The 115,343-nt window shown below is 72.2% G+C and carries 90 protein-coding genes and 3 pseudogenes (1 of these 93 running past the window's edge); 56 read left to right on the top strand and 37 right to left on the bottom strand.

Annotated elements, in window-relative coordinates:
* Positions 1-1,072, bottom strand: the 5' portion of a protein-coding gene (locus AC060L_RS08400; RefSeq protein ID WP_483797939.1) for a UDP-N-acetylglucosamine--N-acetylmuramyl-(pentapeptide) pyrophosphoryl-undecaprenol N-acetylglucosamine transferase. 98 nt of this gene lie to the left of the window's left edge; the window shows 1,072 of its 1,170 coding nt (coding positions 1-1,072); its start codon is at positions 1,070-1,072; its stop codon lies beyond the left edge, outside the window.
* Positions 1,073-1,135: 63 nt separating this feature from the next.
* On the opposite strand from AC060L_RS08400, the gene AC060L_RS08395 reads away from it, so the two are divergent.
* Together AC060L_RS08395 and AC060L_RS08390 are read left to right on the top strand one after the other, a co-directional pair.
* A complete protein-coding gene (locus tag AC060L_RS08395) occupies positions 1,136-1,840 on the top strand; it encodes a response regulator transcription factor (protein ID WP_483797938.1) in 705 nt (234 codons plus the stop codon).
* Positions 1,841-1,862: 22 nt separating this feature from the next.
* On the top strand, positions 1,863-3,269 hold the full coding sequence (locus AC060L_RS08390; protein ID WP_483797937.1) for a sensor histidine kinase: 1,407 nt from the start codon (positions 1,863-1,865) through the stop codon (positions 3,267-3,269).
* A 73-nt stretch (positions 3,270-3,342) separates the two neighbouring features.
* Here the strand turns inward: AC060L_RS08390 and AC060L_RS08385 are convergent, their stop codons facing one another.
* Together AC060L_RS08385 and AC060L_RS08380 are read right to left on the bottom strand one after the other, a co-directional pair.
* A complete protein-coding gene (locus tag AC060L_RS08385; protein ID WP_483798020.1) occupies positions 3,343-4,218 on the bottom strand; it encodes a geranyl diphosphate 2-C-methyltransferase in 876 nt (291 codons plus the stop codon).
* A 26-nt stretch (positions 4,219-4,244) separates the two neighbouring features.
* Positions 4,245-5,357, bottom strand: a pseudogene (locus tag AC060L_RS08380) (family 2 encapsulin nanocompartment cargo protein terpene cyclase); the annotation flags it as partial.
* A 512-nt stretch (positions 5,358-5,869) separates the two neighbouring features.
* On the opposite strand from AC060L_RS08380, the gene AC060L_RS08375 reads away from it, so the two are divergent.
* The 3 genes from AC060L_RS08375 (at position 5,870) to AC060L_RS08365 (ending at position 10,557) form a co-directional block, all read left to right on the top strand.
* The gene (locus AC060L_RS08375; RefSeq protein ID WP_483797936.1) at positions 5,870-7,834 is read left to right on the top strand and encodes a phosphocholine-specific phospholipase C; all 1,965 of its coding nucleotides are present in this window, start codon (positions 5,870-5,872) and stop codon (positions 7,832-7,834) included.
* A 292-nt stretch (positions 7,835-8,126) separates the two neighbouring features.
* Positions 8,127-9,884, top strand: a complete 1,758-nt coding sequence (locus AC060L_RS08370) for a DUF1003 domain-containing protein (RefSeq protein ID WP_483797935.1) — start codon at positions 8,127-8,129, stop codon at positions 9,882-9,884.
* A 73-nt stretch (positions 9,885-9,957) separates the two neighbouring features.
* Positions 9,958-10,557: a cadmium resistance transporter gene (locus AC060L_RS08365; RefSeq protein WP_483797934.1), complete on the top strand. Its 600-nt coding sequence runs from the start codon at positions 9,958-9,960 to the stop codon at positions 10,555-10,557.
* A gap of 57 nt (positions 10,558-10,614) precedes the next feature.
* Here AC060L_RS08365 and AC060L_RS08360 read toward each other — a convergent pair whose 3' ends face one another.
* The 10 genes from AC060L_RS08360 to AC060L_RS08315 form a co-directional block, all read right to left on the bottom strand.
* Positions 10,615-12,414 (bottom strand): AfsR/SARP family transcriptional regulator, encoded by a 1,800-nt coding sequence (locus tag AC060L_RS08360; RefSeq protein ID WP_483797933.1) that lies wholly within the window; start codon positions 12,412-12,414, stop codon positions 10,615-10,617.
* A gap of 140 nt (positions 12,415-12,554) precedes the next feature.
* Positions 12,555-13,208, bottom strand: a complete 654-nt coding sequence (locus AC060L_RS08355; protein ID WP_483797932.1) for a GAF domain-containing protein — start codon at positions 13,206-13,208, stop codon at positions 12,555-12,557.
* Between the two features lie 3 nt (positions 13,209-13,211).
* The gene (locus AC060L_RS08350) at positions 13,212-14,090 is read right to left on the bottom strand and encodes a S8 family peptidase (protein WP_483797931.1); all 879 of its coding nucleotides are present in this window, start codon (positions 14,088-14,090) and stop codon (positions 13,212-13,214) included.
* Positions 14,087-17,578 carry an adenylate/guanylate cyclase domain-containing protein gene (locus AC060L_RS08345; RefSeq protein ID WP_483797930.1) on the bottom strand — a complete coding sequence of 1,164 codons (3,492 nt, stop codon included), beginning with the start codon at positions 17,576-17,578 and terminating at the stop codon, positions 14,087-14,089. The genes AC060L_RS08350 and AC060L_RS08345 overlap by 4 nt, the downstream gene beginning before the upstream one ends.
* A gap of 33 nt (positions 17,579-17,611) precedes the next feature.
* Positions 17,612-17,806 carry an aroma-sacti cluster domain-containing protein gene (locus AC060L_RS08340; RefSeq protein ID WP_483797929.1) on the bottom strand — a complete coding sequence of 65 codons (195 nt, stop codon included), beginning with the start codon at positions 17,804-17,806 and terminating at the stop codon, positions 17,612-17,614.
* Between the two features lie 93 nt (positions 17,807-17,899).
* Complete coding sequence (locus AC060L_RS08335; RefSeq protein ID WP_483797928.1) at positions 17,900-18,097, bottom strand: aroma-sacti cluster domain-containing protein; 198 nt, start codon at positions 18,095-18,097, stop codon at positions 17,900-17,902.
* A gap of 104 nt (positions 18,098-18,201) precedes the next feature.
* Positions 18,202-19,842: an MFS transporter gene (locus AC060L_RS08330; RefSeq protein ID WP_483797927.1), complete on the bottom strand. Its 1,641-nt coding sequence runs from the start codon at positions 19,840-19,842 to the stop codon at positions 18,202-18,204.
* Between the two features lie 3 nt (positions 19,843-19,845).
* Entirely contained in the window at positions 19,846-20,598 is a 753-nt protein-coding gene (locus tag AC060L_RS08325; protein ID WP_483797926.1) for an iron-containing redox enzyme family protein, read from the bottom strand.
* On the bottom strand, positions 20,595-21,605 hold the full coding sequence (locus AC060L_RS08320; protein ID WP_483797925.1) for a radical SAM protein: 1,011 nt from the start codon (positions 21,603-21,605) through the stop codon (positions 20,595-20,597). The genes AC060L_RS08325 and AC060L_RS08320 overlap by 4 nt, the downstream gene beginning before the upstream one ends.
* Complete coding sequence (locus AC060L_RS08315) at positions 21,593-22,687, bottom strand: radical SAM protein (protein WP_483797924.1); 1,095 nt, start codon at positions 22,685-22,687, stop codon at positions 21,593-21,595. The genes AC060L_RS08320 and AC060L_RS08315 overlap by 13 nt, the downstream gene beginning before the upstream one ends.
* Before the next feature lie 253 nt (positions 22,688-22,940).
* On the opposite strand from AC060L_RS08315, the gene AC060L_RS08310 reads away from it, so the two are divergent.
* The 10 genes from AC060L_RS08310 (at position 22,941) to AC060L_RS08265 (ending at position 34,434) form a co-directional block, all read left to right on the top strand.
* Entirely contained in the window at positions 22,941-23,717 is a 777-nt protein-coding gene (locus AC060L_RS08310; protein WP_483797923.1) for a helix-turn-helix transcriptional regulator, read from the top strand.
* Positions 23,718-23,779: 62 nt separating this feature from the next.
* Positions 23,780-24,355, top strand: coding sequence for a plasmid pRiA4b ORF-3 family protein (locus tag AC060L_RS08305; protein WP_483797922.1), 576 nt, complete (start codon positions 23,780-23,782; stop codon positions 24,353-24,355).
* A 1,082-nt stretch (positions 24,356-25,437) separates the two neighbouring features.
* Positions 25,438-27,195 carry an ATP-dependent nuclease gene (locus AC060L_RS08300; RefSeq protein ID WP_483797921.1) on the top strand — a complete coding sequence of 586 codons (1,758 nt, stop codon included), beginning with the start codon at positions 25,438-25,440 and terminating at the stop codon, positions 27,193-27,195.
* A gap of 201 nt (positions 27,196-27,396) precedes the next feature.
* Positions 27,397-28,707, top strand: a complete 1,311-nt coding sequence (locus tag AC060L_RS08295) for a helix-turn-helix domain-containing protein (RefSeq protein WP_483797920.1) — start codon at positions 27,397-27,399, stop codon at positions 28,705-28,707.
* A 104-nt stretch (positions 28,708-28,811) separates the two neighbouring features.
* A complete protein-coding gene (locus tag AC060L_RS08290; RefSeq protein ID WP_483797919.1) occupies positions 28,812-29,018 on the top strand; it encodes a hypothetical protein in 207 nt (68 codons plus the stop codon).
* A gap of 42 nt (positions 29,019-29,060) precedes the next feature.
* Entirely contained in the window at positions 29,061-29,801 is a 741-nt protein-coding gene (locus AC060L_RS08285) for an LbetaH domain-containing protein (protein WP_483797918.1), read from the top strand.
* Between the two features lie 2 nt (positions 29,802-29,803).
* Positions 29,804-31,120, top strand: a complete 1,317-nt coding sequence (locus AC060L_RS08280) for a UDP-N-acetylglucosamine 1-carboxyvinyltransferase (protein ID WP_483797917.1) — start codon at positions 29,804-29,806, stop codon at positions 31,118-31,120.
* Positions 31,117-32,148, top strand: coding sequence for a serine hydrolase domain-containing protein (locus AC060L_RS08275; protein WP_483797916.1), 1,032 nt, complete (start codon positions 31,117-31,119; stop codon positions 32,146-32,148). Before AC060L_RS08280 ends, AC060L_RS08275 begins: the two co-directional genes overlap by 4 nt.
* Positions 32,149-32,161: 13 nt before the next feature.
* A complete protein-coding gene (locus AC060L_RS08270) occupies positions 32,162-33,232 on the top strand; it encodes a UDP-N-acetylmuramate dehydrogenase (protein WP_483797915.1) in 1,071 nt (356 codons plus the stop codon).
* Between the two features lie 335 nt (positions 33,233-33,567).
* Positions 33,568-34,434 carry a hypothetical protein gene (locus AC060L_RS08265; protein ID WP_483797914.1) on the top strand — a complete coding sequence of 289 codons (867 nt, stop codon included), beginning with the start codon at positions 33,568-33,570 and terminating at the stop codon, positions 34,432-34,434.
* Between the two features lie 84 nt (positions 34,435-34,518).
* Here AC060L_RS08265 and AC060L_RS08260 read toward each other — a convergent pair whose 3' ends face one another.
* The 7 genes from AC060L_RS08260 to AC060L_RS08230 all read right to left on the bottom strand — a co-directional run bounded on the left by AC060L_RS08260 (position 34,519) and on the right by AC060L_RS08230 (position 44,738).
* A complete protein-coding gene (locus tag AC060L_RS08260; protein ID WP_483797913.1) occupies positions 34,519-34,926 on the bottom strand; it encodes a hypothetical protein in 408 nt (135 codons plus the stop codon).
* A gap of 104 nt (positions 34,927-35,030) precedes the next feature.
* Positions 35,031-35,978 carry a thiopeptide-type bacteriocin biosynthesis protein gene (locus tag AC060L_RS08255; protein ID WP_483797912.1) on the bottom strand — a complete coding sequence of 316 codons (948 nt, stop codon included), beginning with the start codon at positions 35,976-35,978 and terminating at the stop codon, positions 35,031-35,033.
* Complete coding sequence (locus tag AC060L_RS08250; protein ID WP_483797911.1) at positions 35,975-37,546, bottom strand: hypothetical protein; 1,572 nt, start codon at positions 37,544-37,546, stop codon at positions 35,975-35,977. Before AC060L_RS08250 ends, AC060L_RS08255 begins: the two co-directional genes overlap by 4 nt.
* Before the next feature lie 71 nt (positions 37,547-37,617).
* Entirely contained in the window at positions 37,618-39,783 is a 2,166-nt protein-coding gene (locus AC060L_RS08245) for a YcaO-like family protein (protein ID WP_483797910.1), read from the bottom strand.
* Between the two features lie 170 nt (positions 39,784-39,953).
* Positions 39,954-41,747, bottom strand: coding sequence for a hypothetical protein (locus AC060L_RS08240; RefSeq protein ID WP_483797909.1), 1,794 nt, complete (start codon positions 41,745-41,747; stop codon positions 39,954-39,956).
* A 2-nt stretch (positions 41,748-41,749) separates the two neighbouring features.
* The gene (locus AC060L_RS08235; RefSeq protein ID WP_483797908.1) at positions 41,750-44,347 is read right to left on the bottom strand and encodes a lantibiotic dehydratase; all 2,598 of its coding nucleotides are present in this window, start codon (positions 44,345-44,347) and stop codon (positions 41,750-41,752) included.
* Positions 44,348-44,537: 190 nt separating this feature from the next.
* A complete protein-coding gene (locus tag AC060L_RS08230; protein WP_483797907.1) occupies positions 44,538-44,738 on the bottom strand; it encodes a hypothetical protein in 201 nt (66 codons plus the stop codon).
* Between the two features lie 513 nt (positions 44,739-45,251).
* On the opposite strand from AC060L_RS08230, the gene AC060L_RS08225 reads away from it, so the two are divergent.
* The 5 genes from AC060L_RS08225 to AC060L_RS08205 all read left to right on the top strand — a co-directional run bounded on the left by AC060L_RS08225 (position 45,252) and on the right by AC060L_RS08205 (position 50,558).
* Complete coding sequence (locus AC060L_RS08225) at positions 45,252-46,205, top strand: carbohydrate ABC transporter permease (protein ID WP_483797906.1); 954 nt, start codon at positions 45,252-45,254, stop codon at positions 46,203-46,205.
* Positions 46,206-46,314: 109 nt separating this feature from the next.
* Positions 46,315-47,637, top strand: coding sequence for an extracellular solute-binding protein (locus AC060L_RS08220; protein WP_483797905.1), 1,323 nt, complete (start codon positions 46,315-46,317; stop codon positions 47,635-47,637).
* 70 nt (positions 47,638-47,707) lie between these two features.
* Positions 47,708-48,529 carry a carbohydrate ABC transporter permease gene (locus tag AC060L_RS08215; RefSeq protein ID WP_483797904.1) on the top strand — a complete coding sequence of 274 codons (822 nt, stop codon included), beginning with the start codon at positions 47,708-47,710 and terminating at the stop codon, positions 48,527-48,529.
* Positions 48,522-49,271: an HAD family hydrolase gene (locus tag AC060L_RS08210; protein ID WP_483797903.1), complete on the top strand. Its 750-nt coding sequence runs from the start codon at positions 48,522-48,524 to the stop codon at positions 49,269-49,271. Before AC060L_RS08215 ends, AC060L_RS08210 begins: the two co-directional genes overlap by 8 nt.
* Before the next feature lie 12 nt (positions 49,272-49,283).
* Positions 49,284-50,558 (top strand): MBL fold metallo-hydrolase, encoded by a 1,275-nt coding sequence (locus AC060L_RS08205; RefSeq protein ID WP_483797902.1) that lies wholly within the window; start codon positions 49,284-49,286, stop codon positions 50,556-50,558.
* A gap of 124 nt (positions 50,559-50,682) precedes the next feature.
* Here the strand turns inward: AC060L_RS08205 and AC060L_RS08200 are convergent, their stop codons facing one another.
* The 3 genes from AC060L_RS08200 to AC060L_RS08190 form a co-directional block, all read right to left on the bottom strand.
* Positions 50,683-51,285 (bottom strand): superoxide dismutase, encoded by a 603-nt coding sequence (locus AC060L_RS08200; protein ID WP_483797901.1) that lies wholly within the window; start codon positions 51,283-51,285, stop codon positions 50,683-50,685.
* 284 nt (positions 51,286-51,569) lie between these two features.
* Positions 51,570-52,118: an RNA polymerase sigma factor gene (locus tag AC060L_RS08195; protein WP_483797900.1), complete on the bottom strand. Its 549-nt coding sequence runs from the start codon at positions 52,116-52,118 to the stop codon at positions 51,570-51,572.
* Between the two features lie 144 nt (positions 52,119-52,262).
* A complete protein-coding gene (locus tag AC060L_RS08190; protein WP_483797899.1) occupies positions 52,263-53,576 on the bottom strand; it encodes a phthiocerol/phthiodiolone dimycocerosyl transferase family protein in 1,314 nt (437 codons plus the stop codon).
* 812 nt (positions 53,577-54,388) lie between these two features.
* On the opposite strand from AC060L_RS08190, the gene AC060L_RS08185 reads away from it, so the two are divergent.
* Genes AC060L_RS08185 through ccrA form a run of 3 tightly spaced genes read left to right on the top strand, consistent with a single transcriptional unit; the run spans position 54,389 to position 68,657 of the window.
* Positions 54,389-63,451: an amino acid adenylation domain-containing protein gene (locus AC060L_RS08185; protein WP_483797898.1), complete on the top strand. Its 9,063-nt coding sequence runs from the start codon at positions 54,389-54,391 to the stop codon at positions 63,449-63,451.
* 16 nt (positions 63,452-63,467) lie between these two features.
* Positions 63,468-67,385 (top strand): type I polyketide synthase, encoded by a 3,918-nt coding sequence (locus AC060L_RS08180; RefSeq protein WP_483797897.1) that lies wholly within the window; start codon positions 63,468-63,470, stop codon positions 67,383-67,385.
* A gap of 45 nt (positions 67,386-67,430) precedes the next feature.
* The gene (ccrA, locus tag AC060L_RS08175; protein WP_483797896.1) at positions 67,431-68,657 is read left to right on the top strand and encodes a crotonyl-CoA carboxylase/reductase; all 1,227 of its coding nucleotides are present in this window, start codon (positions 67,431-67,433) and stop codon (positions 68,655-68,657) included.
* A gap of 54 nt (positions 68,658-68,711) precedes the next feature.
* On the opposite strand, the gene AC060L_RS08170 is transcribed toward ccrA, so the two are convergent.
* On the bottom strand, positions 68,712-69,443 hold the full coding sequence (locus tag AC060L_RS08170) for a 4'-phosphopantetheinyl transferase superfamily protein (protein WP_483797895.1): 732 nt from the start codon (positions 69,441-69,443) through the stop codon (positions 68,712-68,714).
* Positions 69,444-69,705: 262 nt separating this feature from the next.
* Between AC060L_RS08170 and paaA the strand changes: the two genes are divergently transcribed.
* The 3 genes from paaA (at position 69,706) to nicT (ending at position 72,968) form a co-directional block, all read left to right on the top strand.
* Entirely contained in the window at positions 69,706-70,638 is a 933-nt protein-coding gene (gene paaA, locus AC060L_RS08165; RefSeq protein WP_483798019.1) for a 1,2-phenylacetyl-CoA epoxidase subunit PaaA, read from the top strand.
* A 73-nt stretch (positions 70,639-70,711) separates the two neighbouring features.
* Positions 70,712-71,488, top strand: coding sequence for an SDR family oxidoreductase (locus AC060L_RS08160; RefSeq protein WP_483797894.1), 777 nt, complete (start codon positions 70,712-70,714; stop codon positions 71,486-71,488).
* A gap of 340 nt (positions 71,489-71,828) precedes the next feature.
* On the top strand, positions 71,829-72,968 hold the full coding sequence (gene nicT / locus AC060L_RS08155) for a Nickel transporter NicT (protein ID WP_483797893.1): 1,140 nt from the start codon (positions 71,829-71,831) through the stop codon (positions 72,966-72,968).
* Positions 72,969-72,978: 10 nt separating this feature from the next.
* On the opposite strand, the gene AC060L_RS08150 is transcribed toward nicT, so the two are convergent.
* Complete coding sequence (locus AC060L_RS08150) at positions 72,979-73,704, bottom strand: GbsR/MarR family transcriptional regulator (RefSeq protein ID WP_483797892.1); 726 nt, start codon at positions 73,702-73,704, stop codon at positions 72,979-72,981.
* Positions 73,705-73,901: 197 nt separating this feature from the next.
* Between AC060L_RS08150 and AC060L_RS08145 the strand changes: the two genes are divergently transcribed.
* The 6 genes from AC060L_RS08145 to AC060L_RS08120 all read left to right on the top strand — a co-directional run bounded on the left by AC060L_RS08145 (position 73,902) and on the right by AC060L_RS08120 (position 79,459).
* Positions 73,902-74,873, top strand: coding sequence for an ABC transporter ATP-binding protein (locus AC060L_RS08145; RefSeq protein ID WP_483797891.1), 972 nt, complete (start codon positions 73,902-73,904; stop codon positions 74,871-74,873).
* Positions 74,870-75,667, top strand: coding sequence for an ABC transporter permease (locus AC060L_RS08140; RefSeq protein ID WP_483797890.1), 798 nt, complete (start codon positions 74,870-74,872; stop codon positions 75,665-75,667). Before AC060L_RS08145 ends, AC060L_RS08140 begins: the two co-directional genes overlap by 4 nt.
* An 8-nt stretch (positions 75,668-75,675) precedes the next feature.
* Complete coding sequence (locus AC060L_RS08135; protein WP_483797889.1) at positions 75,676-76,479, top strand: ABC transporter permease; 804 nt, start codon at positions 75,676-75,678, stop codon at positions 76,477-76,479.
* 37 nt (positions 76,480-76,516) lie between these two features.
* Positions 76,517-77,803: a sensor histidine kinase gene (locus tag AC060L_RS08130; protein WP_483797888.1), complete on the top strand. Its 1,287-nt coding sequence runs from the start codon at positions 76,517-76,519 to the stop codon at positions 77,801-77,803.
* Positions 77,800-78,528: a response regulator gene (locus AC060L_RS08125; protein WP_483797887.1), complete on the top strand. Its 729-nt coding sequence runs from the start codon at positions 77,800-77,802 to the stop codon at positions 78,526-78,528. Before AC060L_RS08130 ends, AC060L_RS08125 begins: the two co-directional genes overlap by 4 nt.
* A 136-nt stretch (positions 78,529-78,664) precedes the next feature.
* Positions 78,665-79,459, top strand: coding sequence for a hypothetical protein (locus AC060L_RS08120; protein ID WP_483797886.1), 795 nt, complete (start codon positions 78,665-78,667; stop codon positions 79,457-79,459).
* Positions 79,460-79,477: 18 nt separating this feature from the next.
* Here the strand turns inward: AC060L_RS08120 and pip are convergent, their stop codons facing one another.
* Positions 79,478-80,437 carry a prolyl aminopeptidase gene (gene pip / locus AC060L_RS08115; RefSeq protein WP_483797885.1) on the bottom strand — a complete coding sequence of 320 codons (960 nt, stop codon included), beginning with the start codon at positions 80,435-80,437 and terminating at the stop codon, positions 79,478-79,480.
* Between the two features lie 136 nt (positions 80,438-80,573).
* Here pip and AC060L_RS08110 point away from each other — a divergent pair, with 136 nt between their 5' ends.
* From AC060L_RS08110 to ureA, 7 genes and pseudogenes are all read left to right on the top strand, one after another.
* Entirely contained in the window at positions 80,574-82,757 is a 2,184-nt protein-coding gene (locus tag AC060L_RS08110) for a trehalose-6-phosphate synthase (RefSeq protein WP_483797884.1), read from the top strand.
* Between the two features lie 418 nt (positions 82,758-83,175).
* Positions 83,176-84,963 (top strand): N-acetylglutaminylglutamine amidotransferase, encoded by a 1,788-nt coding sequence (locus tag AC060L_RS08105; protein WP_483797883.1) that lies wholly within the window; start codon positions 83,176-83,178, stop codon positions 84,961-84,963.
* A gap of 57 nt (positions 84,964-85,020) precedes the next feature.
* Positions 85,021-87,174 (top strand): prolyl oligopeptidase family serine peptidase, encoded by a 2,154-nt coding sequence (locus AC060L_RS08100; RefSeq protein ID WP_483797882.1) that lies wholly within the window; start codon positions 85,021-85,023, stop codon positions 87,172-87,174.
* 132 nt (positions 87,175-87,306) lie between these two features.
* Positions 87,307-87,861: a TetR/AcrR family transcriptional regulator gene (locus AC060L_RS08095; RefSeq protein ID WP_483797881.1), complete on the top strand. Its 555-nt coding sequence runs from the start codon at positions 87,307-87,309 to the stop codon at positions 87,859-87,861.
* A gap of 243 nt (positions 87,862-88,104) precedes the next feature.
* Entirely contained in the window at positions 88,105-89,226 is a 1,122-nt protein-coding gene (locus AC060L_RS08090; protein WP_483797880.1) for an agmatine deiminase family protein, read from the top strand.
* A 122-nt stretch (positions 89,227-89,348) separates the two neighbouring features.
* Positions 89,349-90,536, top strand: coding sequence for an agmatine deiminase family protein (locus tag AC060L_RS08085; RefSeq protein ID WP_483798018.1), 1,188 nt, complete (start codon positions 89,349-89,351; stop codon positions 90,534-90,536).
* 13 nt (positions 90,537-90,549) lie between these two features.
* Positions 90,550-91,227, top strand: a pseudogene (gene ureA, locus AC060L_RS08080) (urease subunit gamma); the annotation flags it as partial.
* Positions 91,228-91,247: 20 nt separating this feature from the next.
* Here the strand turns inward: ureA and AC060L_RS08075 are convergent.
* The gene (locus AC060L_RS08075) at positions 91,248-92,684 is read right to left on the bottom strand and encodes an NF041680 family putative transposase (RefSeq protein ID WP_483797879.1); all 1,437 of its coding nucleotides are present in this window, start codon (positions 92,682-92,684) and stop codon (positions 91,248-91,250) included.
* Positions 92,685-92,823: 139 nt separating this feature from the next.
* Between AC060L_RS08075 and AC060L_RS08070 the strand changes: the two genes are divergently transcribed.
* From AC060L_RS08070 to AC060L_RS08055, 4 genes are all read left to right on the top strand, one after another.
* Positions 92,824-94,587, top strand: a complete 1,764-nt coding sequence (locus tag AC060L_RS08070; protein WP_483797878.1) for an urease subunit alpha — start codon at positions 92,824-92,826, stop codon at positions 94,585-94,587.
* A 373-nt stretch (positions 94,588-94,960) separates the two neighbouring features.
* Positions 94,961-96,556, top strand: a complete 1,596-nt coding sequence (gene dacB / locus AC060L_RS08065; protein WP_483797877.1) for a D-alanyl-D-alanine carboxypeptidase/D-alanyl-D-alanine endopeptidase — start codon at positions 94,961-94,963, stop codon at positions 96,554-96,556.
* Between the two features lie 215 nt (positions 96,557-96,771).
* Positions 96,772-97,395 (top strand): hypothetical protein, encoded by a 624-nt coding sequence (locus AC060L_RS08060; RefSeq protein ID WP_483797876.1) that lies wholly within the window; start codon positions 96,772-96,774, stop codon positions 97,393-97,395.
* A 290-nt stretch (positions 97,396-97,685) separates the two neighbouring features.
* On the top strand, positions 97,686-98,234 hold the full coding sequence (locus tag AC060L_RS08055; RefSeq protein WP_483797875.1) for a chloramphenicol phosphotransferase CPT family protein: 549 nt from the start codon (positions 97,686-97,688) through the stop codon (positions 98,232-98,234).
* Here the strand turns inward: AC060L_RS08055 and AC060L_RS08050 are convergent.
* The 3 genes from AC060L_RS08050 to AC060L_RS08040 all read right to left on the bottom strand — a co-directional run bounded on the left by AC060L_RS08050 (position 98,209) and on the right by AC060L_RS08040 (position 99,763).
* Positions 98,209-98,826: a hypothetical protein gene (locus AC060L_RS08050; protein ID WP_483797874.1), complete on the bottom strand. Its 618-nt coding sequence runs from the start codon at positions 98,824-98,826 to the stop codon at positions 98,209-98,211. The two genes, AC060L_RS08055 and AC060L_RS08050, sit on opposite strands and share 26 nt — an antisense overlap.
* A gap of 209 nt (positions 98,827-99,035) precedes the next feature.
* Positions 99,036-99,323, bottom strand: a complete 288-nt coding sequence (locus AC060L_RS08045) for a hypothetical protein (RefSeq protein ID WP_483797873.1) — start codon at positions 99,321-99,323, stop codon at positions 99,036-99,038.
* Positions 99,320-99,763: an ATP-binding protein gene (locus AC060L_RS08040; RefSeq protein ID WP_483797872.1), complete on the bottom strand. Its 444-nt coding sequence runs from the start codon at positions 99,761-99,763 to the stop codon at positions 99,320-99,322. The genes AC060L_RS08045 and AC060L_RS08040 overlap by 4 nt, the downstream gene beginning before the upstream one ends.
* 296 nt (positions 99,764-100,059) lie before the next feature.
* On the opposite strand from AC060L_RS08040, the gene AC060L_RS08035 reads away from it, so the two are divergent.
* The 4 genes from AC060L_RS08035 (at position 100,060) to AC060L_RS08020 (ending at position 102,250) form a co-directional block, all read left to right on the top strand.
* Entirely contained in the window at positions 100,060-100,947 is an 888-nt protein-coding gene (locus AC060L_RS08035; RefSeq protein WP_483797871.1) for a helix-turn-helix domain-containing protein, read from the top strand.
* A complete protein-coding gene (locus AC060L_RS08030) occupies positions 100,934-101,146 on the top strand; it encodes a DUF397 domain-containing protein (RefSeq protein WP_483797870.1) in 213 nt (70 codons plus the stop codon). Before AC060L_RS08035 ends, AC060L_RS08030 begins: the two co-directional genes overlap by 14 nt.
* A gap of 99 nt (positions 101,147-101,245) precedes the next feature.
* A complete protein-coding gene (locus AC060L_RS08025) occupies positions 101,246-101,968 on the top strand; it encodes a GntR family transcriptional regulator (protein ID WP_483797869.1) in 723 nt (240 codons plus the stop codon).
* Positions 101,969-102,037: 69 nt separating this feature from the next.
* Positions 102,038-102,250: a DUF397 domain-containing protein gene (locus AC060L_RS08020; RefSeq protein WP_483797868.1), complete on the top strand. Its 213-nt coding sequence runs from the start codon at positions 102,038-102,040 to the stop codon at positions 102,248-102,250.
* A gap of 244 nt (positions 102,251-102,494) precedes the next feature.
* Here AC060L_RS08020 and AC060L_RS08015 read toward each other — a convergent pair whose 3' ends face one another.
* Positions 102,495-103,349, bottom strand: a complete 855-nt coding sequence (locus AC060L_RS08015; protein ID WP_483797867.1) for an IS5 family transposase — start codon at positions 103,347-103,349, stop codon at positions 102,495-102,497.
* Between the two features lie 204 nt (positions 103,350-103,553).
* On the opposite strand from AC060L_RS08015, the gene AC060L_RS08010 reads away from it, so the two are divergent.
* The gene (locus AC060L_RS08010; RefSeq protein ID WP_344440908.1) at positions 103,554-103,715 is read left to right on the top strand and encodes a DUF4158 domain-containing protein; all 162 of its coding nucleotides are present in this window, start codon (positions 103,554-103,556) and stop codon (positions 103,713-103,715) included.
* A gap of 151 nt (positions 103,716-103,866) precedes the next feature.
* Here the strand turns inward: AC060L_RS08010 and AC060L_RS08005 are convergent, their stop codons facing one another.
* Genes AC060L_RS08005 through AC060L_RS07995 form a run of 3 tightly spaced genes read right to left on the bottom strand, consistent with a single transcriptional unit; the run spans position 103,867 to position 106,556 of the window.
* A complete protein-coding gene (locus tag AC060L_RS08005; RefSeq protein ID WP_483797866.1) occupies positions 103,867-105,132 on the bottom strand; it encodes a multidrug effflux MFS transporter in 1,266 nt (421 codons plus the stop codon).
* 3 nt (positions 105,133-105,135) lie between these two features.
* Positions 105,136-105,780 carry an NAD(P)-dependent oxidoreductase gene (locus tag AC060L_RS08000; protein WP_380305776.1) on the bottom strand — a complete coding sequence of 215 codons (645 nt, stop codon included), beginning with the start codon at positions 105,778-105,780 and terminating at the stop codon, positions 105,136-105,138.
* A 23-nt stretch (positions 105,781-105,803) separates the two neighbouring features.
* Entirely contained in the window at positions 105,804-106,556 is a 753-nt protein-coding gene (locus AC060L_RS07995) for an MBL fold metallo-hydrolase (protein ID WP_483797865.1), read from the bottom strand.
* An 81-nt stretch (positions 106,557-106,637) separates the two neighbouring features.
* Between AC060L_RS07995 and AC060L_RS07990 the strand changes: the two genes are divergently transcribed.
* From AC060L_RS07990 to AC060L_RS07965, 6 genes and pseudogenes are all read left to right on the top strand, one after another.
* Complete coding sequence (locus tag AC060L_RS07990) at positions 106,638-107,267, top strand: winged helix-turn-helix transcriptional regulator (protein ID WP_432037662.1); 630 nt, start codon at positions 106,638-106,640, stop codon at positions 107,265-107,267.
* A gap of 160 nt (positions 107,268-107,427) precedes the next feature.
* Entirely contained in the window at positions 107,428-108,282 is an 855-nt protein-coding gene (locus AC060L_RS07985) for an IS5 family transposase (RefSeq protein ID WP_483797864.1), read from the top strand.
* Positions 108,279-108,677, top strand: coding sequence for a hypothetical protein (locus tag AC060L_RS07980; protein WP_483797863.1), 399 nt, complete (start codon positions 108,279-108,281; stop codon positions 108,675-108,677). Before AC060L_RS07985 ends, AC060L_RS07980 begins: the two co-directional genes overlap by 4 nt.
* A gap of 108 nt (positions 108,678-108,785) precedes the next feature.
* Positions 108,786-108,845 (top strand): annotated as a pseudogene (locus tag AC060L_RS07975) (hypothetical protein); the annotation flags it as partial.
* 120 nt (positions 108,846-108,965) lie between these two features.
* Positions 108,966-109,424: a UTRA domain-containing protein gene (locus tag AC060L_RS07970; protein WP_483797862.1), complete on the top strand. Its 459-nt coding sequence runs from the start codon at positions 108,966-108,968 to the stop codon at positions 109,422-109,424.
* A 147-nt stretch (positions 109,425-109,571) separates the two neighbouring features.
* The gene (locus AC060L_RS07965; RefSeq protein WP_483797861.1) at positions 109,572-109,799 is read left to right on the top strand and encodes a DUF397 domain-containing protein; all 228 of its coding nucleotides are present in this window, start codon (positions 109,572-109,574) and stop codon (positions 109,797-109,799) included.
* 146 nt (positions 109,800-109,945) lie between these two features.
* On the opposite strand, the gene AC060L_RS07960 is transcribed toward AC060L_RS07965, so the two are convergent.
* Positions 109,946-111,169 (bottom strand): helix-turn-helix domain-containing protein, encoded by a 1,224-nt coding sequence (locus AC060L_RS07960; RefSeq protein WP_483797860.1) that lies wholly within the window; start codon positions 111,167-111,169, stop codon positions 109,946-109,948.
* 111 nt (positions 111,170-111,280) lie between these two features.
* Between AC060L_RS07960 and AC060L_RS07955 the strand changes: the two genes are divergently transcribed.
* A complete protein-coding gene (locus AC060L_RS07955) occupies positions 111,281-111,526 on the top strand; it encodes a hypothetical protein (protein ID WP_483797859.1) in 246 nt (81 codons plus the stop codon).
* A 467-nt stretch (positions 111,527-111,993) separates the two neighbouring features.
* On the top strand, positions 111,994-113,184 hold the full coding sequence (locus tag AC060L_RS07950) for a methyltransferase domain-containing protein (RefSeq protein WP_483797858.1): 1,191 nt from the start codon (positions 111,994-111,996) through the stop codon (positions 113,182-113,184).
* Positions 113,185-113,226: 42 nt separating this feature from the next.
* On the opposite strand, the gene AC060L_RS07945 is transcribed toward AC060L_RS07950, so the two are convergent.
* Positions 113,227-113,874: a response regulator transcription factor gene (locus tag AC060L_RS07945; protein ID WP_483797857.1), complete on the bottom strand. Its 648-nt coding sequence runs from the start codon at positions 113,872-113,874 to the stop codon at positions 113,227-113,229.
* Positions 113,859-115,133 (bottom strand): sensor histidine kinase, encoded by a 1,275-nt coding sequence (locus AC060L_RS07940; RefSeq protein WP_483797856.1) that lies wholly within the window; start codon positions 115,131-115,133, stop codon positions 113,859-113,861. Before AC060L_RS07940 ends, AC060L_RS07945 begins: the two co-directional genes overlap by 16 nt.
* Positions 115,134-115,343: the final 210 nt, after the last annotated feature.

The raw sequence follows: 115,343 nt of genomic DNA, 5'->3' as shown, positions 1-115,343 counted from the left end.
CCCGGGCATGGTTGCCGGGGTCGGCGGCGCGGCCCATCGCGGCCAGCCGGGCCGGGTCGGCCAGCAGGGGTTCGGCGATGGCGGCGAGCCGCTCGGCGGTGCACTCGCCGTCGGCCAGCAGGACGCCCGCGCCCGCGTCGGAGAGCACTCGGGCGTTGTGCGTCTGGTGGTCGTGCGGCGCATGCGGGTACGGGACCAGGACGGCCGGCAGGCCGACGCTCGCCAGCTCCGCGACGGTCGCCGAGCCCGCCCGGCAGACCACCAGGTCGCTGGCGGCGTAGGCGAGGTCCATCCGGTCCAGGTAGGGCACGGCCTGGGCGATCGGCGAGGCCCCCAGCCGGGCCCGGACCTCGTCCAGCGCGGCGGGCCCGGTCTTGATCAGCAGCCGGACGTCCGGGCGGCCGTGCCAGCGCGCGGCCAGGCCGAGCGCCGCCTCGGTGAGCCGGGCCGCCCCCAGACTGCCGCCGTTGAACAGCACCAGCCGCACCCCCGGCGGCACCCCGAACCAGGCCCGCGCCTCGTCCCGCAGCGCGGCCCGGTCGAGCCCGGCGACCGCGCCGACCAACGGCATGCCGACCGTCTCGGCCACCGTGCCGGCCGGCAGGTGCGCCCTGGTCCGGTCGAAGGCGAGCGCGACGTGCGGCGTGAGCCGGGCCGCGAACCGGTTCGCCCGGCCCGGCACGGCGTTCGACTCGTGCACCACGCTGGGCAGCCCCGCCAGCCGGGCGCCGACGATCACCGGCGCGCTCGGGTAGCCGCCCATCCCCACCGCGATCTGCGCCCGCTGCTCTCGCAGGATCTCCCGGCACTGCGCGCCGGACTTCAGCAGCGCCGCGGGCAGCAGGTAGCGCTTGAGGCCGAGCGAGGCGTCGAACGGGATCATGTCCACCGTGTGCAGCCGGTAGCCGGCGGCTGGGATCAGCCGGCCCTCCAGGCCGCGCTCGGTCCCCACGAAGGAGATCTCCGCCGCCGGATCGACCCGGCGCAGCGCCTCGGCGAGCGCGAGCCCTGGGTAGATGTGACCGCCGGTACCGCCGGCGCCGATGACCACGGACAACTGTGATGTCTGCATGCCCCGACGATCACGAGCCGGGATAAGAGAGTTCTAATAGCCGCGTTTGAGAAGCTTGTCCGCATGAACAGCGTGCCCGAGAGCGGTAGGACGCCCAAGGTCCTGGTGGTGGACGACGACCCCGAGGTGCGGGCGGCCGTCGAGGACGGCCTCGCGGTCGCGGGGTACGCCGTCCGGGGTGTGGGTGACGGCCTGGCCGCGCTGAGCGAGCTGGCGGCCTGGCAGGCGGACGCGCTGGTGCTCGACCTGATGATGCCGGTGCTCGACGGTCTGGCGGTCTGCCGCCGGCTGCGGGCGCTCGGCGACCGCACGCCGATCCTGGTGCTCACCGCCCGGGACTCGGTCAGCGACCGGGTGGACGGGCTGGACGCCGGCGCTGACGACTACCTGGTGAAACCGTTCGCGCTGGACGAGCTGACCGCCCGGCTGCGCGCCCTGCTGCGCCGGTCCGCGGCCGCGGCGCCCGACCAGGGCTACCTGCTGGGTGACCTCACGGTCGATCCGGTCAGCCGCACCGGCAGCCGGGCGGGCCGGGCCCTGGAGTTCTCCCGGACCGAGTTCGCCCTGCTCGAAGTGCTGCTGCAGAACCCGGGGCAGGTCCTGCCGCGCGAACTGATCATGGAGCGGGTCTGGGGCACCGACTTCGGGCCGGACTCCAACTCGCTGGCCGTCTACATCGGCTACCTGCGCCGCAAGCTGGAGGCGGCCGGCGAGCCCCGGCTGGTGCACACCGTGCACGGCATCGGCTACCGGCTCGGCGCCGCGTGAGCGCCGCATGGGTGGCGGCCGCATGAGCGCCGAGCCGCGCTCCCGGCACGCCCGCTGGCGCCGCCGCAGGCCGCTGCGCACCCGGCTGGCGCTGGCCACCTCGAGCGCGGTCGCGCTGGTCGGCCTCGGCGTCGCCGGGGCCGGATTCACCATCATGCGCTACGAGTTGGAGCACCAGCTCGACCTCCAGCTGACCCAGCACGCGACGCTGGTCCAGCAGCAGAACCGGACCGCCGGCCCCCAGGTGCTGTTCGGCGAGTGCGGCTACCTGGCCGCGCCCGCCTGCACCCAGATCGTGCCCGCCGACCCCGCGAAGGATCCGGCCAGGCCGTACCTGCTCCCGGTCACCGCCGGCACCCGGGAGGTCGCGGCCGGGCGCCACGACGGCTACTACAGCGCCGTCACCGTGGACGGGCACCCGGCCGAGATGCTCACCACCCCGTTCGGCAACGGCTCCGGGCAGGCCCTCCAGGTCGCGCTGCGCTCGGACGCCGTCCAGCAAGGGGTGCGGCAGGCAGGCGAGTTGATGGCCCTGGTGGCCGGCGCGGGGGTGCTGCTGGCCGGTGTGCTCGGCTCCGCGGTCGCGCGGACCGGCCTGGCGCCGGTCGCCCGGCTGACGGCCACCGCCGAGCGGATCGCGGCCACCCGGGACGCCACCGTGCGGATCGACCTGCCGGCCGGCACCGACGGCGCGGACGGCGAGGGCGGCCCCGAAGCGGACGAAGTGACCCGGCTGGCAGGGGCGTTCAACGCGATGCTGGCCGAGCTGGAACAGTCGGTGACCGCCCGGCGGCGGCTGGTCGCGGACGCCTCGCACGAACTGCGCACCCCGCTCACCGCGCTGCGCACCAATGCCGAACTGCTCGCCAAGGCAGACCGGTTGACGCCCGAGCAGCGGGCCCGCGCGACCGCCGGTCTGCAGCGGCAGCTGCGCGAGGTGACCGGGCTGGTGAACGACCTGATCGAACTCGCCCGGGACGAGGAGCCGCAGGCGCTCGTCGAACTGGTGCGGCTGGAGCCGCTGGTGGCGCACTGCGTGGAGAGCGCGCGGGCGCACTGGCCCGCCGTCGCCGTCGAGTACTCGCACCAGGGCGACCCGACGCTGCCCGGCGTGCCCGCGCGGCTGGCCCGGCTGGTCGGCAACCTGCTGGACAACGCCGCCAAGTTCAGCCCGCCGGGCGGGCCGGTCGAGGTGGTGCTGACCGACCGGCAGCTCACCGTGCGCGACCACGGCCCGGGGATCACCCCGGAGGACCTGCCGTACGTCTTCGACCGCTTCTACCGAGCGTCCGCCGCGCGGGCCCTGCCAGGCTCCGGCCTCGGCCTCGCCATGGCCCGCCAGATCGCCCAGGCCCACGGCGCCGCCCTCGCCGCCGAGGCCGCCCCCGGCGGCGGCGCGCTCTTCCGCCTGACGCTGCCGCCGGGCTGACGGCCGTGGGCCGCCGCCGGGAGAGGCAGCGGCCCACGGGCGGGAGAAGCCGGGCGGACGCGGTCGGCAGCGGTCAGACGCGGTCGGCGGCGATCAGCAGGTACTGGAACGACCCGTCCTTGTACGAGGAGAGGAACGCCTCCTCGATGCCGGTGACCAGCGAGGAGGTCGCCCGCAGCTCCCAGTACGGCAGCGTGGCCGGGGTGAGGTCGATGACGGCCTGCGGGACGAGGCGGTTGTCAGCCATCGCGCGCAGGTACTCCCGGCGGGAGTGGATGTTGCACTCGAAATGGGCGTTGATCTGCGAGACCCACTTCGAGGGCTGCCCGTAGACCGGGTTCCAGCAGCCGGTGATGGTCACGTAGCGGCCGCCGACCCGCAGCACCCGGGAGTGCTCGGCGAACAGGTCCTGCAGGTCCACGTACATGCTGGACTCGTTGTTCCACGAGCCGGCCGCCGTGCCGGTCTCGAACGGCATGTCGAGCATGTTGCCGACCTGGGAGCGGACGTACCCGTCGATGCCGAGCTCGCGGACCCGCTGGTTGGCGAAGTCGGCCTGCTTGGCCGAGAGGGTGAGGCCCTCGACCCGGCAGCCGAAGCGCTGGTGCGCCATGACCATCGAGCCGCCCCGGCCGCAGCCGGCGTCCACCAGCGTGCCGTCGCTCGGGATCCGGCCCAGGTGGTCGAGCAGCACGTCGGCCTGCGCGGACTCCAGCCGGTGCAGCTCGGCGATCACCTTCTTCTCGCGCTCGATGTCGTCGGGCGCGCCGAGCGCGGCGACGTCCACGTCCCCGATGCCGTAGTGGTGGTGGTAGAGACCGTCGACGTCGCCGAGCCGCAGGTTGACGGGGCGCGCCTCCTGGTCCCAATAGCGGGCGATGTCGTCCTGGTAGGGCGTGGCCGGGCCGGGGATTGCGGCCGTGGTGCCGGTGCCGGGTGCGAGGTCCATCGTGGTCACTTCGGTCAGCTCCTTGGTTACCAGAAATCAGGCAGGCTGTAGCGATAGGTGTTGGTGCAGTGCCAGTGGTGGTTTCCGTCGACCCAGGCGGCCACGCCGCGTAGGAAGCGGAGCACCGCCGGGTCGGGGCAGGTGGCGGCCAGCGTCGCTGCGGCGGCCTCGAAGGCGTGCATCAGCTCGTTGTGCACCTCCACCGCCTTGAGGTAGCCCTCGCGGTCGGTGCGGCCTTCGTTGTCCGCGATCACCACCGGCAGGTTCAGGTGCTTGCCGCGGGCGGCGAGTTCCTTGGTGTACGAGTACAGGTCGTTGACGATCGTGGTGGCGTTCGACGCGAGCGAGATGACGCGCTGCATGGCGGGCAGGGCGTGCAGCTCCGCGGGGAGTTCGTAGCCGCCGACGGTGTCGGTGATGGTCGGGCAGGGGCGGAAGTTGTTGAACTGGCGCATCGCCAGGTACTCCCACGTCTGCGGGCTGTAGTCGGTCTCGGCCCAGGCCGCCTCGGCGAGGTACCCCAGGTGCAGGCGCGCCATGTCGTGGCGGAACCGGTCGGACTGGGACGGCGTGGCGGCCTGGACGAAGTAGTCCATGGCGGACCGGTAGGCGCGCCGCGGGGCGTCCGACTGCAGCGACTCCTCCCAGGCCGGCCGGTACTCCTCGGTGGTGTGCAGCGGGTCGAGCGCGGTGTGCGCGAGCAGCAGCCGCCCGCCGAGGCCGACCGGCGAGCCGCCGTGGTCCTCGCAGTAGACGTCGTCAACCACGTTCTCGGCCACCATCAGCCGGGTGGCGAGCATCAGGTGGTCGACGGTGGGGGCGTCCGGGTGGCAGCCGACCATGTAACGACCAACCGAGAACCCATCGAACTGGTCCTCCCACTCCGGCGGATACAGCTCGACCTCGTCCAGCGCCCAGGCCTTGATCCGCCGGCTCAGCTCGGCCACCCGCTCGGGGTCGGGCTCGGCGATCGGGTGGTAGTAGAGGCCCGGGACCGGCTGCCCCGCGATGGGCGCACCGTCCAGCACGGGCGGTGCCGCGCCCTCGGCCACGGCCGCGCCGTCCGGCAACTCGGACCACCGGAGCGGGTCCAGGCTCGCCGTGCCGATACCGCTGGGGCCGCGCAGAATCCGCTCCAGGGCGCTGGAATTCACGACCGCACCACCGCGGGCTCGCCGCGTGACCGTCGTTTACCGAAGAATCCCGTACCGGGCATTGACGACTCCTTAGGTCCAGAGCTGCCGACTCTTCCAGATAACTGGTCCGCGGACGGGGACAACAATCGTTATCCACCCAGCGCATAGGCGCGCGCCGGTGGCGCGCGCCGGTCCGACAATCCCCCCAGTTCCTCGGTTTTTCCTCACAATTCGCACGCCGTGACGGCGCAGTCAAACGCCCTTTCGCAGCCGATGTCGCTTGTCGCACAAATACCTCTGACGGCGCATTGTTTTCGAACGGGCGGGGCTCCGCAGGGCTGGCGCCAGGTCGGGCCGAAGCGGTGCGGCGCCGGGTTTCGTTGCCTCCGATTCATGTGCCGTACAGCCAAGTTGTCCAGACAAGTTCCCTGCCCCTGGCCCACCTTTCTCGGTAGTCCTGGCCCACGAGTGCCGCGCGCCGCCAGCGCCCGCGCGGCCCGAAGAAAGGTCCTCGCATGTCCCCGATCTCCCGCCGGGCACTGCTCGGCTCGGCCGTCGCCCTCGGTACCGGCAGTGCGCTCGGCGTGCTCCCGGGTTCGGTCCGCCGAGCGATGGCCGCGAGCACCGGGGGCGGTTCGCTCTCCTCGGTCAAGCACGTTGTGATCCTCATGCAGGAGAACCGCTCCTTCGACCACTACTACGGCACCCTGTCGGGCGTCCGCGGCTACGGCGACACCTCGCTGCTGCGCTTCCCGAAGGGCTCCAACGTCTGGAACCAGAACACCAAGGGCTCGGCCGGCGGCGGCAGCGTCCTGCTGCCCTGGCACCTGAACACCGCGCTGACCGACGCCCAGCAGGTCGAGGACCTCGACCACTCGTGGAGCGGCACCCACGGCGCCTGGAACGGCGGCCTGAACAACAACTGGATCCCGGAGAAGACCGGGTACACGATGGGCTACTACAACCGCAACGACCTGCCGTTCCACTACGCGCTGGCCGACGCGTTCACCATCTGCGACCAGTACTTCTGCTCCGTCCAGGGCCCGACCAACCCGAACCGGCTCTACCAGTGGACCGGCATGATCGACCCGAACGGCACCGCCGGCGGCCCGGTCACCGACAACAGCGAGGCCGGCTACTCCTGGACCACCTACCCCGAGATGCTGCAGGACGCGGGCGTCTCCTGGCGGGTCTACCAGGAGGCGGACAACTTCGACGACAATCCCTTGGCCTGGTTCACCCAGTTCAAGAACGCCTCGGCCGGCGACCCGCTGTACACCCGCGGCATGGCCCGGGTCGCCGACATCGCCGGTGCGATCACCTCGGACATCGCGGCCGGCACCTTCCCGACCGTCTCCTGGGTGGTCGCCCCGACCGCGCAGTGCGAGCACCCGGCCAACCGCCCGGCCGACGGCGCGAACTTCGTCAGCGGCGTGCTGGCGGCCATCGCGAGCGACCAGGCCACCTGGGACTCGACCGTGGTCTTCTACAACTTCGACGAGAACGACGGCTTCTTCGACCACGTCGCACCGCCCACCGCGCCGTCCGGCACCGCCGACGAGTTCGTCAGCGGCCTGCCGATCGGCATGGGCCCGCGGGTGCCGATGACCGTCATCTCGCCCTGGTCCACCGGCGGCCGGGTCTGCTCGCAGACCTTCGACCACACCTCGCCGCTGCGCTTCGCCGAGCTGGTCACGGGCGTGCAGTGCAGCAACATCTCCGGCTGGCGCCGGGCCGTCAGCGGCGACCTGACCAGCGCGTTCAACTTCGGCGTCAGCCCGGTCGCGTTCCCGACCAACCTGCCGAACACCGCCGCGCTGGTCGCCGCCGCGAACAAGGAGGAGTCGCTGCCCGCGCCGAAGATCCCCAGCGCGGGCGCGCTGCCCGCCCAGGAGTCCGGCGACCGCGGCGCACAGTCGCTCGGCTACGTCTTCGACACCACCTCCTGGACCGACACCTCCACCGGCCGGATCTGGTTCAAGACCGTGTCGGCGGGCACCCTCGCCGGTGCGTTCACGGCCTACACGGTCAACGACCGCACCTACGCCGCCTGGCCGTACACCTGCGCGGCCGGCGGCTCGATCTCCGACTACTTCTCCGCCAAGACGTACGGCGGCGGCGCCTACGACATCGACCTGCACGGCCCCGACGGCTACCTGCGCGGTTTCCAGGGCAACGTGCTCACCTGGTCCAGCAGCACCAAGGCGCACCCCGAGGCCGCCGTGGTGGACGCGAAGGACGGCGCCACGCTGACCCTGACGCTGAGCAACGCGGGCTCGGTCGCCGCGGTCTTCACCATCAACCCCAACGCGGCCTACCTCGCCACCGGCGGCTCGGCCACCCAGCTGACCGTCGCCGCGGGCGGCACCGCGACCGCCACCCTGCACGCCACCGGCGCGGGCCGCTACGACTTCACGGTCACCGCCAACAGCGGCGACGGCTTCGCCCGCCGTTTCGCCGGCCGTCTGTACGCCCAGTAGTCCTGGTCATCGCGGTAGTTCGACCGCTACCTCCCACCACCCGCAGGCCTGATCGGAGTTCAGCTCCGGCGGGCCTGCGGCTCGTTGACCAGCGCTTGGTGCGAACTACCCGGCACGGGAAGCCCGGTGCGGGCAACCAGGTGCGGGCCGCCCGCGGCGGAACCGCTCGCCGCCGTTCGGCGCACTGGGGCGGATTCACCGGCCGGTGTAGGTTTTCCGGCGCTGACGAATGCGATCCTCGCTGCTCTGACGGGCCGTCGGCCTGCGGCGAGGATCTGCCCGAGGGGGGAATATGAGCAGCTTCAACCAAACGACCGAGCTGCCCCGGCCGGTGATGGTCGAGGACGAGCGGATCGGCCTGAACGGTGCCATCGCGGCCGCACTGACCCGGTGGGTCGGCTCGATGCGCGCGCTGTACACGGCACTCGTCCTGGTCGGCGGCTGGATGGCGCTGGCGACCTGGGGGCCGCTGCACCGGGACGATCCCTATCCGTTTCCGTTCCTGCTCTTCCTCGACAACGTGGTGCAGCTGATCCTCTGCCTGGTGATCCTGGTCGGCCAGCGGGTGCTCGGCGCGGCCGCCGACAGCAGGGCGGTGCAGACCTACGAGAACGCGGAGGCGATCTTCGCGCAGGTGGCCGACCTGCAGGCGCACCTCGACCGGCAGGACCGGGCGCTCAGCCGCGGGGTCAGCCTGCTGGAATCGAGCCCGCATCCGTGGATCGAGCGGCACCGGGTGCAGCCGCCACCGCAGGCCTTCGACCAGGCGGTGACCCTGAACGGCCGGATCGCGGCCTGGCTGACCCAGCGGCTGGGCAACGTCTGGGCGTTCTACCTCGCCGCCGCGACGCAGGTGATCTGGATCGCCCTGTCACAGCTGGGCGTTCAGCGCTTCGACCCGTACCCGTTCGCCTTCATGTCGTTCCTGTCGACGCTGGCCCAGCTCATCTTCATGATCGTGATCATGGTCGGTCAGGACGTGCTGAGCCGGGCCGGCGACCGCCGCTCCGAACAGACGTACCTGGACGCCGAGGCGATCCTGCACGAGTGCCGGCGGATGAAGGCCCGGCTCACGGCCCAGGACCGGGTGATCGACAGCCTCACCGGCTACACCACCGCCCAGGTCACCGAGCACCTGGCGCGGGCCATCCACGACACCTACGCCGGCGACCTCGGCGAACCGGGCGCGCAGATCCCGTACGACAGCACTGCGAACGACAGCACTGCGAACGACAACGCGCCGGCCGTTCCCTGGGACGAACTGCCCGAGGAGGCCAAGGAGTCCAACCGCGTCCAGGCGCGCCAGATCGGCGAGCAACTGGCCGTGATCGGCTGCCTCATGGTGCCGACCTTCAACGCCGCCCTCGACTTCGCCTTCGAGGACGACGAGGTGCAGCTGCTGGCCCGGCTGGAGTACGAGTGCGGGGCGGCCTCGCAGCCGTCCGGTCCGGTGCCCTGGGAGCAGCTCGCCGACGGGACCCGGGCGAGGTACCTGGCGGCCGTCCGGCGGATCCCGGGCATGCTGGCCGGCGCGGGGTTCCAGGTGCTGCGGGACACCCGGGGAGCCCAGGACGGCCCCAGGGAGGCGGACTTCAGCACCGACGAGTGGGACACCCTGCAGCGGGCCCTGATGGCCGCGGGCGTCCTGGTGGCGCTCGCGGAGGGCGTCATCGACGCCGAGGAGATCTTCGCGCTGATCAAGAAGCTGCGGGAGACCAGCATCGCGCATCCGCAGCGGTTTATCCGCGAGCTGACGGCGGCATCCACCTTCAACACGGGCGTTCCGGCCGACGTCCGGTACGCCGACTACCAGGGCCCGGCACTGGAGGTGATCCGCTCGGCCACCGTGATAGTCGCCCGCAAGGCGCCGGAGCAACTCGCCGACTTCCGCCAGCTGTTGGACGAGATCGCCGCCACCGTCGCGGACGCGAACCTGGAGGGCGGCTTCTTCGGCCTGGGCGCCCAGCGCCGCTACGGCAACGAGGCCACCGCCATGACGGCCGTCCGCAGGGCGACGGCACTGGACGGGACGGAGCCGCCCGAGCAATGACCGGGACAGCGGTGAGCGGGCCAGCAGTGAGCGCGCCAGCAGTGAGCGGGCCAGCAGTGAGCAGGGGGTGTCCGTGACGGCGTCCCTGCTCGTGACCGCCGTGCTCGCCTTCCTCGGCACCACCATCGACGACCTCGTCATCCTGACCGCGCTCTTCATGGCCCGCCGCACCGGCGGCAGCCCGCGCGCCGCCGCGATCGTCGCCGGCCAGTACGCCGGCTTCGCCGCCGTCCTGGCCCTCGCGCTGCTCGCGGCGGCCGGCCTGCAGGTGCTGCCCGACCGGTGGGTCGGGTTGCTCGGGCTGGTCCCGATCGGCTTCGGCGTGGCCGGGCTGTGGCGCTCGCACGGCGATCCTCAACAGGCACCGGCGGCACCGGCCTTCACCGCGCCGCGGATCGCGCTCGTGGTGTTCGCCGGCGGCGCCGACAACATCAGCGTCTTCACGCCGCTGTTCCGCACCCTGCACCCGGCCGGCGCGCTGCTGGCCACCGCGCTGTTCCTGGCCCTGATCGGCCTGTGGTGCGGCGCCGGAGCGCTGCTGGGAACGCACGGCGCGGTGGTGGCCGCGCTCGGCCGGGCCGGCCACCGGCTGATACCCGTCGTCTTCATCACGGTCGGTGTGCTCATCCTGGTCGCCGGCGGCACGCTCACCGCGCTGGGCCGGGCGCTGTGAGCCGCGCCGCGCTGGACGGTCCGGTCGATGGCCGGTCGGCGGGTGATCGGCGGGTGATCAGCCGGCGACGTGCTGGAGCAGCGGGGGGACCTGGTAGCGGGCCAGGGTGCGCGGGTCGCGCTCCTTGCGGCGGATCAGGTGCAGGTCGCAGAGGTGCTCCAGCAGCTCCTCGGTCTGCTCCACGCTCAGTTGCAGCAGTGCGGCGGACTCCTGGGCGTCGAAGTCCGCCGCCGACAGCGCGCCGAGCCGGGCCACGGCCTGGAGGTCGGCCGGGGGCACCCCCAGGTGGCCGCGGCGCAGCGCGTTGCGCAGGTCCAGGTCGCCGACCGCCAGCTCGTCGAGCCCGCCCGGACCCTCCAGCAGGTCCACGAGTTTGGCCAGCGGCCAGTACGGCCGGGCGGCGAGCCGGGCGCCCGCGATCCGGACCGCCAGCGGCAGGCAGCCGCAGCAGCGGACGATCCGCTCGGCGGCCTCCGGCTCGGCGGCCACCCTCTCCCGGCCGGCGAGCCGGGCGAGCAGTTCCATCGCCTCGCCGGGCAGGAACTCCGCGATCTCCAGCAGCCTGGCCCCGGCCAGCCCGGAGAGCCGGGAGCAGCTGGTGACGACGGTGGTGCACGACCCGGTGGTCGGCAGCAGGCTGCGGATCTGCGCCTCGTCACAGGCGTTGTCCATCAGGATCAGCACCTGTCTGTCGTGCAACCGCTCCCGGTAGAGCCGGAGCCGGTCGGCCTGGAGCCGCGGGACGGCCTCGCTGGGGATCCCGGTGGCGCGCAGCAGTTCGGCCACCGCCTCGCCGGGCCCGTACGGCTGGCCGTCCGGGCCGCGCAGGTCGAGATAGAGCAGCCCGTCGGCGAAGTGCCCGGCGACCGACCGGGCGACGCTGCTGAGCAGCGTGGACTTTCCGCTGCCCGGCGGTCCGGAGACCACCAGCAGCGTCCACTCCGCCGGCGGGGCGGGGGCGGCGGCGCCGGCCGGACCCGGCTGGAGCAGCGAGTGCAGCAGCGTCCACGGCCCTGGCCGGGGCACCAGATCGCCGATGCCGGGCGGCAGTTGGCTGGCGTTGCCGCGTAACCGGATCTCCGGGCGGGCGAGGCCGAGGCCGGGGACCGTCTCGTCCCTGCTGCCGTCCAGCACGATCCGCTGCAGCTGGCGCAACGTGCTGCCCGGACGCAGTCCGAGCTCCTCGGCGAGCAACCGGCGGACGTCGTCGAAGACGGCGAGCGCCTCGACCTGGCGGCCGGTGCGGTAGAGCGCGGTCATCTGCTGGGCCCGCAGCCGCTCGCGGTAGGGGTGTTCGGCGACCAGCGGCTCCAGGTCGGCCAGCGCCTCGGCGTGCCGCCCGAGCCCGAGCCGGACGTCCACGGCGGCCTCGGCCACGGTGAGCCGCCGTTCGGCGAGCCGCAGGCTCTCCTGCTGGATCAGGTCGGAGCGTTCGAGCCCGGCGAACGGCCGCCCCCGCCACAGCGCCAGCGCCTGCCGGAAGAGCAGGTCGGCCTGCTCCAGCCGGCCCTGCCGGACGGCGGTGCCGGCCGCGCCCGCGAGGGTTTCGAAACGGTCGAGGTCGACCTCCTCGGGGGCCGTGGTGAGCAGATAGCCGCCGGGGCGGCTGAGGATCCGGGGGCCGCTCTCGGTGTGCCGCAACGCCCGGCGCAGGTGGTGGACGTTGACCTGGAGGTTCTTGACGGCGGTGCGTGGCGGGTCGCCCCACCACAGGGCCTGGGTCAGCCGCCCGGTCGACACCACGGTGTTGGCCCGGCAGAGCAGCGTGGCGAGCAGGAATCCGAGCTTTCCTGATCCGAGCGGAACGGGTTCTCCGCCGGCCTGCACTTCCAGTGGTCCCAGAACGCTGAACTCCACGTCCCACTCCCCGGATTGGGAATTCCGCCGGGCCAGAGACCCCGGCCCGGCACCAACTGACCTGTAATGCTGAGCCTTTGGGTTATCGCCGTCAACAGCGCCGACCGGCCTATTCGGGGCGTGCGGCCGGCGCCCCTTTCTCACCCGTCCACGGTCAACGAATCGGTGAGTGCACGCAGCAATCTCCGCCCGGCGGCCCGCCGTTCCTCGGGCAGGGCGGTGAACGCCTCGGCCAGCATGACCACTTCGGCGAGCTCGGCCGCGCCCTCGCCGCGCAGGGCCCGGCGGGCCCGCCTGGTGTGCTGCACCAGGACCAGGGCGTGGGTCGCCTGGGCGGCGAACAACCCGAGCCAGTCCAGGTCACGCAGCGAATCCCGGTGGTCGCCGCCGCGCTCCTCGCGGTCCAGCACCTCCAGCACGCCGAGCACCCGGTCGCCGTCGAGCAGCGGGGCGGCCATCAGCGCGCGCGGCACGTAGCGGGTGGATTCGGCGATCGCGCGGTCGAACACCGGGTTCTGCGCGAGGTCGTCGACGATCACCGGTTCGCCGGAGAGCAACACCCAGCCGGCGATCCCCCGTGCGGCGGGGAACCGGACACCGACCAGGTGCTCCTCACCGGCCCCGGAGACCGCTTCGAACACCAGCTCGTCGGTGTCCGGATCGTGTGCCATGACCGAGCAGGCCTGGGCGCCGAAGACGCCCCGGGCGGCCGTCACGACCGAGTGGACCAGGTCCTGCTGCCGGGCGTCGTCCGCGGCGACGAGAGCGGCAGCGAGCATGTCCCGCCTGTTCATCGGTCACTCCTGAGGGTTGGCCGGGGTGGTGACGTTCGCCGTCGTGACGTTCGCCGCGGCGAGGTGCAGCAGGTTCTTGACCTGGAACGGGGCGAGCCCGGGGTGGCCGCTCAGGATCCGCGCGCACATGCCGGTGACGTGCGGCGTCGCGAAGCTGTTGCCCGTGCACGTCCTGGTCCCGCCGTCCGGCCAGGCGACCGGAACGTTCACACCGCGGGCGAAGAACTCGACCGGCGGCTCCGGGTTGCAGACCAGGTGCCAGGGGTCGTCCAGGCCGTGGCTGCCGACCGAGAGCACCGAGGAGAAGCGCCACGGGTAGCTCTCGATCCGCATGTTGTGCGCGGAGGCGACCAGCAGCGACCCGGCGAAGTAGGCGCGGTCGGCGAGGTCGTGCAGACGCAGGGCGAAGTCCCGTTTGGGCGTGGACAGGCTCATGTTGATCACGTCGAAGCGCTGCTCGACCGCCCAGCGCAACCCGGCGATCAGCGCCTCACCGGTCCCCGAGAGGCTGGAGCCGAGGACCCGCAGGCTGGTCAGCTCGCAGTCCGGCGCCATCGCCCGGATGATCCCGGCGCAGGCCGTGCCGTGGCCGCAGGCATCGCCGAGGGTGTCGGGCTCGACCCGCAGTGGGCCGGGCGGTCCGGCGGGTGCCGAGGTCACCGCGTACGCCCCCGCCAGCCGTCCGACCAACGGGTGGTCACCGGCGACGCCGCTGTCGACCACGCAGACGCGCACGCCGGCGCCCGTGCCCAGCGCGGCCGGCCCGCCGGGCGGGAAGCTGCCTGGCCAGGCGGAGCGCAACTCCAGTGCGTTCGCGGCGAGATCGGTGATGCGCCAGGTCAGCGGTCCGGTGCCGAACGGGCTCCACTGCGCGGCGGTCATCCCGGCTCGACCTCGCTCAGCAGCGCCGCCGCCCGGCGCTCCCCGACCAGGTGCCCCTTCGCCGCGAAGAGCCGGGCGGCGGCAGCGGCGAGCCGGCCCGCGTCCATCGGGTCGGCGTCCGTCGGGTCGGCGTCCGACGGGCTGGCGTTCATCGGGTCGGCGGGCAGCGAGTCGGCCGGCAGCGAATCGGCCCGTAGTGAATCGGTGGAGCGCGCGGGTGTGCGCCGGCTCGTGCCGCCGGTGGCGAGCGCGACCCGCGCCTGGCTGAGCAGCGCCTGCGCCCGGCCGACCGGCGAGTCGCCGAGCGCCGCGAGCCGGACGGCCGCAGCCGCGCGCTCGACCGCCTCGGCGTGGCGTCCCCGGTGCGCCAGCAGCCGGGCCGTGACCGCCTCGCGCTCCGCCCGCTGGAGCGGGGAGTCCAGGCCCGCTTCGTCGTGCGCGCCGTCGAGCAGCTCGACGGCCTGCTCGGCGCGGCCCTCGTCCAGCAGCAGCGCCGCCAGCGCGCTGACGGCCGTCGCGTGCGCGTCCGGGTCGCCGATGGCCCGGCTCGACTCGCAGGCCCGGCGCAGCTGCTCCTCCGCCGCCTGCGGCGCGTCGGCGAGCACTTCGACCAGTCCGCCGAAGGTCTCGATCGCCGCGCGCGGTCCGGCCAGCCCCAGCTCCCGGACGATCCGGCCGGCCTCGGCCACCAGCGCGCGGGCCTGGTCCAGCTCGGTGCCGCGCATGGCCAGCAGCACGGCGAGCGGGCAGCACACGGCCGCCCGCCCGGCCCGGCGCCCGCCACCGTGACCGGCCAGCAGCGCACGGCAGCGCTCGATCGCCGCGTCGGCGGGCTCGGGGCCCAGCCAGAGCGTGACCGCCAGGCCACCGAGCGCGGTGGCCTGCTCCAGCGCGGCGCCCGAGCGCTCCGCCGAGACCAGCGCGGCCGCGAACTGGGCCGAGGCCTCGGTGTAGCCGCACCGGGCCTGGCTGCGGTGCGCGATCGCCAGCCGGGCGCGGGCCAGGCCGAGGTCGTCGTTCGCCCGCGCGAACACCGGCATCGCCGCGCGGGCCGCCCGGACGGTCGCCGCCAGCGGGTCCTTCGACCTGCTCAGACCGGCGAGGTGCAGGCGGGCGTGCGCGGTGAGCACCGGATCCGCCCGGGTGCCGGCCGCGAGCCGGGTCAGCAGCGTGCGGGCCCGCTCGCCCTCGCCGGTCGCGATCAGTGCCTCGGCGAGGGCGAGCCTGGTGGTGAGCCGGGCGGCGGCGTCGCCGGCCGGCAGGGCGTCCGCCTGGGCGAGGAGTTCCACCGCCCAGGCACACTCGCCGCGCATCAGCGCCGAGCGCCCGGCGGCCAGCAGGTAGCGCGCGGCACGCTCGCCGAGGGCCTGCCGTCTGGCGGTCGCCGGATCGGCGTGCGGCGCCCGGTGGGGCGCGCCCGGCGCGCTTCCCGCACCCGGCACGAGCCCCGCGCCCGGCGCCGTCCCGGGGTCGGGCACAACCCCGGGGTCGGGCGCGCCCGCCGAGTCCGGCCCCGGGGCCGGCAGGGCGCCGTTCAGGGCGGCCAGCTGCCGCAGATTGCCGTAGGCCTCGGCGAGATGACGCCCGATCACATGGTCCACGGACGCCGGGGCCCGGTGCGACACCAGCCAGTCGGCGTACCTCTCGTGCAGGGCCGCCCGCCGCCGCCTGGGCAGCCCCGCGTAGCAGACGTCGCGCGCGAGCAGGTGGACGAAGCGGAACGCCGGGGCGCCCCCCGGCCGCCGTCCCACCGGCTCGATCAGCCGCCGTCGGACCAGCGCGTGCAGCACCGGCGCCACGGCCGCCGGCGCACCGGACGTCGCCGCACCGGACGCCGCTGCCGCGAGCGGCCCGAGCGAGGCCAGGCCCGGTGCGGTGAACTCGCGCCCGATCACCGAGGCGTGTTCGAGCATCCGGTGCTCCTCCCGGGGCAGCCGGGCCAGCCGGGCCTCCAGCAGCACCTGGATCGTCGGCGGCAGCTCGTCGGCCGAGCCGCCGTCCGTCAGCGCGGCGACCAGCTGCTCGGCGAAGAGCGGGTTGCCCTCGGCCGCGTCCGCGACCCGCTGCATGGTGTCCGAACGGTCGTGCAGCGAGACCTCGGCGCAGCCGGCCACCAGCCGCACGCACTCCTCGGCCGACAGCGGCCCTAGCACCCGGGAGGTCGCGGACAGCTTGCCACTGCCCCAGCCCGGACGGACGTCCAGCAGGTCCACCCGGGCCAGGCAGAGCAGCAGCACCGGCACACCGACCGTCCAGTCGGCCAGGTGGTCGATCAGGTCGAACAGCATCGGCTGGGCCCACTGGAGGTCGTCGAAGAGCAGCAGGACGGGACGGGCCGCGCCCAGCGTCTCCAGCAGCACGCCCATCGCCCAGAAGGTGTCCTCGACCGCGACCGTGCCGCCGTCCAGCACCCCGCGCAGCAGAGCGGCAGCCGCCGGTCCCTCCTGCTGACCCGCCAACAGCGCCTCCAGGCCCGGAAGTTCACGCGCCTGCGGCGGCACACCACCGGGCACCGGCTCGCCGAGCAGCCCGCGCAGCAGGTCGGCGAGCGCGGAGAGCGCGCCACCGCCGTCGTACGGCTGGCAGCGGGTCGCCGCGACCGCCGCGCCCCGGCCGCGCAGCTCCGCCAGGAACTCCGCCGCCAGCCGGGACTTGCCGATCCCCGGGTCGCCGAGCAGCGTGAAGAGGTGGCAGCCGCGATCGGCGACCGACCGCGCCCAGGTCGAGCGCAGCTCGCGTAACTCGTCCGCCCGGCCGACGAACGCGGACGGCTCGCCCGACTCCCCCGATCCGGCCGCCGGTTCGACTCCGACCAGCCGCCAGGCCGGGAGCGCGTGCGCCTTGCCCTTGACCACCAGCGGCTCGACCCGCACCACCTCGGCGGCCCCGGCCACCGCGCGCCGGGTCATCGCGCCGAGCAGGATGCCGCCGTCGGGGGCGTGCTGCTCCAACCGGGCGGCGATGTTGACGGTGTCCCCCGAGACCATCGCGTGGCCGTCGCCGAACTCCCGGGAGTAGAGCACCTCGCCGGTGTTGACCCCGACCCGCAGCCGCAGCCGCAGCGCGACCCCGAGCCCGGCGGCCAGCACCTCGTTCAGCTCCGCCATCGCGCTCTGCATGTCCCAGGCGGCGCGCACGCCCCTGGCGACGTCGTCCTCACGGACCTGCGGCACCCCGAAGACGGCCATCACCGCGTCACCGATGAACTTCTCCACCGTGCCGCCGTGGCGCTCCAGGCAGCCGCGCATCACCGTGTAGTAGCGCAGCATCACCTCGCGGAGCACCTCAGGGTCGAGCCGCTCGCCCAGGGCCGTGGAGCCGGCCAGGTCGGCGAAGACCACGGTGACCGTGCGACGGGCCTGCACCGCCTCCGGCGACGGCTCCGGTGACGGGTCCTGACCGGGGCCCGGTCCTGGCAACGGTCTGCCGCAGGACATGCAGAACCGGGCGCCGACCGCGTTCGCTCCGGCACAGGACGGGCAGTCCATGGTCACCTCCTCGCAACACCGGCCGTGCGTGGGTCAGTAGAAGAGACCGCCGACCATCAGATGGGCGACGACCTCGGGTCCGGCCTCGGCCAGTCGCCGGCCGATCTCCACCAGGACGGCCACCTCCTGCGCCGACAGCTCTGCCAGCAGCTCCCGCTGACCGTCGGTCAGCTGGTCCACCGGGATGCCCGACGCGCTGAGCACGTCGAGCGGGTTCTGCTCCTCCATCAGCGCGCTCCTCGCCCGCTTGACGACAGGCCCCAGGACAGCGGCCGGCCGGCCACGCGGGCCGGCGGCCGCTGTCCCCGAGGCGGGCCCGTGCTACCAGACGAACCCGCCGACGGTCGATGTGGGCGGCACCTCGTGAGCGGCGACCTGGCCGTCGAGGCGCTCCTTGATGGAGTTCATCACGGCCACCTCCTCGGCCGAGAGACCGGCGATCACCGCGAGCTGCTCCTCGGTGGCGCCCTCGAAACTGTGACCGGCCGCAGCCAGCGCCTCGATCGGATCGAACGACATATCCGTCCTCCTCCATGCGGAAGGGATCCGCCGCCGCGCGGACGCGCGGGGCGGGATTCCGGGGCCGACCGGCCGTCAACCAGTCGGCCCCGGAGGTGAGTTCGCTACCAGACGAAGCCGCCGACGGTGTCGACCGCGTGGTCGTGGGCGGCGACCTGGCCGTCGAGGCGCTCCTTGATGGAGTTCATCACGGCCACCTCCTCGGCCGAGAGACCGGCGATCACCGCGAGCTGCTCCTCGGTGGCGCCCTCGAAACTGTGACCGGCCGCAGCCAGCGCCTCGATCGCGTCGAACGACATATCCGTCCTCCTTCTTGCGTTTTCCTGGCGCGCGGACCGGTGTGGCCCGGCGCCGTCTGGGGGGCCCGTTCGCACGGGCGGGGTGGCGGGAGCGGACCGCGCGGGCCCTGCACCTGCCTCGTCCTTGTCGGAAGCCTCGGGCGGTTCCACGGCCTCGGGCGGTTCCGTCGCGGGCGTGACGTCGGCGGGCCGGAGCCACAGGAACAGCCCGCCCAGCAGCGTCAGCCCCGCACCCGCCGCCGCCAGCACCCACCCCAGCCCGATCCACACCGCCAGCGCGGCGCCGAGCAGCGGCGCGGCGATCTGCAGCACCGTCGGCACCACCCCGACCACCGCGATCACCCGCCCCATCAGGGCCTGCGGCGTGGCGCGTTGGACGAGGTACTGGAAGACCACGATGATCCCGGTCGAGCAGAGCCCGATCGCGACGGCGACCGGGGCCCAGAGCAGTGGGGCCATCCGGAAGCCGGTCAGCGCGGCCGCGCCGGTCAGCGCGACCAGTGCGCCGGTCGCCGCCTGTGAGGCGGCCAGCACGCCGAAGGCGTTCCAGTTCCGGCCCCACTTGCCCACGATCACGGTCCCGGCCACCGCACCGGCGGCGATCGCGCCGAGCGCGGGCCCGTACAGCGAGCTGTGCAGGCCGAGTCCGAGCAGGACCAGCGGCGAGAGCGTGTCGAATGCCATCACCAGCAGGACGGTGGCGGACAGGCTGCCGATCGCCATCAGCAGCACCCGGTTGCCGAGGACGAAGGCGAAGCCCTCGCGCAGCTCCCGCCGGAACCGGCCCCTGGTCGGCTGCCGTCCCGCGCTGTCACCGCCGGACGGCGGAGCGGTCTGCGGAGCGGCCGCCGTCGCGGTCTGCGCCGGATCGGCCGGCACGCGCAGCCGCGAGAGGATCAGCGCCGAGCCGAGGAAGCTGGCGGCGTCGGCGACGAAGGCCAGGTGCGGGCCGCCGAGCGTGATCAGCAGCCCGCCGACCGCGGGCCCGGCGACCTTGCCGGCCTGCGTGACGAAGGCGCTGAGCGAGTTCGCCGCGAGCAGCCGGTCGGCCGGGACGATCCGGGTGAGCGCCGACTGCTGGGCAGGGCCGAACAGCGTCCCCGCCGCGGTCTTGGCGAGCAGCAGGACGAGCAGCACCCGCAGGTCGGGCGCCACCAGGTAGCAGAGCACCAGGGCCGCGCGGGTCAGGTCACAGGCGATCATGGCCGATCGCTGCGGCAGCCGGTCGGCCCACACCCCGGCGACGGGGGCGAGCACGATCCAGGGCAGCACGGTGGTGATCGAGACGGCCGCGAGGCCGCCGGCGCCGTCGTGCCACCGGTAGGCGACCAGGTAGATCAGCGCGACGTAGTCGATCCAGTCGCCGAAGCCGGACAGCACCTGCCCGGCGAAGAGCCGGCGGAACTGGCGCAGCCTCAGCGCGACGAAGAATCCGTTCCCGGGCATCGGTCACGACACCTGCGGGGAGGTGGGCGCGGACGCCGGCGGGGAGGTGGGCGCGGGCTCGCCGGCCAGCAGCGCCTCGAAGAGCTCGCACGCCCCCTGGAGGGTGTGCAGCGCGCTGACCCCGATCACCGTCCGGTGCTCCGCCGTCAGTGGCAGCCCGTCGATGGTCTGCATCAGCTCGTCCCGGTGCCGGACGTCGAGCACGGTGTGCCGGCGCAGCGTGCGGAAACCCTCCGCCGGGTAGCCGGTCCGCTGCTGCAGCACTGCGGCCAGGTCGGGCGAGGGCGGGTAGCCCTCCAGGACCGCGATGTGCCCGAGCAGCGCGATCGGGTGGTGGTGGCGGATCCAGTAGTACTGCGCCCCGACCAGGTTCGCGACGGCCGGCCCCGGCATCGCCGAGAGCAACCGGTCCGGGTCCTGCCCGATCGCGGCGAGGTCCTCGCGCACCCACTCGTCGTGGCCGCTCTCCTCGCGGCGGTGCCGGCGCAGGTAGCCGACCAGCCCGGCGGCGACCGGGTCGCCGCCCGCGAGGGCCTCGGACCGTTCCAGCGCCAGGTCCATCAGCGGCACGGTGGCCCGGATCGCGCCGTGCAGCGCGCAGAGGTAGCGCGGATAGAGCTCGGCGACCGAAGGCGACTGCCACAGCCGGGCGGTGAGCGACCAGAAGCGCGGGATCAGCAGGTCGAGCTTCACCTGCAGTACCTCGCTGGCGGACGGCGTGGACGTCCCAGACGTTCCGGACAGCATCTCCGTCATCCGTGGACCTCCCGGCCGAGCAGAGCGAGTGCCTTCAGCAGCGGATCGGCCTCCTGGGCGCGGACCCGGCGGGTCATCGCCCAGCACATGCCGCAGATGTCGCCGAACTGACGGTCGGCCAGGTCCGCGAACCGGGGGTGTCCGGTGAGCGCCCCGCCGCCGACCAGCCCCAGCGCCTGGTAGAGCGGCGCCTGCCGGAAGCCGGCCAGCGCCTGCCCGACCTCGGCGCCGTCGGCGCAGTCCCGGCGCAGTTCGGCCGGACCGCCGCCCATCAGCACCGATTCGTTGCAGCAGGCGGTGACCCGCCCGTCGTAGCGGACGACCGGCGAGACCACCAGCTCGCACCGACCGAGCTCGCGGCCCGCCACCCGGTGGCCGCGCGCGAAGAGGCCGGCCCCGCGCCCGTGCGGCAGGCCCTGGGTGGGCACCAGCTCCGCGTACCGCGGCCAGGCCTCGCCGAAGGCCGCGCGCAGCAGCGCCTCGGCCCGTGGCACCGAGCCGTCCTGGTCGACCACCTGGACGACGATCGGCAGGTCGTGGTCGGCGATCACCTTCGCGGCCCGGGTGAAGCGCTCGGCTCCGGTGCCGGCCTCGTGGTAGGCGTCCGTGCTCAGGTAGACGCAGCGGCAGCGGTCCAGCACCTCGTGGATCCAGCGCGGCGGATCGTCCGCGCCGCCCCAGACGCCGCTGGTGTAGACGACCAGGTCCTTGCCGGACTCGGCGAACCGCCGCGCGGCCAGCGACAGCGCCCGGCGCTCCACGAACGGCTCGCCGCCGGAGACGCCGACCGTGGTCAGCACGGGGTCGGCGCACAGCAGCTCGACGATCTGCTCGAAGAGCGCGAAATCGGTGATCCTCGGGCTGTCCGGACGCGAGTCCACCGAGCAGTGGGCACAGCCGACCGGGCAGCGGTCGGTGATGAAGAGCAGCACGGTGGCGCCGGGCGTCTGCCGGATCCGGTTGACCTGCGCGTGCGTCAGCCGCGTCTGCCGCGTCAGCCGATGCACGCCAGGTCCCGGGGCGTGCCGCTGCCGAGTGTGACCAGGTCCGCGTAGCCGGCGACGCCGAACCGGCGGGCGAAGCCGACCGGGCCGGCCGCCACCGACGCGCGCTCCACCACCTGCTCGATCATGGAGCTGTGCGGCAGCAGCGTCAGTTCCCGGACCCCTTCCTTCACTCCGGGCACGCCGGAGAGCTTCCAGCAGGTCTGGCAGTACCCCTCGCAGTCGCTCACGCCGCCGAGCCGCGCGGCCAGGTACTCCGGGCCGTACGTCCTGATCGCGCGGACCATCGGGGACTCCAGCGCCTTGCGCTTGATGCCGGACCAGTCGTCGCGGGCGATGTGCCCGAGGTAGAGGTGCGGGGGCAGCGGGACCTTGCCGTCCATCACGTCCTGGTTGCCGCAGGAGGTCACCGCGCCGTTGAAGCCGATCACCGGCCAGGCGGAGAGCGAGCAGGGCGCGGCCGACACGGGGTAGGACGCGTGCGGCGCCTGGTCCATCCACTCCCGCGCCCGGCCGACCGAGGCGAGCGGCACCACCAGCATCGGCACCCGGTCGTCGAACTCCCGCCGGACCGCCGCGGTGATGTCCGCCAGGTACGGATCGTCCGGCCCGGTGCCGGTGATCTGCAGGCTCACGTCCTTGCCGTCGTCCAGCACCTGGTGCAGCACCCGGAAGACCGCCGAGCGGGGGACCTCCTCCTCGTGGAAGCGGTCGGTGCTGGCCGCGAAGTGGTCCACGGCGTCGATCGCCGCCTTGACGGCCTTCGGGATCCGCGGCCGGCACGCGAAGAACAGCCCGGACAGCACATGGCTGCGCGCCCCCACCGCCCGCGCCAGCCCCGCGATGTCCCGCACCAGCGCCGGGCGCAGCAGCGCCTCACCGCCGGACATCAGCACCAGCTCGGGGTGCTCCTCGGCGGTGAAGGTCTCGGCGAAGCGGGTGAACATCCTCGCCGGGTACTGCTCACTGTCCATCAGCGATTCGGTGGAGCAGTGGCGGCAGTGCAGCGGGCAGCGCCGGGTCAGCCCGAAGTAGATGGCCGACAGCGGCACTGGCCGCAGATCCAGGATCTCCGTGAGGTGCAAGCGACCGCTCCCTTCGAGGCACTGCCCGACCGGCTGTGACCAGATCCTCGACCACGGCGGTTCTGCTTCGGTTTGAAAGCGGTTTGCCGGCGGATAAGACCGGCGCACGGGAGCACCTGACCTGACCGACCGACAGAACCCGTGCAAGCGCCCTGACGTGGGCACGACCCCTCCGGGCGAGCGGCCGTCCGGGGGGACGCACCGTCGGCCGGGGGCGCTACTGTCAGCGCACCGCACCACAGGGAGGACGCTCATGAAGAAGACCACCATCGAAGCCGGATCCCCGCCGGCGGAGGTGGCCGACCTGCTGGTGGGGCTCTCCGGGCAGTTGGCGCGGTGGCAGGACGAACTCGCCCACGCACAGGCACAGATGGTCTCCCTCTCCCTGCCCGCACGGGACGGCACGGCGGCGCTGCCCTGCGAGGAGGCCGTCCGACTCCTGCTCGCCGCAGTGGCCCACGGCGCCCGGCGCATCTCGCACGTCCGCCCGTCCGACTCCCCACTCCTGGACTGCCTGACGGCACAGGCGGCCGACTGGCCCGACCCGCGACTCTCCATACAGGAACTGATCAGCCGCCCAACAAGCCTGCAACACCCCGCCCCTGAGCAACACCGGCGTGCCGTCCGGACCACCTGGAACAGACTGCACGAAGTCCTGATCATCGACGAAATCGTGGCCCTGATCCCGTCCGCCACCTCGGAGGGCGTCGAGGTCACGGTGGTCAGACAGGCAGCCGTGGTCCAGCAGTTGGCACAGTTCTTCCGCGCCGCCTGGAGCCAGGCGGCGGCACATTCGCACGAGCCGGCATCCCACCCGGACGGAACCGAGACCGAACTCAAGCACCGAATCGTCCAGTTGCTCGCCGAGGGCGCCAAGGACGAGACCGTCGCCCGCCGCCTGGGCATCTCCCTGCGCACCTGCCGCCGCCACATCGCCGAGATCCTCGACCAGTTGGGCGCCTCAAGCCGCTTCCAGGCGGGCGTCAGAGCAGCCAGACTCGGCACCATCCTGGCCGCCGACCGCCCATGACGCTGCGCCCCACCTGCCCCTTACTCGATTTCCGCCTGCCTGGCGGCTGGCAGGATGACGGCATGGCGAACCCCAGCAGTAGCGTCCACCGGATCAAAGTCACCCTTCACGGGGCCCGGCCGCCGATCTGGCGCCGGCTGGAGCTTCCCTCCAGCACCACGCTGCAGCAGGTCCACCACATCGTGCAGGAAGCCTTCGGCTGGCAGGACTCCCACCTGTGGGTCTTCGAGACCCCGGCCGGTGACTTCGGCATCCCCGACCCGGAGTTGGGGCACCGCAGCGCCGCCGCGAAGAAGCTCCGTGACGTCGCCCCCGAGGCCACTGACCGCGTCCACTACATCTACGACTTCGGCGACCGCTGGGAGCACGACATCCTCGTCGAGGCCGTCCACCCCGCCGAACCCGGCACCACCTACCCCCGGTGCCTGACCGGACGCCGCGCCTGCCCGCCCGAGGACTGCGGAGGCGTCTGGGGCTACGAAGACCTGCTGCGAATCCTCGCGGACCCGACAGACGACGAACACGAAGAGCGCCTGGAATGGCTCGGCCTGGACAGCGCCGACCAGTTCGACCCCACAGCCTTCGATCCCGCCGCAGTCAACGCCGCCCTCGCCGCCCTGACCAAGGCCCGCCCGTGAAGCCACAGGTCCGCCCCGTTGTGAACGCCGTGCTGACGGAAGGAACGAACGACTTCGTCCCCTGGACACGCTGATCTGGCACGCATGCGCCACGGCGGAAGACCACCTGGACTACCCCAGCCTGGTCCACGACGCCACCCTGGCCCTCATCGATGGCGGCCTGGCAAAGTTCGGCGACCTCGGTGACCAATTCATTCCCTGGCCGGGCACCCCCGATCAGGTCGCCAGCCGAGTCGTGGCCCAGTGCGCACACTTCGACTGGCATCCACAGGGCGCAGGCTGCTGGATCGAGAACACGCCGGCGGGAGACGCATGGGCCCAACGGCTGACCAAAGAGGCCTGACCGACGCCCAGCCAGACCCCCGCCGGATCAAACGCGTTGCTGCACCAGATCACCATGTTCTCGACTGCAGGTACCCCTGGGCCTGGTGCCGGCTCACGGACGGGGTGGGGTGAGGACTCCATCCTCCACAACTTGCCGCTCCTGTGGGCCTCCACCTGGGACCCTCCGGCAGCCCGTCCGCCGCGTGACTCCTGGACACCAACGAGCCCACCCTGCCATCGCCCACGACCCAGCCATCCGCTCACGCAAACGGCCTCGGACGAGTCTCCCGAAGCCGGCGATGAAGCTCTCAGAAGACCCAAGTTGCAGCTCATCCGGTTTCTTTTGTCGGGTTCGAACCGACGCCCCCCGCTTTACAAGCCCCACCCGGATCCTGACAGGGCGTGATGTCTGCTGCCGCGTGGCGCTGAACCCGCAGGTCAGCGCCACACGGCAGGTTTCTTGATCCACCTCGGCGCGCCTCCTGCCACCCCGTCCGCTCACGCATCGCTCACGCAGCACCGCACGCAGGAGCGCCCAGAGTCGTGCTCGGACTTCCGGGAGTGGCTTCAGCCAGGCTGGTCTACGCGGCATGGCCGCTAGCATCAGAAGCACAGCTGTCAAGAGTCATCAGCGACTCATGGCCTGACGCAAGGCACTTGCCCCTCCGTATGCCGCGGAAGCCCGACGCCTGTACCTGGCAGGACGAATCTCGTCAACTTGCCTGCACGGAGGGCAACATGAGCCCTATGCTTCCTTCGTGCTGAAGAGACTCCGTCTGTCCCACTTCAAGGGATTTGCCCAGTTCGATATCTCGTTTGGGCAGCAGGCCGTCCTAGTGGGGCCGAACAATGCCGGCAAGAGCACAATCATCTCCGCACTACGCCTAGCAGCAGAGCAGGTATCCTTCGCCCGCCGCAGAAACTGCATTGACCGCTTCAACCTCGATGGAAATCTTTGGGCACTGGGGCATAGACTTTCAAGCAGCATTGGAAACCCCTCCGGATTCATCGGCGAGAACATCCGGCATGAGTTTCGCGAGGCAGAGACTCGCATGGAAGTCAGTTTCCAGTCAGGTGCCGCACTGAAGTGCATCTGGCCAGTTGATGAGCCCCCGTTCTTCTGCCTGGTGGAGCCAGACGGCTCAATCTGTAGCACAGCAACAGCAGCTCGGAATATCAGCCCCGTGATCGGCGTCGTTCCAACCCTTACACCCGTCCAGCATCGCGAGCTCATGCTCACCGAAAAGTACGTTCGGGAAAGTCAGTCGACACGCCTATCAAGCAGTCATTTCAGGAACCAGCTTTTCCACCTTCGGGCCAGCGACAGGGACTCGTACGAGGAACTAGTAGATTTTATTCTCGAGAACACTCCAGAGATCCAGAGTCTATCTCTCGCGGTGCGCCCGGGAGACAAAGTTGCCGAGCTTGACTTGTACTTTACGGAGACATCGTCTCGCTCGGAAAAGGAAATCTTCTGGGCCGGAGATGGTCTTCAAATTTGGCTTCAGGTACTTGCGTCACTGTACCGACACCGAGGCGCGAAGACACTGGTTCTGGATGAGCCGGATGTCTTCCTACATCCTGATCTCCAGCGTCGCCTTGTAAACGTCCTGGAGGAGCGGCCACAACAGTGGATTATGGCCACACACGCCCCAGAAGTACTAACTGAATCTCGCCCTGATTCCGTTATCTGGGTGGATCGCGCTCACACTCGAGCAAAATCCCTCAGGGGCTCCAAGGGCTTCGAGCAGGCCAGTCAATTGCTTGGCTCTGGTTTCAACCTCGGAATGGCAAGGGCCCTGCGCGCAAAGGTAGCCCTTTTCGTCGAGGGGCAAGACATGAAAGTACTTAGGAACTCTGCGCGCAAGCTGGGCGCAAAGAAGCTAGCTGGGGAGAAGGGGGTCGCCGTGATCCCTCTAGGCGGATTCGACGGATGGAATCATGTCGGGGCATTCTCCTGGCTGAACAAGAACCTCCTGGGGGATGCGGTCAAGACCTTCGTCATCCTGGATAGGGACAACCGCACAGATCAACAAGCCTTCGATGTGACCAGTGAGCTTTCGAAGTCCGGCATCCGGGCTCACATCTGGAACCGGAAGGAGCTCGAGAGTTACTTCTTGCACCCAGCTGTGATCTCACGCCTCTCCGGGGCCGATTTGACAGTGATCGAGCAGCTCCTTGCACAAGCAGTCGAGGAACAGAAGGTTGACACGCAGGCCCAGTTTATCTTGCGTCGCCAGACCGACCTAGTAACGGCACGAGCCCACGCCATGGAGGTCACGAGAGCCGCCCTGCCAGATTTCGAACGCCAATGGAACGGCCATTCGACACGCATAGCCATGGCCCCGCCCAAAAAGATCATCGCGAGCCTGAATAGAAAGCTCGCGGATGCGAACTACAAGGCAGTTTCAGTCCGAGCCATCTCCAATAGCATGCGGACAGAGGAGATGGATGCGGAGCTACGGGATATCCTCCTCGAAATCGAAGCAGCCATTTCAGGCGCGCACGCTCTATAGTGCGTGGCATCGCACAGGATGCGCTTTGTTCTCGCAAAATCTTCGGCACCGAGCCCGCCCTTCGGGTCAACCACTCACGGAGAGTCGAACGGCGGATACCTCCAGGGGCACGCGTTCTTGGGCTGCTCGCTACATCTACTGTCCACTGGCCGGTATCGTTGCTCAATGTAATCAACTCGATGCGAGCAGTGGGAGCATGCCGTGGTTGGGGGAGCGAGCATCACCTTCGGTGAGTCCATCGCCAAGCTGCGCGGGCGCAAGGGCTGGTACCAACGGGACCTCGCCGCCGAGGTCGGCCGCACCGAGGACTGGGTGTCTGGCGTCGAGCGCGACGTCATCCCGGTGCGGAATGTCGAGATGCTGTCCGTTCTCGCCCGCGTGCTCGGCACGACGCTGGAGGAGCTGCTCGCCCATCCGCAACCCGCCGCAGCCGCCTCCGCTTCGCCTCGACGCAAGGTCAGCTCGGCTAGGCTGACGGCCAGTCCGGCTGCCGAGGAGGTTGACGTCGAGGTGCGACGCCGTGAACTCCTGGCCGCTGCGGCTGCCGCCGTCTTCACCCCCGTCATCGTCGGCGCTCAGCCCGCCGGCGCGAGCGTAGCGCCGCTGGCTCCGTTGGAGGAGCTGGTGCTGAACGGGACGGCGGCGATCCCCGGACAGCGCGAGCCCACTGCCGAGAGCGTCCGCACGTCGATTGCGACGGCTCGTCAGGAGTTCCGAGCCGCCCGCTACGACGCCCTCGGCCAGGCCCTGCCAGAGTGGATCGCCGCCGCTCAGAGCGTTGGTACGCCAGAGGAGTCCGCCCGCGCGCTGGCTGCGCTCTACAACATCGCGGCCCGGCTGTGCATCAAGGTCGGCGACAACGGCCTGGTCGCCATTACCTCGGACCGTGCCCTGACCGCCGCTCGGGTCAGCGGCGACGGCCTGGCCGTCGCCGAGGCCCAGCGGATGGTTTCCAGCGCCTGGCGCCGCCAAGGGCACTTGAGTCGAGCCACCGACATCGCCGTGCGGGCCGCTCATGAACTGCAGCGCAACGACAGCATCCTGGAGCCGGCCCGCCTGGCTGCCCAAGGCGACCTGTACGCCACTGCCGCCTACACCGCTGCAAAGCTCGGCGACCGCGGCTACGCGCACTCACTGATCAGCGAAGCAGCTGACGCGGCTCGCGCCGCCGGCGACACCGCCGGCATGCAGAGCGTGGCGCTCCACCACCTGTCGGTGCATTACGAGCTCGGCGATGCCGGCCAGGCGATCGAGCTGGCCCGGACGATCAATCCGGCCGCGCTGCCCACCTCCGAGCGGCAGGCGCGCTTCTTCATCGACGTGGCCCGCGCCTACGACCAATGGGGCAAGCCAGCGCAGGCCTACCGTGCGCTGCTGGCTGCCGAGCAGGCCGCTCCGCAGGAAATCCGCCGTGGCTCCGCACGCCAGATCGCGACTGGCCTGCTCAGCCACGCCGGGACCCTGCCGGGCGTGCGCGACTTCGCCGCCCGCGCTGGCGTCCGACTCGTCTGACCCGTAAGCGTCTTACGGGCCCGTAATCGCGCTACGGACCTGATCTTCGCCGGAGCCCTTCACTGGGGACAGCCACTCCTGTCCCTGCTGACGAGAGCGCCGATATGCCGACGAACAGCTTCTCCTCCCCCGCCGTCTCCAGTCCGCGCCACCGTACGCCTGACCACGACCGGCTCGGCACCTTCCTGACCGCGTCCTGGGTCGCGCTGCACTTCCCCGTGTTCCTGCTACTCGGCCTCGCCATCCACCATGCCGACACTCGCCCTCAGGCGGCCATCGCCGCCACCACCCCTGACCTGCCTGTGAGCTAGGTCAGGCACCTCTTCACTCGCTCGCCCGAGAGGAGAACAGCCATGCACCATGCCCCCGAAATCCCGACGCTCAGTGCTGAATTGGCGCGCTTCGACTACCGAACCGCCCCGGAGTACTACTTCGACACCGAGCAGGTCACCGACCCGGTCGTGCTCCACCTGCTCAGCTGCTGCCCCACCGTCTTCGGCCTCAAGAAGGCCATGACCAACCTGCTCGCCAGCCGTGACGGCTTCGCTCTGCCCACCTCGGAGGGCGTCATCGAGCCCGGCGCCATCGTCCGAGGTGAGGTCATCGTCGCGGCCGGCGCAGTCATCGCCGAGGGCGCGTTCGTCACCGGTCCGGTGCTGGTCTGCCCCGGTGCGGTGATCGAGGCCGGCGCCCGGGTGCGCGACAACACCGTCATCGGCCCCGGCTGCCGGATCGGCTTCGGTGCCGAGGTCACCCGGAGCCTGCTGATCGGCGGCGCCTTCATGAAGCACACCAGCTTCGTCGGCGACTCGGTCCTCGGCCTCGGCGTCAACATCGGTGCCTTCGTCTCCACCACCGGCCTGCGGTGCACCTCCGGCCCGGTCACCGAACCGGCCACCGAGGAGGTCAACGCCTACCTCGACGGCCACCGCATCGCCACCGGCCAGACCAAGTTCGGCGCCGTCATCGGCGACGGTGTCGTCGTCCCGGCCGGCACCGTATTCCAGCCCGCCACGCTCATCGGCGCGCGCACGGTGCTCTACCCCAAGACCCAGGTCGGGGGCTTCTTCCCCGCCGGAAGCCAGGGAAGGTGACCATGAACCAGCAGGCTCCGCTGCCGCCCACCACCGACGACCGCGCCATCCGCGTCACCGGCGGCCACCGTCTGGAGGGCACGGTGTCGGTGCAGGGCAGCAAGAACATCGCCCTGCACCTGTACGCCGCCGCTCTGCTGGCCGACGAGCCCCTGACTCTGACTCGCGCGCCAAAGATCCTCGACACCCTGGTCTGCGCGGAGATCCTCAACCACACCGGCACTCCGGCCAAGGTCATCGACGACCGCTTCGAGATCGTCCCGGCCGCCGCCTGGTACCCGGTCATCCCCGACCAGCTCGGCCGCCGCATCCGCACCACCGCCGTCATGGCCGCCGCTCTGCTCGCCCGAACCGGACAGGTCACCTTCCCCCTGCCGGGCGGCGACGCCTTCTGCCGACGCCTGATCGACCGGCACCTCGCCGCGATGGAGGCCGCCGGCGCTACCCTGGCCGTCACCGGCACCCACGTGAAGGCCCGTATCGCCAGCTGGGACTCGGCGCCCTTCACGACCGACGCCGCCACCCGCTCCTGGGGCCCTAGCCTGGGCGCCACGGTCACCGCGATGCTGCTGGCCGCCCGCATCCACGGCACGTCCAGCATCCTCAACCCCAGCGTCGAGCCCGAAGTGATGGTCACGGCCGCAGTGCTCGCGGCCGGCGGGGTCGGCATCACCTGGGAGAGCACCGGCGCCCTTCACGTCACCGGCACCGACCGCATCACCGGTGGCGTCTTCCAGGTCCCGCCCGACCGGCTGGAGGCCGCAACCCTCGCCCTGGCCGCCACGATCACCGGCGGCACCGTCCACTTGGACAACTTCCCGACCAGCGAGTTCCCCACGGGGTTGGTGGCCGTCTTCGCCGATGCCGGAATCGAGCTGACCTCGGTGAACGGCGGCACGCTCGCCCGCTGCCCGGCCGGCCCCCGCGCCGTGCAGGTGGTCACCGGCCCCCACCCCGCTTTCCCGACCGACGTGCAGCCCCAGCTGACCGCCTTCCTCACCCAGGCCCCGGGCATCTCCCGGGTCGAGGAGCGGATCTATACCGAACGCGGCACCCACGTCGGTCCGCTGCGAGCGTTCGGCGCCGCCGTCAACACCGACGGCTCGGTCATCACCGTTCGCGGTCCCGCCCCGCTCGTCGCCGCCGACGTGGCCGGGGAGGACATCCGGGCGGTCACCGCGATGCTGATCGCCGCCTTGGCTGCCGAGGGCACCTCTACGATCCGAGGCATGTACCACCTGCGACGTGGCTACGGCAGCCTGCTGCCCAAACTGGCCGCGCTGGGTGCCAGGCTGACGATCGATCGGGAGCTGTCGTGACCACCTCTTCATGGAAGTCGACCATGCTCGCCGACCTGCGGGAGTGCCTGGAACTGCTGACCGCCGACGGCACGGTACCTGGTGGCGTCATCGCCTGCGGCACCTTCGACGGCGAGCCGGGCTTCCTGACGGCGGGCATCGTCGCCCCCGAATGCGACGGCACCCGCCCCGGCCCGGACACGCTCTACGACGCGGCCTCGTTGACCAAGGTGCTGGCCACCTGGCTGCTGATCTTCTTCGGCTGCATCGACATCGACCGCCCGGTCCACACCTTTCTGCCCAGCGTGCCCGCCCAGGCTCCCGGCGGGCAGGTGACCGTACGCCAGATCCTTGCCCACACCACCGGACTGCGGGCCGACACCCGCCTGGACCAGTACCGCGGCCGACGCGAGGACCTGGCCCAGTTGATCTGCGGCGAGCCGCTGATCGGCGAGCCCGGCGCCGGCCACCGCTACATCAACCGCGGCTTCATCCTCGCCGGCCTCCTGCTCGCGCAGGACGCCGGCCACCGTTTGGAGGACCTCGCTGCCGAGGCGTGGGCCGCCCTCGGGATGACCAGCACGACCTACGGGCCCGTCGGCCGCTCGAACCGGGTCGCCCCGACCGAAAAGCGCCTGGCGGGGGCCCCGCGCCTGTGGGGGATCGCACACGACGACAACGCTGCCCTGCTGGGCGGGGTAGCAGGCCACGCGGGTGTCTTCACCACCGCCACCGACCTGGCCACCTACGCGGGCTTCCTCCTGACCTGTCACCGCGACGGCACCCGGCTGGGCCGCTGGCTGGCCCAGAGCATGGTCCCGCAGGTCGCGATCGAGCCCGGGCTGGACCGCGGACTGGCCTGGATCCTCGCCGACGAAGGGCAGGTCGCCTACCACCACGGCTTCACCGGTACCAGCCTCTACCTCGCCCCGCGCACCGGCCGGTACCTGGCCATCTGCACCAACGCGGTCTACCACCACCAGGACAACCGCACCCGCCTCGCGCCCCTGCGCGCCCTCGCGCTCAAGGCGATCACCGCCGAACCCTAGGGAGGAACCAGCCGTGGCCCCGACCGCGCTCGCATCCCTGACCACCCTGCGCCTCGGCGGCCCCGCCGACCGCATCCTGATCCACTCCGACCCCACCGACTGGCCCGACACCGTCCGAGCCGTCCACGAACAGGGCGAGCGGGCGCCCGTCGTGCTCGGCCACGGCAGCAACGTCATCGCCTCCGACGCCGGTTACCCCGGCACCGTCGTGGTGGTGAACACCCGTGGCATCGCCGCCGAACGGGCAGACGACAACACCGTGGCCGTCACCGTCCAGGCAGGCCACCCGCTCACCGACCTCGTCAGCTGGGCCGCTGCAGAGCGCCTGGCCGGGATCGAGTGCCTGGCAGGCATACCCGGCACCACCGGTGCCGCCCCGGTGCAGAACACCGGCGCCTACGGCCAACAGCTCGCGGACACCCTCGACCACGTCACGGCCTGGGACTGGCAGACCAACCGACTGCGCACCCTGCCCGCCCACTCCTGTCGGCTCGGTTACCGCCACAGCCGCTTCAAGGTCGAGGCCGGCCGCTGGACCGTCCTCAGCGTGACCCTGCACCTCACCCGGACCAACCAGGCTGCGCCAGTGACCTATCAGCACCTCTCCGCCGAACTCGGTGCACCGATCGGCGCCCGACCGACCGTGCCCGAGGTGGCCGCAGCGGTGCTGACCAACCGCCACCGCCGCGGGCTCCTGCTCAACCCCCATGGCTCGGAAGCCCGTCAGGTCGGCTCGGTCTTCCTCAATCCGCGCGTCACTGCTGCCCAGGCCCACCACTGGTCAGCCGCAGGCTGCCCGGCCCACCACGACACCGATGGCCAACTCCGAGCCAGCGCGGGCTGGCTGCTGGAGCACGCCGGCTTTCGGCCGGGAGACGCTGTCGTCGCGGGCGTCCGATGCTCGGGCTACCGGAGCCTCACACTCGTAGCCGACCAAGGCGCCAGCGCAGCGGGCTTCACCGAAGCAGTCCGCTTGCTCACGAAGCGAGTCACTGCAAGCACCGGAATCACTCTTCACGCTGAGCCCACTGGCATCGACTCGCGGGTGCAGCCCTCAGGGTGGTACCCCGACCCGGACAAGTAGGGAACGAGGCCATTGGAGGCACCACTGCTGGCGGACACACAGCAGCGACGCCCCCCGCCTCACCAGCCTCACCCGGATCTTGAGAGAACGTCATACGCGAACAAGACCATTGCCGCCGAATCGAACCCCGACACGGAGGCTCATCCCGACCGGACGAACACCCTCCCGTGCCCACGGCACCTGGGCTCCTGCCGAGGTGGCCCTCGCCGTCGTCGCATCGGCCCCGGGGGTGAAGCGTGTGCTCCTGTCGACCGGCAACCCGGAACACTGGACTCAGGCGGCCGAAGCCGTCGGCCGATCGCCACTGTCACCGGACGTACTCCGAAGGGTCGTTGATGTACTCGGAACCTGAGCCGAACACCGCCGAGCGGATGCGCGAAGCACACGCCACAGCGGCTACCGCGCTCGGCGCGACCGCGAACGGCTCCCCCGAGTCGTGGGGCTGGCGCGGACGGACCCTCAGCCGCCCGGTTACCACGGCGTCCGGCGAGGGCTGGCTACGTCTGGTGTCCGCACCGGCCGAGAAGGCCGGCGGCAAGCTCTGGGAGGGGCCGCAGGAGGCGGAGCGACTCATGCCTGCTGCGGTCCCCCGACCACGGCTGACGGGCTGGCACACCTGGACCGAGAGCGAACACGGTTACCTGGCAGAGCTGTACGACAGGGTCACCGTTCCCACCATCGCGACCCACGAGCCGACCCTCCGGAAGGCGCCCGACCTGGACGACGCCTGGTGGGACGGACTCAGCACCGCCCTGGACGCCATCGCCGGCGTCCCCAGCAACCGAGTAGCGGTCCGTCAGGAGTACCTGGACCGCGCAATGCCGCAGTACCTCGGCATCCCGATCGACACCAAGGTGCCCGCCTGGACGACCGCCCACGGGGACCTGCACTGGGCCAACCTCACAGGTCCGACCCTCACGGTGCTCGACTGGGAAGGCTGGGGCATCGCGCCCGCCGGCTACGACGCAGCGCTGCTGTCTTGCTACAGCCTGCTCGTGCCGGACACCGCTGCCGAGGTACGCCTGCGGCTCGGGCACATCCTCGACACGCCCGCAGGGAGGTTCGCCGAGCTAGCGGTCACCACTGAACTCCTGCAGACCACAATTCGGGGCGACAACCTCGACCTTGAGGAGCCCCTGCGGAGGCGGGTGTTCGAGATCACCGGCGCTCGGCCCTCCGGGCGGGGGAACCGCGTCGAGTAGCACTTGGGATATCCGACGCGACGACTTTCTCCGCCCACTCGTGCGGTGGGACCGGGCACTGCGGCTCAGCTTGTCGCAGACGCATCAGCCTTTTCCGGTAAGGGACTTCGCGACACCGATGATCGAGGAGAGGAGAGCAACGATCGCACCCAGGCTCGCGAGGCTCGTAGTGGCGTTGGGGAAAAGATCCGCCGAAATCTCTCGCCACCGGCGTCGCACGACGAGTCCCTTCAGCTTCTGCCATTGATGCTGCTTGATGTGGCAACCACGAAGAACGCCACGGCCGTTGTTGCGGCAGGTCTGCGCCTCACCACGATTCAGAGCAGCACACGGGACTGGTGCCTGGAAGAGAAACCACAGGAAGCTCAGAGCAGACAGAGTTGTGATCGCTGGGGGCCCGAAGTCAGCGGTCAACCATCCGGTCATAGCAACGACGAAAGCAATCAGCCCCCAGTAGCGCCAAAGGCCGTTCGTTCTCTTCTTATTAGCCATAGCGGCGTACGGTATCGACGTGTAGGGAGGTGCGGGGAGAGCGCACAGGTGCATGGGGCGCGCGACGGGCGCGGGAGGCTCCCGCTCACCAGCGGGACGGCCAGTCAGTCGGGGCGGTCCTCGGTGGCCGGCGGGGCGAGGAGGGCCAGGAGGAGGGCGGCGATCCGGGCTTCGTGGCCGGCGGGGACGCCCAGGCGGTTGGCCGTCATGTGGACGTGTGAGCCGAAGATCGCGGCGGCGCGGGCGAAGCCGAGTTCTGTGGTCCAGTCACGGAGGGCGGCGGTCAGGGGGTCGGTCCACTGTGCCCAGCGTGGGTCGCCGCTGCGCATTGCCGCGCGCAGGCGGGGGGCGAGTTGGTCGAGTGCGGTGATGGCGGCGGCGAGTTGGGGTCGGGCGGGCGCGGGGGCGTCGGGTGTCGCCCAATTCAGCCAGCCGTCCCGTTGCGCTGTCAGGAAGCGGACCAGGCTGCCGGGTGGCCCCTCGGTGGTGAGGGCTGAGCAGGCGGCGGCGCATGCCTCCAGGCCGGAGGCGAAGGCGTGCGGGGTGCCGGCTCTGGCCAGGCAGGCGCGCAGGGTGAGCCGGCTGGAGTGGTGGAAGAGCTGCTCGGAGCGCGCCATGAGGTGACGGCCGCCGTAGCGCTCGTACTCCGGCTCGTAGGCGGCGCGCCGAAGACCTGGCGCGAGCAGCTCGCCGACCGTCAGCGGCGCTCCCTGCTCGCCCGCCGCCGCGATGCGTCGCACCGCGGCGGCGTAGGTGGTCTGGTCGAGCCGCTGGGTGGGCGGGACGGCGGCGTCGAGCACGGACAGCCGGTCGGCCAGCAGGGCTTCGAGCCGGTCGCTCTCCGCCTCGGTCAGTCCGGTCATCCGCAGCCGCAGATGCGGACCGCCCTGCCAGTAGCGCACGAAGAACCAGGGTGAGCCGGCGGGTTCCAGCAGGCCGAGGCGGTCGGCGAGCGGTCCCAGCGCCTCGGTGACCACGGCGTCCAGTGCCGCCGGGGCGAAGGACGCCAGGTGCAGGTGCCAGCTCTGCCAGCGGTGCTGTCGGTCCGTCACAGCCTGAGGTCCAGCATCGGCTCGGCGAACCGGGAGCGGCCGCAGACGACGGTGAACACCGGCAGCACCTCCCGGGGCAGGCCCATCGCCCGTTGCAGCCAGAACTCGTCGAAGGAGCGGGCCGGGCGGGCGAACAGGCCGTGCGCGGCAGCCGCCGTGGCCAGCCCATGCGTGGCCCAGCCGCACCAGAGCTGGAGCAGCGACCAGCCGGCCGGCCCGAACGCGTCCAGGATCCCGTCCAGGTCCGCCGAGAAGACCCACATCGCGTTCGCATGGCGCAGCCCGCAGTCCGTGGTGGGTGTGAGGGGGTAGCCGAACGCGTCCTGGAGCCGCTGCATCAGTTCCGGCTCCGGCTGCTCGGGCTCGACCCGCCCGTCCACCACCGCGTAGCGGCCGGTCGGCAGCCCGGCCATGCGCTGGAGCGCGACGGTGGTCCGCACCCGGCGGCCCACCTCGGCGAGCGGCCCCGGCGCGGGCCGGCCGAGCCAGGCGAGCAGCTCCGCGAGGCAGTCCGCGCCGAGCACGGCGGGCCGGGCGGAGAACCCCGAGACCGCTGCGGGGACCCGTCCGGCGGACCGGTTCCACAGCGTCTCGGCCCAGGTGGGCCGGACGGTGCCGGTGACGGTGGTGACGGCTTGCGGGAGGTTGGGGATGCCGCGCGCCGGTTCGGTCTCGGCGCAGGAGAGGTCCGCGAGCGGTGCGGTCACCTCGGCGGCCTCCAGGATCAAGGCGTGGCCGGCCTGCTGACGTAGCAGCGTGCGCTCCGCCTCCGCCTCCGACTCTGCCTCCTGCTGGGACGGGACGGGCCCGGCTGCCGCCCCCGGCAGCGGACGGCTCGGCGGGAGCGGGCCGACGCCGTGCAGGGTCACCACCAGCGGCGGTGACCAGGCCGCCGGGCCGGTGCCCGCCAGCAGCCGGCCGGCCGCGGCGGTGACCGTGGCGTCCGTCCGCAGCCGGGCCCGGACGCCGAACAGGTCCGCGGCGACGTGCACGGAGCGCAGGTTGATGCCGAGTTCCAGCAGGCCCAGGGCGCAGCGCAGACGACCGTACTGGGCCGGCAGGTCGGTGTAGCGGGCGGCGAGCAGCACGGTGAGGTCGCCGGGGGCGGGCAGCAGTGCGGTGACGTCAGCGTCGGCGGCGGCGGTGTCCGGGAGATCGATCAGCGCGTGCCGGTGGAGGTCCAGGTAGCCGACCGAGCCGTCCGGGGCCACCACGAAGACGTGCACCGGGAACTTGCTGCGCACCGAGGCGATCGAGCGGTGGTCGTTGAAGCGGTTGGACGGCTCGCGCCGCTGGAGGCCGACGGCGGCGACCAGCAGGTGGCCCACCAGGTCCCCGGCCGGGACCGCCGCGACGGCGGTGGACGGGAGCGGCTGCGGGTACCGCGCCCCGGCCAGCAGCCGGTGCGTGCCGGACGGCAGCGGCCGCCCGTCGGCGCCGCGGGCCGCCGCCGGGGGCAGCGTGGCCGTGGTGGGTTCGGTGATGTCCACCTGGGGCTGCTCGGCCAGACCGGCCCGCAAAGCGCCCTGCCGGTAGGCGAACAGCCGGACGTCGCTCGTCGTCGTCATCGGTGGCGCCGCTCCTTCACGGGACGGGAGGGTGATGGGGGATGTGATGGGAGAGGTGATGGGGGTCGGGTTCACGGGAAGGGGTGGGGGTCGAACGGGTAGTCCTCCTCGCGCGGCGGTGCGCCCTGCGCGTCCGCGATCGCCTCGGCCAGCCGGGGCAGCCCGGCGAGCCGCTGCTGGGCCTGCCCGAAGCACATCGGCAGGATCCCGGGAACCACCGCCTTCACCACGGACAGCCCCGCCGCGCCGTGCTCGGGCGTGGACTGGTCCACCACCACGATGCGGTCCAGGCCGGCCGCCCGGAACAGCCCGGCGACGAAGCGCAGCGCCTGTGTGACGTCCCCCCGGGCGGCGTCGGTGAAGACCCCGGGCCAGCCGGGAAAGGCCTCGGCCAGACCGACCACCGGTCCGCCCAACACCTCCTCGATCCGGGGGCGCAGTTCGGGGTACGCGTACCGCTTGTGGTGGTCGGGCATGTCCTCGACCAGCCAGGGATCGGCCACGATCGGGCGCACCGCCTCGACGTCCCAGTTCGCTCCCGCGCTGACCAGTTGGGACAGCTCCCACAGGCCGGCCCGGACGGCCCGCACCGGGTCGGCGCCGGAGCCGGCGGCGCTGAGGGCGGCCGGAAGCCCGTCGCCCTCGCGCAGCGCCAGCACCCAGACCACCGGGATCGCGAGATCCACTGTGGCGACCAGCAGGTGCACCCGGTAGCCCTGGTCCTCGATCTGCCGGATCAGCAGCAGGCACTCGCGATCGGTGATCTCGCCGGGCGCGATCCGGGGCAGCGGTCGGCGGCGGTGCCAGGAGAGCAGGAAGGCGTCCCGCTCGGCCAGTTCGAGCAGGGAGTGCAGGACGGCCTCCTCGTAACTGCCGCCGAGCGCACAGCCACTGGAGGACTCGTGGAAGAAGTGCGTCCGCCGGGCCTGTTCGGGCGCGTCGGAGGGGGCGGGGTACCGGTACTGGTAGAAGCCGAGCTCGGCCGGGACGAGCAACGGCCGCCCGCCGTCCAGCTGGTGGCCCCACACCCAGTCCATCGGGGTGTCGTCGTCGAACGGCCGCAGGTGGCTCAGCGGCGAGGCCAGCTGCCGCGCGGTGTACCGGCCCAGCGCTGCGAGTTCGACGGCACGGTCGCCCAACTCGCTTGCGGTGGCGCCGAAGACGAGCGGCGCGACGTTCGGGTAGCCACCGCTGCGCTCGAAGGCCTCCAGGCAGCCCACGGCCTCGGCCTGCCGGAAGGTCGAGCTGCGGCCGTGGCCCGCGAACTGCGCGCCGAGCAGCCGGGTTTCGGTCATCGCCATCCCGACCAGACCGGACCGCTGCGTGCCGAGCACCGGCCCGAACCGGGGGTCGGCGAGCGCCTCGCGCATCCGGTCGGGGTCGAGTCCGAACGGCGGCTCGCCCCGGTCGGGCAGCGCGGTGGGGGTTGGCGTGGGGGTGGGGGTTGGCGTGGGACGGGGGACGAGTGGGCGGGGGTGCGGTGGCTCGGTCGGCCGGCCGACTCGCAGCTCAGGGCCGTCACCGCAGACCGCGCAGCGCCGGCTCGCCGGCACCCGGTGCCGGCGCAGCAGGCCGTCGGGGGTGAGCAAGAGCAACTCGCCGGGGGTGAGGAGTGGTTGGCCCTGCCGGAGCAGCTCGGCCAGCAGCTGCCGGAGCGCGGGCGACAGGACCGGCGGGGCGGCTCGCGGGGGCTGGGGCGGGGGCTGCGCAGGCGACTGCGCGGGAGGTTGCGTGGGAGGCTGCGACGGCGCGAGGCCGGCCGCGGTTGCGGCGGGCGGGCGGTGAGCGGTGCGGTGTGCAGTGCGGTGTGCTAGCTCTGGGAGGAGGCGGTCGGCATCCCGGATTTCTGCGCACCCGGCGCAGCCTGACGGATCGTCGGTGGTCCAGAGCGGGCCGACCAGGAGCTCCGCCGGGGTCGCGCGGACGGAAAGCAGGGGTGTGCCCTGCTCGCGGGCGGCGTCCAGTGCCTGCCGCTCCCAGTCGGCGTCCCAGCCCCCGGAAACGGCGACCAGCCAGCCGGCCGGCTGCTCCTGCCACGGCAACTCCAGCAGCTCCGCCGGGGCACCGGGGGCGGGCAGGATCCGGGGCCCGGGGGCCGTCGAAGAGTGGGGCAAATCCGATGGCATGGCTGGGGCAGCTGAGGTGGCCGGGGTCGGGGCAGCCGGGGCGGCCGGGGTCAGGTTGGCCGGGGTGACCGAGGTCGAGGTGGCCGAGGTGGCCGGGGTCAAGGTGGCCAAGGCAACTGGGGTCAAGGCAGCCGGGGCGACCGGGGTAGCCGAGGTCGAGGCGGCCGAGGTAACCGGGGCCAAGGCGGCCGGGGTGGCCGGGGTGGCCGGGGTGGCCGAGGTCGGGGTGGCTGGAGCGGCCGGGGCATCAGGCAGGTGGGGTGGACCCGCCGGTGGGGCGCTCATCCGGGGAGTCCGACCAGGCCGCAGACCAGCGTCAGCTCGCCGACGGCCTCGTCGTGCACCAGTTGCTCGGCCCGCGGGCGTGCTCCCATGGCCTCGGCTCGGGCCAGGAGTTGGCGCAGGCAGTCGTGGATCCGGTGGTCTGCGGCGATCTCCAGTGACCAGGTCCCGACCGGGTCGGGAGGCAGGACCGGGGCCTGCGGTGCGGTCCGCTCGGCCGCCTGGTACTGCGCGCGGGCGGTGGCGGCGAGCAGGGCCGCGTATGCGGCGGACGCCAGGCTCGGGCCCCACTCGGTGGCCAGCACCTCGCCGGTGGCCGGGTTCGTCACGCTGACCAGCTGCCAGTCCAGTCCGGCCACCGTGCGCAGCTGCAGCTCGGCGGGGACGTCGAAGAAGTCGCGCAGCAGGCCCCACTGCGAGCGGACCGCGATGCTCCCGAGATCGTCCCAGGTCAGCGCGGTGCCGGCGGACTGCGCGAGCCCGTCCTGTCCGGCTTGCCGGAGCAGGCCGTCCACCAGCCAGTGCGCCCGGGTGAGCCCGGCGGCGGGGATCAGCCCGGTGCCGCTCTCCCCCGCCGGCTCCCGGCCCACCAGCTCCCGGTCGGCATAGCGACGCAGCACGGCGAGCATGGCCGTCAGCCCCGCGGCGGCACGTTCCCGGCCCCAGCCCAGCAGGTACGGGCCCGGTTCGGCGGTGCGGCCCGCCACCGTCTCGGCGGTGACCAGGCTGACGGGCAGTTGCGGGAGATCGAGGTCACGGCCCCAGCGGGCGAGACCGGTCCACCGGGCGGTGAGCCCGGCGTCGAGCTCGAACTGCGACGCGTCCCCGGTGTCGGTGTCGGCATCGGTACTGGCGACGCCGGCGGTAGCGGGCTCCATCGTGCGCCAGGCCGCCGCGAGGCCGGCGTCCGGTACCGGTACGACCCTGGTCTGCGCCGCGTGGCCGTGCACCACCCACGCGGTGCGCCGACCGTCCTGCGCCCCGGCCACACCGGCGAGCCGGGCCAGCACGGCGTGGGCGGCGAGCGATCCGGCCAGGACCGCACTGATCGGGCGCGGTGCCGCCGACTCAACCCCGGTCCGCTGCCAGGCGGCGGCTCGCGCCCGGACGGCCTGGAAGGCGCGCAGTTCCGCCGGGGTCGTGCAGACCGGCCCGACCAGCGCGACGGCCTCCTCGGCGGCCACCGGCAGCACCGCTGTCCCCGGCGCGAGCCGCGCGGCGGCGGCGAGCAGGTCCAGCGGAGCGTCACAGTCGTCGATCAGCACCACCACCGCAGGCGCCGCGGCGCCGCCCGTCGCAGCATCACCCGTCACAACGCGCTCCGCACCGGCGGCGAGGTCGAGCTCCGTCGTCTCGCCCGTGCCGTTCGCCGCCAGCCCGCGCAGCACCGCGCCGGCCCCGGGCCCGCCGCCCGCGACCGCGACCCGGGCGGCCCGCACCGCGGCGAACGCGCGGTACGGCTCCGCGCAGTTCGTCTCCAGGTAGGCGAGCAGTTCGGCGTGCTCCCTGACGGTCTCCGGGTCCGGCAGCGGGCCCTGCACGGCGTCCAGGTCGATCAGCACGTCCTGGGCGACCAGCGCGCGCACCACGTGTTCGAGCACCGGCCGGGCCCGCTCGTCCCCGGCGGCCGCGACCATCTCGTCCACGCTCGTACCGTCGAGCAGCGCGCCGAGCTGGTCGTCGACGACGGTGTAGAGGGCCGGTGGCCCGGAGAGCACGAACGAGCGCTCCCCCCGGACCCAGTAGACCCCTTGCGGCACCGGAGCACAGTGCGCGTCCGGACGGAGCTTCACTCTCATGGCATCCTCAGCTGGAATCGGGCCCCGGCGGGGCGGTCGAGCTCGACGACCCACTCGACGGCGTGGCGCCCCCGGCGGACCCCGGGCAGGGCCTCCTCCAGGTAGCTGCCGGGCGGCCGGCGGTCCAGCAGCCGGGGCAGCACCCGCACCGTCAGCGCGCTGGCCAGGTCGGCGTACTGCGGCTTCTCCGGCCGCCGGTTCGCCGGGTGGCCACCGCCCGCCATGGCACGGGCGATCGCGTTGGGGTCGAAGTCGGTCTTGATCACCACCTCGTCCGGGACGTCGTGCACCGCCCGCCAGGCGGTGAGATCGACCAGGTGTCCGGCCGGCCCCTCGGCTCCGGGGGCGGCCGGGAAGTCGGCGCCGGGGTACCAGCGGCGTCGCTGGAGCACCACCCGGCCCAGCGTCAGACGGGGCGTGCAGGTCGTACGGTCCGGGGCGGGGGCCTGCTCCCAGCCGAAGGACTCGACCATCACCCGGCTCGTGTCGGCCAGCCAGGTGGCCAGGCGCAGCGGGGCCGGGTGCAGGTCCGGCCAGCGCATCCCGAGCGTGACCGGGCGCACCCGGACGCCGTCCGCGTCCAGCAGGACCAGCTCGTCCCGCTCCGGGTCGTGCGCCAGCCGGATGCCGAGCCACTCCCCGGGGGTGATCGTCCGGTCCAGCAGCGGGATCCGGTGGTTGATGTTGACGCCGTGCAGGCCGCGGTCCTCGCACGGCTCGGCCCCGTCCGCGGCGAACAGCGCGGTGGCCCGCCGGGCGATCGACTCGGCTGCCCGGCCCCCGAGTTCGCGGTCGGCGCCGAGGAAGCGCATGCCGAGCAGGCCGTGGCCGGGGTAGCAGCCGTTCAGCACCAGCCGACCCGCGACCGGCTGGACCACCAGGCCGTACGACGCGGGCGAGCGCCAGAACCGCTGCGGCAGTGCGGCCGCCAACTCGGCCGGCAGGGCCGGGTCCAGCGCCAGTTCCTCGGCCTGCGGCTGCTCGGCGCGCTCGCGGGCGATCTGCTCGGCGACCGTGCGCACGGCCGTCGCGCGCAGCTTCAGCAGCTGGGCCAGCGAACCGTCGCGCGGGCCGAACTCCGCTGCTGCGTCCGACACTTCCGCGTCGGCCAGGTCGGCCAGGTCGGCCAGGTCGGCTTCGCGGCGGAGCACCTCGCGGACCAGCCCGGCGGCGTGGTCGAGCAGCGGCACACTGGCGCCCGGGCCGAAGCGTTCCACGAACAGCGCGCAGGCCAGCGCCCGTAGTTCGTGATGACGGTCGAAGAGCGCGGCGAACTCCGCGGCCCCGGCGAGGTCGGCCAGCGCCTGCTGATAGCCGGCGGGCGAGACCTCGAACGGGTCGAGCAGGTAGTCCTCGTTGACCCGCAACCGGCCCGGTTGCGAGCTGAGCGCGTTCAGCCGCTGCTGGGCGGAGTCCAGCCGGTGCAGCAGGGCGACCCGCTCCGGCACCGCGGCCGTGGCGAGCCGCCCGAGCGACTGCGCCGCCTCCGCGAGGTCCGCCGCCGCGGCCGGGGCGTGCTCGCCCAGCAGGTCCCCGGCGGCGCGCAGCGGGTCCGCCGCCTGCTCGTCCAGCACCGGGCCGGGCAGCAGGATCCGGGCGTCGCACGCGGCCCGGACCAGCCGGTCGGCCTGTTCGGCGGTGCCGCCGAGACGCTCCGCCAGCGCCCGGTCCAGGGCGCCGTTCGCGACCGGCCCCAGTGCCGTGAGGTCGAGCAGGGTCCGCAGTTCGGCGGTGAGCGGGGTGGAGAGCACCCGGATCTGCGAGCCGTCGCGGCGGCGGAAGCGCACGGCGTCGCGGGTGGTGCGGATCGACGGGTTCTGCATCACCGTGCTCCCCGCCCCGGATACCCCAGTGGCGCCGGTGGCGTCGTCCGGGCCGGCGCTCTCCGGCAGCAGGCCGTCGACCAGCGTCGAGAACTGCGCCCGGTCCACCGAGGCGAGTGCGTGCGCCCGGCCGCGCCGGAAGACGGCCCGGTCGAGCGGAACCCCCTGCTCGGACCAGGTGGCGAAGCCGACCGCGGTGAACCGGGTCAGCGGCGAGGTGCGGACCATGGCACGGGCCAGGTGCTGCAGAATCCCCCGTTCGGACTTGCGGTCCTGCTTGGACGGACGGCCGGCGGAGCGGGCATAGCGGCGCACCGCGTCAAGGACCTGCGGCGAGGTGAGCGCCAGCGACAGCTGGAACGGCTCGGCACCGACGGCCTCGGCCAGTGCGGCCCGCTCCTGTGCCAGGCAGGTCTCGTAGCCGGCGGTCAGCACGGCGCGCGCGAGGGCGCTGCGCTGCCGGGCCGCCAGCCAGGCGCTGGTCGCGGCGGGCCAGGTCCGGGCGGTGGCCGATGGTCTCGGGTCGCGCTGGTTGTAGACGGCCCGTTTCAGCTCCAGGACGCACTGGAGGTCCCGGCCGGTGGCCGTCGCGGCCAGCTCGTACAGCTCGGCGCGGGCGGCGTCGCCGAGCGCGGTGCAGAGCCGCTCCGCCTCGGTCAGCGCGCTCACCGCAGTGGTCAGTTCCGGGCCGGCGAGGCGGCGGCCGGGCAGCGGGTTGATCCGCAGCATGACGGTGTCCGCGAGCTGCGCGGGCGCGGAGGGGGTGTTCACGTGCACGGCCTGACCTGGTCCAAGTCGATACATGGTGACTCCAGGTGGAACGCGGTGGCCCCGCCTCCAGTGAGCTGGCGCAGGGTCACGCAGGGGCCGACCCGGCACTGCCGGGCTGGGGCGGGACTACTGGGACGACGCCGGCCTCAGGGCCACGGGCGTCAGGGGTTCGGGCGCTGGGGCAGTGGGATCAGCCCGTGCAGCAGCAGGAGACCGAGGAGGAGCAGGAGCAGCAGGCCGGACCGACGATGTCCGCCTTGCTGATCAGCTCGTCCATGTCATCGACGAAGCGGGCCGTGGTGGACGCCCGCAGCGCGGAGACGTCCTCCATCTCGGCGACGTCCAGTACGGCCAGCTCGGTCAGGTCGAAGTTCGCGAAGTCAACGCTCATGGCACACCGGTCCTTTGGTCGAGTGTCACGCGGAGGGTACGGATCACTCCAGGCGAACGGCCGTCCCGACCCCCGACCGGGCGTCGACCGAGCGAACACGCCTGTGATCACGTCGATGTGACGTGACATCAGAAGAGCTTCCCAATGGTTCTCCGGGAGCCTGGAGTGATCTCCATGCTCCGACCGCGACTCCCCCGGGGCAAGGGAGTCCGGCTGGCAGCTAACTGCACCGGGCCGAGCCGACGACCCGCGCTCCGGCCGTGGCAGCTTGTTGCACCCACTACGCGGGATAGCGACACGCCGGGCCGCAACCGCCCGGGTGCCCGACCGAGCCCGCTGTCGGGTGGCGACCCAGCACTCCGGATGCGTGCTGACGCTGCGTCAACTGCGGAAGGATCCTATGAGTGGCCAGCCTTTCAGGATATCTGATGCTCATAAAAGTCGGAGCATTTGTCGCCGGTTGTTCACCGAGGATTGGCCTGTTCAACATCGAGGGTCGCGACAGTACTCCCCGTGACCGCAACCACCACGGCCCGGCCGGTCACTGTGCCGGGCCGCCTCAGCAGTAGTCGGGCTACGGCCCGCGACTTCCGTACCACCCGTTGGGGCTGGGCCTACTCGGCTCCGGCGGTGCTCATCTTCTTGGCGTTCGTCATCATCCCGACCGGTTATACGTTCTACGTCTCACTCTGGAAGTGGAACGCGCTCAACCCGGCGATGTCTACGTTCAAGGGGCTGGGGAACTACCAGCGCCTGGTCTCGGCCACCCAGCCGACGTTCCTGTCCAGCGTCTGGCACTCGCTCTACTTCAGCGGGGCGATGGTGATCGGCGGGACCGCGATCTCGCTGGCGCTGGCACTGCTGCTGCAGCGCGGGGGCGCACTGCTGAACGCGTCGCGGGTGGCGCTGTTCCTGCCGCACGCGACGCCGGTGATCGCGACCTCGATGATCTGGGTGTGGATCTTCAACCCGCGCTTCGGGCTGGCCGACTGGGTGCTGCACAGCCTGCACCTGCCAACCTCGGACTGGCTGCAGTCCTCGGCCTCCTCGATGCCGGCGGTGATCATCTACAGCCTGTGGCACGAGATCGGGTTCACCACGGTGGTGTTCCTCGGCGGGCTGGCCACGCTGTCGGAGGAGCTGGGCGAGGCGGCCCGGATGGACGGGTGCTCACCCTGGCAGGAGTTCTGGCACGTCACCTGGCACCAGCTGCGGCCGGTCACCACCTTCGTGGTGGCGATCACGGCGATCACCTCGCTCCAGGCGTTCACCCAGTTCTACGAGCTGTCCAGCGGTGGTCCGGTCTACGCCACCACGACGCTGAGCTACCTGGTCTACCAGGAGGCCTTCGTCCTGAGCGACACCGGCTACGGCGCCGCGCTTGCGGTGGTGCTGTTCGCCATCACCGTCCTGTTCACCCTGGTCCGGCGGCGCACCGCGGCCGGTTCCGAGTCCTCGCTGGTCTGAGTCCCACGGCGAGCCTGACCCCGCACCGCCCGCACGTCCTGCACGACCTGCACGTCCTGCACGACCTTGCACCGTCCCCACACAGCACAAGAAACGGACAACCCTCCCCATGCGTCTCCGCATCGCCGCCGTTGCCGCCGTCGCCGTCGTCTCGGCCCTCAGCCTCTCCGCCTGCGCCGGTGGCGGCACCCCGGCTGCCTCCGGTTCGCCCTCCGCCTCCGGTCACGAGCTGGCCGTCCCCACCACGCCGGTGACCATCACCTTCGAGGAGGCGATGACCATCGGCACGCTGAAGCCGTCGATGGACAAGCTGGTCGCCGACTTCCAGGCCAAGTACCCGAACATCACCGTCAAGCTCCAGGGCGACCCGGACTACGCGACGATGTACACCAAGGAGAAGGCCGAGGTCCAGGCGGGCAACGCGCCGACCATGGGACAGGTCTACGAGAGCTGGGCCTCCTACTTCCAGTCCGGCGGCGCGATCACCCCGATCAGCGAGCTGGCCGGCACCGACACCCCGCCGCAGGTCGGCACCTTCTACAAGGGCATCCAGAAGGACCTGGCGCTGGGCGACGGCAAGAACTGGATGTGGCCGTTCAACAAGAGCGTGCTGATCCTGTTCTACAACGCCGACATGCTCAAGGCGGCCGGCCAGAGCGAGCCGAAGACCTGGGACGACTACGCCACCGCGATGAAGGCGGTCTCCACCAACGGCGTCACCGGCTCCACCATCGACCCGGGCTCGGCCGCCGGCGCCGCCTTCGGCACCCAGTGGTTCGAGATCCTGGCCAAGGCCAACGGCAGTGCGCTGTACGACGCCGACGGCACGCCGAAGCTGAACGACGACGGCGCCGTCAAGGCGATGACCTACCTGAAGTCGCTCAAGGACGCGAACGCGCTGGCCACCGGCAAGAACTACCCGGGCGAGACCGCGCTGGGCGCTGCCAAGGGCGCCTTCGACATCTCCTCCGCAGCCGGCTACGGCTTCGAGAAGAAGACCGTCGGCGACAAGTTCAACATGAACATCTCGGCCCTGCCGACCGGCACCAGCGGCGCGGTCAACGAGCTGACCGGCACCAACATGGTGGTCTTCAAGAACGCCACCGCCGACCAGAAGGCCGCCGCCTGGGCGTTCATGAAGTTCATCACCAGCCCGGAGGAGCAGGCCGGCTGGGCCGCCACCTCCGGCTACCTGCCGGTCACCCCGCAGGCGCTGCCGCAGATGCAGGACTTCATCGCGAAGAACCCCTACGAGACCGCCGCGGTCTCCGAGCTCGACACCGCCTTCGCGCTGCCCCCGTACAACTGGATCTTCAAGTGCCAGGGCTACGAGGCGACCGCGATCCAGGACGTGCTGGACAACGGCGCCAAGCCGGCCGACGCGCTGAAGACCGCCCAGGACGCTTGCAGCACCGCCAAGACCCAGGGCTGATGATCTGATGAAGACCGCCTCCCGTCAGGGAAGGAGGCCGGCCTCCAGCGGAGCCGGCCGCGCCGGGCGAGTGACCGCCCGGCGCGTGCTGGCCCTGCTGATCGGTGCCGCGTTCGTCTTCCCGTTCTACTGGACCGTCGTCATCTCCCTCGGGAAGCCCGGCGAGTTCAGCAACTTCCCGCCGCAGCTCTGGCCGCACTGGCAGTGGTCCAACTGGTCCCGCGCCTGGGATGCGGCTCCGTGGGTGCGGCTGTTCGGCAACACCGTGCTGGTGGCCTGCTGCACGGTGGTGCTCTGCCTGGTGACCTCGGTGCTGGCCGGCTTCGCCTTCGGGGTGCTTCGGTTCCCGGGGAAGAAGGCGCTCACGCTGGTGGTGCTGGCGGTGCTGATGATGCCGGGCACCGTGCTGATCATCCCGGACTACGTGCTGGCCAACGACCTGCACCTGCTGAACACCTACTGGATCCAGATCATCCCCTGGGGCGCCAGCGTCTTCGGGATCTTCCTGGTCCGGCAGTTCTTCCTGTCGATCCCGCAGGAGATCCTCGACGCGGCGTCACTGGACGGTGCCTCCCGGATGCGGGTGCTCTGGTCGATCGGCGTGCCGATGGTGCGCCCGGCACTGTTGATCATCGCGGTCAACGTCTTCCTCGGCTCGTGGAACTCCTACCTGTGGCCCGCCATCATGACCAGCAGCACGATGGACTCGTCCAACACGGTGCAGCCGGTCGAGGTCGGCCTGGCCCTCTTCAACTCGGCCGAGGGCACGGACTACCCCGCGCTGGCGGCGGCCGTCACCTTCACCACCCTTCCCGTCATGGTGTTCTTCCTGGTGCTGCAGCGGCAGTTCATCCGGGGCGCCCTGTCCGCCGCCGGAGGCGTCCGTGGTTGACCGTCAGACCCGCGACCTGCGACCCGTCATCGTCTCCGACTTCGACGGCACGGTGTACCGCAGCGACGATCCGATCCGTTTCTACGCGCGTCAGATCGCCGGCACGCTCGCCTCCGCCGAGGCGGCCCGGTTCCTGGACGTGTTCGAGCGCTACCTGGCCGAGGGTGTCACCGCGGCCGACAGCGCCGCCGACCCGGCCGAGGCCGCGCTGCTGAGCGGGGCCGAGGACGGCTGGGGCGTGGTCCAGGCGCTCGCCACCGAGTACCGGATCAACCCCGACGAAGTCCAGCGGGCCTTCATGGCCAGCCGGATCCACATGCTCGACGAGGCCTGCTCGTTGGAGATCGTCCAGCCGCTGGTGGACCTCTACGCGCAGCTGCGCGGCGAGGTGCGGATCGTGCTGGCCACCAACAGCCCGGCCGAGGGGCTGGCCCCGCTGCTGCAGCGGATGGGCCTGGCCGACGCCTTCGACGAGGTCGTCCCGGGCGCCGCCAAGCCGGTCGGACTGCGCCGCTGGATCGAGGCCGAGCTCACCGGCGGCCCGGCCGCACGGCTCTTCTCGATCGGCGACCACTACCGCAATGACATCGAACCGGCTGCGGCGCTCGGCGCCGCCACCGGTTACATCGACCGATTCGGCCGCGCCGATGGCCCCGCCACCGCGACCGGAGCACGTGCCGAGGAGATCCTGCCCGCCATCGCGGCATGGGCGGACTCCTTGTGCAACGCACCATCCAGCTAGGAGACCCTTCTCTTGACCACTGTTGAATTCTGGGGCGGCGTCGGCATCATCGGCTCCAGCAAGATCGTCATCACCGATGGCGGCCACCGGGTCATGCTCGACTTCGGCATGGACGTGCCGATGGGCGCCGACCTGTTCCGCGCCCCGGTGGCGGTGCGGCCCGAGCGCCACCTGGCCCAGCGCCTGCGGATGGGTGCCGCCCCCCGGCTCGGTGGTGTCTACGACCCGGCACTGCTCGACGCCGGTGACCCGCTGGCCGCCGAGCAGCTGCCGACCGCGCTCTTCCTGTCGCACGGTCACATCGACCACTGCGGGCTGGCCGGCTTCGTCCGCCCCGAGGTCCCGGTGCACGCCGCGCCGGAGACGATCGCGATGCTGACCGCGCTGACCGAGGCGGGCGACGGCCTCCCCGGCGGCGACCCGGTCTGGAACCCGCTCGCGGACGAGACCCCGGTCGCGGTGGGCCCGATGACGGTGGAGCGGATCCTCGTCGACCACGACACCCCGGGCGCCAGCGGCTACCTGGTCACCACCAGCGACGGCGTGCTGGCCTTCACGGGCGACATCCGCTTCCATGGCCGGAACCCCGAGCGCTCCTGGCACTTCGCCGACCGCGCCGCCGGCTGCGACCTGCTGGTCACCGAGGGCACCGCCCTGGGCCTGGGCCTGCCGGCCGGCCCGCCGCGCACCGAGGACGACGTGACGGCCGACTTCGCCGCCGCGATCGCCGCGGCCGGCCAGGACCTGGTGCTGCTCGGGATGTACCCGCGGGACCTGGAGCGGGTCGCGGAGTTCATCGAGATCGCCGTCGCCGGTGGACGCCGGATCGTCTGGGGGGACCGGGTCGCGGCCTTCCTGACCGCGGCCGGCATCGAGGGCGTGCTGACCTGGCACGAGGTCGGCCTGGACGGGCTGCGCGCCGAGCCCGGCGCCTACGTCTACCAGCCGGACATCGGCGACCTGCGCAACCTCGCCGAGTTCGCCGAGCTGCCGATCGGGCCCGGCACGGTGTGGCTGCACGCGAACGGCGAGCCGCTCGGGCCCTTCGAGTCGCGCTGGCAGCTGTTCACCGAGTGGCTCGAGGCGCTGTCCGTCCCGCTGCGCCGGATCGGCTCGTTCGGGCACGCCACCGCCGACGACCTGCACGCCATGGTGCACCGGGCGGCCCCGAAGATCGTGGTGCCGATCCACACCCAGGCGCCCGACCTGCTGCACCCGGTCGGTGCCACCGGCCGGCTGATCCCGGAGTACACCCGCGGCTACCGGATGGACGGGCGCGAGGCCTGACGGCCTGTCTGTCGGATCCCTGCTCGTGACGGCCCACGGCCGGCTGCCCGTTCGCGGGTACCGGCCGTGGGCCTTCGTGTGCCGGTGAGGCGCGCGGCGGGTGCGCGCCTCACCGGTGGGGGGGTCAGGAGCCGGAGACGGTGGCGAAGCGGGCGGCCACGTCGGTCCAGTTGACGACGTCCCAGAGCTTCTCGATGTAGTCCGGGCGGACGTTGCGGTACTGCAGGTAGTAGGCGTGCTCCCAGGCGTCGAAGGCGAGCAGCGGGGTGGTGCCCTGGCCGACGTTGCCGTGGTGGTCGTAGACCTGCTCGACGATCAGGCTCTTGCTCAGCGGCTCCCAGGCCAGGATGCCCCAGCCCGAGCCCTGGACGCCCGCGGTGGCGGTGGTGAGCTGCTTGCGGAACGCCTCGAAGCTGCCGAAGTGCTCCTCGATCGCGGTGCCGAGGGCGCCGTCGGGGCGGTCGCCGCCGTCCGGGGAGAGGTTCTCCCAGAAGAGCGAGTGCAGCACGTGGCCGGAGAGGTGGAAGGCGTGCGTCTTCTGCAGGCCGACCAGGCTGCCGAACTCCTGCTTGGCGCGGGCCTCGGCCAGTTGCTCCAGCGTGTCGTTCGCGCCCTTCACGTAGGCCGCGTGGTGCTTGGAGTGGTGCAGCTCCAGGATCTCGGCGCTCATCGCGCGCTCAAGGGCGGAGTAGTCGTACGGAAGGTCAGGCAGTGAGTAGGTGCCCATCGGGACACGGCCCCTTTCGACGGTGCTGGACGATGCTGATCGTGCCGGACTGATCGTGCCGAGGCAACACTATTGCGTATCAGTTGCAATAGCTCAGCAATGCAGCAGCATGTTGGCTGCGGGGCCGGCCCCCGTCAGCTACGGACAGCACTCCCCACGTGGGCGCCTGCCCTTCCTGACTGACGATCGTCTTCCCAACCGGCGCCCGCCGGGACGCACGGGCCGGCCCCGCACCAGCCGTCTCACCCAGCAGTCGTTCGACCCCGTCAGCCGCCGGCCACCAGTTACCGGCCGCCGCAGTGTTCGGGCGGCGGCTGCGGGTGCCAGACGGTCTGGAAGTTGCGGCGCGCCCGGTGCAGCCGGGAGCGGACGGTGCCGACAGGCAGGCCGAGGGTGCGGGCGATCTCGTCCTCGTTCAGGCCGTACACCCCGCGCAGCACGAGGACTTGACGGTGCTGGTCGGTCAGCCGGCTCATCGCGTCCGTGATGTGCACGCCGTCCAGTGGATCACCCTCCACCGCGCGGTCGGTGAGGTCGTCGATCGGGCCCTGACTGAGCCGCCGGGAGGTGCGGACGGCCTCCCGGACGGTCACCGCGCGGACCCAGCCGTAGAAGGCGGTCGGCTCACGCAGTCCGCGGATCCCGCGGAAGATCGCCAGCATCGCCTCCTGCGCGGCGTCCGAGCTGTGCCGCTGGGCTATCGGCAGGCAGAGCCGGCCGACGAACGGTGCGATGTGCAGCAGCAGATCGTTCATGGCCCGGCGGTCCCCGGCCTGGGCGCGGGGTAACAGCACGCTGGCGTCCAGAGCCTGCGGGTCGTACGTCGTGGTCATCTCGGAAGTGCTCCTGAAACTCCGACTGCGGGGTTGGGGGCGCATGGCGGTGCGCACGGCCGGCCGGTGGCGGTCTGCGGGCTGGGGGCACAGCGCACCGGCCGGCCGCCGACGGGCCGTCAAGCCGTCAAGCCGTTGCCACCGTCAGGCCGTGGCCGCCGGCTCCGCCGACAGGTCGCCCAGCGGGTCGCCCAGTGGGTCGCCCAGCGGCGCGAAGCCATCGAGTGTGCGCTGCAGCTCCGTGGCCACGGCGCTCATCTGCTGATCCGTGAAACAGGCCCTGCTGTAAGGGAGTTCGATGCTGAGGCGGCCGTCGAAGGAGACCAAGCAGACCATCACCGGCCCCCGCCCGGCCTGCGGGAAGTAGTTCTCCCGGGCCGGCACCAGCCGCACGTCCGTGATCTCCGCGTTCTCGGGGGCCGGCGGACCCTGGACCGGCCCCATGTTCGTCACGATGACGCTGGTCGCCAGCAGCCCGGGGCGCTCCACCAGCTGCGGCAGGATCCTCAACTCCTGGAAGAAGTCGCCGCGTTCGATGGCCGCGTGCAGGTTGTCGTTGACCTGCCGGGCCAGTGCCAGCGGATCGGTCCGCTCGCCCACCTCGACCACGTCCAGGCAGGAGGAGACGGCCGGCACCATGACCTCCGGCGCCAGCGCCGGGGTCAGCCGCGAGCGCAGGTCCACCGGCGAGAGGCAGCCCAGCGTGGCATCCTGAGGCCCGAGTTGGCGCTGCACGGCGAGCAGCGCGGCCGCCGCGACCAGTCCGTGCACGGAGACGGCCTCGGCCTTGGCCGTCCGGCGCAGCCCGCTGGTCTGCTCGTGCGTCAACAGCAGCCTTCGGACGGTCAGTTCGGGGCCGTCCACGGCAAGCCCGGAGCTCGCCGCCTGGTAGGGCAGGAAGGCGATCTGCCGACCCTGGGCGCGCTCGATCCGGCCCGCCAGGTACGCCTCGGTCTGCTGCTCGGTGACGGCGGGCAGCAACTCGCTCACCGGGGCCGGCCAGGTGTCGTCCTGCTCGGCGACCGGCAGCGGCCGGCCCTCGACGAGTGCCGTGTAACCGCGCCACAGCGCGTTGAAGAGCGCGATCCCGCTGTGCCCGTCGGTGACGGTGTGGTCCACGCTCAGCACCACGGTCTGCTCGCCCTCGCCACGCAGCAGCGCGGCCCGGATCAGCGGACCGCCCACCGGCAGCGGGGTGTTGAACTCCTCGGTGTAGGCGTCCGGCCCGTCCGGCCGGACCACCAGCCGCGGCAACTCGTGCTCGGCCAGCGGCTGCAGGACGAAGGCCTCGCCCTCCCGGGCGATCCGGCAGCGCAGCGAGGGGTGCTCGGCGAGCTTGGCGGCGAAGGCCGCCGCGAGGAGCTCCTCGTCGATGTCACCGCGGACCGCGCAGGAGAGCACGGCACGGCTGCGCTGCGCGACGTAGATCGTCTCGGTGGGACAGAGCGGGCGGTGCATTCGGGCGCCTTTCATCTCTGTGACCCGTCGGGGCGGAAACCCGCTGGGCCGGCGTGCAATCACCGGGGCCGTGCAATCACCGGGGCCGGACGGAACGGCTACCCGGGTGATGGCCTCGACAAACGTTGAAGAAAAAGAAGAACGAGTTAACGACAGCGGCCGCGTATCCGCCGACAACCGGTCCATTCCCGGGGCAGTGACGGATACGAGACGGATACGAGCGGGCGGATACACGGAAGGAGCCCACCGAAGGGGCGCCTGATTCACGATCCCTGCTCATTCAAACGGTATTACCGGCTGGTTCGCAAGGGGCGTCGGGGCACGGTCGATCACCCGAAGTGTGCGGCCGGAATGGGAAATTCCGCCACCGCACGCACACACCCTCAGGTGACATGGAGGTGTACATGGCAGTTCAGAGGCCCTGCCCACCACCTGCGGGACCCCGCCGGGCCCACGGTCGGACGCTGGCCGAACTGCTGCGGTAGTGGCCGGAATCCACCGGATCGGACCCGGCCGAAACAGGACACACGTGTCCGGAATCCTGCACTCCTGCACCAAAGGGTCACTTGACGATCAGTGGACAACTCGTGCAGGGTGCTGACTCGGGGCGGTTCCGCGCCCCGCCACCGAACTCCCGGGTTTCCGGATGTGCCGCACACCGCGGCTTTTCCTCGCCGATGCCTTTCCCAGGGCATCCTCGCGCCTGCGCAACAACCGGATCACACCGGTCGGGCCGACCGTCGCCCTGCGCGGCCGCGGCGCAGGTTCCTCTTTGTCCAGAGAATCGCAGACGCCTACTGAGGGTTGGTTCCATGTCTGTCCACGAGGGCGCCGCACTCCTGCTGTCGGGGGCCCAGGAGGGCCTCTGGTTCGCCCAGCGGCTCGACCCGGCGAACTCCGCCTACAACACCGCCGAGTACGTGGAAATCCACGGACCGATCGACCCGGGACGGTTCGAGGAGGCGCTGCGCCGGACGGTGCGCGAGGCGCAGACCTTCGCGCTGCGCTTCACGGACACGGCCGCCGGCCCCCGCGCCACCCTGCTCGCCGGCAGCGGCACCGATGCGGACGCGTACGCACCCGCCGAAACCGGCCAAAGTGCCGACTGGCCGCTGCGGTTCGTGGACATCAGCGCCGAGGCCGACCCCTACGCGGCGGCGCAGGCCTGGATCGACACCGACCTGGCGACCCCGGCCGACCTCGGCGACGGACCGCTCTTCACCCAGGCGCTCTTCCGCGCCGCGCCCGACCGCTGGTTCTGGTTCCTGCGCGCCCACCACATCCTGCTCGACGGCTACAGCTACAAGCTCGTCGCCCGCCGACTGGCCGAGCTCTACACCGCACTGACGATCGGCCAGGAACCCTCACCCACCCCGTTCCTCCCGGTGAGCCTGCTCCAGGAGGAGGAGGCGGCCTACCGCGCGTCCGAGCGCTTCGAGCGCGACCGCGCGTACTGGACCGGCCGGTTCGGCGACGCGCCCGAGGCACTCGGCCTGACCGAGGCGACCGCCGCACCCGCGCCGAGGTTCCGCCGCGGCACCGTGCTGCTCAGCCAGGCCCAGGCCGAGCGGCTCTCGACTGCCGCCGCACGCCTCGGCGGTACCCGCAACGACCTGCTGCTGGCGGCCGTCGCCGCCTACCTCCACCGCGCCACCGCCGCCCCCGAGGTGGTGCTCGGCGTGCCCACCATGAGCCGGCTCGGCTCGCGGGCCCTGCGCACCCCCGGCACGGCGTCCAACATCCTGCCGCTGCGGCTGGCCGTCACGCCGCGGACCACGGCCGGCGCGCTCGTCGCGGCCGCCACGGCCGAGCTGCGCGACCTGCGCCGCCACCAGCAGTACCGGGTGGAGGACCTGCGCCGGGACCTCAAACTCCTCGGCGGCGCCCGGCGGTTGTACGGCCCGGTGGTCAACCTGATCTCGTTCGACGACGAGCCGACCTTCGGTGGGTTCCGCACCACCTCGCACCACCTGTCCGGCGGCGCCGTCGAGGACCTGCAGATCAACGTGCGGCCCGGGGCCGGCGGTCAGGGCCTGTGGCTCTCCTTCGACGCCAACCCGGCGCTGTACACCGAGGCTGAGCTGACCGAGCACCGGGAGCGGCTGCTGCTCGTGCTGGACCGGCTCGCCGACGCCGAACCCGGCCTGCCGATCGGCCGCCTGGGGATCCTGCGGCCCGGCGAGGACCCGCAGTACGCCGGCCCCGACGCGGTGGTCACCGCACCGGACGCCGTGCTCAGCACCCGCTTCGAGGCCCAGGCCGCCCGCGCCCCGCAGGCCCTCGCGGTCAGCCACGAGGGCAGCACGCTGACCTACGGCGAGCTGAACGCCCGCGCGAACCGGCTGGCCCGCCTGCTGGTGGAGCGCGGCGCCGGACCGGGCACGCTCACGGCGCTCGCGCTGCCACGCGGCACCGACCTCGTCGTCGCCCTGCTCGCCGTGCTCAAGTCCGGCGCCGGCTACCTCCCGCTGGACCCCGCCTACCCGGCCGAGCGCACCCGCGCGGTCGTGCAGGACGCCGAGCCGGTACTGCTGCTGACCGACGCCGCCACGGCCGCGCTGCTGCCGCAGACCGGCGCCGCCACCGTCGTCCTGGGCGAGCCGGCCGTCGACGCCGACCTGGCGGCGCGCCCGAGCGGCGACCTGACCGACGGTGACCGCCGCGCAGCACTCACCCCGGACGCCACTGCCTACGTGATCCACACCTCCGGCTCCACCGGCCGCCCCAAGGGCGTGGTGATCCCGCACGCCAACGTCGTGCGCCTGTTCGAGACCGCAGCGGCGCACTTCACCTTCGGCCCCGAGGACGTCTGGACGCTCTTCCACTCGTACTCCTTCGACTTCTCGGTCTGGGAGCTCTGGGGCGCGCTGCTGCACGGCGGCCGGGTGGTCGTCGTCCCGCACACCACCTCCCGCTCGCCGCAGGAGTTCCTGCAGCTGCTGCGCCGCGAGGCGGTCACCGTGCTCAACCAGACGCCCTCGGCGTTCCGGCAGCTGATCGCGGCGGACCTGGCCGATGACCCGGCGCAGGCCGACGGCACCGAACTTGCGCTCCGCTATGTGGTCTTCGGCGGCGAGGCGCTGGAACCCGCGCTGCTGCGCCCCTGGATCGAGCGGCACGGCGACCGCTCCCCCGCGCTCGTCAACATGTACGGCATCACCGAGACCACCGTGCACGTCACCCACCAGCGACTCGACCGCGAGCTGATCAAGGACCCGCGGCCCCGCAGCCGGATCGGCACCGCGCTGCCGGACCTGCGGGTGTACGTGCTGGACGGCGACCGGCAGCCGGTGCCGCCCGGCTGGGTCGGCGAGATGTACGTGGCCGGCCCCGGGCTGGCCCGCGGCTACCTCGGCGACCCCGGGCTGACCGCACAGCGCTTCGTGCGGAACCCGTTCGACGCGGCGGGCGGCCTGATGTACCGCACCGGCGACCTCGCCCGGCGCGGCGCCGACGGCGTCCTGGAGTACGTCGGGCGCGCGGACCAGCAGGTGAAGATCCGCGGCTTCCGGATCGAGCCCGGCGAGATCGAGGCCGCGCTGGCGAGCCACCCGCAGGTCGCCCAGGCCGCCGTGGTGGCGCGCCGACCCGATGGTGCGCAGGAGAGGATCCTGGTCGGCTACGCCGTCCCCACCCCCGGCGAACGGCCGGACCCCGCCGAACTCCGCGCCCATCTGGCCCGGTTACTGCCCGAGCACATGGTGCCCAGCGCCTGCGTGGTGCTGGACGCGCTGCCGCTGACCGCCAGCGGCAAGCTGGACGCCAGGGCGCTGCCGGCCCCCGACTTCGCCGCCGCGGCCGGCAGCCGCCGCCCGGCCACCGAGTTCGAGGCCCTGGTCTGCCGGCTCTTCGAGGAGTTGCTGAACCTGCCCGCCGACACCGTCGGGGCCGACGACGGCTTCTTCGACCTCGGCGGCCACTCGCTGCTCGCCACCCGCCTGCTGGCCCGGATGCGGACGGCCACCGGCGTCACCGTGCCGATGGCCGAGCTCTTCGCCCGGCCCACCCCGGCCGCGCTCGCCGAGCAGCTCACCCGCTCGGCCGCCGCTTCGGCCGCCGCATCGGCCACCGGCGCCGGCCGCCCGCTCGCCGACCGGCCCCCGCTGGCCCGCGCCGACCGGCCCGACCCGCTGCCGCTCTCCTACGCCCAGCAGAGCATGTGGTTCCTGAACCGGCTGGGCGAGGCGGACGCGACGTACAACATCCCGCTGGTCGCGCCACTGCACGACGCGGTGGACGTCGAAGCGCTGCGGGCCGCGCTGGCCGACCTCGCCGACCGTCACGAGAGCCTGCGCACGCTGCTGCCGGAGACGGCGGGCGTGCCGCGCCAGGAGATCCGGCCGGCGGGCACCCTGCCGCCGCTGCTCCAGGTCGTGGACTGCCCGGGGCAGGAGGTCGCCGCGTACGTCGCCGCCGCACGCCGGCAGCGCTTCGACCTGACCCGGGACGCGCCGCTGCGGGCCTTCCTGTACGGCCCCGGCACCTCGGCGCAGACGCTGGTGCTGGTGCTGCACCACAGCGCCGCCGACGGCTGGTCGCTGCGCCCGCTGGCGCAGGACCTGTCCGCCGCGTACGCCGCCCGGCGGGCCGGCCGGGCCCCGGAGTTCGCCGAACTGCCGGTCCAGTACGCCGACTACGCGCTCTGGCAGCGCTCGCTGTTCGAGACGGCCGAGCCCAGCGGGAGCCATAACCCGAGCCAGAGCCCGATGCACCGTCAGCTCGATTTCTGGCGGGAGGCGCTGAGCGGCCTGCCGGTGGAGACCGCGCTGCCCACCGACCGGGCCCGCCCGCAGGCGCCCGGCGGGCGCGGCGCGCACCTCACCATCGACGTCGCACCCGAGCTGCACCGCGAGCTGCTGCGGCTCGCCGCCGAGGCCGGCGCGAGCCTGTTCATGGTGCTGCAGAGCGCGCTCGCCGCGCTGCTCACCGGGTGGGGCGCCGGCACCGACCTGGCGATCGGCACGCCGGTGGCCGGCCGCACCGACCAGGCCGCCGACGAGCTGATCGGCCTGCTGGCCAACTCGCTGGTGCTGCGCACCGACACCTCGGGCGACCCGGACTTCCGCAGCCTGCTCGCCCGGGTGCTGGCCTTCGACCTGGCCGCCTACGACCACCAGGACCTGCCGTTCGACCGGCTGGTCGAGGAGGTCAACCCGGCCCGCAGCCCGGCCAGGCACCCGCTCTTCCAGGTGATGCTCGCGCTGCAGAACGCCTCCGTGGCGGTGCTGCGGCTCGATGCCGACGAGGTCCCGCTGCGGCCCAGTGCCACCGGCACCGCGAAGTTCGACCTCTTCCTCGACGTGACGGAGCGCCAGGGCGCCAACGGCTCCCCGGACGGCCTCTCCTGCCACCTGGAGTACAGCGCGGACCTGTTCGACCACGACACCGTGCAGCGGCTGGCCCAGGCGCTGCACGGCCTGCTGGCCGCCGTCGCGGCCGACGCCGACCTGCCGATCAGCGCGCTGCCGGCACCGCGTCCGCAGGCCGTCGAAAACCGGACCACCGACGGCTCGACCACCGACGGCTCGACCGCTGACGGATCGGCGGCGGCCTTCGACCCGCAGCCGCTGGAGCGCGAGTTGCTCACCCGCCCCGGCATCCGGGACGCCCAGGTACTCACGCCGGCCACCCGGCCCGGCCGGCCGGTCGTGCTCGCCGTGCCGACCCGGGCCGGCGCGACCGAGCAGGCCGCCCGCGACCTGCGGAGCACCGACGCCGTGGGGTCCGGTCCCCGGGTGGCCGCCGTGACGGCGCTGCCGCTGCGCCCGGACGGCACGCTCGACGCCGCCGCACTCGCCGAGCTCGCCGTGGTCGATGGCGAGAGCGCCGAGCGCTGGCAGCGCGAACTCGCCGGGCTGCCCGGCGTGCACGCGGTGACCGTGACGCTCGAAGAGGTCGCCGAACCGCTCGGCCGCCGCTCGATGCCGCAGGCCCCGGCCCGCCGCCCGCAGTCCACGCAGGACGGCCCGACGGCCACCGAGCAGACGCCCACCGACCGACCGGCCGCCGTCCCCGCGCTCAGCGAGGGGCCGCCGCTGCCCGAGCCGACCGTGCCCGACTGGGCGCACGCGCTGCGCCGGGCCGCGCGCGGCGGCGAGCACGCCGAGGTGGTGCACGTCCGCGCCGACGGCAGCGAGACCCGGCGCAGCTACGCCTCGCTGATCGAGGAGGCCTCCCGCACGCTCGGCGGCCTGCGCGCGCTCGGCCTGCGCGCCGGAGACCAGGTGATCCTCCAGTGCGAGGACACCGAGGACTTCCTGGCCGCGCTCTGGGGCTGCGTACTCGGCGGCATCGTCGCGGTCCCGCTGACCGTCCCGGTCTCGTACGGCGCGCCGTCCGCGCCGCTGGCGAAGCTGGAGGGGGTCTGGCAGATGCTGGACCGCCCCTGGATCATCACCTCCACCCCGGGCGAGCCGGGCCTGCGCGCCCTGGCCGAGGAGCGCGGCTGGCCCGAGCTGCGGCTGACCACGGTGGACGGGCTGCGCGAGGGCCCGGCCGATGCCGACTGGCACCCGGCGCAGCCGGACGACGTGATCCTGATGCTGCTGACCTCCGGCAGCACCGGCCTGCCGAAGGCGGTCCGGCTCAGCCACCGCAACGTGCTGACCCGCGCGGCGGCGACCACCGTGCTCAACTCGCTGACCGAGCGGGACGTCTCGCTCAACTGGATCCCGCTCGACCACGTCACCGGCGTGGTGATGTTCCACCTGCGCGACGTGTACCTCGGCTGCCGCCAAGTCCACGCGCCGACCTCCTGGATCCTGGAGGACCCGCTGCGCTGGTACGACCTGGCCGACCGGCACCGGGTCAGCGTCACCTGGGCGCCGAACTTCGCGTTCGGCCTGGTCGCCGAGCAGGCGCACCGGATGACCGACCGTGGCTGGGACCTCTCCCCGATGCGCCTGGTGATGAACGCCGGCGAGGTGGTGGTCGCCGCGACCGCCCGGCGCTACCTGGAGGTGCTCAAGCCGTTCGGCCTGCCGCAGGACGTGATGCACCCGTGCTGGGGCATGTCGGAGACCTCCTCGGTGGTCACCGACACGATCCTGGCGGCCACCGAACAGCCCGGCGAGCAGCACTTCGTCAGCTGCGGCCTGCCCTACCCCGGCTTCGCGATGCGGATCGTGGACGAGCAGGACCAGCTGGTGACCGAGGGCACCGCCGGGCGCCTCCAGGTGCGCGGCAGCACCGTGACGGCGGGCTACCACGACAACCCGAAGGCGAACGCCGAGTCGTTCACCGCCGAGGGCTGGTTCGAGACCGGCGACCTGGCCTTCCTGCAGGCGGGCGAGCTGTACATCACCGGCCGTGCCAAGGACGTCATCATCGTCAACGGCGTCAACCACTACAGCCACGAGATAGAGTCCTGCGTCGAGGAACTCCCGTTCGTGGTCCGCAGTTTCACCGCCGCCTGCGCCGTGCGCAGCGACCCCTCCGCGGGCACCGACGAACTCGCGCTCTTCGTCCACCTGGCGGACGGTCAGGACGTCGCCGAGGCGCTGCGCGCGATCCGCGGCAAGGTCACCCGGGAGATCGGGGTCAGCCCGAGGCACCTGATGGTGGTCGAGGCGGCGACGATCCCCAAGACCGAGATCGGCAAGATCCAGCGCACCCAGCTGCGCAAGCGCTTCGAGGCCGGCGAGTTCGACGAGGCCGCGCAGGCCTCCGAGGCGCTGCTCGGCACCGCGCCGAGCGTGCCCGACTGGTTCCTGCGCCCGGTCTGGCGGCCCGCCGAGCGCGGCCACGCCGTCGCCGTGCCCGGTCACACGCTCGTCCTGGCCGGCCGGCACGACGCGGCCGCCGAGATCGCCGGGGCGATCGCGGCCCGGCTGCGCGAGCACGGCGGGCTGTGCACGGTCGTGACCGCCGGGGCGGAGTTCCAGCGCGGCGACGCGGCCCGCTACCGGCTGCGCGCCGTGCAGAGCGAGGACTACGTCCGGCTGCTCGACGCGCTGGCCGCCGACGGCCGCCCGCTGGACGCCGTGCTGCACCTGGGCACGCTCGGCGCGGCGGGCGGCGAACCGCCCACCGCCGAGGCGCTGTTGGCGGCCCAGGCGGACGGCGCCGACGCGCTGCTCGGCCTGGCCCGCGCGCTGGCCACCCGGACCGCCGGGCAGCGGCCGGTCACCGTGCGCTTCGTCACCGCCGGCGGGCAGCGCGTCCACGACGGCGACCGGCCCGACTACACGCACGGCGCGGCGGCCGGGCTGCTCAGGAGCCTCAGCGAGGAGCTGCCCTGGCTGCGCACCGCCCAGCTGGACCTGCCGCCCGGCACCGGCACCGCCGGTACCAGCACCAGCATCGAGGAGAGCGCACAGCTGCTGTTCGCCGAGACCTGCGGCCCGGTGGCCGACACCGACGTGGCCTTCCGTGACGGCCGCCGCTGGGTGCGGCGCCTCGCCCCGCTGCCGGACGCGCTGCCGCGCACCGCACCCGCAGGGCCCGCCACGCCCGCCACGCCGCAGCGCGAGGGCTTCCTGCTGGTCACCGGCGGACTCAGCGGCGTGGCCGGGCGGCTGGCGGACCATCTGCTGGACACGCCGGGCACCAGGCTGCTGCTGGTCGGCCGCACCCCGCTGCCGAGCGAGGACAGCTGGGCCAAGCACCTCGCCGAAGGCGGCCCGCTGGCCGGCCGGATCGAGACCTACCAGCGCCTGCGGGCCCGTGGCGAGGTGCGCTACGAGAGCGCCGACGTCACCGACCTGGCCCGGCTGCGCGAGGTGGTGGAGCAGGCGGCCCGCGACTGGGCCGCGCCGCCGGCCGGGATCCTGCACCTGGCCGGGCAGTTCGAGCAGCGGGCGGTGGCGGACCTCAGCCTCCCGGAGTGGCGGGCGACCCTCGCCCCCAAGCTGGTCGGCGGCTGGAACCTGCACCGGCTCGCCCGCGAGTACGGCGCCGGTTCGTTCGTCTCCTTCTCCTCGGTCAACGGCTACTTCGGCGGCTCGATGAGCGGGGCGTACGCGGCGGGCAACGCGTTCCTGGACGCGCTGGCCGGCCACCAGCGCAGCACCGGCCTGGACGCCCAGGCGCTCGCCTGGAGCATCTGGGACGCGCTGGGCACGAGCGCCGGCTTCGGCCTCACCTCGCTGGCCCAGGCCCGCGGCTACCAGGTGCTGGCGGCCGACGCCGGGCTGCGCTCCTTCGAGCTGGCCCGGACCCTGGACGAGTCGCACGTGCTGATCGGGGTGGACCGCACCGCGCCCTGGGTGCGCAGCCACCTGGACGCTCCGGCCCGCCCGGTGCACCGGCTGGCCGGCCGGGTGCTGCTCGCGGACGGCGCCGACCTGGGCGAGCTCTACCTGGCCGCCCGGGAGCACGCCCGCGCCGCCGGGGTCGGCGACGGCTGGGTGCTGCGCGCCGCCGGCTCGGCCACGTCCACCGACCCGGCAGCGGGCGGCGCCGGGGCCGGTACCGGTGCCGGGGCCGCGTCCACGGACGAGAGGCTGCGGCAGCTGGAGCAGACACTGGCCGGGATCTGGGGCCGGGTGCTGGAGCGCGACCAAGTGGGCGCCGAGGACAACTTCTTCGACCTCGGCGGCCACTCGCTGCTGCTGGTGCGAGCGCAGGGCGCGGTCAACGAGGCGCTCGGCTCCGACCTGAGTGTGGTGGACCTGTTCAGCCACCCCAACGTCCGCTCGCTGGCCCGCCACCTCCTGACGCTGCTGCCCGCGCTGCCATCCGAAGCACCCTCCGAAACACCGTCGGCAACGCCGCCCGCGGCACCACGCGACGCCCCGACGAGCGGGATCGACCGCGCTCGCGAACGGGCGCAGCGCCAGCGGACGGCCCGTTCCGCGAAGCGGCCCGCCCCGCAGCACCGGCCCACCGAGCAGACCCAGCAGACCCAGCAGGAAGACAGGCAAGACAATGGCTGAACCGACGCAGACCGCAGTGACGACCCAGCCGGCGCAGAGCCCGGACGAGGCCGCGCCCGCCGTCGCGGTGATCGGCATGGCCGCCCGGTTCCCCGGCGCCGACAGCGTCGAGGAGTTCTGGCAGAACCTCGCCGTCGGCCGCGAGTCGGTCCGCCCGATCACCGACGAGGAGTTCCTGGCCGCCGGCGGCGACCCGGCCGGGCTGACCGACCCCGACCTGGTCCGGATGGCCTCCGCGATCGAGGGCATCGACCGGTTCGACGCCGCGTTCTTCGGCTACTCGCCGGCCGAGGCCGAGGTGGTCGACCCGCAGCAGCGGCTGCTGCTGGAGTGCGCCTACCAGGCGCTGGAGGACGCCGGCCACGCCGGTGACCAGGGCGATCGCCAGGTCGGCGTCTACGCCGGCGCCGGCGACAGCCGCTACTACCCGGCGAACGTCCACCCCCGCTTCGCCGGCCAGAGCGCCTCGGTGGCGCTGGTGCACGCCGCGACCGCCAACTCCCTCGGCACGCTGGCCACCCGGATCTCCTACGAACTCGGCCTGACCGGCCCCAGCCTGTCGCTCCAGACGGCCTGCTCGACCGCGCTGGTCGCGATCCACACCGCCTGCCAGGACCTGCTCGACTACCGCTGCGACCTGGCGCTCGCCGGCGCGGTCTCGCTGAACCCGAGCTCCGCGCTCGGCTACCGGTACGTGCCGGACGGCCCGTTCTCCCCCGACGGCCGGTGCCGCGCGTTCGCCGCGGACGCCGCCGGCACCTCCTCCGGCGACGGCCTGGGGATGGTCGTGCTCAAGCGGCTGGAGGACGCACTGGCCGACGGCGACCGGATCCGGGCCGTGATCAAGGGCTCGGCGATCAACAACGACGGCCGCCGCAAGGTCGGCTTCACCGCGCCGAGCACCGAGGGCCAGACCGAGGTGGTGCTGGCCGCCCAGGCGGCCGCCGGCATCGAGGCGGAGGCGATCGGCCTGCTGGAGGCGCACGGCACGGCCACCCGGATCGGCGACCCGATCGAGGTGGGCGCGCTGACCCGGGCGTTCCGGGAGAGCACCGACCGCACCGGCTTCTGCGCGCTGGGCTCGGTCAAGACGAACATCGGTCACCTCGGCGCCGCCGCCGGGATCGCCGGCTTCGTCAAGGCGGTGCTGGCGCTGGAGCACCGGCAGATCCCCCCGAACCTGCACTTCGACCGGCCCAACCCGCTGATCGACTTCGCCACCGGGCCGTTCCGGGTGCCCACCGCGCTGGAGGAGTGGGCGCCCGGCCCGCAGCCGCGCATCGCAGCGGTCAGCGCGTTCGGGGTCGGCGGCACGAACGCGCACGTGATCATCGAAGAGGCACCGCCCACCGACCCGCAGCCGGCCGCCGGGCAGCAGTCCGCCGAGCAGCGGTCCGGCTGGCAGACCCTGCCGATCTCCGCCAAGTCCCCCGAGTCGCTGGCCGGCCAGGCCCGCAACCTGGCACGGCACCTGAACGAGCATCCGGAGCTGGACCTCGCCGACGTCGCGGCCGCGCTGCGCCTCGACCGCCCCGCGATGGCCCACCGGGCCGCGGTGGCGGCCGGGACCACCGAGCAGGCGGCCCGGATCCTGGCCCACCCGCTGCCCTGGGCCGACCAGGTGCGCGACGGCCAGGCCCCACCGGTCGCGTTCCTGCTGCCCGGCGGCGGCACCCAGTACAGCGGCATGGGCGCCCAGCTCTACCGCGAACTGCCCGCCTACCGGGACGCTTTCGACGACTGCGCCCGGATCCTGCGCCCGGTCACCGGCCGCGACCTGCGCGCCGTGCTGGAGCCGGGGGCCGAGCCGGTCGGCGCCGATCCGTTCCTGGCGCTGATCGCCACCGAGTACGCGCTGGCCACCGCGCTGATGGCGCAGGGCGTGCGGCCCGCCGCGCTGATCGGCCACTCGCTCGGCGAGTACACCGCGGCCTGCCTGGCGGGCGTCATGAGCCTGGAGGAGATGCTGCCGCTCTGCGCCGAGCGGATCCGGCTGATCTCCTCGGCCGGTGGCGCCACCGTCGGCGTCGCGATCGGCGAGGAGCAGCTGCGCGGCTACCTGACCGAGGAGCTGTCGCTCTCGGCGGTGAACGGACCGGCCGCGTGCACCGTCGCCGGGCGGCAGGAGGCGGTCGCCGACCTGGAGCGCCGGCTGCAGGCCGACGGCGTGCCGTTCCGCCGGCTGCGGATGCCGGCGGCCGCGCACTCGCACGTGCTGGAGCCGGTGCTGCCCGCCTTCGAGGCGTGCCTGCGCACCGTCACGCTGCACCCGCCGCGGATCCCCTACGTCACCAACGTGACCGGTGGTTGGGTCACCGACGAGCAGGCCACCAGCGTCGCGCACTGGATCGCGCACACCCGGCACACGGTGCGGTTCGCCGACGGCGTGGCCGCGCTCTGGGAGCGCGGCAATCCGCTGCTGGTCGAGATCGGCCCCGGCGACAGCCTCGCCAAACTGGCCGCCGCCCGGCTCGCCCCGGCCGAGCCCGGGACCCTGGCGCCCGGGACCGTGACGGCCGGGACCGCACCAGTCACGACCGCGCCGGTCAGGACCGTGCTGACGATGCGGCACGCCAAGGCGGACAGCCCGGACGGACAGCTGTTCGCCCAGGCCCTCGGCCGGCTCTGGGCAGCCGGCGCGGACGTGGACCTCACCACCGCCACCACCGCCACCAGCTCGACCGCCACCGAGCGCAGTGGGACGCGCCGGCGCGTCCCACTGCCGGGCTACGCCTTCGACCGCCGCCGCTACTGGATCGACGCGCCGACCGCCCGGCGCACCGAGCCCGGCGACGGCGCGCAGCCGGCGGCGCCGCTGCCCGGCACCGGCGAGCGCAAGCCCCGGCCGTACCTCACCACCGAGTTCACGGCGCCGTGCACCGCGCTCGAACGGCAGGTGGCCGAGTTCTGGGAGGAGACCCTCGGCATCGAGGGCATCGGCGTCGACGACAACTACTTCGACCTCGGCGGCGACTCGATGCGGGCCGTGCTGCTGGCCGGCCGGCTGCGCTCGGCGGCGATCCTCGACGTGTCCGCCGCGGCCTTCCTCACGACGCCCACCATCGCGGGCCAGCTGGCCCGGGCCGTGCGCGGCGGCCGGACCGGCAGCGAGGCGATGGCCCCGCTGCTGCCGCTGCGCGCCGACGGCGACCAGCGCCCGCTGTTCTGCGTGCACCCCGGCGCCGGCATCGCCTGGCGCTACACCGGCCTGCTGCCGCACCTCGGCGCCCGGCAGCCGGTGTACGGCATCCAGGCGTACGGCCTGGACGGGCTGCGCCCACCGGCCGCGGACGCCAAGGAGATGACCGAGTCCTACCTGGCGCTGCTGCGCGAGGTGCAGCCCGAGGGGCCGTACCGGCTGCTGGGCTGGTCCTACGGCGGCTTCGTGGCCCACGCGATGGCGACCGCCCTGCAACGCCGTGGCGAGCAGGTCGAGTTGCTGGCGATGCTGGACGCCCCGCTGATCCTCGGCCGGGCCGCCGCCGCGGCGGAGACCGAGCGCCAGGTGAGCGCGCTGCTGGTGCGCCTGGCCGGTCTGGACGTGCCGGACGGCGCGGTCGGCTCGGTCGACGAGGTGCTGCGGCTGCTCGCCGACGGCTCCGGGGCGAGCCGCGGGCCGTCGGCGGTGAGCCGCGAGGAGGCCGCCGCGATCGCCCTGGTGATGCGCAACAACCTGACCATCGCACCCGGGTTCACGCCGGAGGTCTACCGCGGCGACGCGCTGTTCTTCAGCGCCGCGGCCGAATCCGCCGCGCCCGGCACGACGGCCGATCCCTCGCTCGCCACCGGGAAGGCCGACGCCTGGCGCCCGTTCGTCACCGGCACGTTCACCGACCACCCGGTGCCGTGCGGCCACTACGAGATGACCGAGCCGGAGCCGATGGCCCTGATCGGCGCCGTCCTGGCCGCCGCGCTGCGGCCGGCCACCCACTGAGCACCGCCGAACACCCACCGAGCACCAGAAAAGGAAGCGGAAACCGTGACCAAGGACCTCTACGAGCTCGGCGACGCACCCCCGCTGGGTGAGATCCCCAAGCGCATGTACGCCTCGCTGATCCGCCCCGAGCGCTACGGCCGGCCGATCGACGCGTTCCGCACCGAGATCGTGGACGTGCCGCCGGTCGGCCCCGGCCAGGTGCTGCTCAACGTGATGGCGGCCGGCGTCAACTACAACAACGTCTGGGCCTCGCTCGGCGACCCGCTCGACGTGGTCGCCGCCCGTCAGAAGCGCGGCGAGAGCGAGGACTTCCACATCGGCGGCTCGGACGCCTCCGGCGTGGTCTGGGCGGTCGGCGAGGGTGTGCGCACGCTCAAGCCGGGCGACGAGGTGGTGATCCTCGGCGTCCAGTGGGACGAGCAGGCCGAGGACATCCGGCTCGGCGCCGAGCCCTGCACCTCCGCCTCGCAGACCGTCTACGGGTACGAGGACAACTACGGCTCGTTCGCCCAGTTCACCGTGGTGGACGAGTACCAGTGCCACCCGAAGCCCAAGCGGCTCTCCTGGGCCGAGGCGGCCTGCTACATGGCCTGCGGAGCGACCGCCTACCGTCAGCTCTTCGGCTGGCAGCCGCACACGGTGCGCCCCGGCGACCCGGTGCTGATCTGGGGCGGCGCGGGCGGCCTGGGCTGCATGGCGATCCAGCTGGTGCGCCAGGCCGGCGGCATCCCGATCGCGGTCGTCTCCAGCGAGGAGCGCGGCGAGTACTGCGTCAAGCTCGGCGCCAAGGGCTACCTGAACCGCCGCGACTTCGACCACTGGGGCCGGCTGCCGGACACCTCGGACGACCAGGCGATGGCCCAATGGCTGCAGGGCGCCCGGAAGTTCGGCCGCGCCTTCTGGGACGCGCTCGGCGAACGGCGGGCGCCGAGGATCGTGCTGGAGCACTCCGGGCAGGACACCATCCCCAGCTCGATGTACCTGTGCGACAACGCCGGCATGGTGGTCATCTGCGGTGGCACCACCGGCTACAACGCCGACGTGGACCTGCGGTTCCTCTGGATGCGCCAGAAGCGCCTGCAGGGCTCGCACGTCGCGAGCGCGCGCGAGGCCCGCGAGGTGACCACGCTGATCGACCAGGGCCTGATCGACCCCTGCCTGTCGCTGACCCTCGGCTTCGAGGAGATCGGCAAGGCTCACCAGCTCATGTACGACAACCGGCACCCGGCGGGGAACCTGGCCGTGCTGGTCAACGCACCGGCCCGGTAGACGAGTTACGGGCCGAGCCGAGCTGGGTCGGGCTGGGTCGAGGTGCCGGGGCGCTCAGGACGCCGGCGCCTCGGCCCAGCTGAACACCCCGGGCCCGGCCCGGTGGACCCGCACCCGCAGCGCGCAACCGGGCAGCCGGCGGGGCCAGACCCGGAAGCCGCCGGGGACCGGGCTGGTGGTCAGGTCGAGCAGGACGGCCGGTGCACGGTCGGGGCCGTCCCGATCGGCAGCGCGCCGGTCGGCAGCGGTTGCGGCGGTCGGCAGCAGTGCGGCGAAGGCCTTGAACGCCGCCTCTTTCGCGCTGAAGGCCGCCAGCAGCAGCCGCTCGGCCGCGGCCGGATCGGCGGCGGCCGCAGCGGCGTGCAGCCAGGCCTCCTCGCGCGCGTCCAGCACGAGGTGCGCGGCCGCCACCGGCAGGCCGCGCAGTTCGAGGTCACAGCCGAGCGCGCGCACCCGCGTCCGGGCCCCGGCGACGGCCACGGCCAGGCCGCCGGAGTGGCTGATCGATCCCGCGCACCCGGCGGGCAGCCGCGGCCGCCGCCCCTCGCGCAGCACCTCCACCACCGGCAGCCCGGCCTCGACCAGGGCGCGGCGCAGCGCGCAGCGCCCGGCCAGGAAGTCGCGGCGGCGCAGCCCGGGCATCGCCGCGGCCAGCGCCAGCTCCCCGGGCCCGGCGGCCGCGGCGGCGGGGTCGTCCGCGCGGGCGAAGCCGAGCGCCACGCCCCGCGCGGCAAGCCGCGGCCGAAGCGCCGCCAGCACGCGCTCGACCTGCTCGGCGACCTGCACGGCAGCGGACTCCTGACTGACTGTCGGATGACTACCGAGTGAGAGAGTGCCGAGCCACCCCTCTCACTCCACTCCCAGGACGTGACGCTCATCACAGAAGTCCCGGGATAGCGGCGCGCCACCGGTGACTCTTCACCTGTCGGAGGCGCTGCCGGCCGGGCAGTCGCACGACGGAGAGGTGGACCAGGTGACGCGCACCGCACCCGACACCACAGCCGACGCCACACCCGACACGCCACAGCTCCAGCAGCACTTCGACGCGCTGCTGGCCGCCGGTGAGCAGATCGAGCCGCGGGACTGGATGCCGGACGGCTATCGCCGCATGTTGATCCGTCAGATCGCCCAGCACGCGCACTCCGAGATCATCGGCATGCAGCCCGAGGGCGCCTGGCTCACCCGGGCGCCGTCGCTGCACCGCAAGGCCGCGCTGCTCGCCAAGGTGCAGGACGAGGCCGGGCACGGGCTCTACCTGTACTCCGCGGCCGAGACGCTCGGCGTGGCCCGCGCCGAACTGCTGGACGCCCTGCACCGCGGCCAGCAGAACTACGCCGCGACCTTCAACCACCCCGCGCTCACCTGGGCCGACACCGGCGCGATCGCCTGGCTGACGGACGGCGCCGCCGTGGTCAACCAGGTGCCGCTCGGCCAGACTTCGTACGGCCCGTACGCGCGGGCCATGCGGCGGGTCTGCCAGGAGGAGGCCTTCCACGTCCGCCAGGGCTACGACATGCTCAAATCGCTCTGCGAAGGCACCGCGGAACAGCAGGAGATGGCGCAGGACGCCGTCAACCGCTGGTGGCTGCCGGCCGTGGCCCTGATGTTCGGCCCGCCGGACACCGCGACCGGCGCCGGCGGCGACCGCGCCGCGGCCATGGGCGCCGCCGTCTCGCGGCGCGCCATCGCCTGGGGCATCAAGCACCACACCAACGACGAGCTGCGCCAGCGCTTCGTCGACAACGTCGTGCCACAGGCCGAACGGCTGGGCGTCACGCTGCCCGACCCCGCGATCGCGTGGAACGCCGAGCGCGGGCACTACGACTTCAGCCCGGTCGACTGGCAGCTGTTCCGCGGCGCGCTCGGCAACGACTCGCAGTGCGCCCGGCAGCGGCGGGCCCACCGGGTGGCGGCGCACGAGGACGGCGCCTGGGTGCGCGAGGCGCTGGACGCCTACGCGGCGGCCGCGGCACGGCCTTGACCACCAGGGCCTGAAACGACGCCCCGCGCCATCTCCCACCGATGCCCACCAATCACCCGAGGAGCGACAGACCATGACCACCACGACCGAACTCCAGGCCCGCACCGCCCTGGTGACCGGTGGCAGCCGTGGCATCGGCAAGGCCATCGCGCTGCGCCTGGCGTCGAAGGGCGCCCTCGTCGCCGTCCACTACGGCCACAACGCGGCCGCCGCCGAGGAGACGGTCGCCGAGATCACCGCGCAGGGCGGTCGGGCGTTCGCGATTCAGGCGCTGCTCGGCGTGCCCGGCGACGCCGAGACGCTCTGGGCGGCGTTCGACAAGGGCCTGGCGGAGGCCGGCAGCCGTCCCGGCCTGGACATCCTGGTCAACAACGCCGGTATCACGCTGCCCAAGCGGATCGCCGACGTGGCCGAGGAGGAGTACGACCACCTCTTCGCCGTGAACGTCAAGGCGCCGTTCTTCGTGATCAAGCACGGCCTCGGCCGCCTGCGCGACGGCGGCCGGATCATCAACATCTCCTCCGGCGTCACCCGGATCGCGGTGCCGCACATCGGCGCGTACTCGATGACCAAGGGCGCGCTCAACACGCTCACCCTCGTGCTGGCCCATGAGCTCGGCCCGCGCGGGATCACGGTGAACGCGGTCGCACCCGGGTTCACGTACACCGAGATCAACCCGACCCTGAAGAACCCGCAGGTGCTCGAAGCCGCCGCGGCCGCCTCGACGTTCAAGCGGATCGGCTACCCGGCCGACATCGCGGACGTGGTGGCCTTCGTCGCCGGGGACGACGCCCGCTGGATCACCGGCCAGTGCCTGGACGCGACCGGCGGCGCCCACCTCGGCGTCTGACCCGCTGACCCGCCGGCCGCACGCGGCCTCCCATTCCACCGTCGCACGCTGACCTCAATACCTGATCAGTTGCGCAGCCTTGTAAGGAAGAGCCTCATGGCCCTAGGCTGACGGCCGTCTCCGCCCCCGGCGGAGACGGTGCAGCCCCAGCGAAGCCGGTGTGAACCCGGCACTGTCCCGCAACGGTGAAGTCCCCTCGAACGACGGAGGGGGACGAGTCCGGTCGCCTGGCGCCGCACGTACGGAACCCAGCCTCGCAGGAAGGTCGGTCCGGTCCAGGGCCCCCGGGTAGCTGGTCCAGGCGGACTCACGCCTGTGAGCATCCCGAGGAGGATGCCCAGTGTCCGCGCTGACGACCAGGGCCCGAACGATCGTGCACGCCCTGCACCCCGCCGAGTGGGGCCGCCTGGGCCTGATGACCCTCGTCATCCTGGCCCTGAACGGCTTCGGCTGGGGCATCTTCGTCTTCACCGTGCTGCCGCACCACTTCCACTACGACGGGCTGGGCGTGGGCCTGGGCGTCGCGGTGACCGCCTGGACCCTCGGCGCCCGCCACGCCTTCGACGCGGACCACATCTCCGCGATCGACAACTCCACCCGCAAGCTGATGGCCGACGGCAAGCGGCCGCTCGCCAGCGGCTTCTTCTTCGCGCTCGGCCACTCCACCGTGGTGGTCGGCGTCGGCGTCGGCATCACCTTCGCCGCCAAGGCCGTCTTCGGCGCGATGGTCGACCCGAACTCCACCTACGAGACCGTCGGCGGGATGCTCGGCACCCTCACCTCGGCCGGCTTCCTCTACCTGATCGCCGCGCTCAACCTGATCGTCCTGGTCGGGATCGGCAAGGTCTTCCGCGACATGCGCCGCGGCACCTTCGACGAGGAGGAGCTGGAACGCCAGCTCCAGGCCCGCGGTCTGATGTACCGCTTCTTCGGCAGGTTCATGCGCTCGATCAACCACACCTGGCAGCTCTTCTTCGTCGGCATGGTCTTCGGCATCGGCTTCGACACGGCCACCGAGGTCGTCCTGCTCGCTGCCACCGCCTACGCCGCCACCTCGGGCCTGCCGTTCTACGCCGTCCTCGCGCTGCCGCTGCTCTTCGGCGGCGGCATGACCCTCTTCGACACGCTCGACGGCTGCTTCATGAACTTCGCCTACGGCTGGGCCTTCGCCCGCCCGGTGCGCAAGGTGTACTACAACCTGGTCATCACCGGGCTCTCCATCGCCGCTGCCTTCCTCATCGGCACCGTCGAGATGCTCGGCGTGCTGACCAGCGAGCTGCACCTGCACGGCGCCTTCTGGGACTTCATGGCCAACTTCGACATCAACAAGGCCGGCTTCGTGATCGCCGGACTCTTCGCCGCCACCTGGATCGTCGCCTGGCTCTTCTGGCGCTACGGCAACGTCGAGGCCCGCTGGCAGGCCGACCTGAACGAGGGTGACCCCGCTCCGACGCAGGATCAGCCGCAGACCGCCGGCTGACCCCACCGGTTCATTCCGGCGCCGCTTCGGGCTTCGTGTAGAGGACCTCGCGGGCCTGCTCGGCCGCGCGGGCCATGCTCTCGCTGACGTAGTCGAGGAAGCGGGCGATGTTCTCCAGCCGAACGGCGGCCGGGGTGCCGGCGCCGAGGACGCCGACGCCCTGCCGCGTGGTCTCGACGATCTGGGCGGTGGACCGGACGCTGGCCATCATCGACTGGTACCAGACGTCCTCGTCGGCGAAGTAGCGCTCGCGGCGGCGCTCGTCGCGCTCCCGGCGGACCAGGCCCTGCTCCTCCAGGAACGCGATCGCCTTGGAGATGGACGCCGGGCTGACCTGGAGGCGCTCGACGAGTTCGGCCGCGGTGAGGTTGCCCGCGTCGGTCGTGTAGAGGCAGGCCATCACGCGGGCCATCATCTTGGGCGTGCCCGCCTGCATCAGGACGGTGGTGAACACCTCCTCGTACGCCTGCACGGCCTCGGCGTCACGCCCGTACGGCTGCGGGGACGCCTGCGGCTTCCGGGGCACGGTCGTGCTGCGCCGGTGGGCGCGGCGTTCGGTGGCGCGGTGCGCCAGATCGGCGCGGTAGCCGTTGGGGCCGTCGTTGCGCAGCACCTCGCGCGTGATCGTCGAGGTGGGGCGGTCGAGCTGCCTGGCGATCTCCGCGTAGGCGAGGCCGTCGGTCAGCCCCTGCGCGATCTGCTGGCGCTCCTGCTGGGTGAGTCTGCCTCCCGGCATGGCGGTCTCCTCTGTGGCCCGTGGGGCTACAGCATAGCGTTCACCAATAAATGAATGCAACGCAACGCACGCGCGGCGCCCTCCCCTCCCTGAGGAGGAGGGTTCGCGCGACTCGGCCCGACTTCTCCTCATCGCGACCGAGGTGCGCGGGCCGGGCCCGTTCGTAACCTCGGTGCCACAAGGGAAGGGAGCGCGAGATGATCGAGGCGCGTGGCCTGTCCAAGGTCTACGGGGACGCGGTCGCGGTGGACGGGCTGGACTTCCGGGTGAGGCCGGGCCTGGTGACCGGGTTCCTCGGGCCGAACGGCGCCGGGAAGTCCACCACGATGCGGATGATCCTCGGCCTGGACCGGCCGAGCTCCGGTTCGGTGACCGTCAACGGGACCGACTACCGGGGCAAGGTGTGGCCGCTGCGCGAGGTGGGCGCACTGCTGGACGCACGGGCCGTGCACCCGGGGCGGTCCGCCTACAACCACCTGCACAGCCTGGCCGCCGCGAACGGCATCGCCCGCGGGCGGGTCGGCGAGGTGCTCGAACAGGTCGGGCTCGGCAGCGTGGCCCGGCGCAGGGTGGGCGGCTTCTCGCTCGGCATGGCGCAGCGGCTCGGGATCGCGGCCGCGCTGCTCGGCGACCCCGGGGTGCTGCTGCTCGACGAGCCGGTGAACGGGCTGGACCCGGACGGCATCCGGTGGATCAGGACGCTGCTACGGTCGCTGGCCGCCGAGGGGCGCACGATCCTGGTCTCCAGCCACCTGATGAGCGAGATGGCGCTGACGGCGGACCACCTGCTGGTGATCGGCCGGGGGCGGCTGCTGGCGGACACCTCGCTGGCCGACCTGATCGCACGGCACGGCGCCGACCACGTCCAGGTGCGCTCGCCGGACGCCGTCCGGCTGGCCGCCGTACTGCGGGCGCAGGGCGGCGAGGTCACGGCCGGGGCGGATGGCACACCGGCGGATGGCACGCTCACGGTCGGCGGGCTCGCGGACGGCGGGCTGGCGGACGGCACGCTCCGCGTCGGCGGGCTCGGCTCGGTGCGGATCGGCGAGCTGGCCGCCGCACACGGCTGCGTGCTGCACCAACTGCGGGACATGACAGTGTCGTTGGAGGAGGCCTACTTCCGGCTCACCCAGGACGCCGTCAGCTACGGCGCGGCGGTGGCGACATGAGCGCGATCACCGTCCCGCTCAGAGTGCGGGCCGCCACCGCCGCCGAGTGGATCAAGTTCCGCTCGCTCCGGTCGGTGCCCGCCGTCCTGCTGGCCACCCTGCTGGTGCTGCTGCTCGGCGCGGGGCTGGTCAGCGCCGGCTTCCGGTCCGGCTGGTCGACGATGACGGCCGGCCAGCGGGCCTCCTTCGACCCCACGTACACGAGCCTGCGCGGCATCGAGCCGGCGCAGCTGTGCATCGGCGGGCTCGGCGTGCTGACGGTGACCGGCGAGTACGCCTGCGGCCTGATCCGCACCACCTTCGCCGCCACTCCGCAGCGCGGCCGGGTGCTGGGCGCCAAGGCGCTGGTGCTCGGCTCGGTCGTGTGGGGGCTGTCGACGGCCGGCTGTTTCGCGGCGTTCCTGCTCGGCCAGAGCCTGCTCGGCAGCCCGGCGCGGCACGCCGGGCTCGCCGACCCCGGGGTCGCGCGGGCGGTGCTCGGCGGCGGGCTCTACCTGCTGCTGGTCGGCCTGCTCGGGCTCGCACTCGGCGCGCTGCTGCGCCGGACGGCGGCGGCTCTGGCCGCGCTGTTCGGCGTGCTGCTCGTGCTGCCGCTGGTCGTCGGCATGCTGCCGGGCGGCGCCGCCGACCGGATCGCGCCCTACCTGCCCGCTGCGGCCGGCGAGCAGGTCTGGACGGTGGTGCGCGGCGCGGACCAGGCACCGGGACCGTGGCAGGGCGCCGGCGTCCTCGCCCTCTACGTGGCGGGCACGGCAGCGGCGGCGCTGCTCGCGGTGCGCCGGAGGGACGTCTGATGCGCACCGTGACCGTTTCCGCGACCGCGGCCGTGGCCCGCAGGGCGTCCGCCGTGCTGGCCAGTGAGTGGATCAAGCTGCGGTCGCTGCGCTCGCTGCCCGCGACGCTGCTCGGCGCGGCGGTCTTCAGCATCGGGCTGGCCGTGCTGGTCTGCTCGAACTACCAAGCGCGCTGGGCGGGTTTCGACGCGCAGCGGCGGGCCGCGTTCCAGCCGGCCGACACCGGCCTCGGTTACCTCCAGGTCGCCGTGCTCTTCTTCGGCGCGGTCGGCGCGCTCGCGGTCACCAGCGAATACGGCAGCGGGCTGATCCGCAGCACCTTCGCCGCCACCCCGCAGCGCGGCCGGGTGCTGGCCGCCAAGGCGGTCCTGGTCGGCGCCGGATCGCTGGTCGCGGCCACGGCGATCTGCCTGACCGCGTTCCTGGCCGGTCAGAGCCGGCTGGCCGGGCCGGTGCCGCACGCCCGGCTCGGGGATCCGGGGGTGCTGCGGTCCGTGCTCGGCGGGGCGCTGTACCTGGCGCTGGCGGGGCTGTTCGGCCTGTTCCTCGGAGTACTGGTGCGCAGCGCGGCGGTGGCCGTCTCGGCCCTCTTCGGGGTCTTCCTGGTGCTCCCGATCCTGGTGAACAGCCTGCCGCACGACGCGCTCTGGCGGCACACCGTGCCGTACCTGCCGTCGAACCTGGGCGCGGCACTGTGGCACAGCCACACCGCCGGCCTCGCGGCGCCGGGCCCCGCCGCACTCGGGCTGACGGCGTACGTGCTGCTGCTCGGGGCGGCCGGGCTGGCGGCACTGCGCGGCCGCGATGTCTGACCGGGCGCCAGGCGGGTTGTCGGGCATGCTGGGACGCATGGGCGAGGCATCCGCACGGCGCGGCCGGTTCGGCCGACCCGAGCAGCACGGGCAGCACGAACCGTGGCACCTCAGCGCGATCGACGGCCTTCTCGCGGTGCTGGTGGCGGCCGTGGCCGTCGCGGGCGCCGGCGACCGGGTCGCGGGCTGGCTGCCGCCGTTCTCGGTGCTGCTGCTCGGCGCGGCACAGTCGGCGCTGGTCCTGATCCGCCGCCGGGCACCGCTCGCGGTGCTGGGCGGGACCACCACCGTCGCGGCCTTCATGATCGCCACCGGCTACCCGGCCGGTTCGGCCGGCACGGCGGTGCTGGTCGCCGCGTACACGCTCGCCGTCCACGCCCAACAGCCCGACCACACCCAACAATTCGACCGCCGCGACCGCGCCGGCCGGCCGTGGCCGTCCACCGGGGCCGCCGCCGCTCTGGTGGCGGCGGCCGTGCTGACGGCGGCGATGAACCTGCCCGGCTCGCGCTCCCGGGACGCCGGAGTCTGGCAACAGCTCACCCTCGGCCTCGCCGTGGCGCTGGCCTGGCTCTCCGGCTACGCCATCCGCACCCGCCGAGCGTACATCCGCGAGCTGGAGGAACGAGCCGCCCGCCTGGAGCGGGAGGAGGGCGAGCGCGCCGCCCGGGCCGTCGCCGAGGAACGGCTGCGGATCGCCCGCGAGTTGCACGACATCGTCGGCCACTCGCTCAGCCTGATCACGATCCAGTCCGAGGCCGCCGCCCGGTCCGCCCGGACCGACCCCGACGCCGTCCCGGGCTTCCTCGCCACCATCTCGGCCACCAGCCGGCAGGCGCTCGCCCAACTGCGCCACGCCCTGGCCGCACTGCGGCCGGACGATGAGGAGGAGCTCAGCCCGCAACCCGGACTGGCCGAACTACCCGACCTGGTGGCCCGGATGGCGGCCGCCGGCCTGCCGGTGCGACTCGACGCCGAGCCGATGACCCTGCCGCCGGCGGTCGGCCTGACGGTGTACCGGATCGTCCAGGAGGCGCTGACCAACGTGCTCAAACACGCCGGCCCCGCCACCACCTCGGTCACCGTCACCGTCACGCTCGCCCCGGGCGGCGGGCCGCTGCACGTCTCGGTGCGCGACGACGGCGCCGGCGGCGGGCGGTCGGGTCCGGCGCAGGGCCTGCTCGGCATGCGCGAGCGGGTCACCCTCTACGGCGGATCGCTGCGCGCCGGCCCAGCGCCGGGCGGCGGCTTCCAGGTCCACGCCACGATCCCGCGCCCGGACGGGGCCCGGTCGGCGGCGGCCGCACCGGGGGGCTCCGGATGAGCATCACCGTGCTGATCGCCGACGACCAGGCACTGGTCCGCTCCGGCCTGCGCGCCATCATCGAGTCCGAACCCGGCCTGTCCGTGGTCGGTGAGGCCGCCGACGGCGCCGCCGCGGTCGAGGCGGCCCGGCGGCTGCGCCCCGACGTCGTGCTGATGGACATCCGGATGCCGCGGCTGGACGGCGTCGCGGCCACCCGGGCCCTGCTGGGGCCTGTCCGGGGCGCAGGCGTTCCCGTCCCGACCCGGGTGCTCGTCCTGACCACCTTCCACCTCGACGGCTACGTCGCCGAGGCGCTGCGCGCAGGCGCCTCCGGTTTCCTGCTGAAGGACTCCACGGCCGACCAACTCGTCGAAGCGGTCCGGGTGGTGGCCGCGGGCGAGGCCATCCTGGCGCCCGCGGTCACCCGGCGGCTGCTGGAGCGGATGGCCGCCGCGCCGGCCGGCGGTGCGAACGGCACCGCCGGCGGGCAGGCAGACGGCCGGGAGCTACGGGCGCTGCTGTCCCGGCGCGAGACCGACGTGCTGCTGCTGCTCGCCCGGGGGCTGTCGAACGCCGAGATCGGCCGCGCGCTCCGGCTCGCCGAGACCACCGTCAAGAGCCATGTGCAGAGCATCCTCGCCAAACTCGGCGTCCGGGACCGCCTGCAGGCCGCCGTCGCCGCCTACGACTCCGGCCTCGTCCAGCCCCGCGACCGCAACCACCGCGAGCAGCCCCCTCGCTGACCGCCCACTCGGTAACGATCACGTCGGCAGAAATCGGACAGCGGGTCGGAAAAACGGCATCGATCTTGCCGAGCACCGCCCTGACCTGCTGCGATGTGCCTCTCTACAGCACAACGCGAACGGCGGAGGCAGCAAGGTGTCGGCGCAGAACACACCGGAGAGCGTGCCGGGGACACCCGATGCGGCGGCGCACACCACATGGGCCAGCCCCGGTGGCACCGCGGAGCCGTCCGTCCCCGCAGCCGCTCCCCCAGCCACCCCGCCCACCCCAGCTGACCCGACCGCACCGCCCGCACCGCCCGCACCGACGGACGCGGCCCCCGACGCCGTCTGGCAGGCGCCACACAACTGGCCCCCGCAGCCGCCGATCGCGGACCCCGCGCGCCGCCGCCGACGGCGGCTGTTCATCGGCGGCGCCGTGCTCGTGGCGGCGGCGCTGCTGACCGGCGCGGCCGTAGCCGCCGAGAGCGTCTTCGGCGACTACGGCGCCTACCGCTACGCGGCACCCCAGCAGTTCAAGGGGCTTCAGCAGCGCCCGAGCACCCGGACCACCACACCCCGCGCTCACATCTCCTCCTACGGCACCCCCGCCGACGGCATGGTGACCGCGGTGGTCGTCGAGGCTGCCGTGCTCGATCCCTCCGCCGAGCTGGACAACCTGCGAAAGCGCGAGAGCGTCGCCGACGCCCGGCTGCGCACCGCGAAAAACGTGCCCGCGGGAGGGCACGGCGGCGTCATGGTCTGCACGGAGGACGACGCCTCGCCGCTCTCCGTGTTGCCGGGAGTGCCGGGCGGAGTGTGCCTGTGGGCCGATCAGAGCATGGTGGCCACGTTCCAGGAGAGCACCGGCGGCCCCGAAACACCGCTCAGCCTCGACCAGTTGGCCGCGGACGCCCGCGCCTTCCGACAGCTCTGCGAGCAGCCCACCTGAGCTGTCACCGGTTGCCGGCTACCGGTCCTTGAACTCCTCGATGGCCTCCCGGACCACCAGCACCATCGCGGGGCTGCCGATGTGCCCGGAGTCGTCGAAGATGTGCAGCCTCGCCTCCGGCCAGTTCTTCACCAGCTCCCAGGCCGTCTGCGGCGGGCCGCCCATGTCGTGGCGCCCGTGCACCAGCACGGCCGGGATGCCGGCCAGCTTGTGGGCGTTGCGCACCAGTTGGTCCTCCTCCAGCCACGCGCCGTTGCTGAAGATGTGGGAGCAGATCCGGACGAACGCGATCTGCTCGTCCGTGTCGCGCTTGCTGTACATGCCGGGGCTGTTGTTGGGCTCGCCCGAGATGACCGCGTCCTCCCAGGCGAGCCAGTCGGCGGCGGCCTTCTCCCGGATCGCCCGGTCGGGGTTCTCCATCAGCCGTGAGTAGGCCGCCGGCAGGTCGCCGTCCCGCTCGTCCTCGGGGACGCCGTCGCGGAACCGGTCCCACGCCTCGGGGTAGAAACGCCCGGCGCCCCGGTAGAGCCAGTCGATCTCGGCGCGGCTGCCCGTCGTCACCGCCTGGACGACGATCTCGCTGACCCGCTCCGGGTGCTGCTGCGCATAGGCCAGCGCCAGCGTCACACCCCAGGAGGCGCCGTTCAGCAGCCACTTCTCGATGCCGAGGTGCTCGCGCAGCCGTTCCATGTCGTCGATCAGGTGCTGCGTGGTGTTCAGACTCATGTCCGCCGCCGGGTCGCTGGCGTGCGGAGTGCTGCGGCCGCAGTTGCGCTGGTCGAAGCGGATGAGGCGGTAGCGCTCGGGATCCCAGGCCCTGGTCGGCCGGTCCCCCGCGCCCGCGCCCGGACCGCCGTGGAGGTAGACGGCGGGCTTGCCCTCGGGGCTGCCGAGCTGTTCGTAGTAGATGCGGTTACCGTCTCCGGTGTCGAGGAATCCACTGTCGTAGGGATAGGTCGGAGCATAGAGGTCAACCATGGTCACCGACCCTACGACCGACAGCCGGTCGGTCGCCATCGAATACTGACGGCACGTCAATGTTCTTTCCCGGCCGCGCACTCACGCATGAGGTGAACACTTCATCTGATCGCCGCACCGTGTTAGCGTCCGACGGATGCGGAGGATTCTGGTCACCGATCTCGACGGCACCCTGCTGGGCGGTGCCACGGCCGACCGGCGCCGGCTGCGCGACACGCTGGCCCGCCACCGCGAGGTGACGGTGGTCTTCGCCACCGGCCGCGGGCTCGCCTCGGTCCGCGAGGTGCTGCGCGATCCGCTGGTGCCGAAGCCGCGCTGGATCATCGGCGACGTCGGTGCGACCGTCGCCGACGGCAGGGACTTCGCCCCGGTGCGGCCGCTGCAGGACCGGCTGCGCGCCGGCTGGCCCGGCTCACGGCGGGTGCGCGAGGCGCTGAGCGGGTTCCGGGCGCTGGCGTACCAGGACGGCGTCGCGCAGGACGCGCGCTGCTCGTACCACCTGGCCCCGGACCGGCTGTCCCCGGAGCTCACCGCGGCCGTGCGGGCCCTCGGGTGCGGCTGGGTCTACTCGGGCGACCGCTACTTCGACGTGCTGCCGCCGGCCGCGTCCAAGGGCAGTGCGGTGCGGGCGCTGGCCGAGCAGCTCGACTGGCCGATGGAGTCGCTCCTGGTCGCCGGCGACTCGCTCAACGACCTGTCGCTCTTCGAACTGGGCGCCCACGGCGTGATCGTCGGCGCGGCCGAGCCCGCACTGCTCGCCGCCGTTCCCGAGCATGCGCGCGTGCACCGCCCCGCGCGCCCGGGCGCGGCCGGCATCCTGGCGGCACTGGAGGAGCTCGGCTGGGTCTCACCGGCCCCCGCGACGACAACGGACCCGCCGACACCGACGCTGACGCCGACGCCGACGCCGACGCCGACTGAGCACGCCCCCGAGCCCGCCGACGGCTACCCGCTCGTGGTCGGCTACCACCGCCCGCCCCGGCGCTGGACGCCCGCCGGCTGGCAGCCGCCGGCCAGCCCGAACGGCATCCTCCCCACCCTCAACTCGCTCTTCGACAGCGGCCTTTCCGGTATCTGGGTGGCGGCCGGAGTCGGCGAATCCGGCCCCGCGCAGGCCGGCGGCCCGCCGGTCTCCCTGCTGCCGCTCAGCAGCGCCGAGTGGTCCGGCTACTTCCACCGGGCCTGCAAGGAGACGCTCTGGCCGGTGCTGATGTCCGAGCCGGGCCGGCTGCGGTTCGACGCCGCCCACTGGGCCGACTACCGGACGGTGAACGCCCGGTTCGCCGAGCACATAGCCGCGCGGGCCGCGACCGGGGCGACCGTCTGGCTGCACGACTACAACCTCTGGCTGGTCCCGGGCCTGCTCCGCAGGGCCCGCCCGGACCTGCGGATCGGGCTGTTCCACCACACCCCGTTCCCGCCACCGGAGGTCTTCGCCACGCTGCCGACCGCAGCCGAACTGCGCGCCTCGCTGGCCTGCCTGGACTGGGCCGGCTTCCACACCGCCCCCTTCGCCGAGCACTTCAGCGCGGCCCTGGCCGACCAGCCCGCCGTGCCGCACCTCGGCGTCCACCCGCTCGGCATCGACCGTCCCGCCGTCGAAGCGCTCGCCCGCCGCCGCGCGCGCCGCCCCACGCGCCGCCACCGCTCCGGTGCGGCCGGCCCACTGGTCCTCTCCGTCGAACGCCTCGACTACGCCAAGGCCCCGGTGCAGAAGGTCGAGGCCATCGACCGACTGCTCGCCCACCACCCGGGCCTGCGCGGCCGGTTGACCTTCCGGCTGGTCTGCCCGCCGCCCGAGCCGGGCATCGCCGCCTACGAGACCACCCGTCACTGCCTGGAACGCCGCGTCACCGAGGTCAACAACCGCTGGCGCAGCGCAGGGTGGCAACCGGTCGAGTACCTCCCGCGCAGCCTCTCGCCCGCCGAGGTGGTCGACCAGTACCTCGCGGCCGACGTGCTCTGGGTGACCTCGCTCCAGGACGGGATGAACCTCACCGCCAAGGAGTTCATCGCCGCCCAGGCGGCCGTGGCCTCCGACGGCGTGCACCGCCCCGGCGTGCTGGTCCTCTCCCGCCACACCGGCGCCGCCACCGAACTCGGCAGCGCGGCGCTGCTCACCGACCCCCGCTCCCCGGAGGATCTCACCCGGGTGCTGGCCCAGGCGCTGGCCCTGCCGCCCGGCGAACGGCGTGCCCGGCTCGGCCGCCTGTCCGCGCTGCTCGGCCAGGACCGGCCGGCCGACTGGTCCACCCGGATCGTCCGGTCCATCCGCTCCGCCCGGTCTCTCCGACGCGAGCAGGTCCCGGCCTGCGGCTGACGCGGCAGGCAGCGCTCAGCGGGCAGTGCTCAGCAGACAGTGCTCAGCAGACAGTGCTCAGCGCGCCAGGCCGGCCACGCGCGCAGCGGTTCGCGCAGCTGCGGCCCGCTCTCCCCCTGCGGAGCGGCCCGGCTCCTGATGCGCGGCGGGGGCGGCCGTGGCAGCTTGGTGACGCGGGGCGGATGCGGCGACCGCGCGCAGCGGCCGCCGCAGGCACGAGGCCCGGGGCGCGACAGCCCCGGTCCCGTCGAACCGTTCGGAGGTGCGCCATGGCCGCGTCGCTGGGAGTCGAAGACCATGTGGCAGCCGAAGACCAATCGGCAGCCGATGACCAGTCGGAAGACCAGTCCGCAGCCCGGGGGGATTCCAGCAGCGCCCTGTCGCCCGGACGGGCGCTACCGGTCGGGGGTGACGCACCGTGTGCGGCCTGACCGGGGAGATCCGCTTCGACGGCGGGCGCCCGGACCTGGCCGCCGTGGAGCGGATGACCGACCGGATGGCCGCCCGCGGCCCCGACGGCCGGGGCATCTGGTCGCAGGGCGCCGTCGCGCTCGGTCACCGGCGGCTGAAGATCATCGACCTGTCGGAACGCGGCGCCCAGCCGATGACCGACTCGGACAGCCGCCTCACCGGCGTCTTCAACGGCTGCATCTACAACTACCGCGAACTGCGGCAGGAGTTGGAGGGGCTGGGCCACCGGTTCTTCTCCGGCTCCGACACCGAAGTGCTGCTCAAGGCCTACCGCCAGTGGGGCACCGCCTGCGTGGACCGCCTGTTCGGCATGTTCGCGTTCGCCGTCGTCGAGCAGGACACCGGCCGGGTGGTCCTCGCCCGGGACCGGCTCGGCATCAAGCCGCTGTACCTGGCGCGGTTCGCCGACCGGCTGCGGTTCGCCTCCTCGCTGCCCGCGCTGCTCGCCGGTGGCGGCGGCCTGGACACCTCGATCGACCCGGTCGCCCTGCACCAGTACATGTCGCTGCACGCGACCGTCGCCGCGCCGCGCACGATCCTGGCCGGCGTGCGCAAGCTCCCGCCGGCCACCGTGCGGGTGGTGGAGCCCGACGGGCGAGAGCACGACCACCGCTACTGGCAGCCGTCCTACCGCCGCCGGGCCGAGCACGCCGGCATGGACGCCGCCGACTGGCGCGAAGCGGTGCTCGACGTGCTGCGCACGGCCGTCCGCCGCCGCACGGTGGCCGACGTGCCGCTCGGCGTGCTGCTCTCCGGCGGCCTGGACTCCAGCCTGATCGTCGCGCTGCTCGCCGAGGCGGGCCTGCACGACCAGGCCACCTTCAGCGTCGGCTTCGAGTCGGAGGGCGGAGAGCAGGGCGACGAGTTCCGCTACTCGGACCTGGTGGCACGGGAGTTCGGCACCGACCACCACCGGATCATGGTGCCCTCGGACCGGCTGCTGACCGCGCTGGACCGGGCGGTGGCGGCGATGAGCGAGCCGATGGTCAGCCATGACGTGGTCGCCTTCCACCTGCTGGCCGAGCAGGTCTCCAAGCACGTCAACGTGGTGCAGAGCGGGCAGGGCGCGGACGAGGTCTTCGCCGGCTACCGCTGGCACCCCGCGCTCGCGGCGGTGCCGCGCGAGCGGGAGCCGGAGACGTTCATCCGGACGTTCTTCGACCACTCGCACGCCGAGCTGGGCCGGATCCTCCAGCCGGGCATGCTCGCGGACCGCGACGCCTCGGCCGAGCTGGTCCGCGAGCAGATGGCCGCCGAGGGCGCCGAAACCGCGCTGGACGCGGCGCTGCGGCTGGACACCCACGTGCTGATGCCCGACGACCCGGTCAAGCGGGTGGACAACATGACCATGGACTGGGGCCTGGAGGCGCGGGTGCCGTTCCTGGACCACGAGCTGGTCGAGCTGGCCGCCGCCTGCCCGCCGGAGTTCAAGCTCGCGCAGGGCGGCAAGGGCGTGCTCAAGGACGCGGCCCGCAAGCTGCTGCCGCGCGAGGTCATCGACCGGCCCAAGGGCTACTTCCCGGTCCCGGCGATCCGCCACATGGCGCCGCCGGTGCTCGACCGGATCCAGCAGGCGCTCTCGGCGCCGGAGTGCCGCTCCCGGGGCATCTTCCGGCCGGCGTACCTGGCCGAGCTGCTCGCCGCGCCGGACGCGCACCGCACCCGGCGCGGGGCGAACGCGCTCTGGCACGCGGCGCTGCTGGAGATGTGGCTCCAGGCCCACGGGATCAGCTGAGCGGCCCGGCGACCTCGCGCGACAACCGAGCCCACCACGACCGAGCGGAGCCAGCGCATGGCGAACCTGCAAGCCGACCCCCTGGCCGCACCTCCCCTGGCCGCCGCGCAGACCGCACCCCTCGCCGCGCCGCTGCCCGACGCCCAGGGCGCCAGGGACACGCACAGCCCGGTGACCGCACACGGCTGCTGGTACCCGTCACCGGACCCGACCGGCGGGCAGCTGGCCTTCATCTGCAACCGCGGCGGCGTGCCACAGCTCTGGGCCGGCCCGGCCGACGGCGACGACGTGCACCTGCTGGACGCCGGGCCCGACCCGGTCACCGAGGTCTCCTGGTCGCCGGACGGCCGCTGGATCGCGTACACCACCGCGCCCGGCGGCGGCGAGCACACCCGGGTGCTCTGCGTCCGGCCGGACGGCAGCGACCGCCGGGTGCTGGCCGGCGCCGCCACCGGCAGCACCGCCTACCTCGGCCGCTGGACCCGCGACGGCTCGGCGCTCGCCGTCACCGCCACCGACCCGCCGCTCGGCTTCCCGCCGGCCGACCACGATGGCTACCGGCCTGCCGCCGAAGCGGCCCCGGAGCCGTCCGTGAGCGCCCGCGCCGGCCGCGACGGGCCGGCCAGGCTGCTCGGCGGCGCGCCGCCCGCCACGCCGCTGGACGCCTCGGCGGCGCTGCGCCCGCCGAAACCGGCCCCCTACGGCCTGGTCCCGGAGCCGCACCTCACCGGCGGCGGCCTGGCCGCCTACCTCGCCGACCCCTCGGGCGTCCGGCCGCCCGAGCTGCTCGCCACCGAACCCGCCGGCGCGACGCTGCGGGTCTGCGACACCACGCCGGACGGCCGGCTCGCCCTGCTGCTGCGCGGTCCGCGCGGCCGGCGGGAGGCCGTGGTGCTGCGCACCCGCACCCGCGAGACGGCGTACGCGGTGCCGGTCGCCGACGGTGATCCGTGGATCGGCCGGTTCTCGCCGGACGGCCGGGCGCTGTACCTGCGCAGCGACGCCGACCGTGAGTTCGCCGCGCTGCTCACCGCCGAGCTCGGGCCGGACGGCGGCTGCCTGCGGCTCTCGGTGACGGCCGAACGCGACGACGCCGACCTGGAGTTGCTCTCGGTCTGCGACGACGGCCGGACCGCCGTGCTGGCCTGGAACCGGCAGGGGCGCAGCGAGCTGGAGACCATCACCCTGCCCGCCTCGACCCCCCTCGCTGCCACTGCCACTGCCGCTGCCACCGCCCCGGCCCTGGCCCGTACCGTCGCGCTGCCGCACGAGGTGGTGACCCGGATCACCCCGGCCGGCCCCTGGGGGCTCACCCTGGCGGTGGCCGGCTCCCGCCGCCGCCCCGGCATCTGGCACGCGCCCGACGGCGCATCGGCCGTCCGGACACCGTGGTCATCGCGCGACCAGGACGCCGTCGCCCCCGGCCGCCCGGCGGTGCGGCCCGAGTACCTGCGCCTGGCGGCCCGCGACGGGCTGACGCTGGGCGGCTGGTACTACCGCGCGCTGGGCCGGGCCGCCGGCAGCCGGGCGCCGTGCGTGATCCACCTGCACGGCGGGCCGGAGGAGCAGGAACGGCCGGTGTTCGATCCGCTCTACCACGAGCTGCTCGGGCGCGGTCTGGACGTCTTCGCGCCCGACGTGCGCGGCTCGCGCGGCTCCGGCCGCTCCTTCGTGAACGCCGACCTCGGCGCCGGGCGGTTCGCGGCGATCCAGGACGTCGCGGACTGCGCGGCGCACCTGGTCACCAGCGGCCTCGCCGACACCCGGCGGCTGGCCGTGATGGGCCGCTCCTACGGTGGCTACCTCACGCTGGCCTCGCTGGTCTGGCACCCGGAGCTGTTCTGCACCGGGGTCTCGGTCTGCGGCATGTCGGATTTCCTGACCTTCTTCGCCGGCACCGAGCCATGGATCGCCCGGTCGGCGGCCGCCAAGTACGGGCATCCCGAGCGCGACCGGGACCTGCTGCACGAGCTGTCACCGATGAGCCGGATCGACGCGCTGCGCGTCCCGCTGCTGACCGTCCACGGCGAGCACGACACCAACGTGCCGCCCGGCGAGTCCGAGCAGATGGTCCGGGCCGCGCGCCAACGCGGCATCCAGGCCGAGCTGTTGGTGCTGCCCGACGAGGGCCACGACTTCATGCGCACCCGCAACCGGGTGCTGTTCCGGCGCACGGCGGCGGACTGGATCGAACGCCACACTGCCGGCTGACCGGCACCGGCCCACGCGCGTCGGCCCACTCATGCCGCCCGGGCCCGACTGGCATTTCGGTCAGGACCCGGACGGACCCACCGCACACGGCGGGTAGGGTGTCCGATTGTGGGTGACCGTAGAACAGGAATCATGGAAGCCGCCGCGCGGGTGATCGCCCGGCGCGGCGTGCGCGGCCTGCGGGTGGAGGAGCTCGCCGCCGAGGCGGGGGTGTCCACCGCACTGATCTACTACCACTTCAAGGACCGCACCGGGATCCTGCGGTCGACGCTGGAGTTCATCAGCGACCGCGCCGAGCGCTACACCCGGGAGCCGGCGGCGGGCGCACCCGCGCTGGACGCCCGGGGCGAGCTGGAGCAGGCGCTGCTGCTGGAGCTCCAGGACGTCCCCGAGGTGCGGGAGAACAGCACGGCCTGGGGTGAGCTGCGGGCCAGTGCCGTCTTCGACCCGGAGCTGCGGGAGGACCTGGCCAAGGCCACGCTCGTCTGGGTGCGGGAGATCGCGGACCTGCTCGGCCAGGTCCGCCCGATGAGCGGGGCCGCCGCGCTCGCGGGTTCGGCCGAGCGGCTGACCGCGCTGCTGGAGGGGCTGAGCATCAGGTGGCTGAGCGGCAGCCTGCCGCTGGCGCACGCGCGGGAGCTGCTGCTGGCCGCGATCGACGCCGAGCTGAGCCGCCTGAGCGACTGAGCTCCCGCCTGAGCGACTGAGGGCCGTCCGGCCTGCCCGTTCCTCCCTTTTCCCCCGTTTCCCGTCCCTGAGAAGTTCGCGATCTCGTTCTTGACTGAAATTTCAGTCAGTGCGAGAGTTGGGGCACGGTACGGCTCCCGGCGCGGCGTGCCCCGTGCTGTCACACCCGAGGCGAACGTGGGTGGGGCGGCGTCGGCCCGCCGACGCAGCGCCCGTGCCGCCTCAGTGGATCTGGAGAACGTCATGACACACCGCTCCTTCGTCAGCCGCCTCTTCGGCTCCGAGCCCGAGCACGAGCCCGAGCACCTGCCCGAGCCGGGCGCGACCGAGCGCAGCCACTGGGTGGACCGGGACGACGTGCCGCACGCGCGGACCTGGATGTCCTGGCCGTCCCGCACCGACATCTGGGGCCGCCGACTGCTGCGCGGTGTCCAGCAGGACATCGCGCTGATCGCCCGGACCATCGCGCAGTTCGAGCCGGTGATCCTCTGCGCGCCCGACGAGTACAGCGCCGGGCAGGCCCGTTCGCTCTGCGGCCCGCAGGTCGGCGTGCTCAGCTCGATCCCCACCGACGACCTCTGGATGCGCGACACCGCGCCCGTCTTCCGTCGCTGGGGGCGCCCCGGGTCGGACGCCCAGGGCGGCTACGGCAGGCTGGACGCGATCGGCCTGAACTTCAACGGCTGGGGCAACAAGCAGGTCCACGACGACGATGCCGAGGTCGCCCGGAGCATCGCCGCGTACACCGGCCTGCGGTTCACCGAGGCGGAGTTCGTCGGCGAGGGCGGCGGCATCGAGACCGACGGCGACGGCACGGTGATGGCCACCGAGAGCAGCCTGGTGAACCGCAACCGCAACCGCGGCATGAGCCGGGACGAGGTCGAGGAGGCCGTCCTCGACGCGTACGGCGCGGAGAAGATGATCTGGGTCCCCGGTCTCAAGGGCAAGGACATCACCGACAACCACATCGACGTCACCTCCCGCTTCATCCGGCCCGGCGTCGTGATGGTGCAGCTGCCGCCGCCGGACCGCAACGACGTCTGGGCCCGGGACGCCCGCGAGCAGTTCGCGATCCTGGCCGGCGCGACCGACGCCAGGGGCCGGCGGCTCCAGGTGATCCGGGTGGACGGCCCGGACACCGTGCGCTCGCGGGACGCCAAGTTCGTCGACTCCTACCTGAACTTCCACGTCGTCAACGGCGCCGTGATCACCGCGCAGTTCGGCGACGTGGTGAAGGACGCCGCCGCCGCGCAGGCACTGGCCACGGCGTTCCCCGGCCGGCAGGTCGTCCAGCTCGACGTCGACCGGCTGATGGGCGGCGGCGGTGGCATCCACTGCTCCACCATGCACGAACCGCTGCCTTAGCTCCTGCCGTCAGGCCTGCGCCCCAGGTCGCAACTCCCCCACACCCCCTGCCCCTTCGGAGTACCACCGTGCCTCTCTTCCCGCCGTCCCGCGGCTCCTCCCCGCTGACGTCCCGCCGAACGATGCTGCGCTCGGCCGCCGGTGCCGGCGCGCTCGCGCTGCTCGGCACCGCCTGCACGCCGGACGGCGACGACGACCCGGCCGCCGACGGCGCGCAGTCACCGGCGAACGGCCCGGCGCAGGGCTCGGCACACGGCTCGGCGCAGCCGCCCGCGAACGGCGGCGCCACGCCGGGGCGCACGTTCGGTGCCGAGTGGGAGAGCCACGCGCGCACCTTCATGTGCTGGCCGGCCTCGACCGGGATCTGGGGCGGTCAGCTGCCCGACGTCCGCCAGGACATCGCCGGTCTGGCCCGCGCGATCGGCGGCTACGAGCCGGTCGTCCTGTTCGCCCGGCCGGGCCAGCAGGACGCGGCGCAGCGGGCCTGCGGGTCGGACGTGGAGGTCGTCCCACTCCCGGTCGACGACCTGTGGGCGCGGGACAGCGTGTCGGTCTTCGTGTCGGACTCGGGCAAGGTCAAGGGCGTCGACTTCAACTTCAGCGGCTGGGGGAACAAGCAGAAGGAGCACGGCAACGACTCGAAGCTCGCGGCGGCCGTCCTCGGCAAGTACGGGGTCGATCGGATCAGCACACCGGTGGTCGCCGAGGGCGGCTCGTTCGAGACCGACGGTCAGGGCACGCTGATGGTCACCGAGAGCTCGGTGGTCAACGACCGCCGCAACCCCGGCAAGAGCCGGGACCAGATGGAGGCCGAGCTCAAGCGGGCGCTCGGCGTCACCAAGGTGATCTGGTTCGCGGGAGTCCGCGACCAGGACATCACCGACGCACACGTCGACTGCCTCGCCCGGTTCGCCGCACCCGGGGTGGTGCTGCTGGACCAGCCGTTCCCCGGCGCTCCCGACGACGTCTGGTCCCGGGCCGCCGCCCAGGCCAAGCAGGTGCTGGCGAACGCCACCGACGCGCACGGCAGGAAGCTCCAGGTCATCGAGCTGCCGCAACCGGACCCGGACCGGATCACCGGCAGGGGCGATGCGTTCGTCTCCTCGTACATCAACTTCTACGTCGCCAACAAGTCGCTCTTCATGCCCCGGTTCGGCGACGCCGCGGCGGACAGCCGCGCGCAGGGCATCCTGCGCGACCACTTCCCGGGGCGCGACATCGTGCCGCTGAAGATCGACAACATCGCCTCCGGCGGCGGCGGCATCCACTGCTCCACCCACGACCAGCCCGGCAAGCCGGCCGGCGAGTGAAGGGCACGGCATCATGCGACTGACACCCACCGAACGGGACCGGCTGCTCATATTCACGGCCGCCCAACTGGCCCGGGCGCGGCGCGCCCGTGGCTGCCTGCTGAACGTGCCCGAGGCCACCGCGCTGATCGCGGACGCCGTCTGCGAGGCGGCCCGGGACGGCCGCCGGCTCGCCGAGGCGATCGAGGCCGGCCGCACCGTGCTGAGCGCCGCCGACGTGCTGCCCGGCGTGCCGGACGTCGTCACGATGGTCCAGGTGGAGGCCGTCTTCGACGACGGCACCCGGCTCGCCGTCGTCAACGACCCCTTCCAGGGCGCCGGTTCACTCGGCGAAGACGGCCCGGGAGCGGCGCTGCCCGGCGCGGGCACCGGCTACGACCCGATCGAGGAGAGCGTGGTCCTGCCGGTGCACAACACCTCGCAGGTGCCGATCTCGGTCACCTCGCACTTCCACTTCTTCGAGGCCAATCCGCGGCTCGCGTTCGACCGCTCGGCCGCCTACGGCACCCGCCTCGCCGTCCCGGCCGGCTCCTCGGTGCGCTTCGACCCGGGCGCGACCGTCGAGGTCGGCCTGGTGCCGATCGCCGGAGCACGCGTCGCGATCGGCTTCGCCGGCCTGGTGGACGGCCCGCTCGACGCACCCGGCGCCCGCGAGGCCGCGCTGGCGAAGGCCCGCGCGACCGGATACCTCACGACCTTTCAGCTTGGCGTTTATCCTGTTAGCTTCTCTGCAGTGGTCTTCTCTGTGTGTTTGGCCTGGTTGCCGACGGGGTGGTGTGGGGCAACTCGCGTGTTTCTGCTGCCGGTTGTGCGTCCTGGTCCTGCTTTGCCGTGTTTCGGTGCGCTGGCTGGTTGAGTGGTCTTGGCGTGGAGGCGGCGAAATCCGCGCCGGACCCTGGCGGGGGTCATCCGGCCGGGCCGGGCGGGACGCTCCCACGGCCTGCGGAGGTCTTCGGCCAGTGGCCGGGCCAGACGCAGTTGGGTGTGGGCGGCGATGATGAGCCAGGTCCAGCGGTCCGCGGCCGCGGGATCGCGCAGTTTGGGCCTGGTCCAGCCGAGGGTCTGCTTGAGCATTCTGAAGGTGTGTTCCAGGTCGAAGCGGCGTAGGAAGGACTGCCAGAGCCGGTCCACGTCCTCGGCCGTGGCGTCGGTGCGTGACCACCAGAGCCATACCGGCTCTGCGTTGCGGTCGCCGGGCAGGTGGTCGACTTCCAGGCGGATGACCGTGCCCGTGATGACCGGCAGATCTCCGGGCGGGTGGCCGGCCCAGGCGGAGCGGCGGGTGAGCACGGGCTGCAACCGATCCCAGGAGCGGGCCACGGCCCGGCCGTAGCGTGTGGTGTCGGTCGTGGTGGTGTGCGCGGGCGCGGGCCAGCTGTCCGGGTCCCGGAAGTTGAACTCCGGTCCCCGGACAGGCTTTCGGCCCCGCTTGCCCGGCGGTTGCGGCAGGGGCGGGAAGTGCAGGACGCGGTCCGAGCGCATGCGCGCCAGGAGTTCGACGGGCAGGTCGGCCAGCAGGAACGCCAGACGGGTGACGTCGTAGCCGGCATCGAAGACGACCAGGATCCGTGGATCGCCCGGCGTCCACTGCCCCGCATCGCGCAACCGCTCGACCACGTCCCTGACCTGCACGGCTGTGAGGTCGCTCTGGTCCTGACAGGGGGCGATGCGGACCGCGTCCAGCAGGGCGGTCCACGAGGTTCGTCCCGGCTCCAGCGCCGCGACGAACGAGTACGGCCAGCCGGGGATCATCTGCGCCTTGCCCGTGCCCCGGGCGTAGGTGTGGCAGAACAGCCGTTCCGGGCTGGTGGCCGCGTCGGGCCGCAGCCAGTTGCTGACGTCCACTGCGAGCACGATCCGCCCATCCGCCGCTCGTGGAAGTGGCAGCGCGGCCAGCACCGGTCCCAAGCGCCGCAGATTGACAACCCCGCAGTTCATCGCGTCGTACAAGGCGCCGTGTCCGCGACGGTGCTCCGGCGCCAGCGACAACTCGACCAGCGTCGTGACCGGCCCCTCGGCGCACAGCAGGGAGTCGACCAGCTCGAACAATGCGTCCCCGCGCATGTCCAGGCACCCGTACAGGTCCCGCCGAAATCGGGACAACACGCCCAACGGGTCGACGTCGTCGACCCTATGCAGCACACTCATCTACACGGCCGTTCTGTGACACTTCGTAGCTCGACACTCCGAAGGATCACGGACGGCCGTTCCTGTTGTCAGCCGAACGACAAACCTCAGTGAGCGATGCTCCCGCCGAGGTCAAACGTCAAGTTCAGGGGGAGCACGCATGAGCGGCAGCAGCTTCGACGGTACGGGCTGCCACGGCGGCCACGGCACCCTGCCGGCCACCGGCATCGATCCGCTCGACTACATCTCGGTGCACGGCCCGCGCACCGGTGACCGGATCCGGCTCGGCGACTCCGGACTCATCATCCGCGTCGAAGCCGACTCCCAGGCCCCCGGCGAGGAGTTCCTGGCCGGCTTCGGAAAAACCGCCCGCGACGGCCTGCACCTCAAAGCCGCCACCGTCCGCGACACCTGCGACGTCGTCATCAGCAACGTCCTGATCATCGACGCCATCCAGGGCATCGTCAAAACCTCCATCGGCCTCATCGCCGGCCGCATCGCCGCCATCGGCCGCGCCGGCAACCCCGACACCATGGACAACGTGGACGTCGTCGTCGGCACCGGCACCACCATCGTCTCCGGCGAAGGCCTCATCGCCACCGCCGGCGCCATCGACACCCACGTCCACCTCCTCGCCCCCCGCATCATGGAAGCCTCCCTCGCCTCCGGCGTCACCACCATCATCGGCCAGGAATTCGGACCCGTCTGGGGCGTCGGCGTCAACTCCCCCTGGGCCCTACGCCACGCCTTCAACGCCTTCGACGCCTGGCCCGTCAACATCGGCTTCCTCGCCCGCGGCTCCTCCTCCCACCCCGGCCCCCTCGTCGAAGCCCTCGCCGAGGCCGGCGCCAGCGGCTTCAAAGTCCACGAAGACATGGGCGCCCACACCCGCGCCCTCGACACCGCCCTACGCGTCGCCGAAGAACACGACGTCCAAGTCGCCCTCCACACCGACGGACTCAACGAATGCCTCTCCGTCGAGGACACCATCTCCGTCCTCGAAGGCCGCACCATCCACGCCTTCCACATCGAAGGCTGCGGCGGCGGACACGTCCCCAACGTCCTCAAAATGGCCGGCGTCGCCAACGTCATCGGCTCCTCCACCAACCCCACCCTCCCCTTCGGCCGCGACGCCCTGGCGGAGCACTTCGGGATGATCGTCTCGGCGCATGATCTGAAAATGGATCTGCCGGGGGATGCCGCACTCGCTCGCGACCGGATCCGCGCCGGCACTATGGGCGCGGAGGGTGTGCTGCACGACCTCGGGATGATCGGCATCACCTCCTCCGACGCCCAGGGCATGGGCCGCGCCGGTGAGACCGTGCGCCGCACCTTCGCCATGGCCGGCAAGATGAAGGCCGAACTCGGCCCCCTCGACGGCGACGGCTCCTACGGCACCCGCGAAAGCGGCGACGACAACGAACGCGTCCTGCGCTACATCGCCAAACTCACCATCAACCCCGCCATCGCCCACGGCCTCGCCCACGAAGTCGGCTCCATCGAAACCGGCAAACTCGCCGACATCGTCCTGTGGCGCCCCGACCACTTCGGCGCCAAACCCCAACTCGTCCTCAAGAGCGGCTTCCCCGCCTACGGCGTCACCGGCGACCCCAACGCCTCCACCGACCGCTGCGAACCCCTCGTCCTCGGCCCCCAGTTCGGCGCCCACGGCGCCACCGCCGCCGACATCTCCGTCGCCTTCGTCGCCCGAGCCGCCGTCCACAACGGCGACCAACTCCCCACCCGACGCCGCCGCGTAGCCGTCCAAGGCACCCGCGGCATCGGCCCCCACGACATGATCCGCAACGCCCGCACCGGCCACGTCAACGTCAACGCCGACAACGGACTCGTCTCCCTCGACGGCAACCCCCTGCGCTCCGAGCCCTCCGAGAGCGTCTCCCTCAGCCGCCTCTACTTCCTCTAGCCCAGACACGACCTCCGGCACAGACGCACCAACCCACGAGGCCCACCGGCAGCGCAAGCGCCACCGGTGGGCCTCGTGGGTCTCGTGGGTCACCGGTCGGCGGCCGAAAAGTACCCGCTCGACTCGAGGCACCCGCGAGCCGACCGCGGCAACGGACCGTCGAGCCGCCACCGAGAGCCGGGACCCGGGCTGGGACCCGGGCTGGGCGGCCGAGGTCCGGGATCGTGGGAGCGATCCGCCGACCGGATGACTTTCGCTGCGACGTCCCCGCCAACCCGCCGCAACTGAGCGGCGGCCGCCACCCGGCTTCCTACGATGCCGCCGTCAGGTCCCGCTCCCGTCGGGCCCGCGCCTCCAGAAACGGCTGGTACAGATGACACACAGCAGACGACTGCAAGCCTGGGCCACCGGCGCCGCGACCCTGGTGCTGCTGGCCGGCGCGGCCGGCGCGTCTGCCGCGGGCCCGGCGCCCGCGCCGAGGGAGGCCGACGACCTCGGCCCGGCCATCCGGGCCATCATGGACAAGCCCGCCTACAAGCACGCCCAGTGGGGTCTGCTGGAGGTCGATCCGAGCAACGGGCAGGTGATCCACTCCCGCTTCCCGGACCAGTTCTTCATCCCTGCCTCGGGCGCCAAGCTGCTCACCGAGTCCGCGGCCTGGCACACCCTCGGCCCCGACTCCACCCTCACCACCCCGGTCCAGGCGCTCGGCGACCGGGCCGGCTCGACGCTGAACGGGAACCTGGCGCTGGTGGCCCAGGGCGACCTCACCATGGGTGGGCGGACCAAGCCGGACGGCACGGTCGACTACACCTCCTTCGACCACACCTACGCGGACGCGGCGCCCGGCGCCATCCTCACCCCCGAGGACCCGCTGGCCGGGCTGGACCAGCTCGCCCGGCAGGTCCGTGCCTCCGGCATCACCCAGGTCAACGGCGATGTGGTGGTGGACGCCCGGAAGTTCACGCCCCCGGCCCTCGACCCGCAGCCCACCCCGCTGATCATCAACGACAACCTGATCGACCTGCTCTCGACGCCGACCGCCCCCGGGCAGCCCGCCCAGCTGACCTGGCGCCCGCAGGTGGCGCCCTACCAGGTCACCTCCACGGTCCGGACGGTGGCGGCCGGCGGCCCGACCGACATCCAGGTCAGCACCTCGCCCGACGGAACGCAGATCAGCCTCTCCGGCACTGTCGCGGCGGACGCCCAGCCCGCGTTGAAGGTCTCCCCGGTCAAGGACCCCAACGCCTTCGGCCGCACCGCGCTGATCGAGGCGCTCGCCCGCGCCGGGGTCACCGTCACCGCCACGCCGACCGGGCCCGACCCGGTGGACCAGCTGCCGGCGAACTACGACGGCACCGATCGGGTGGCGGCCTACGTCTCCCCGCCCTACCGTGAGTACGCCAAGCTGATCCTGAAGGTCAGTCACAACCTCGGCGCCAACCTGGCGCTCTGCAACCTGGCGGTCTCGCGCGGCAGCACGGACTGCTCGGACGGTTTCGGGCCGATCCACCAGTTCCTCACCGACACGGCGGGGATCGACCCGGACCAGTTCCAGCTCGCCGACGGCCGCGGCGGCGACCCGGTCGACCGGGCCACCCCGCGCGGGATCGACCAGATCCTCCGGTACTGGCTGCACACTCCGGACGCGGACGCCTTCCGGCTCGCGCAGCCGATCCTCGGCGTCGATGGCACGCTGGCCAAGAACTGCGCCACCGGGTGCCCGGCCAAGGGCAAGGTGTTCGCCAAGACCGGCTCCGCCGTCGGCATGGACTCGCTGAACCAGCAACTCGCCGTGGCCGCCCAGACCCTGGGCGGCTACCTGGTGAGCGACCAGGGGTGCGTGCGCACCTTCTTCCTGGCGGTCAGCGGCGCCGCGGCGGTGGACATCCCGTCGTTCATCGAGGTGGGCAACGACCTCGCCCGGATCTCCGACCTGCTCCAGCAGGAGGCCTCCGGCAGGCGGTAGCAGGTGACTCCGACAGCTGATGATCACTCATGTGTGTTTCAGGCCAAGTTCATCATGTGTCCGGACTGTGATGATCAGCTGCATCCCTGACCGCTAGGGTCACTCCTGCTCCACTGACCAGCGCCTTCCGACCCCCGTGAGGCGCCAAGTGGACCTGTCGACAGGACTGGTGTGAAGTGAGCAGCAGGATTCGCCGGTTTTTTGATCATTCGTCCGTGGCCGCCGTCCGAGGCCGGCTGGCCGCAACGGTAGGGGCGGTCGCGTTGCTCGCGACCGTCCTCACCGGCACGGCCGCCGTCGGGACGGCCAGCGCCGCGCCCGTCACCACGCTCCCGGTCGCGGCAGCCGCCCACCCGGCTGCCGCAGCCGCCCCCAACGCCGACCGGCACCCCTCGATAGGTGGGTGGACCTGCGCCGGCACGCCCATCCCGCCGGGCTACGTCCTCACCGGCTTCATCCGCAGCGGATGCAACGGCGCCGGCTCCTGGAACCAGCAGCCCGTGCGCGACGGGATCTGGACCTGCGCCGGCTCCCCGATCGTGTCCGGTTACGTGATCACCAACTACCTCTCGTCCGGCTGCAGCGGCATCGGCGCCTGGTACCACCAGCTGGCCAAGAACGGCCTGTGGACCTGCGCGGGCTCGCCGATCGTGGCCGGCTACGTGACCGTCAACTACAACCGCTCGCTCTGCAACGGCATCGGCGCCTGGGTCCAGATGACCGCCCGCGCCGGCCTCTGGACCTGCCCCGGCTCGCCGGTGCCGGCCCCCTTCCGCAGCACCACCTACAACGCGGGCGGCTGCGGCGGCCTGGGTGCGTGGCTGATCCTGCACCGCTGACCCACCCCGCCCCACGTTGACGTCGAACGGCACCGCGCACGATGCACCGTGCGCGGTGCCGTTCGGCGCTTCCAGCCGTCAGGCCTGCGCCGCTGCCGCGGTCAGCGTCAACAGGATGAACTCCGCCGGACGCACCGAGGCGAAGCCGATCTTGAGGACGATCCTGCCGGCCTTGACGTCCTCGCCCATTTCGCCACTCCCGCCCGCCAACTGAGGTACGGCGTTGCTGCTGGGACTGCTCCAAACGAACGCTCCTGGGGCGGACCAAACGGCTGTGTGATCATGGAAACATGACATCTGGTCGGATCATCTTCCTCAATGGCACCTCCAGTTCGGGCAAGTCGAGCATCGCCCGGGAACTGCTGGACATCCTGGACGACGGCGTCTTCTTCCACCTCGCGGTGGACGGCTTCAACGCGATGCGCACCAAGCGACCCCTCGAAGCCGAGGAGCTCGACGTCGCGCTGCGCCGGACCCGGATGGGCTTCCACCGGTCGATAGCCGCCATGGCCGAGGCCGGCAACGACGTCGTCGTGGACCACGTGCTGAGCGAGCCCTGGCGGCTGGACGACTGCCTGGCGGTGCTGCGCCCCGAGGACGTCCTGTTCGTCGGCGTCCGCTGTTCGTTGGAGGAGCTGACCCGCCGCGAGCTTGCCCGGGGCGACCGCCCAGCCGGCCTCGCGGCGCACCAGTTCGGCCTGGTCCACAGCCACGGCGACTACGACCTGGAGTGCGACACCAGCACGGCGAGCCCGCGCGAATGCGCCGAGCAGATCAAGGCGTTCCTCCCGCACCGCCCGAGCCCCACCGCCTTCACCCGCCTGCGCGCCCGCGGCTGACCACAGCCGGCGTGGCCTCGAAGAGCTGTTCCAGCATGGCGGCTGCGAAGCGGACGGTGGCCGGCAGCCCGGCCAGCGTGATGGCGGTCCAGATCAGGATCGCCATCCCGCCCGACCTCCCCGTGATCATCCTGCCGCCGTCGAGCCACACCGTGGTCCGGTACCCGTGCGCATCCGACCCGTCCCCCGGCCGCTCCGCACTGAACTCGCGCCCGTCCAGGGTCCATTGATACGTGCAGGTGTAGGTGTAGTAGCCGCGCTCCTCATCGTCGTTCAGAGCCGTCCCCGTCTTCCGGCAGTTCGTCACCGTGGCCGTGACGGCGCGCGGTGGGTCTATCAGGCGCTGCCGGATGGCATCGGTGGCCTGCGCCGCCGTGAACACGGTGCCCAGGGCCAGCGCCAGCAGCACCACGACCGCCACGCAGAAGGAGATGTAGCTGCCGATGGTGACCTGCCGAGCGAGCGACAGCGAGGCTCCCAATCCCACCGGCAAGCTGACGCCGCAGACCAGCAACCACACCCATCGGTCACCCGGCTCATCCAGCGAGGCCCCCCAGACCACCGGCGCGGCAGCGACCGCGAACACCGCCACAGCGGCCACCATGGTTACGGCACAACGCCGGTGGAACGCGTCCCACCCGTCCGAAGGCGCGCGAGTCACCTTTCCCCCTCCCCCGTCAGTCCGGCCGACCGTTCGATTCTCACGGCCGTTGCTGCCAAAGGGCACTCGTCCGCCGGCTTCCTACCGAACCGGTGACAGAGCCAGGACATCGTCACGGCCCGGGGTGCCCCGGAGGTGGCTCAGGTCGGTCCATCCGCCGGTCGCAGGATCAGCCAGTACTGCACCCGGTCGAGCGCGAACGGCAACCGCGCCCGGCCGTCACGCGTGAAGCGCTCGACCATGCGCCGCGCGGACTCCGGTTGGTTGAGGATCAGGTCATAGGCCACCCGGTGGGCGGTGTTCGGCTTGAGCAGCTGGATCGACTCCCAGGTCGCAGCGAGCGCCTGCTCGAGGGTGGGGTAGGTCGCCTGAGGCAGCAGCCCGGTCAACTCCACGACGACCGGCCCGAGATCGGTGTCGTCGCTCACCGGACGCCCCCAGCGTCCGAGCCGGCGGCGCCGATCCGGCACCAGACCCGCTTGCCAATCCCGCCCCGGGACTCGCACCCCCACTCCTGAGCCAGCAGCTGCACCAACAACAGCCCCCGCCCGGCCTCCTGACCTACCGTCGCCGGACGCGGAGACGGCGGAACGCGACTCGCATCCTCGACGGAGATGTAGAGGTGGGAGCCAGCCACCTCGAACCCGACCCGGATCCGCTGCCCGGGACCAGTGGCATGCAGGTACGCATTGGTGACCAGCTCGCTCACCACCAACTCGCCCACCTCGACGAACCGCTCCCCACCGGGCACGGAGCCGAGCAGCTCACGCAACGCCCGCCGCGCGACCCCCGGCGACTGCGGGCTGCGCATCAGCCAACCCTGGACTTTCCCCTGCTGCTTGGACGGTCTGATCAGCATTTCAGGCATGGCGAAGCTCCCTCGCAACGCGACAACCGAATGGAATGGACGCACGACCGGCGCCCACGGGAGACACCTGGCAGAGGGCAGGAGATGCCCGGCAGACGAGCCGCCATGGTGACGTTCCGTTGTGGATTACTCCACTGTGAGTAGCATGCTCCGCAAGCCGCCAATCTGCAAGACTTCATTTCGGTGCTTCGAATTGACTTAATCGAACATATGAAGCTCATTGCGGGGCGAGTCCAGGAATGCTTTCATTTCGGGTGCCAGGAGTGCTTCAACTGGCAAGAGGGAAGGGGACAGCCATGCAGAACGGACCCACCGGCTCGACGGTGCCGCGCAGGCAACTGGGGCGGCATCTGCGTGACCTTCGCAACCGATCACGGCTGACCGTGAGAGCCGCCGCTCTCAAGCTGGAGTGGTCAGAGGCGAAGATGTGGCGCATCGAGACCGGCCAGACCTCGCTCCGCAGCCTCGACGTCGAGGCGATGTGCAAGGTCTATGGCGCACCGGCCCAGTTGACCGAGGCTCTGATGGCACTCGCGAAGGAGACCAAAGCCAAGGGTTGGTGGCACGCCTACGGTGACGTGATCCCCGAAGGGTTCGACCTCTTCATCGGTCTGGAGGAGGCAGCTTCACGGATCGACTGGTACGAAAGTGAGTTGATTCCTGGGCTACTTCAGACCGAGGATTACGCGCGCAGCATCATTCGAGCCGGCCACCCGACTCATGACAGCGACGAGATCGAACGACGTGTCCACCTGCGTACGGCCCGTCAGGTACTCCTCACCAGGATCACCGATCCGCCGACGTTTGATGTCGTGCTCAACGAAGCAGTGCTTCGGCGCCCCATCGACAGCCCCGCAGCCATGCTGAAGCAGCTCGAACACCTACTGAATGTCAGTGAACTGGCCAACGTTACGATCAAGGTAGTCCCGTTCAGCGCGGGCCTCCATCTCGGCGTCATGACAGGATCGTTCGGAGTCCTGCGCTTCCCGAGCAACGGCGAAGGAACAGAAACCGAGCCGCCAACGGTCTACGCGGACGGCTACACAGGTGCCCTGTACCTGGACAAGCCTCAGGAAGTCGAACGCTATGACGCCGCCTTCCGGAATATCCAGCAGACAGCGCTCGACGATCAGGCGTCACGGCACCTGATCTCAGAACTGGCAGGGAGCTATGAACAAGGTTGAGCTGACGACGACGGTGTGGTTCAAGTCCAGCCACAGCAATGCACAGCAGGCATGCGTGGAGGTAGGCACCGGCCTGCCTGGCGCCGTGCCCGTGCGCGACAGCAAGGACCCGCACGGACCCGCACTGATCTTCCGCACCGAAGCCTGGCAAGCATTCGTCACCGACCTGCGCTCATGGGACTCGCCCACCGACTCGTAGCCCTCCCTTGGCGCGCGACAGCCCCGGGCCGGTGGCGCCCGGCCCGGGGCCGTCGCCGCCCGCTGCTGGACACGCCACCCTTAGCTCTCAGAGGTGCTGATGCCTGCCGAGAAGACGTTCACTCACATCACCGACCACTATCGGCGGCTGATACTGACAGGCACGCTCGCCGCAGGCACGAAGCTGCCCAGCAACAAGGAACTTGCCGCCAAGTGGGGCGTCGCCGTCGAGACGGTCCGAAAGGCTCTCTCACAGCTACAGGTCGAGAAGCTGATCCGCACCAGCCCACGCGGCACCTTTGTAGCGGACGAGACCCCCGCAACCGCCAGCCCTGCCGACCGGCTCTCGGCGGTGCGGAACGTCATGCGCAGCTTCATGGAGGGCGAGACCAGCGTCGTGACGGCAGCTCAGCTGGTTGTCCCGCCGGTCTATGTGGCTGATCTGTTCGATCTCGACCACGGAGATCAGGTGGTTCGGCGCGAGTACGTCGCTGGGCGCAGCAGCGTTCGAACCCTGTTCGCGGTGGACTGGTTCCCGGCTCAGTTCGCCGTCCTGGTACCGGACCTGCTCAGCACTGCGGCCGGCAAGAACGACGGCCTGACGGCCCGCGTACTGGAGGCCACAGGCCGACACATCACCACCGCCCGGGACGACATGCACGGCCGAGCGGCTGACGCACGAGAGGCATCCGCGCTCGGACTCGCGGTCGGTGCTCCGATCCTCGCCGGCGCCAGCCGCTGGGGCGACGACGCGGGAATCATCCAGTACAACGAATGGTGCCTGCCTACCCGACTGACCATCGGGTACGACTACGGGGTCTGAAGAACATCCAGCAGACAGCACTCGACGACCAGGCCTCACGGCGCCTGATCTCAGAACTGGGAGGAAGCCATGAACAGGGTTGACCCGACTGAGACGACGTGGTTCAAGTCCAGCCACAGCAACGGACAGCAGGCTTGCGTGGAGGTGGGCACCGGCCTGCCCAACGCCGTGCCCGTGCGCGACAGCAAGGACCCGCACGGACCCGCACTGACCTTCCGCCCCGCAGCCTGGCAAGCGTTCGTAACCGACCTGCGCTCGTGGGACTCACCCGCCAGCTCGTAGCCCTCCCCTGACGCTCACTCAACAGCCCCGGGCCGGCGGCGCCCGGCCCGGGGCCGTCGCCGCCCGCTGCTGGACACGCCACCCTTAACTCTCAGTGGACGTTAAGTCCCTTTTCTCTCGGTTCGTGATTGCTCGTACGTGTGAACGTCGGCCGTACTGGCGTGCCAGCTCGGGTTCGGGTGATGTTCTGCGGCACATGGACAGACGGGCGTATCTGAGCGACTGAGGCCGACCGGCAAATGGATCACTTGAGGCGGCGGCGGGTGGTGGGCCGGCCGTCCCAGCGGTAGCGGCTCGTCGAACGTCGGATGAGCATGCGGAGCGTGATGAGAGTGGCGGCGAGGTAGAGGTAGAAGTCCACGACCGCGCCGCTCCTCTCGGTGCAGCGTCGGAGCTTGCCGTAGTCGTTCATCCACGAGTGGGTGCGCTCTACCACCCAGCGCTTGCCGGCTTGGATCGGGACGGGCACTCCCTTGCGGGCGAACTCGGCCGTGAATCCCAACTCGGCTATCAACGCACGGGACTTGGCGCTGTCGTAGCCCCGGTCGAGGTTGACGTTCACCGACTCTGGCATCGCGCCGACCTGTGCCTGCGCCGCGTCCAGGGTCGGGCCGAGCAGGGGTGAATCGTGCCGGTTGGCCCCGTCGGAGACGATCCCGAGCGGGACACCGCAGGCATCGGACGCGACTGAGCGCTTCAGTCCCTGCTTGCCCCGATCCACCGGCGACCGCCCGGCCTTGTCACCGCCGGACGGGGCCTTGGTGATGCAGCCGTCCACCGAGATCTCGCCCAGCCCGAGGCCGATCATTCGGTCGTACGCTTCGAGCGCCAGAGCGTGTACTTTCTCGGATATCCCCAGCTCGGCCCACTCTTTGACACGCCGCCTGATCGTGCGGTTGGAACATCCGGGAGTGGAGATGCGCTCGTAGCCGGAGCCGTGGACCAGCGCGTGCACGATGTGCTCGAAGACCGTCCTGTCGGCGATCCGGCGGCGGTGACAGCCCAGCGGATGGTCGGCGACGAACGCTCCTCTGACGGGCAGGAGTGCGGCGAACTGGTCCCACAGGGGTTCGAGCAGGCAAGATGGCAGCGCGGGCACGCCCGTCCTTCGTGATCACTGAGCGTAGAGAACTCCATGATCACGCCTGGACCCGTGCCCGCACTGCATCGACCCCGCCTTCTGGGCCTACAGCAGCCGCCTATTGCCGGTCGGCCTTGACGTCCACTGAGGGTTGATCAAGCCCCGCCGCGAGCCATAGCGTGCCGTCCGTTTGGTGACGGTCGATGCTCAGGCAGTGGGTTCGTGGCGACTCAGGATGTGTTCTCTGCGGAGGAACTGGCGCGGCTTCGGGGTTTCCCGGAGATCGACCGGGCTGAGCTGATTCGGTACTTCACGTTGACCGGTGCGGACGAGGCGTTTGTGCGCCAGTTCCGTACGGGCCGCAACGCGAGCACGTCGAAATAGCGGCCCTCCACGAAGGCGGGCAGCTGCAGGGATGCGAGCAGGTGCCCCCAGACGGGCGGGAACGCGTTCCACGCGTCGCTGCACCCGACCGTCGTCGTACGTCTGTCACGCTGATCGCGGAATCACCCTGTTCGCCAGACGCTGGCCCGATTCACTGGATGCCGGCTCGTCTGCGATCGATGTGCTGGCGCGGTCGCCGGTGTCCGGCAGGTCCTTGGCGAGCCGGCCTGCGAGTGCGCTCACCGGGCATCGACCGGGTGAGGACGCCGAGTGTGAGCAGAGCGAGCGCCGGCAGCACGGCGACGATGATTCCCATCGGCAAGGCGTCGGTGGCGCCACCCGCGCCGGCCAGCGGAGCAAGTGCCCCGCCGAACATGAACTGGCTGAAGCCGAGCAGAGCGGCGGCCGACCCGGCGTGTCCGCCGTGGTCGGCCAGGGCCTGGGCCGCGGCGTTCGGCATGACCAGGCCCACGCTGGAGACCAGGACGAACAGGCCGATCAGGAGCACGGGCAGGGGTGCCCGTGTCAGCACCGCGCCCAGGACCGTGGTGCCACCGGCTGTCGCGCCCAGCAGACCGGCGAGCAGCAGCACGCGGGCGCCGGCCCGGGCCACCAGCCGGCCGCTGATCTGGGCGGCCGCAATGAGTCCGGCGGCGTTGACGGCGAACACGGCGCTGTACTGCTGCGGTGACAGGCTGTGGATTTCCTGCAGGACGAACGGCGAGCCGGAGATGTAGGCGAACATCGCCGCGAAGACCAGGCCGTTGGCCAGGACGTACCCGGTGAAGACCCGGTCGCTGAGCAGTTGCCCGACGACAGCCAGCAGCGGCTGGCGTGATGCGGAGGGCCGGGTCTCCGGCAGTCCTGCGGCGGAGGCCGCCAGCATCACGGCGCCGAGTACGGCCAGGGCCACGAAGATTCCAGGCCAGGCCGTGACGCGCAGTAGCTGGCCGCCGAGGACCGGCGCGAACACCGGCGCCAGGCCGGTGATCAAGGTCAGTGCGGAGAAGAGACGTGCGGTGCGGGTTCCGGAGGTGCGGTCGCGGACCATGGCGTTGGCGATGACGATGCCGAACCCCCCGCCGATGCCCTGGACCAGGCGGAGGCCGACGAAGGTCCGGACGTCGGGTGCCACCGCGCAGAGCGCGCTGGCGATCGTGTAGAGGGCGAGGCCCGCCAGCAACGGACGCCGCCGGCCGTAGGTGTCGCTCAGCGGCCCGGCGATCAGCTGCCCGATGGCCAGCCCGGCCAGACAGGCGGTGATGGTGAGCTGGGTGGCCGCGGCGCTGGCGCGCAGGTCGCCGGCGAGGTCCGGCAGTCCGGGCAGGTAGCCGTCGATGGACAGTGGTCCCAGGGCCACGAGCGCTGCGAGCAGGACGATGAATCGGGTGTGCCGGCTGGCGGCGTCGTTGCTCATGGCTCAGTACGCCACGGTGATGCGGCGGCGGATCGCGGTGCCGCTCTCGATCGTGTCGGCCAAGGCGATCGCGTAGTCGGCGTACGAGATGCGGCTGTTGCCGTCGTCGTCGGTGAGCAGGGTGTCCCCGGCGCTGCGGTAGGCCCCGGTCCGCTCGCCCGCTCCGATGACCGCGGCGGGCGACACGTACGTCCAGTCGAGGTCGTGCACGCCGCGGTAGAGGTCGAGCGCTTCGGACTGGGCCTCGGCGTTGGCCTTCCACAGCGCGGGGAAGTCCGGGTCGTCCATGACCCGGGCGCCGGTCGGCGTGCGCAGGCTACCGGCACCGCCGATGGTGACCAGGCGGGTGACGCCGGCTCGGCGGAGTCCCTCGATCAGCGCACGGGCGGCACCGACGATCGTGGCGCGGTCGTTCTCCTGGCCGATCCGGGGGCCGACGGCCGACAGTACGGCGTCGTGGGAGGCGGCGAGGCCGGCGACCGCGGCGGCGTCTGTGACGTCACCGGTGGTCACGGTCAGGGCCTTGTGCTCGAGGCCGTCGACGTGGCCGGCTCGGGTGACCGCGGTGACGGTATGGCCGCGCCGCAGTAGTTCCTCGGTGGTGGGCCGACCGATGTTGCCGCTGGCACCGAACAGGACGATCTTCATGTGTTGCTCCTTGTTTCTGATGGTCAGAGGACGGGCTGGCCGTCGGCGATGATGGCCGCGGTGATGCCGCGCTCGTCGGCGGCGTGCTGGAAGCGCTGCTCGATGTCGGGTTGTTCGGTGTAGAACGGCGGGTTGTGGAACAGGCCGTAGTGCATGGCGCAGACGGTGCCGGCGCCGAGTGCGACGGCGGCCTCGACGCCCTGCTCGGGGGTCATGGTCGCCGGGACGTTGGCCGCGTAGCCCTCGAAGTGGGCGATGACGCCGTTGACCGGGACGAACGCGACGTCGAATGGGCCGTGGTCGCGGGCGATCTGCCACCAGCTGCCGTGCCACTGGGTGTCGCCGCAGTGGATGACCCGCCGGCCGGCGCCTTCGACGACCCAGGCGACCTGGTCACAGTCGTTGCCGCGCCAGTCCAGCGAGGTCACCGGGGTGACGGTCAGCGCTCCGATGCGGCGTGACTGGCCCAGGTCCTGGGCAACGGGGGTGATGCCCACCTCGTGCAGCGCCGCCGCGCTCGGGGTGTGGCAGCCGATCGTGCCGGTGGCCGCGATCCGGGCGATCAGGTCGTGGTCGTAGTGGTCGGGGTGCAGGTGGGTGATGAGGGCGTGGGTGCCGGGCGGGGTATCGACCGGGTCGACCGGCCGGTGCGGCGGTCCCATCACCGGCGCCAGCGGAGCGACGTTCTCGAGCGGGTCGATCAGCAGGCGGGTGTCGCCGAGACGGATCTCGACGCCGGCCCAGGCCAGCCGACGCACGGAAAGGGTTGGGGTCATGGGCAGCGACGCTAGACCGACGTTGTTGAGAAAGTCAACAAGAGAGTTTTGAATCTCAACACCACGATGTAGGGTGGTGGCATGCGCACCTACGGGCAGTACTGCGGCATCGCGAAAGCACTGGACACCATCGGCGACCGATGGACCCTGCTGATCGTCCGTGAACTGCTCGCCCTGGGTCCGTGCCGGCACACCGACCTGCGCAACGGGCTGCCCGGGATCGCCAGCAACCTGCTGGTCGACCGGCTCCGCGAACTCGAGGAAGCCGGACTGATCCACCGCGAGGCCGCCCCGCCGCCGGTGGCCACCACCCTGTTCTCCCTCACCGAGCGTGGCCGCGCGCTGGAGCCGGTGCTGCAGGAGCTGAGCCGGTGGGGCGTGCCGCTGTTGCGTGAGCCGGGCGGCAGCGACACCTTCCGCACCCACTGGCTGGACATGCCCGCCCGGGCACTGACCGACCACCGCCCCGACCAGCCGGCAATCGCCCTGCAACTGCACGCCGACGGCAACGAAGACCTGGTCATCGAAGTCAAGGACGGCTCGGTGCACACCCACGCCGGCCGGGTCGACCACCCCACCGCGTCCCTGACCGGACCGCCGCACCTGCTGGCCGCGACCCTGCTCGGCGACCTCGATCTGAGCGCCGCAGTACAGCAGGGCCTGCGGCTCAGCGGCGAACGCGAGGCAGTACTGCGCATCCTGCCCCGCTGATCGACCGGCCGCTCGCGGGCCTGCGACCTCAAGCTCTACCGAGTCTGCGCCGGTCTCAGTGAACGTTAAGTCCCTTTTCTCTTGGTTCGTGATCGCTCGCACGTGTGAACGTCGGCCGTACTGGCGTGCCAGCTCGGGTTCGGGTGATGTTCTGCGGCACATGGACAGACGGGCGTATCCGAGCGACTTATGGGACGAGCAATGGGCGTTGATCGAGCCGATGATCACGGCCTGGAAGCAGGAACGGGTGACGCGATCGGCGACCGGGGCCCCGGGCTCCTGCGATCTGCGGGAGATCGTGAACACGATCTTCTACCAGAACCGGACGGGCTGTCAGTGGCGCTACCTGCCCCATGACCTGCCGTCCTGGTCGGCGGTGTTCTACTACTTCGGCCTGTGGCGCCAGGACGGGCTCGACCAGCGGATCCAGGAACTCCTGCGCTGCCAGGTACGGGAGAGAGCCCGCCGATTAGAGGACCCGTCCCTCGTGATCATCGACACCCAGTCCGTCCGCGCGGCCGCCGGTGTCCCGAAGACCACGACGGGGCTGGACGCGAACAAGAAGGTGTCGGGGCGCAAGCGGGGACTGGCCGTGGACGTCATGGGGCTGATCATCGGCGTCGTCGTCCTGGCCGCGTCCGCCCACGACAACGCCGCCGGCACCGCCCTGCTCGACCAGGCCGCCGAGCGGTGCGGGATGCGTCTGGAGAAGGCCCTGGTGGACCAGGGCTTCAAGGACGAGGTCGTCATCCACGGCGCTCTGCTGGACATCGACGTCGAGGTCGTCCGCCGCAACCCGGCCGACCAGGGCAAGGGTTTCGTCCCGCAGCCGAAACGGTGGGTGGTGGAGCAGACGAACGGCACCTTGATGCTGCACCGGCGCCTCGCCCGCGAGTACGACCACCGGCCCGACACCTCCGCCTCACGCGTCTACTGGGCCTCCACCGCGAACATGACCCGCCGCCTCACCACACCGGCCCCGGCCTGGCGCGACACCCTCGGACTGGACGCGTGAACATCGCCGAACTCCTGGCAGACCTCCAGACCCGGCAGGACGAGGCCACCACCCGGGCCGCAGAACTGCGCGCCCGGATCGAAGAGCTCGCCACCGACCTGACCGACACCGAAGCGCGGCTCACGGACCCGGCCACCACCCGAAAGATCATCGCGGAGGTCACGCCGGCAGGAACCGAACCCGAACCACCCGAGACGAACACCACCTACCAGGCCATCGTGAACGCCTTCAACCAGCACCCCAGCCGGGTATTCCGGGCGCGCGAGCTGCACGAACTCCTCGGCATGCCCACCGACGAGGCGTCCGTCAACATCACCCGCAGCCGCCTCGGACGCCTCACTCGACAAGGCTTCCTCACCCAACCCGGACGAGGCCGCTACCAGAAACGGACCTAACGTCCACTCAGAGGTGCCCGATGCCTGCCGAGAAGACGTTCACTCACATCGCCGACCACTATCGGCGGCTGATACTGACCGGCACTCTCCCCGCAGGCACGCACGAAGCTGCCCAGCAACAAGGAACTTGCCGCCAAGTGGGGCGTCGCCGTCGAGACGGTCCGAAAGGCTCTCTCACAGCTACAGGTCGAGAAGCTGATCCGCACCAGCCCACGCGGCACCTTCGTAGCGGACGAGACCCCCGCAACCGCCAGCCCTGCCGACCGGCTCTCGGCGGTGCGGAACGTCATGCGCAGCTTCATGGAAGGCGAGACCAGCATTGTGACGGCAGCTCAGTTGGCTGTCCCGCCGGTCTATGTGGCAGATCTGTTCGATCTCGACCACGGGGATCAGGTGGTTCGGCGCGAGTACGTCGCCGGTCGCAGCAGCGTACGAACCCTGTTCGCGGTGGACTGGTTCCCGGCTCAGTTCGCCGTCCTGGTACCGGACCTGCTCAGCACTGCGGCCGGCAAGAACGACGGCCTGACGGCCCGTGTGCTGGAGGCCACCGGCAGACACATCACCACCGCCCGGGACGACATGCACGGCCGAGCGGCTGACGCACGAGAGGCATCCGCACTCGGACTCGCCGTCGGTGCTCCGATCCTCGCCGGCGCCAGCCGCTGGGGCGACGACGCGGGAATCATCCAGTACAACGAATGGTGCCTGCCTACCCGACTGACCATCGGGTACGACTACGGGGTCTGAGAACGCAGTACCGGAGCCGACCAGTCTCGGGGAGTGGTCCCGTAGCCGTGAACGCCCCGTCGGCGAGGATCGGAACGATGCTCAGACCAAGGCCCTGTCTCCCGTGGAATCGCTGGAGATGATCAAGTCGATCAAGGAGTCCGCAACGTGAGCCACAACCCCGCTGCCGCCCCCGTGCCATCGGCCACCGCGTGGCGGAAGAGCACATTCAGCGGCCCCGACAACGAATGCATCGAGGTGGCTGACGGCCTTCCGGGTGTGGTGCCCGTGCGCGACAGCAAGGACCCGCACGGACCCGCACTGATCTTCCGCGCCGAAGCCTGGCAGGCATTCCTCACCGACCTGCGCTCATGGGACTCGCCCACCGACTCGTAGCCCTCCCACAGCGCTCGACAGCCCCGGGCCAGCGGCGCCCGGCCCGGGGCTGTCGCCGCCCGCCGTCGGCCATGCCACTGCCGTCTCCCCGATCGTCAGGGGCCGCTGGTACGGGGACTGTTCGCGCGGGGCCGGGATGGCACGGTTCAGGCCGCGAAGTCTGAGAGCACCTCCGCCACTTCTGGAACATCCCGGTATGGCTCCAGTTTGGCCAGTACTACCCGAGACCGCTCGGCCGTCCGCTCGCTTGCGAAGTCGGCCGAGAGGTCGAGGACACGGCGGGCCACTGCTGCCGCCTCCTCTGGCTCATTGGCGTCGGCAAGGGCGACCGCAAGCCACGAGAGATACAGGGCAAGCTCGCGAGTGTGACTCGCGTTGTATCGGCCGAGTACCTCGGTGAGCAGCGGGACGGCACGCAAAGGCTTCCGCAGTTCCGTGAACACCCTGGCGTCCATCACTTGCAGTTCTTCCTCGCTGACCCAGTAGGCCCACGCCGGCGCTTCGTCCGGGTGGTCAGCGGCAAGTGTCTCGTGAGCCGTTGCAAGTGCTCGCATGGCGGGCTGGGCCTCTCCTGCTCGGGCGTGAGCCCATGCCACCCGGTCAAAGTACAGGGCTCGCGCCGTGGGGTGTGCGTCCTTACCCGCTTCCGCAAGGGCGAGCCGGGCGAGGGCGAGTCCTTCGCGTTCCCGGCCGGAGTTGCTGAGGTGGTAGGCGAGGGACCCTGCGAGGTTCCCCGCAAGGACGAGATCCCCGGCCTCCCTCGCTGCGGACAGGCCAAGCCGGTAGGCCCGTTCTGCTCCCGTTCCCTGTCCGGCGTCGCTGGCGACCCATCCGGCGATTTGGCCCAATTCCCCGATGGTCGTGAGAAGTTCACGCCTGACATCGGCTGCATGGCTGGTCTCGTGGAAGAGTTGCACTGCCTTGCCGAGTTCCCTCATGGCGGGCTGCACAAGGTCCCCGCCGGGCATCACGTCGTCAGCGAGACGAAGCCCGTGCACCCTGGCTGCGAGCCTCTCGGCTGCACTGTGGCCGATTTGCCGACCCTTCCCCGGAGTCCATAGGGGCTCTCCCTCTGGAAGGAAGTCCGCGAGGGTCACAGCGGGGCTCAAGCTGTCGTCCCCAGCTGTTTCGCCGCGTGCGCGGGCTGCTGCCCGTTCGAGGTCCCCGACCGGAACCCCGAGTGCCTCCGCAAGGGCAGGAAGCCAGACGTCCGGAATGCGCTCCCCGCGCTCCCAGCGGCTGACCTCGTGCCGGGTGACCGAGGCGGTGCCGGTGATGGCGCAGAGCCGATCGGCGAGCTGTCGCTGACTCAGCTTGCCACGCAACCGCTTCAGATAGGCGCCGAATCGCTGCCGTTCCTCGCTGATCACTGCTGGCCTCCTTTCGGTTCCATCCTGGCCCCTCCCTGGCCCCCTGTGTGGCCACTCCACGGGATCAACGAGTGCGGGAGCCTTTCCGTACGTTCGTGGAAGGGAGCGGCAGTGCCGGACTTGGAGCATGAGACGGAGCGAGTGAGACGGTTCCGCGCCGAGGCAGAAGAGGCAACAGAGGCCGTTGAGATCGCTTGGAAGCTCGCCGGCGTGCTCACCATGTACGCCCGACTCACGGGCCGACTGATCGACGGTGAGTCTCGGCAACTCGTTGCCGCCATTCTCGGCAATCTTGGCGATGCGCCCGAGCCGTCAGACCCCGTACTGCACAGCGTGCGGCGGGAGCTGACCCCGTGAGCAGCCCGGTGTCCGACCCTCCGTGCAGGACCCGTGGTGAGGCCGTTCCCACCGAGCTGGAAGCCCTACGCGGCCCGCTGACGCCTGAGGAGCACGCAGCCGGACCGCTGGACCCGGAGCAGCGAGAACGGCGCGCCGAACTGCTGGCCAAGCTCCGGCAGGCCAACCACCCCTTGCGGACCCGATGACCCTGTGGGCGACGCCTACGGCCTTGGTGCCGGGTTCGATGGCGCGAGGGTGGCACGTGCGCAGCTCCGCACTCAACAGACCCCCGTCCCGTTCCGGGGCGGGTTGCAACACCCCTCAGGCATCAGCTTGTTGGGACCGTCCAGCCAGGGAGGAATTCGCATGATCCTTCAGAATGACGGAGAGCATGGGGGTAACCCCGCGCCGATCCAGCCGCCCGCACCCCCGGCTCCGCCGTCCCCCGACGGACAGACGCCGCCCGGTGACGGAGGCCACCGCAAGTGACCGACACCCTCTCTGAGGGTACGGACCGCCCCGGCTCCGAGCTGGGGCGGTTCCTCCTCGACAACGGCCTTATGCCGCCTGATTGGACGGAAACCTTCGAGGCGGTGCCGCGCTCGCTGTTCGTCCCCGACCTGGCCTGGTCGTTCGACATGGCCACCGGCCGAAGCGTGCCGATCGATCGGGTCGCTGATCCGGGCAGCTGGGTAGCCGCCGCGAACTCCAACATTCCGCTGGTCACCCAGTGGGATGACGGCAAGCACGATGGCACCAACCCGGGCACCGTCCCCACCAGCAGCCTGAGCATGCCGAGCGTGGTGCTGGACATGCTGGTGGATCTGGACGTACGACCCGGCATGAAGGTGCTTGAGGCCGGTGCCGGCGCCGGGTACAACGCCGCATTGCTCGCGCATCGGCTCGGTTCCGCCCAGGTGGTCAGCGTCGAGGTGGACGACGCGGTAGCCGACCGTGCGCGGGCGAGCCTGAGCCGGGCCGGGCTGGCTCCGCTGGTCGTGACCGGCGACGGGCAGCGCGGATGGCCGCAGGGTGGTCCGTACGATCGGATCATCGCAACGTACGGCGTTCGGGAGATTCCTCGGGCATGGATCAGGCAGGCCGACACCGGCGGCGTGATCGTGGCCCCATGGGGTACCGCGTTCAGCTCCGTTGACGCTGTGGTCAAACTGACCGTCAACAACGACGACGAAGCGTCAGGCCACTTCACCCGCCGCGTGGAGTTCATGAAAGCGCGTGCTCAGCGACTCGTGTTCCCCGAGCATGCCGAGTACGTGCCGGAATTCCCGGGCGACGCCGACACGAAGCACCGGACGACGCTCACAGCTGACGACCTGGGCGGGCTCTGGAGTGTGCAGAACTTCGTGATCGGGCTCGCCGTGCCGGACGTGGCCCACGTGATCAACCACCAGGACGACGACACCATCGTCGCATGGTTCTACGGACTCACTGACCGGTCCTGGGCAGCCGTGGTCTGGCGCAGGAGCGAGCGCGAGCCCGAGACGACCGTCTACCAGACGGGCCCCCGCCGACTCTGGCAGGCCGTAGAAGGCGCACTCACGTGGTGGGACGACGAGGGCAGACCACAGCTCGAACGCTTCGGACTGACCGTGGACCACCTCGGCCAGACACCGTGGCTGGACTCCCCGGACGATCCCGTTCCGCAGCACACGTGAGTGGCCCATGAGTGACCCATGAGCGGCCCGCCGCGCATCCTCCTATGCCTTGTTCAGGTAGGTGAGCACGGCGCGGACGCGGCGGTTGGTGTCATCGTCGTCGGTGATGCCGAGCTTGCCGAACATCGAGGTGGTGTACTTGCCCACCGCGCTCTCGCCGAGGAAGAGACGACGGCCGATCGCCTGGTTGGACAGCCCTTCGGCCATCAACTCCAGGACGGCGTACTCGCGTTCGGTGAGCCGATCCAGTCCGCGGCGCGGGGAGCCGGTGGCGAGCAGCTTCGCGATGACCGCCGGGTCCATGGCGGTCCCGCCGGCCGCGACGCGTTCGAGGGCGTCGATGAACTGGTCGGCGTCGAAGACGCTCTCCTTCAGCAGGTACCCGATGCCGCCCGAGCCGTCGGCCAGCAGTTCCCGGGCGTAGAGCTGCTCGACGTGCTGGGAGAGGATCAGGATCGGCAGTCCCGGTATCTCGCGGCGGGCGGCGAGTGCGGCCCGCAGGCCCTCGTCCGACTGGGTCGGTGGCATCCGGACGTCGATGACGGACACGTCCGGGCGCCAGGCGCGCAGCGCGTCGAGCGTCTCGGGGCCGGTGCTCGCGGTGGCGACCACTTCGTGCCCGCAGGCTTCGATCAGGCGGACCAGGCCGTCGCGCAGCAGGTAGAGGTCTTCGGCTACAAGGATTCGCATGGCACCATCATGATCACTCGGGTCGGGCCGCCGGGCGGGCTGGTGACCTCCAGTGTGCCGTCGAAGACGGCGAGCCGGCGGCGCAGGCCGGCGAGTCCGCCGCCGGGGCGGATCTGCGCCCCGCCGCGGCCGTCGTCCTCGACCGCGACGACGAGGGCGTTCACCTCCCGGGTGAGTGTGACCCGCGCGCCGGTCGCCCTGGCGTACTTGGCCGCGTTGGTCAGCAGCTCGGCCACGCCGAAGTAGACGGCGGACTCGATCGGCGGCTCCAGGCGCAACGCGCCCACACCGGCGCCGCCCGCGTCATGCACGGTCACGTCGAGCGGCACGTCCAGCGCGAGCGCGCGGACGGCGTCGAGCAGCCCCCGCTCGCTCAGCACCGGCGGAGCGATCCCCCGGACGAGCTCGCGCAGTTCGGCCAGCGAGGCGACGGCACCCGCCTGGGCGCCACGCATCAGCGCCTTGGCCTGGTCGGGGTCGCTGTCCATCAGCCGCTGGGCAGTGGCCAGCGACAGGCCGAGCGCGACCAGCCGGGCCTGGGCGCCGTCGTGCAGGTCTTGCTCGATCCGGCGGATCTCGGCGGCCTGGACGACCGTCACGTCCGCCCGCTGCGCCGTCAGTTCCTCCACCCGCTCCGCCAGCGCCATCGCGGCCGAGGGGCGCAGGAAGCGAACGGCCACCGGCTCGACGATCCGCCAGGCGTAGGGCGCGCAGGCAACGGCCAGGACCACGCCGATCGCCCCGGCCAGGCGCGCCCAGGGCTCCGGCCGGGCGAGCCCGAACACGGCCGCGGCCAGCGCGGCGGGCGGGACGGCCGCCGGCAGGCCCGCCGCGAACGGCGCGACCGCGGTGAACCGCAGGTCACGCCAGTTGGCCGGATCCCGCCAGCGGACCCGCCACCTCTGGTCCATCAGGGCGTCCCGTCGGGTGCGCTCGTAGGAGAAGCCGTTCCACCAGTAGCCGGTGGCCATCCGGGTCACCGGCCCGGCCTGCCGGTAGCCGGAGGCCACCACGGTCCCGGTCCAGCGGGCGACCAGGAAGCGGACGGCCCGGCAGACCGGACGGGCCAGGCCGACCGTGCCCCCGACCGCCAGCAGCAGCGGCGCGAGCCACGACCACGGGTTCGCCGCGCCCCACCAGAGCCCCAGCGCCACCGCACCCGCCCACACGGCCGGAGCGGACAGGCAGACGGCCGCCACCACGCACGACCGCCCGAACCCCACCCCGGCACGCGCCACCCACGCACCCAACCGCTTCATCGCTCCCCCTTCACGCCTTCACGCCGTCACACCGTCACGCCAGTCCGACGCTCCCACTCTGCCCGGTCCGCAGCCCGCAACCAGCCGGTCCGGCACAGGAGTGGGCCTAGCCCCACCCGACCGTGCGCCCAGGCCCATACCGCCGCACCCGACCGCTCCCTAGCGTCATAACCACGACGACGACACCGGGACACCACCGGGAACGGCCCA

The sequence above is a fragment of the Kitasatospora sp. NEAU-69 genome (assembly GCF_057158765.1).
Note: the sequence above shows the minus strand (reverse complement) of the source record. Positions and strands in the feature narration are given on the sequence as shown.

Excerpts from the sequence above, each read along its gene's own strand:
- AC060L_RS08350 (WP_483797931.1), bottom strand. The coding sequence starts at position 14,090 with ATGACCGCCGCGCAGTGGAGCCCGTTCGGCACCGGACCGCTGACCTGG.
- AC060L_RS08385 (WP_483798020.1), bottom strand. The coding sequence starts at position 4,218 with ATGGACCTCGCACCCGGCACCGGCACCACGGCCGCAATCCCCGGCCCG.
- AC060L_RS08390 (WP_483797937.1), top strand. The coding sequence starts at position 1,863 with ATGAGCGCCGAGCCGCGCTCCCGGCACGCCCGCTGGCGCCGCCGCAGG.
- AC060L_RS08025 (WP_483797869.1), top strand. The coding sequence starts at position 101,246 with ATGCCTGCCGAGAAGACGTTCACTCACATCACCGACCACTATCGGCGG.
- AC060L_RS08200 (WP_483797901.1), bottom strand. The coding sequence starts at position 51,285 with ATGGGCACCTACTCACTGCCTGACCTTCCGTACGACTACTCCGCCCTT.
- AC060L_RS08370 (WP_483797935.1), top strand. The coding sequence starts at position 8,127 with ATGAGCAGCTTCAACCAAACGACCGAGCTGCCCCGGCCGGTGATGGTC.
- AC060L_RS08190 (WP_483797899.1), bottom strand. The coding sequence starts at position 53,576 with ATGCACCGCCCGCTCTGTCCCACCGAGACGATCTACGTCGCGCAGCGC.
- AC060L_RS08395 (WP_483797938.1), top strand. The coding sequence starts at position 1,136 with ATGAACAGCGTGCCCGAGAGCGGTAGGACGCCCAAGGTCCTGGTGGTG.
- AC060L_RS08340 (WP_483797929.1), bottom strand. The coding sequence starts at position 17,806 with ATGGAGGAGCAGAACCCGCTCGACGTGCTCAGCGCGTCGGGCATCCCG.
- AC060L_RS08280 (WP_483797917.1), top strand. The coding sequence starts at position 29,804 with ATGAACCAGCAGGCTCCGCTGCCGCCCACCACCGACGACCGCGCCATC.
- AC060L_RS08075 (WP_483797879.1), bottom strand. The coding sequence starts at position 92,684 with ATGAGTGTGCTGCATAGGGTCGACGACGTCGACCCGTTGGGCGTGTTG.
- AC060L_RS08250 (WP_483797911.1), bottom strand. The coding sequence starts at position 37,546 with ATGACGACGACGAGCGACGTCCGGCTGTTCGCCTACCGGCAGGGCGCT.
- AC060L_RS07940 (WP_483797856.1), bottom strand. The coding sequence starts at position 115,133 with ATGAAGCGGTTGGGTGCGTGGGTGGCGCGTGCCGGGGTGGGGTTCGGG.
- AC060L_RS08005 (WP_483797866.1), bottom strand. The coding sequence starts at position 105,132 with ATGAGCAACGACGCCGCCAGCCGGCACACCCGATTCATCGTCCTGCTC.
- AC060L_RS08070 (WP_483797878.1), top strand. The coding sequence starts at position 92,824 with ATGAGCGGCAGCAGCTTCGACGGTACGGGCTGCCACGGCGGCCACGGC.
- AC060L_RS08145 (WP_483797891.1), top strand. The coding sequence starts at position 73,902 with ATGATCGAGGCGCGTGGCCTGTCCAAGGTCTACGGGGACGCGGTCGCG.
- AC060L_RS07985 (WP_483797864.1), top strand. The coding sequence starts at position 107,428 with ATGGACAGACGGGCGTATCCGAGCGACTTATGGGACGAGCAATGGGCG.
- AC060L_RS08345 (WP_483797930.1), bottom strand. The coding sequence starts at position 17,578 with ATGGACTGCCCGTCCTGTGCCGGAGCGAACGCGGTCGGCGCCCGGTTC.
- AC060L_RS08310 (WP_483797923.1), top strand. The coding sequence starts at position 22,941 with ATGAAGAAGACCACCATCGAAGCCGGATCCCCGCCGGCGGAGGTGGCC.
- AC060L_RS08265 (WP_483797914.1), top strand. The coding sequence starts at position 33,568 with ATGTACTCGGAACCTGAGCCGAACACCGCCGAGCGGATGCGCGAAGCA.
- AC060L_RS07970 (WP_483797862.1), top strand. The coding sequence starts at position 108,966 with ATGCGCAGCTTCATGGAAGGCGAGACCAGCATTGTGACGGCAGCTCAG.
- AC060L_RS08355 (WP_483797932.1), bottom strand. The coding sequence starts at position 13,208 with ATGAACAGGCGGGACATGCTCGCTGCCGCTCTCGTCGCCGCGGACGAC.
- AC060L_RS08290 (WP_483797919.1), top strand. The coding sequence starts at position 28,812 with ATGCCGACGAACAGCTTCTCCTCCCCCGCCGTCTCCAGTCCGCGCCAC.
- AC060L_RS08305 (WP_483797922.1), top strand. The coding sequence starts at position 23,780 with ATGGCGAACCCCAGCAGTAGCGTCCACCGGATCAAAGTCACCCTTCAC.
- AC060L_RS08260 (WP_483797913.1), bottom strand. The coding sequence starts at position 34,926 with ATGGCTAATAAGAAGAGAACGAACGGCCTTTGGCGCTACTGGGGGCTG.
- pip (WP_483797885.1), bottom strand. The coding sequence starts at position 80,437 with ATGGTTGACCTCTATGCTCCGACCTATCCCTACGACAGTGGATTCCTC.
- AC060L_RS08325 (WP_483797926.1), bottom strand. The coding sequence starts at position 20,598 with ATGACGGAGATGCTGTCCGGAACGTCTGGGACGTCCACGCCGTCCGCC.
- AC060L_RS07995 (WP_483797865.1), bottom strand. The coding sequence starts at position 106,556 with ATGACCCCAACCCTTTCCGTGCGTCGGCTGGCCTGGGCCGGCGTCGAG.
- AC060L_RS08150 (WP_483797892.1), bottom strand. The coding sequence starts at position 73,704 with ATGCCGGGAGGCAGACTCACCCAGCAGGAGCGCCAGCAGATCGCGCAG.
- AC060L_RS08130 (WP_483797888.1), top strand. The coding sequence starts at position 76,517 with ATGGGCGAGGCATCCGCACGGCGCGGCCGGTTCGGCCGACCCGAGCAG.
- AC060L_RS08085 (WP_483798018.1), top strand. The coding sequence starts at position 89,349 with ATGCTGCGCTCGGCCGCCGGTGCCGGCGCGCTCGCGCTGCTCGGCACC.
- AC060L_RS07990 (WP_432037662.1), top strand. The coding sequence starts at position 106,638 with ATGCGCACCTACGGGCAGTACTGCGGCATCGCGAAAGCACTGGACACC.
- AC060L_RS08055 (WP_483797875.1), top strand. The coding sequence starts at position 97,686 with ATGACATCTGGTCGGATCATCTTCCTCAATGGCACCTCCAGTTCGGGC.
- AC060L_RS08090 (WP_483797880.1), top strand. The coding sequence starts at position 88,105 with ATGACACACCGCTCCTTCGTCAGCCGCCTCTTCGGCTCCGAGCCCGAG.
- AC060L_RS08285 (WP_483797918.1), top strand. The coding sequence starts at position 29,061 with ATGCACCATGCCCCCGAAATCCCGACGCTCAGTGCTGAATTGGCGCGC.
- AC060L_RS08100 (WP_483797882.1), top strand. The coding sequence starts at position 85,021 with ATGGCGAACCTGCAAGCCGACCCCCTGGCCGCACCTCCCCTGGCCGCC.
- AC060L_RS08160 (WP_483797894.1), top strand. The coding sequence starts at position 70,712 with ATGACCACCACGACCGAACTCCAGGCCCGCACCGCCCTGGTGACCGGT.
- AC060L_RS08335 (WP_483797928.1), bottom strand. The coding sequence starts at position 18,097 with ATGTCGTTCGATCCGATCGAGGCGCTGGCTGCGGCCGGTCACAGTTTC.
- AC060L_RS08110 (WP_483797884.1), top strand. The coding sequence starts at position 80,574 with ATGCGGAGGATTCTGGTCACCGATCTCGACGGCACCCTGCTGGGCGGT.
- AC060L_RS08030 (WP_483797870.1), top strand. The coding sequence starts at position 100,934 with ATGAACAAGGTTGAGCTGACGACGACGGTGTGGTTCAAGTCCAGCCAC.
- AC060L_RS08095 (WP_483797881.1), top strand. The coding sequence starts at position 87,307 with ATGGAAGCCGCCGCGCGGGTGATCGCCCGGCGCGGCGTGCGCGGCCTG.
- AC060L_RS08035 (WP_483797871.1), top strand. The coding sequence starts at position 100,060 with ATGCAGAACGGACCCACCGGCTCGACGGTGCCGCGCAGGCAACTGGGG.
- AC060L_RS07945 (WP_483797857.1), bottom strand. The coding sequence starts at position 113,874 with ATGCGAATCCTTGTAGCCGAAGACCTCTACCTGCTGCGCGACGGCCTG.
- AC060L_RS08375 (WP_483797936.1), top strand. The coding sequence starts at position 5,870 with ATGTCCCCGATCTCCCGCCGGGCACTGCTCGGCTCGGCCGTCGCCCTC.
- AC060L_RS08330 (WP_483797927.1), bottom strand. The coding sequence starts at position 19,842 with ATGCCCGGGAACGGATTCTTCGTCGCGCTGAGGCTGCGCCAGTTCCGC.
- AC060L_RS08220 (WP_483797905.1), top strand. The coding sequence starts at position 46,315 with ATGCGTCTCCGCATCGCCGCCGTTGCCGCCGTCGCCGTCGTCTCGGCC.
- AC060L_RS08140 (WP_483797890.1), top strand. The coding sequence starts at position 74,870 with ATGAGCGCGATCACCGTCCCGCTCAGAGTGCGGGCCGCCACCGCCGCC.
- AC060L_RS08195 (WP_483797900.1), bottom strand. The coding sequence starts at position 52,118 with ATGACCACGACGTACGACCCGCAGGCTCTGGACGCCAGCGTGCTGTTA.
- AC060L_RS08185 (WP_483797898.1), top strand. The coding sequence starts at position 54,389 with ATGTCTGTCCACGAGGGCGCCGCACTCCTGCTGTCGGGGGCCCAGGAG.
- AC060L_RS08020 (WP_483797868.1), top strand. The coding sequence starts at position 102,038 with ATGAACAGGGTTGACCCGACTGAGACGACGTGGTTCAAGTCCAGCCAC.
- dacB (WP_483797877.1), top strand. The coding sequence starts at position 94,961 with ATGACACACAGCAGACGACTGCAAGCCTGGGCCACCGGCGCCGCGACC.
- AC060L_RS08000 (WP_380305776.1), bottom strand. The coding sequence starts at position 105,780 with ATGAAGATCGTCCTGTTCGGTGCCAGCGGCAACATCGGTCGGCCCACC.
- AC060L_RS08125 (WP_483797887.1), top strand. The coding sequence starts at position 77,800 with ATGAGCATCACCGTGCTGATCGCCGACGACCAGGCACTGGTCCGCTCC.
- AC060L_RS08230 (WP_483797907.1), bottom strand. The coding sequence starts at position 44,738 with ATGAGCGTTGACTTCGCGAACTTCGACCTGACCGAGCTGGCCGTACTG.
- AC060L_RS08040 (WP_483797872.1), bottom strand. The coding sequence starts at position 99,763 with ATGCCTGAAATGCTGATCAGACCGTCCAAGCAGCAGGGGAAAGTCCAG.